The following is a 115,343-nucleotide window of genomic DNA, read 5'->3' as shown; positions in this document are numbered from 1 at the left end:
GGCGGAGCTGGACGAGTTCGGCGCCGCCCGGTTCGGGGCGGTGACCGTCGAAGACCTCGTCCAGCGCGCCCTCGCGGACGGCGAGCTGGTAGACGGCGAGCTGGGGGTGGTGGGCGACCTCGTCCTTGGAAGGAGAGTGTTTGCCGGTCTTGAAGTCGACGACATAGGCCCGGCCCTGCGCGTCCTGTTCGACGCGGTCCATGGAGCCCCGGATCCGTACCTCGTAGGCGCCCGCCTCCAGGGTCACGTCGAAGCCGTGCTCGGTGGCGGCGGGGGTGCGTCCACCGCGGTCCGTGACATGCCAGCGTAGAAAGCGTTCGAGCGCCGCGCGCGCGTGCTCCTTCTCCTGGTGCGACTTCCAGGGCGCGTCGAAGGCGAGGGCGTCCCATACCGAGTCCAGGCGTTCCATGAGGACGGCGAGATCGGCGGGGGTACGGCCGGAGGCCACCTCGTCGGCCAGCACATGGACGACGTTGCCGAACCCCTGGGCGGCGGTGGCGGGCGCGTCCGCCTTCACCTCGCGGCCCAGGAACCACTGGAGGGCGCAGGTGTTCGCCAACTGGTCCAGGGCGCTCCCGGAGAGCGCGACGGGCTGCTCCCGGTCGCGCAGCGGGACGGCGCTGCGGGTCGGCTTGTACAGGCCCCACCAGCGGTGCGGGTGGGCTGCGGGGACGAGCGCCTGGCCCTCCTCGTCGCTGAGGGCGGCGAGCCGGGCGAGGCGGCGGGCCGCGGCGTCGCGCAGCCCCGGGGAGGCCGCCGGGTCGACGGTGGTGGCGCGCAGTTCGGCGACGAGCGGGGCGACGGCGAGCGGGCGGCGCGGCCGACCGGTGACGTCCCTGGGTTCGACGCCGAGTTCGGGGAGGAAGCGGGAGGGCTGGTCGCCGTCGTCGGCGGGCGCCTTGACGGCGGTGACGACGAGGCGGTCGCGGGCGCGGGTGGCCGCCACGTAGAAGAGGCGTCGCTCCTCCGTCAACAGGGCGCCCGGAGTCAGCGGTTCCGCGAGCCCGTCACGGCCGATCCTGTCGGCCTCCAGGAGCGAGCCACGGCGCCGCAGATCGGGCCACAGGCCCTCCTGTACGCCCGCGACGACCACAAGGCCCCATTCGAGCCCCTTGGAGCGGTGCGCGGTCATCAGGCGTACGGCGTCGGGGCGTACGGCACGGCGGCTGAGCGTGTCGGCGGCGATGTCCTGGGCGTCCAGTTCCTCCAGGAAGTTGAGCGTGCCCCGGCCGCCGGTGCGCTCCTCGGCGCGGGCGGCGGCGTCGAACAGGGCGCAGACGGCGTCGAGGTCCCGGTCGGCGTTGCGCCCGCCGGCGCCGCCGCGCAGGGCGGAGCGTTCGAGCCGCCCGGGCCAGGGCGTGCCGTCCCACAGCTCCCAGAGCGCCTCCTCGGCGGTCCCGCCACCGGCCAGCAGCTCGCGCGCCTTGCGGAGCAGCGCGCCGAGCCGCTGCGCGCCCCGGGCGTACGCGGGGTCGTGGGCCACCAGCCGCTCGGGTTCGGCGAGCGCGCGGGCGAGCAGCACGTCGGAGGCGGCCGGGATCCGGTTCCCGCCGGTCCGCTCCTCGTCGCGCAGGGCCCGGCCGAGGCGGCGCAGATCGGCGGCGTCCATGCCGCCGAGGGGCGAGGTGAGGAGGGTGAGCGCGGTCTCCACGTCGAGCCAGGTGGTGAGGGCGGTCTCGGGGTCGGCCTCGGGGTCGGGGGCCTCCGCGCCCGCCGCCTCCGGGGCGACCTCGGGGTCGGCCTCCGCCGCTGGCTCCCCCGCCGGCTCCCCCGGTGGCGTGATCGACGCCGTCGCCACCGCCCGCAGCGCCGTCAGCAGCGGCGCGACCGCCGGTTCGTGGCGCAGGGGGACGTCGTCGCCGTCGACCTCCAAGGGGACGCCCGCCGAGGTCAGGGCGCGGCGGATCGACGGGATCGTACGGCCTCCCGCGCGGACCAGGACCGCCATGTCGTGCCAGGGCACGCCGTCCTCCAGATGCGCGCGGCGCAGGATGTCGGCGATGTTCTCCAGCTCGGTCGACGGGGTCGGGAAGGTGTACGTCTCGACCCGGCCGCCCTCCCGTACCGCCGCCAGTTCCCGGTGGGCCCGTACCTTCTCGGCCGGCAACCGGTTCAGCGGCATACGGCGCGTCAGGAGGCGGGTGGCCGCCAGGAGGCCCGCGCCCGAGCGGCGGGACGTCGTCAGGACCTCGACCGGCGCCGGGGTGCCGTCCGTACGGGGAAAGGCGTACGGGAAGTCGAGGATGCCGTTCACATCGGCACCGCGAAAGGCGTAGATCGACTGGTCGGGATCGCCGAAGGCGACCAGCGTGCGCCCTCCGCCCGCCAGGGCGTGCAGCAGCCGTACCTGCGCCGGGTCGGTGTCCTGGTACTCGTCGACGAAGACCGCGTCGTACCGCTCCCGCAGCTTCTCCGCGACCTCCGGGCGCCGGGCGAGCAGGACCGCGCGGTGCACCAGTTCCGCGTAGTCGAGCACCCCCTGCATGTCCAGGACGTCCAGGTACTCGGCGAGGAAGGACGCGGCGGCCGACCAGTCGGGGCGGCCCGTACGGCGGGCGAAGACCGCCAGGGAACGCGGGCCGAGGCCTAGTTCACGGCTGCGGGCGAGCACCGCGCGCACCTCGTCGGCGAAGCCGCGCGTGGTCAGGCACGCGCGCAGCTCGTCGGGCCAGCGGACCCGCCCCCGGCCGTCGCGGGCCAGCTCGATCTCGCCGGCGAGGAGGTCCCGTACGGCGACGTCCTGCTCGGGCCCGGAGAGCAGCCGTAGCGGCTCCGTGAAGAGTTCGGCCTCCTGGTGCGCGCGGATCAGGGCGTAGCAGAACGAGTGGAAGGTGGTCGCCTGCGGGCCCCGTGCGCCGCCGAGCCGGACCGCCGTGCGGTCGCGCAGCTCCACCGCGGCCTTGCGGCTGAAGGTGAGCACCAGCATCCGCTCGGGGTCGGCGCCCCGGGCGACGCGCTCGGCCACCGACTCCACCAGCGTCGTCGTCTTGCCGGTGCCGGGGCCCGCCAGCACCAGCAGCGGCCCCGTCCGGTGGTCAACCACGGCGCGCTGCGCTGCGTCCAGGACAGGGGGGTCCACCGGCACGGGCGGCGTACGCAGCAGCCGGTACGCGCCGGTGGGGCGCTGACGTTCCCGGCGGTGCGGGGTACGTCCGGTGGAAGAGGAGGAGCTCACGTGGTTCGCCGGTCCTGGAGGGGGTGCTGATGGTGACGGGGCTGGCCCGCGCGCGCGGAACGCGGGGGACGCGTGGAGCGCACGGAACGCGTGGAGCGCACGGAACGCGTCCCGCCGACGCTACGCCGTCCGGCGGCCCGGACGCGTACGGTCCGGCGTGGCGTCCGTCGCAGGGACCGTCGCGGGGACCCTCGGCGGGGTGTCCGTCGCAGGCACCGCTTCCGCCGCTGCCGCCCCTCGGTGCGGCGCCCTCCCGTACGCCCTCGTGTACGCACTCCCGTACGCCCTCGCGTACTCCGGCGCGTCATCCGTACGGCGGGAGGTCGGTACGCCGGATCGCCCGCCGTACGGCCCGATGGCGGAAGCTGTCATCTGTGAGTCACATCGTCCGTGCCCGGCCCCGGGGCCTCGCCGTCCCATCGCGCCCGCCTCATGTCCAGGCGCGGCACATGGCCCTCGGCGCTCCGCGCGGCCTCACGCAGCGGGGTGCCCTCCTCGCGGTAGTGGTCCAGGGCGCGCAGTTCGTGCCCCGGCAGCAGCACTCCGTCGGACCGGACCACCCGCCACCAGGGCACCGCGGAGCCGTAGAGCGCCATGGCCCGGCCCACCTGACGCGGTCCGCCGTCGCCGAGCCATTCGGCGACATCCCCGTACGTCATGACCCGGCCGGGCGGGATCAGCTCGGCGACGTCCAGCACCCGCTCCGCGTAGTCCGGCAGCTCGGACGGTCCTGGCAGGTCAGACGGCTCGGGCAGGTTCGGCGGCTGGGCTCCCTCGGGCTCCTTGCTCCTCATTCGGCCCATCCTGCCGCACGCCACCGACATCGACGGCGCCCTGGTCCCACGCGTCGGATGCCCCCGCATTGCACCCTGATGCCCCCCTCTGTCGGATGCTCGTGCCACCATCATCCGGGCGGTGACTGGTGATACGAGATCAAGAAGAGACGGATTCGGCAGAGGAGGGGGCCGTGCAGCCTCCGGCGACGGCGCACACCTCCGGCGCTGAGCCGCGCCCGGACGCCGACGGGTCCCCGTCCACCGGCCCGGACAGCAGCCCGGACACCGGCCCGGACAGCGGAGCCGAGGAGCACCCCGTGAGCGGCGCCGGCCGCAGCGACGGTGACGGCGAGGGCAAGGGTGACGGTGACAGCGGCGCCACCCGGGCCGACCGGGTCTCCGGCGACGAGCCGCTGCTCGCCGCCCGCGTCCACCGCCCCTCCGACCTGCTGCGGCTGCTCATCGGCGTGCTGGCCATCGCCCTCGTCCTCGGTCTCTCCGCCTTCGCCCACGGCACCACCTCCGGCCTGGAACAGGACATCAGCAAGGGCACGGGCCAGGCCCCCGATCTGATCGTCAAGCTGGCCGGGCTGGTCTCCAGCATCGCCGTGCTGCTCGTCCCTGTCGCGTTCGCGATCGAGCGGCTGATCAAACGGGACGGGCTGCGTATCGCGGACGGTGTCCTCGCCGCCGTACTGGCGCACGGCGTCACCCTCGCCACCGACCTCTGGGTCGCCAGAGCCGCGCCCGAGTCGATCACGGACGCCCTGACGCGGCCCCAGCTCGGCGCGGGGCTCACCGACCCCGTTCACGGCTACCTCGCCCCCGTCATCGCCTACATGACGGCCGTGGGGATGGCCCGCAGACCCCGCTGGCGGGTGGTCCTGTGGGTGGTGCTGCTGCTCGACGCCTTCGCGATGCTGGTCGCCGGGTACACCACACCGTTTTCGATCATTCTGACCGTACTGATCGGCTGGACCGTCGCGTACGGCACCCTCTACGCGGTCGGTTCGCCCAACGTACGGCCGACCGGGCAGAACCTGATGGCGGGTCTGCGCCATGTCGGCTTCCGTCCCGTGAACGCGATGCGCGCCGAGGACGCCGCCGACGCCGCCGAACAGGGCGACCGGGGCCGGCGCTATCTGGTCAGCCTGGAGGACGGCCCGCCCCTCGACGTCACCGTCGTCGACCGCGAGCAGCAGGCGCAGGGCTTCTTCTACCGGGCCTGGCGCCGGCTCACACTGCGCTCCATCACCACCCGCAGATCCATCCCCTCCCTGCGTCAGGCCCTCGAACAGGAGGCGCTGCTCGCGTACGCGGCCATCGCCGCCGGGGCCAACGCGCCCAAGCTGATCGCCACCTCCGAGCTGGGGCCGGACGCCGTCATGCTCGTGTACGAGCACCTGGGCGGCCGGTCGCTGGACTCGCTGCCGGACGAGGAGATCACCGACGAGCTGGTAAGGGAGGCGTGGCGGCAGGTCAAGGCGCTCCAGTCGCGGCGTATCGCGCACCGCAGGCTCACCGGGGACGCCCTGCTGGTGGACCGTTCCGGCCAGGTCATCCTGACGGAGCTGCGCGGCGGCGAGATCGCGGCGGGCGATCTGGTGCTGCGGATGGACACCGCCCAGATGCTCACCACCATGGGGCTGCGCGTGGGCGCGGAGCGCTCCGTCGCCGCGGCGGTGGAGGTGCTCGGTCCTGACGCGATCGCCGACTGTCTGCCGCTGCTCCAGCCGATCGCGCTGAGCCGCTCCTCCCGCGCGACGCTGCGCAGGCTCGCCCGTGAGCGGTCGCAGCGCGAGCGCGAGGCGGTGCTCGCGGCCTCCGAGACGAACAAGCGCGCCAAGGCGGCGGAGACGGCCGCCATCGACGGCGGCGCCGACCGCAAGGCCGTACGGAAGTCTCTGCGCGCCGAGAAGCAGGCGGAGAAGCGGGCCATAGACGAGGCGCTGGACGAGGCCCGCGAGGAGGATCTGCTCTCCCAGATGCGGCAGCAGGTGCTGCTGATCAGACCGCAGGCGCCGGTCGAACCGGTCCGGCTCGAACGGATCAAGCCGCGGACGCTCCTCAGCTTCATCGCGGGGGCCGTCGCCGGGTACTTCCTGCTCACGCAGCTCACCCAGGTGGACTTCTCCACCGTGGTGAGCGAGGCGCACTGGGGGTGGGTGCTCGCGGCGCTGGCGTTCTCGGCGCTCAGCTATGTGGCGGCGGCGATGAGCCTGCTCGGCTTCGTACCGGAGCGGGTGCCATTCAGGCGTACGGTCGCCGCGCAGGTCGCCGGGTCCTTCGTGAAGATCGTGGCTCCGGCGGCGGTCGGCGGGGTGGCGCTGAACACCCGCTTCCTCCAGCGCGCGGGGGTACGGCCGGGGCTGGCCGTGGCGAGCGTCGGCGCGTCCCAGCTCTTCGGGCTCGGGGCGCACATCCTGCTGCTGCTCTCCTTCGGCTACCTCACCGGTACGGAGAAGACGGCCTCGCTCACCCCCTCCAGGACGGTGATCGCGGGGCTGCTGACGGTCGCCGTTCTGGTCCTGGTGGTGACCGCGATCCCGTTCCTGCGGAAGTTCGTGGTGACGCGGCTGCGCTCGCTGTTCGCCGGGGTGGTGCCGCGCATGCTGGACGTGCTCCAGCGGCCGATGAAGCTGCTCACCGGCATCGGCGGCATGCTGCTGCTGACGGGCGTGTTCGTGATGTGCCTGGACGCCTCGATCCGGGCGTTCGACAACGGCAACCAGCAGCTCAGCTACGCGAGCATCGCGGTGGTCTTCCTGGCGGGCAACGCGCTGGGCTCGGCGGCGCCCACCCCGGGCGGGGTCGGCGCGGTCGAGGGCGCGCTGACGCTGGGTCTGCTGGCGGTCGGCCTGCCCAAGGAGGTGGCGGCGCCCGCGGTGCTGCTGTTCCGGCTGCTGACGCTCTGGCTGCCGGTGCTGCCGGGGTGGCTGAGCTTCAGCCACCTCACGCGCAAGGGCGCCCTGTAGGAGGCGGGGGTTTGACGGACTCCACGGCGCCCCCGCCGCCCGTTGTCACGTGCCCACCGCCCGTGTCCTCCGACAACGAAGTTGGATCGTCTGCCACTGAAGTCGGACTGATGAGGCGGTCGTCGTGGCGAGTCGTTCCTTGAGGGATTACGCAGCGAGCCTCAGCCGCGTGACCGAATCGCCGACACCGCTTACAGCCGGAGCCGGGTCAGGTCGGGTCGGGTCGGGTCGGGTACAAGGAGCGCACACCCCGCGCTCCCCGGCGTGTACCGCGGCCACGGTAGCCCGCAGGCCCGCGAAGCACATGAGTCCACCGTCTGATGGGCACCGCGCCGAGGTACGACCTCAGGAGGAGTCCCGCTACCTCCGCGGTCGCAAAGCGGCAGCTCACCTGGCGTGCTCGATTGCGACTCCAGTTGCATGCGATGGCGACCTGGGATCGATGTGGCATCGCGTGCCCCGCCCCGAGAATGGCCGAGTGACCGAGATCATCGCGGGGCTGTACATGTCCCCTCTGGAATTTCTTGCCTTGCCAGGTGCCGTCGCACTGGTGGTGGCGCGCTGGCTTCCCCCCGCTGCCCGCCCACGCGTCACGATCGCGGCGGGGGCGATTCTCGTGCTGTCCGCGATCGTGCTGAGTGTGGTGGGGATCCGCTGGCAGATGCTGCCGGTACTGGCAAGCGCTGCCGTCACGTTGCCGTTCGCCCTCTCTCCCCTGCTGCGACGCCGTACCGGCCGGCCGGCGTGGCGGGCCCGATGGTGGCTGGCGTTGCCGGGGTCGGTGGCCTGCGTCGGCCTGATTGCCACGGGTCCCGTGGCCGCCTGGGCCTTTCCTGTACCCGTGTTCCCCGAGCCGTCGGGCCGTTTCGCGGTCGGCACCCGCGTGGTGCAGTGGACCGACCCACGCCGCCCCGAGAGCTTCACCGCCGATCCGAACGACCGGCGCACGGTCGTGGTCCAGCTCTGGTACCCCGCGCGGAAGAGCCCCGCAGGCGCGCAGCGGGCCCAGTACCTCGGACGCACGGAGCACGAGGCGCGCACCGTTTCCGATGCCCTCGCCCGCCAGGTCGGCTTGCCGGGCTTCCTGGTCGACGGCGTCCCGCGTGCCCGCACTCATTCGGTCTTCAACGCCTCGGTGGCCGGTGGGGGCGGACGGTTCCCGGTCGTGCTGTTCTCTCCCGGGTCGGGCGGAGTGCGTGCCCAGAACACCGCCTGGGCGGAGGAACTGGCCAGCCACGGCTATGTGGTCGCCGCCCTTGACCACCCGTACGACTCCGCCGCCGTCGTCCTCGCCGACGGCCGGACAATTCACGCCAAGACCGCCTCCACCGGAGACCGGGACAAGGACGACAAGCTGGCGGTTGACTGGACGGCTGTTCGGGCCGCCGACCTCGGCTTCGTCCTCACTCAGCTGGACCATCTGGACCGAGGTGAGATCACCGGCCCGCTGACCGGACGCCTGGACACCGGTCGGGTCGCGGTCACCGGCCACTCCATGGGTGGTGCCGCCGCTCTGCAGGCAGCCCGGCAGGACCACCGGTTCGACGCCGTCATCGATCTGGACGGCTACCCCCACGGCCCCACCTCCCCCTCTCTCCACCAGCCGACGCTCGCGCTCACCCAGGCCATCACCCCCGCAACCGACCCGCACTACATACCCCGCCTCACCGAGGCCCTCAAGCTCAGCACCGCGACGAGCTACCGGCTCACCATCCCCGGTGCCGCACACCTCACCTTCATGGACAGCCCCCTGTACCTGCCGCCTGTGCCCTCGATAGTCGGCTCCCTGGGCCGTACCACGAGCCCGCACGTGGTCGCCGCAACCACTCTCGCCTTCCTGGACACCACCCTGCGGGACAAACCCAGTGGCCTGGCCGGCGTTCTGTCGGGCTACGGCGACCTCAGCGTCTACCACCCGGACAACAGCCGCTGATCAGCTGTGACAGCTGTGCCGCGGCAGCCGACGGCACGGCAACGCCACCCTGGGCTGGTCTGGGCCGATGCGATCGCCGCCCGGGTCATCGCGGCCATCGCGGGCATCGCGGCCATCGCGGGCATCGCGGCCATCGCGGTCGAGGAAGGCCGCGACGACTCCTGGCGAGCGCGCATAGCCCAGGGACATCTGCCGTCCAAGATCGATGACATGAACCGACCGGTAATCCAACTTCCATGGCAGTCGGTCCAAGTTTCCTGTCACCGGACAGCCCGCCGTCCCGTGCCCGGCGCCCCGCTGTCACGTACCCGTCGCCACTCGTCGTGTGCCCGCCGCCACCCGCATGGACCGCGGCCCCGCGCGGCGCACGCCGACCCGGCGCACGATGGGGCCATGCCAATCTCCTCCGCCCGGCGGTCCGCGGCCCTGGCCGCCGTCACCGCCGTCGCCCTGCTGGCCGCCTCCGGATGCTCCGACGACGCGGGCTCCGAACGGGGGGACGCCTCGGACGCCGCCCTCGGGACCCCGGCCGGCGGGAACGTCCGGGCCACGAGCAGCCCGGGCGGCGGCCTGGCCACCCAGCATCTGACGTGGAAGGCGTGCCCGGCCCCCGCGGCCTCCGAGGGCGGCGGTACGGCGCCCTCGCCGCTGCCCGGCGGCACCCGGTGGCAGTGCGCCACCATGAAGGCGCCGCTCGACTACGCGAAGCCGGACGGCGACACGATCGACCTCGCCCTCATCCGCGCCAAGGCACGCGACACCAAGCACCGGATCGGCTCGCTCATCTTCAACTTCGGCGGGCCCGGGGGCTCCGGCATCACCGGGCTGCCGTCCTTCGCCAAGGACTACGAGAAGCTGCGCGCCCGCTACGACCTGGTGAGCTTCGACCCGCGCGGGGTCGGCCTCAGCGACGGCGTCCGGTGCGAGAACGCCAAGCAGCTCGACGCGTACTTCGCCCAGGACTCCACACCCACCACGGCGGCCGAGGAGAAGACCTTCACGAAGGGGCTCGCGGACTTCGCGGCGGCCTGCGAGAAGAACTCCGGCACGATCCTCCCGTACGTCGGCACGACCAGCGCCGCGCGCGACCTGGAGCTGATGCGGCAGGTCCTCGGGGACAAGAAGCTGTACTACTTCGGGATCTCGTACGGCACCGAACTGGGCGGCGTCTACGCCCACCTGTACCCGAAGTCCGTCGGCCGGGCGGTCTTCGACGCCGTCGTCGACCCGACGCAGAACTCGGAACAGGGTTCGCTCGGCCAGGCCAAGGGATTCCAGCTCGCCCTCGACAACTTCGAGAAGGACTGTCTGGCGCGCGGCTCCGCCTGCCGGCTGCCCGGCTCCACGCCGAAGGAGATCCAGTCGTTCATCACCGAGCTGCTCGACCGGATCGGGAAGACGCCCATCACGGGCATCGGCCCCCGGAAGCTGACGGAGACCCAGGCCACCAACGGCATCGCGCAGGCGCTCTACTCGAAGGACTTCTGGCCGTATCTGGAGCAGGGCCTGGACGAGGCGGACGGCGGCAACGGCGCGCTGCTGCTCGCGCTCTCCGACTCGTTGAACGGACGCGACCAGAACGGCCGGTACAGCAACCTCCAGGCGGCCAACGTGGCCGTCAACTGCGCGGACTCCAAGGAGCGCTACACCCTGGCGCAGACCAAGGCGAAGCTTCCGGCGTTCCGCAAGGCGTCGCCCGTCTTCGGGGACTACCTGGGCTGGGGGCTGATGAGCTGCACCAAGTGGCCGGTGAAGGGGCAGTGGACCACGCCGGACGTGAGCGCGCCCGGCTCGGCCCCGATCCTGATCGTCGGCAACACCGGTGACCCGGCGACGCCGTACGCGGGCGCCAAGGCGATGGCGACGGCGCTGGGCAAGGGCGTCGGGGTGGAGCTGACGTACCACGGGCAGGGGCACGGCTCGTACGACAGCGGCGACCGGTGTGTGCAGAGCGCCGTGAACGGCTATCTGCTGAACGGGAAGGTGCCGGCGGCGGGCACGGTCTGCAAGTAGAGCGGGCAGGAAGCGGAGAGGGGCCGGTCCACGCGGTGTGCGCGGACCGGCCCCTCATCCATGGGATCCGAATGATCTGCGGGATCTAGTAGATCGGCTTCTCCGGCTCGATCTGGTTGACCCAGCCGATGACCCCGCCCCCGACGTGGACGGCGTCCGAGAAGCCCGCGGACTTGAGCACCGCGAGAACTTCCGCACTGCGGACGCCCGTCTTGCAGTGCAGGACGATCTTCTTGTCCTGCGGGAGGGTCGCCAGGGCGGTGCCCATCAGGAACTCGTTCTTCGGGATCAGCTTGGCGCCGGGGATGGAGACGATCTCGTACTCGTTCGGCTCCCGGACATCGATGATCTCGATGTTCTCCTTCTCGTCGATCCACTCCTTGAGCTGCTTGGGAGTGATCGTCGAGCCGGCCGCCGCCTCCTGGGCCTCCTCGGAGACGACGCCGCAGAAGGCCTCGTAGTCGATGAGTTCGGTGACGGTCGGGTTCGCGCCGCAGACCGCGCAGTCGGGGTCCTTGCGGACCTTGACCTGGCGGTACTGCATCTCCAGGGCGTCGTAGATCATCAGCCGGCCGACCAGCGGGTCGCCGACGCCCGCCAGTACCTTGATCGCCTCGGTGACCTGGATGGAGCCGATGGAAGCGCAGAGCACGCCCAGCACGCCGCCCTCGGCGCAGGAGGGAACCATGCCGGGGGGCGGCGGCTCCGGGTAGAGGCAGCGGTAGCAGGGTCCGTGCTCGGACCAGAAGACGCTGGCCTGGCCGTCGAAGCGGTAGATCGAACCCCATACGTACGGCTTGTTCAGCAGCACGCAGGCGTCGTTGACCAGATAGCGGGTGGCGAAGTTGTCGGTGCCGTCCACGATCAGGTCGTACTGGGAGAAGATCTCCATCACGTTCTCGGCCTCAAGCCGCTCTTCGTGAAGGATCACGTTCACATAGGGGTTGATGCCGAGAACGGAGTCACGCGCGGACGCGGCCTTGGAACGGCCGATGTCGGCCTGGCTGTGAATGATCTGACGCTGGAGGTTCGACTCGTCGACCTCGTCGAACTCCACGATGCCGAGGGTGCCGACACCGGCCGCGGCCAGGTACATCAGGGCCGGGGAGCCAAGACCTCCGGCGCCCACACACAGCACCTTCGCGTTCTTCAGCCGCTTCTGCCCGTCCATCCCCACATCCGGGATGATGAGATGACGGGAGTACCTGCGGACCTCGTCGACGGTGAGCTCGGCAGCGGGCTCGACCAGGGGTGGCAGCGACACAGGGACCTCAACTAGGGGGTTGGTCGGTCATTCAGTACGGTTGTTCTCCCTGTAACACTGCCACGGCCCTTCTCATTCCGAGACACACGGTCCGACTCGCGAGACGAATTCGTCCCAGAAGCCGGGCAGGGTCTCGAACGGGTCATTCCCTCCCGTTTGCTCCGTACGGTCGGTACGGTTCGTTCGCTCCGTACGGTCCGTACGGTCCGTGAAGAAGATCGTTCCCGCGCCCTGCCAGCGCGCGATGCGCAGCGCCTCGTCGAGATGGGTGCGCGGCACCCCGTGGACGAGATGGACGAACCGCTCCGGCGGGTACTCGGCCGTCCACGCCGCCGCCTGCGACCAGCGGTAGTCGCTCCACGGCCCGGAGAAGGTCACCAACTGGTCGGCGGCCACCGCGTATCCGGGGTGCGGATGGATCCCGTGTCCGAGGACGAGGTAGCCGCCGTCCGCGGCGCCGCCGGGGGCGCCGTCCAGCAGCGCCTCCAGCGTCGCGGTCGTCCGCCGTACCCGGGGCAGCTCAGCGCGCCCCGCCGGGCAGCGGTCCAGGTAGAAGCCGCCGACGCGGTACCAGTCGAGGAAGCGCCGCGCGTCGGTGACGATCTCCTCGTGGGGGCGGCCCCCGTACGCCAGGTCCAGGTGGCCGAGCACCCGGAGCCGTGCGTTGGTGAGCCGTCCCGCGGCGTCGAGGCAGTGCGGGTCGGGGCGGTCGCCGGGGCCGTCCGCGACCTTGAGGACGGCCCAGTGCAGGGGGGTGGCCGGGCGGGTCAGCTCGGCCCACTCGACGGGCGCGACCAGCGGGTGCGCGTAACCGGGGACGCCGAGGCCGAGCCCGCCCGCCCCGGCGGCGGGGCGGGGAAGGGCGGGGAGGGAAAGCGCGTTCCGGTGCTGAGAGAACGCGCCGCCCGGGGTCAGATGCGGCATGCCGCCTCCATCCAGATGTCCGCGAGGGACTCCTCCAGATTGATCCGGGGGCGCCAGCCGAGCCGGTCGCGGGCGGTCCGTACGTCGGCCTGCTGCCAGGCGCCGCAGCCGTCGGGGTACGGGAACGGGCCCGCGCCCAGGTGTTCCGCCACCGTCTCGGCCCGGGGCGCGCCGATGACGGCGTGCCCGGGGCGCAGTCCGGGCGGGCCCTGGGGCAGGTCGAGTTCGTTCAGGGCGCCGGCGAACCCGGCGACCCTGGCGAGTACGGCGGCGGCGTCCCTGAGCTTCACGGCGCGGCCGGTGCCGATGTTGACGATGCCCTGGGCGGCGGAGAGCGAGGCGGCGTGCACGGCGCGCGCGACGTCGCGTACGTCCACGAAGTCGCGCTGGACGCCGAGTCCGCCGAGCTTCAGCTCGCCGTCGCCCGACTGCATGGCGCGGCGCATCGCCTCGGCGAGCCGGCCGAGCGGGGAGCCCGCCGGGGTGCCGGGGCCGACGGGTGAGAAGACCCGGAGCACGATCGCGTCGAGCCCGGAGCCGAGGACCAGCTCGGACGCGGCGAGCTTGGAGACGCCGTACGGGCCGCCGGGGCGGGGCACGGCGTCCTCGGCGGTCGACGAGCCCTGCTGGGAGGGGCCGTACTCGGAGGCGCAGCCGAGCTGGACGAGCCGGGCGCCGCAGCCGCTGCGGCGCAGGGCCTCGCAGACGGTGGCGACGGCGACGGTGTTGTGCCGGGTGAGTTCGCGGGCGCCGCCGCGGGTGGCTCCGGCGCAGTTGATGACGACTCCGGGGTGGACGGCGTCCAGGAAGCGGGTGAGCGCGCCGGGGCTGCCCCCGGCGAGGTCGAACCGTACGTCGGCGTCGTCGCCGCGGCCGAGCGCGGTCAGGTGGACGGCGGGGTCGGCGAGCAGCCGGTCGGCCACGAAGCGGCCGAGGAAACCGTTGGCACCGAGCAGCAGGACCCTCATCGCGCGGCCCCTCCGTGCGGACGGGCCGTGGCGGAGGCCGGTGCTGGGGATTGCGGGGTCATGTCGTGCGTCTCCTTCTGCCTGCTTCTGTGACGTGTGGGGGGCATGCGGGGGGTCAGGTGTGTGCCGAGGCCCGGGAGAGGGCGACGGCGGCGTGGACGAGGAGTCCGAGGGCGGCTGCGCCGCAGGCGAGGGCGGGTACGGCGGCCGTACCCGCGGCGTGGACGAGGGCCCGGACGGGGGTGGCGAGCGCGTCGCAGCCGGGGATACGGCCGGCGAGGACGGACGCGCAGGCCAGGAGCTCCAGGGCGCAGGCGGTGGCGAGGCCGGTGGCCGCGGATTCGGGGAAGCCGTGGACCGCGAGGAGCCGGGCGAGCAGGAACAGGGTGCCGAGCGCGACGGTGGGCGCGAGCGCGCCGCTCTCTGCGTGGAGCAGATTGGTCAGCTGGGTCAGTACGGCGAGGACGCAGGCGTACAGCCCGACGACGCCGAGGAGCAGGGGGCGCGCCCGCGCGGCGAAGTCGGCGAGGCCGCGGCTGGCGGTGAGTCCGCGGCGCGCCCGTACGGAGAAGAGGCGGGCGCACCAGGCGGCGGGCGCGACGGCGACGGCGAGCGTCACGAGGGGCGTCCCGGTGGCGGGCCAGGGCCCGTGGGGTCCGCCGTCGAGGAGCGCGGCGAGGAGGCCGTCGCCGCAGAGCAGGTAGGCCAGCAGCGCGTACGTCCAGAGTCCGGCGGCGGGTACGGTACGGCCCTCGGCGCGCAGGGGTCCCCGGCGGAGGCAGGCGGACACGGCGGCGGAGAGCGCGAGGGCGCCCGCCAGGCCTATCGCGAGCTGCCGCTGTCCGGTGCTGTGCTCCAGGCCGGCGAGGGTGAGGGAGGCGACGGCGCCGGGCAGCAGGACGACACCCGCCCATCCGGCGCCTGTCCTTCCAGCACCTGTCCGCGCGGCACCCGCCCATCCGGCGCCTGCCCGCGCGGCGCGCACGTCGTCCCCCTCCCCGGCCCCCTCCGCGCCGTTCGCCCCCTCCGCGCCGTCGGCCCCGCGTGTTGCGTCCGCGCCCTGCGGAGCCCGTGCGTACAACTCCTCCGCGAGCGAGAAGACGTCCCGGTGCCGGAAGCGCGCGGCCGTGCGGTCGGTGATCCCGTGGGCTTCGAGTCCGGCGGCGATCTCCAGCGGGTCGACGGCCCGCTCGCAGAGCGTGCGATGCCGGTGGAGCAGCGCCTTGACGGGATCGGCGGAGCCCCGTCGCGCGTGTGCGAGACCGGCGGCAGCCGTACGGGCGTGGTGGGTGTCAGGCATCGTGCTCCCCCGCTCCCTCGTATGCCGCTCCCTCATAGGCCGCTCCCTCATAGGCCGCTCCCGCGTATGCCGCTCCCACGTAGGCGCCGACGCGCCGCCCGGTGGGGTTCGCCCAACTCGGGGTGGTGTGAGGTGGTCGGGGGCGGCCCGCCGTCCAGTGGCCCGGGATATGGGTCTCCGCCGGATGCGCGAAGGGCAGCGGGGATCCGTCGGCGTCGACCGACTCGGCCGCGCGCCGTACGGGGGCGTGGGAGATGAGTTCCAGGTAGAGCGCGCGGAACGCGGCGAGGTTCTGCTCCACGGTGAAGAGTTCCCGTGCGCGGGCGCGGGCAGCGGCGCCCAGGCGGGCACGGCGCTCGGGGTCGCGCAGCAGCGTGACGCAGGCGTCCGCGAGCGCCCGCGGATTGCGCGGGGGTACGACCAGTCCCGTACCGCCGATGACCTCGACGACCGCCCCGACGTCCGTCGAGACCGTCGCCCGCCCGCAGAACATCGCTTCGACCAGGCTGATCGGGAAGCCCTCGACCACGCTGGACAGCAGGACCAGGCTGCCCGAGGCGTACACGTCCGGCAGGTCGGGCGCCTCGGGGCCGCCGATCTCCTCGAAGGAGACGGGGTTGTCGCCGACGGCGTACGCGTCGGCCGCCTCGTCGGGGAAGAGCTGGGCCGCCAGTCCCCGGCAGTGCGCGAGATACGCCGCGCCGTCCGCGTTCCGCACCGGCGCGCCCACGATCCGCAGCCGGGTGTCCGGCTCCGCCCTGTGGATCTCCGCGAAGGCGTGCAGCAGGGAGATCAGGTCCTTGGCGGGTTCGATCCTGCCGACCCAGACCAGCGTCGCCGGACCGCCCTCGCCGGCGCCGTCCTCACCGGCGCCGTCCTCACCGTCGTTCCTGTCGTCGTCGGCGCTGTCGGCCGCGGACGCGGTGAACCGTTCCGCGTCCATCCCCGGGTAGACCGTCCGCAGCTTGGCGCGGTCGGCGCCGCACCGTTCCTGCCAGCGCCGGGCGTGCAGGTTGCCGGGGGTGATGACGCCCGCCTGCCGGTAGATCTCGGCGGCGAGCCGCCGGTGGAACGCCGCGAGCAGGGCACGCACCGGCGCACCGGACCCGGCGTCCGGGCCCGCGCCTCGTGCGTCTGGGCCTTCCGCGCCGGAGTCGCGCACGCCCGCCCCGTCCGCGCCCGCCGTCGCCAGGTAGTGCGCCCGCAGCCGGACGCCGTACTCGGTGACCAGCAGCGGGACCCCGAAGAAGCGTTTGGCCAGCAGCCCCGGCAGGGCGGCGGAACCGCCGGAGGCGGCGTGGCAGAGGTCGACCGCGCCGAGCCCGTCGTCCTCGCCGTACCAGTCGAGCGACAGGGGGCGGAGCGCGCGCTCCAACTGGTCGGCGAAGGCGAGGAAGTCGGGCACGGTCGCGGTGTGCACGCTCCGGCGTGCGCCGGGGGCCCGGCAGGCCGACTCCAGCAGCCGTACGGCGGTCTCGGAGCGGAGCGCCGCGTACAGCCCGCCGCGCTCCCGGCCGAGGTCGGCCAGTCCGTACAGCCCCTCGGCGAAGGACTCGACGCCCCCCGTGCCGTCGGCGCCGCCCTCGGAGCAGATCGCCTCGGCCAGCCGGCCGAAGTGGAGCGCGAACCGGCGCCGGTCGCGCCGCCCGTGGCCGCGGCCGTCGTCGGCCGGTGCCCAGAGCGGCGCGGTGCGCACCCGCTCGGCGGGGACGTGGGGCGGCAGCAGGACCCAGCCGCTCCGTTCCTGGCGGGCGCTGCGGCTGAGCGCGTAGATGTGGAACTCGTGCGGTGCGAGCCCGCGTACGAGCCGGTCGCACCAGAGCCTGGACTCACCCGTCGCATACGGATACCCACCGTCCGTAAGCAGTCCGATCCGCACGAGCGCACCCCCGATCTCCCTTGTGGGCGGCCGCCGTTGATCGGCGACACGCAGCGGGACGACCGTAAGCGGACAACCCGGTGGTACGACGGACGGTTGTCCGTCGCACCACCGGAAGGGGTGAATGCACGTAACTTTCTCGTACCGGCGGCGTTCTGTCGCACTACGAAAAGGAACGGTTACGTACGGCGAACCTCACGGGTCAGGTCAGGGCCGCTTCCTCGGCGGGCGCCACGGGGGCGGGAAGCTCCCTGCGGGCCGCGCGGCGCGCCGCCGCGAGGACCGGATCGAGCGCGGGCACGGCGGCCAGGAGCTGCTTCGTGTACGCCTCGGAGGGCGCCCCGTAGACCTCCTCGACCGTGCCCTGTTCCACGATCCTGCCGTCCTTCATGACGGCGATACGGTCGCTGACCTGCCGTACGACGGCGAGGTCGTGCGCGATGAAGACCAGCGCGAGCCCCAGTTCCCGCTGGAGCTCCGCGAGGAGCGCGACGACCTGCGCCTGGGTCGTCACGTCGAGCGCGGAGACGGGCTCGTCGCAGACGATCAGCCGCGGTTCGGCCGCGAGCGCGCGGGCGATCCCGACGCGCTGGCGCTGGCCGCCGCTGAACTCGTGCGGATACCGGTCGTACCGGTCGGGGTCGAGCCCGACCCGCTCCAGCAGCCCCCGTACCCGCTCGACGATCTCCCCTTCGGCCAGCACCCCGGCGGCCCGCAGCGGATCCGCGACGGACTCCCCCACCGAACGGCGCGGGTTGAGCGACGAGACCGGGTCCTGGAAGATCATCTGAAGTTCGCGGCGGTAGGGCCGCAGTTCCTTCTCGGACGCCGCGCCGATCTCCGTACCCCGGTAGCCCAGCGTCCCGGCGGTCGGGTCGAGCAGCCGGACGAGCATCCGGCCCAGCGTGGTCTTACCGCTGCCGGACTCGCCGACGATGCCCAGGGTCTCCCCCGGCGCGACGGTGAGCGAGACCCCGTCGACGGCGGTGACGGTCTGCCTCCCGCGCCGGAACTCCCGGCGCAGGCCGACCGCCTCGATCAGCGGGGCGCCGGTGTCCGGAGCGGCCGGCGCCCGTTCGACCGGCGCGTCCACCCGGGGCACCGCCGACAGCAGCGTGCGCGTGTACGTGTCCTTCGGCGCGCCCAGGACGTCCGCGACGGGGCCGCGTTCGATCTCGCGCCCGTGCCGCATCACCAGGACCTCGTCGACGCTCTCCGCCGCGACCCCTACGTCGTGGGTGACCAGCAGCAGCCCCATGCCCGTCTCGTGGCGCAGGTCGTGGAGGAGGTCGAGGATCTGCGCCTGGACCGTCACGTCGAGCGCCGTGGTCGGTTCGTCCGCGATCAGCAGGCGCGGCTCGCAGGCCAGCGCCATCGCGATCAGCGCGCGCTGGCGCATTCCGCCGCTGAACTCGTGCGGCCGGGAGCGCGCGCGGCGCGCGGCGTCGGGGATGCCCACGCGGTCCAGCACCTCGACCGCCCGCGCACGCGCCGCGCGCCGGGTGGCGTCGGTGTGGACGCGGTAGACCTCCGCGATCTGGTCCCCCACCGCGTAGTACGGGTCCAGCGAGGACAGCGGGTCCTGGAAGACCATCGCGGCCACCGCGCCGCGCAGCGCGCGCAGTTCGCGGTCGGAGGCGGTACCCACGTCCGTACCGGCGACCCGGACCGTACCGCCGACGCGCGCGCCGGTCCCCCGGTGCAGCCCGAGGAGGGCGCTCGCGACGGTGCTCTTGCCGCTGCCGGACTCGCCGACCAGGCCGATCGCCCGGCCCGCGGTGAGCGAGAAGGACAGCCCGTCCACGGCGCGTACGGTGTCGTCGTCGCCCGCGGTGAAGTCGACGGTCAGGCCCTCCACGAGGACCAGGTGCTCCGTGGCGGAACCCTCAGGAGTCCCAGGAGTCCCAGGAGCAGGAGTTCCAGGAGTCGTAGGAGTCCCAGGAGTCCCGGAATTCGTACGCGTCACAGGAGAGCCACCCTTCGGTCGGCCACGGCGTACAGCAGGTCCGCCACGACATTGGCCAGCACGACGGCCGCTCCGGTCACCAGCACCACGCCCACCACCACCGGCAGATCGACGTCCCGCACCGAGTCGATCAGCGTCTTGCCGACGCCGGGGATGCCGAACAGGGTCTCGGTGAGGACCGCGCCGCCGATCACCGTGCCGAAGTCGTTCGCGTTGAGCGCGATGACCGGCGGCAGGGCGCCGCGCAGCGCGTGCCGCCCGACGACCGCGCGCTCCCCGACGCCGTAGGCGCGGAAGGTGCGGATATGGTCCTCGGCCAGCGTCTCCAGTGTCGAACTGCGCGTCAACCGCGCGTATTTCGCGCTCTCGAAGAGCCCGAGGGTGAGCCAGGGCAGCAGCATGTTCCACGCCCACTGTTCGGGGTCGTCGCCGAGCGGTACGTACGACGGGAACGGCAGCCACTGGAGATACGCGCAGACCACCATCAGGAGCAGCAGGCCCAGGATGAAGACGGGCGTGCCGGTCCCTGCGAGGGTGAGCACGGTCAGCGCGCGCTCGGTGATCCCGCCGCGCCGCAGCGCGGAGAGCAGGCCGGTGCCGACCCCGATGACCAGCCAGACGACCATCGCGCCGACGGCGAGGGAGAGCGTCGCCGGCAGCCGCTCCAGGATGAGCTGGGTGACCTGCTGGTCGGTCTTGTACGAGAAGCCGAGGCAGGGCGCGTCGCAGTGCAGCAGCGCGGTGCCGGTGGAGTAGTCGCGTCCGGCGACGATGCCGCGCAGGAAGTGCCCGTACTGCGCGAAGACGGACTGGTCCAGGCCGAGGCGCTCCCGTACCTGCGCGACCTGCTGCGTGGAGCAGCGTTCGCCGCAGGCGAGCCGGGCCGGGTCGCCGGGCGCCAGGTAGAAGAGCGCGTAGACGACGACGGAGAGCACGAGCAGGACCAGGAGCGCGCCGGCGAGCCGTTTGATCAGATAGCGCGTCATGAGGCGTTGTCCTTGAGGGGGGTACGGGCCTGGCCGGACGTACGGGCACGGGTGCGCGTACGCGTCCCGACCCGCAGCCGGCTCGCCTCGCGCGGGTCGAGCGCCGTACGGAGCGCGTCGCCCAGCACGGTGAAGGCGAGCACGGTCACGAACAGCAGCCCGGCGGGGAGCAGGACGTACATCGGGTCAGCGCGGAACCAGGTCTGCGCGGTCGACAGCATCACGCCCCACGAGGGCGTCGGCGGCTTGACGCCGACGCCGAGGAAGGACAGCGACGCCTCGATGACGATGTTCGTGGGGAGCAGGATCGCCGCGTACGTGATGACGGGCGCCGCGAGCGAGGGCAGCAGCTCGCGCCGCGCCACCCGCAGCCGCCCCGAGCCGCCGAGCCGGGCCGCGGCCACGAAGTCGAGCTGCTTCAGGGTGAGGGTCTGTGCCCGGACGATCCGCGAGGTGCCGCCCCAGTTGAGCAGGCCGATGACGAGGATCAGCAGCAGGGGGCGGGGGAAGTCCTGGGGGACGACGGCGGTCAGGGCGATGGCGAGCACCAGCATCGGCAGCGAGATCATCACATCGGTGACCCGGCTGAGGAAGGTGTCCAGCCAGCGGTTGCCGAGACCGGCAGCGAGGCCGACGGTGACACCGATCGCCACCTGGACGACGGTGGCGCCGAGGGCGACGAGCAGCGAGATACGGGCGCCGTAGAGCAGCCGTACGAACAGGTCGCGTCCGGTGCCGGGTTCGACACCCAGCCAGTGGTCGCCGCTCACCCCGCCGAACGAGCCGAGGGGCACACCGCCGCGCGCCGAGTCGACGAGCGAGTCGTGGTACGTGTTCGGGTCCTGGCCTTCGAGCGCGGCGAGCAGGGGCGCGGCGAGCGCCAGCACCACCAGCAGGGCGAGGACGCCCCCGGCCACCAGGGCCGAGGGTCGTCCGCGCAGCCGTCGCCAGACCTGGCCGGCGCCGGAGGAGGGAGCGGCCGGGGCGGGGGCCGTGGCGCCCGCCCCCGCCGCCACCGGATCGGGAGCGGTACTCACTTGACCGCGACCTGCGAGATGTCGAGGACGCCGGTCCAGTCGCTGATCACGATGTTCTTGACGTCCTTGCCGTAGAGCCGCTTGTAGACGGGGTGGAAGAGCGGCACGTCGAGGGCCTGCTCACCGATCTTCTTGTCGAGCGCGCCCCAGCGCTTCGCCGCCGCGGACAGGTCGGTCAGCTTGTTGATCTCGTCGATCTCCTTGTTGACCGACGCGTCGTCGAACTGCGCGTGGTTGAAGTTGGAGCCGTCCTTGACGATCTGCCGGCCGTCGAAGATCGGCGCCAGGAACGGGCCGCCGGACGGCCAGTCGGCGCCCCAACGGGAGAGGAAGAAGCCGGGCCCGTCCTTGACGCTCCAGCGCGCCTCGTTGAACGCGTTCGGTTCCAGTCCCACCAGCTTGACGGTGATGCCCGCCTTCTTGAGCCCTTCCTGGACAGCGGTGGCGACCTCGGGGCTGGTCTCGCGGTTCTGCGCGGTGGAGTGGGTGAGGGAGATGGTCAGCCCGTTGGGGTGGCCGGCCTCCTTCAGCAGCTCCTTGGCCTTCGCCGGGTCGCCGGTCTTTCCGGCCGGGAAGTGGTCGTACGGCGTGTAGCCGAACGCCTTCTGCTCGGGCAGGAAGGTGGTGGCGGGCTCGGCGAGCGCGGAGCCGCCCGCCGCGTTGATCACGCTGGTGCGGTTGATGGCGTACGAGATCGCCTGGCGCACCTTGGGGTTGTCGAACGGCTTCACCTTCGGGTTGAAGGCGAGGTAGTTCGTGTAACCGAAGTGGCCGGTGCCGACCCGGGCGGCGAGCGCCTTGTCGCTGCCGACCTCGGCCAGCTCGGCGGGGCCGAGGTTGGTGTCGGTGGTGACGGCGGCGGCGTCGGCGCCCGAGCTGGTGGCGAGCCGCTGGTTGATGACGGCCGAGTCGAGACCGGCCTTGACGTCGATCTTGTCGGGGTAGGCGTGGCGCTGGTCGTCGGTCTTCTCGGACCAGTGCGGGTTCCGCTCCAGGACCATGTGCTGGCCGTCGCCCTCGTTCTTGACGACCTTGTACGGTCCCGAGGAGACCGGGCGCTCCTCGTACTTGGCGCCCTTGTCCTTGGCCTTGGGCACCGGCGCGAACTGCGTCTGGGTGGCGACGAAGGGGAAGTCGCCCTCGGGCTTGTTCAGCTTGAAGACGATGGTTCTCGCGTCGGGCGTCTCGATCGAGGCGAGGCCCTTGCTGTCCTTGTACGGGCCCTGGTACTCCGCGCCGCCGACCAGCCAGTCACGCAGGTAGGGGGCGCCGCCGGAGAGTTCGGCGGCGAAGGAGCGCTCGATGCCGTACTTGATGTCGGCGGTGGTGATCGGGCTTCCGTCCTCGAACTTCAGCCCCTCCTTGAGGGTGTACGTCCACTCGGTGGCGTCGGCGTTGGGGCGGCCCGTGTCGGTGGCGAGGTCGGGGACGACCTTGGTGCCGGCCGCGCCGTCCTCCCGGTTGCGGGTGGTCAGCGTGCGGAAGACCAGCGAGGGGACGTTGCCGCCGCCGGAGGTGTAGAGGCGCGCAGGGTCGAAGTCGGTCTGCGCCTCGGTGTTGAGCACCGAGAGTGTGCCGCCCTTCTCGGGCTTGCCCTGGGCCGAGCCGTCGCTCTTGGCATCGTTGTCCTGGGGGCCGGCGCAGGCGGCTGCGCCCGCTGTCACGACCAGGGTGACGGCTGCCGCGGCCACGCGGCGGGTGATGACGGACGGTTGACGCATCGGATGAAGCCTCTCGGTGGGCTGCGCGCACGGCGTGCACAGGAGTCACGGGGTGCACAAGAGTGACAGGAGGGGGCTGGACGGGAACAGAGGGCGTGGAACGCCCGGTGTCCGCGCAGGCGGCAGCGGCGGAGAGGACGGAACAAGAGGAACCGGGACGCCGCGCCCGCGTACGGACGGAATGCGCCGGGCACGGCGGTCCGCTGCGGAAAGGGCCAGCGGACGTACGCGCTCGGGCGGCGTCAGCTACAGAGGATGTCGGCGACGCACAGCGGCGTCACACCGATGAGCGCGAGCTCAAAGGCGGCGTGACGGGAGGCGCGTGCGCAGGGGGACGACATGCGGAGAAATATGGAGGAGACAGTGTTCGAATGTCAACGCGGAGTGAGACAGCCCTCTCACCATACGGACGGTCGCGGCGAGCCAAAGGCGATCGCGGACGATCGCAAAGGCGATCACCGGACGTCCCCCGTGGGCCCAGGGCCGGACGAAAGGCCCGGGATCACTCGTCCGGGTAGACCCAGGGGTTCGGCCGGCACGTGATGCCGTCGAGGTCGAGCGTCTTGGTCTGCTGCTGCATCACCGGCGCGAGCGCGCCCGGCGTGCGGCAGCTCACATGGTTGTGGCCGAGCCGGTGGCCGACCTCGTGATTGATCAGCATCTGCCGGTACGGGAACATCGCCTTGTCGCCGAAGGTCTCCGCGCCCCGCGCCCAGCGGAAGGCGTTGATCATGACGCGGTCGGTCGCGGCCGAGTCGCAGGACACGTTGTCGACGGTTGTGTCGAGACCGGACTTGTCGCACCAGAACGCCGTGGTCCCCGGGCTCGCCAGGGTGATCACGAAGTCCGGCTGACCGCTGGAGATCCGTTCGAAGGTCATGGCGCCGTTGTGGGCCCAGCTCCGCCGGTCGTTCAGGGTCTTCTGGACGGCGTCCGCGAACAGCGTCCCGTTCAGGCCGAGCCCGTTCTCGACGTCCACGCGGTAGCGGAACTTCTGGCCCTTGCCCGGCGCCTTGGCGAGGCCCGGTACGGCGGTGAAGGTGCCCGCCGCCTTCAGCTCCGGGTCCAGCGGGAACTGGCGGGTCATCAGCTCCCCGTACGTGGCCCGGGTCGCGGCGGCCGAGGGCGCGCCCTTCCCGTCCGCGGGGGCGGTCCGCTCGTCGGAGCGTGAGGCCCCGTCGCCCTCCTGGTCCGCCCGGTCGATCCCGCCGTCCGCCCGCGCGTCGGGCGCGCCGGAGCCGGCTCCGGTGACCTGCCCGGCCACCACGACCGCGAGGACCGTGGTCACCGCCGCCGCGGCGATCCCGGTGAGCGCGCGGCCCCAGCCGCCTCTGGCGGGCTCCTCCGTGTCCTGTCCCGCGCCGTCCTCGTCCTCGGCGGTGGCTGCCGCGCCCGTGTCCTCGCCGCCGTCGCCGCCACCGGTCTTCGACGCGGGCCGGGGCACGGGGGTGGCCGCGGCGTCGAACGAGCCGAAGGCGTCGAACGCGTCCACGAACTCCCTGCGCGGGCCCGGGATCAGCGGCTTCGACGGGCCGCCGGCGCTCCCCGTCCCGCCGGTGTTCCCCGCGCCCGGAGCGCCCGCCGCGCCGTCGGCGCGCGGGCCCGTGGCGCGCGGCTTCGGGTCCGGCCGGTCGCCGTAGCGGCGTGCGCTGCCCCAACCGCCTCCGGACTCCCGCTGTTCGGGGTGGCCGCCGCGCACCTGCGGCACGCCGTGCGCGGGCGTGCCGTGTCCCGGCCCGCCGTGCTGGTCCGGATCCTGGTCCTGACCGTCGCCGGAACGCCTGCGCCGCCCGTACGGCCCCTCCCGGTCCTCCCGGTCCTGGCCGGACGCACCCGCCGCGGGGCCACCCGCACTCGGGGAGCCCTGGGGTACGGGGCCTTTGCGGCTGTGTCGTCCCACGCCCCGGATCAGCTCCTGCCCTGTTCGTCGATCGAGTCGTCGGAGTCGTTCTCGTCAATGAGGTCCCGGCACGCCTGGGCGACCTGCCGGGGGTACTCCATCATGGCAACATGCCCGGCGTCGGGGAGCGTAAGGAGCCGGGAATCACGGAAAGCGGCCGAAGCCCGACGGGCCATACGGGACGAAACGATCTGATCCCGCCCGCCGTAGACGAGCAGGGTCGGTGCCAGTACCCGCTCGGCCTGCCGCCACAACGCGTGCTGTCCGCCCAGGGTGTACGCGTCGACGATACCGCGTGCCGAACCGGTCATCGCCTCCCAGAAATGAGGCAGTTGGAGCCTGCGCTCCATCTCCGCCACCGCGTGGCGCACGTCCTCGTCCGTGACCGCGGAGGGGTCGCCGTAACAGAGCTCCATCACCCCGCGGGTGCGCTGCTCCGCCGTCCACCCCCGGGTCAGCCGGCCGAAGAGCGTGGCGACGCCGGGCACCGCGAGCAGCGCGGTGGGCAGGGCGGTCCGCTGCACCAGGATCTCCGGCAGCGCCGGGGAGACCAGCGTCAGCGTCCGCACCAGATCCGGCCGTGCGGCGGCCACTCGCGTCGCGACGGCGCCGCCGAGGGAGTTGCCGAAGAGGTGGACGGGGCCGCGTCCGCCCGCGTCCAGCAGCCGGATCACCGCGCGGGCGTGGGCGCCGACCGAGTAGTTGCCGTCGCGCGGCGGCGGCGAGTCCCCGAAGCCGGGCAGGTCGACTGCCTGGCCGTCGATCAGGTCCGCGAGGTACGGCATCATCGCCGACCAGTTCTGCGACGAGCCGCCGAGCCCGTGCACGTACAGCCCGGGCGCGGCCCCGGCACCGGTCGCGGGCCGCGTCCGTACGGTCAGGGTGAGCCCTGGCAGGGTGACGGAGCGCAGCTCCTCCCCCTCCGCGACCCGTACGGGGCTCACCTTCGGAGCCACGGCGGCGGCTACGGTTTCCGGCAGCTCGGTCGACGACATGCGGCAATGTTACGAGACGATCACGCCGGAATCCCGGTGTTCGGCGTCACCGGCCATATGGCGCGCGACACCCCCGGCTCCTAGGCTCGGGAGGGAGAAAGGGGGCCGGTATGACAGTCGATCCCACGGAACCGGACACCTTCGCCCCGGACACCCGGGACGACGGGAGCGCCGGGGCCGCCGACGAGATCCCCGAAGCCGACGCCGCCGAGCAGCGCGCGGAGGTGCACCGGGGCCGTGACGAACCGCTGACGCACATCGACCAGGACACGGCGAGCGAGGGGGACGCGGCCGACCAGGCGAGGGCGGTGGATCTGGGCGACGAAGAGGACTACCGCTGAGGTGAGCGCCTGGTGCGCCGGCGTGGCCGGGCAGATCACCACGGCCCGGTCCGGCTTCCGTACGCGTCCGGTCCGTGAAATTCTGCCTCCTCCACCACGCGCGGCCGGGTTACCCAAAAGTACGATGGCGGAGCGGCGCACCACGCGCACGGAACGAATTTTGGGAGGCGGCGTGACAGCCATAGAGCAGACCGAGGCGGCGCGCCCGCGAGGCACCCGCCTGCCGCGTCGCGCCCGGCGCAACCAGCTACTGGGCGCCGCACAGGAAGTGTTCGTCGCGCAGGGGTACCACGCCGCGGCGATGGACGACATCGCCGAGCGGGCGGGCGTCAGCAAGCCCGTGCTCTACCAGCACTTCCCGGGAAAGCTGGAGCTGTATCTCGCCCTGTTGGACCAGCACTGCGAGTCGCTGCTGCTGGCCGTCCGTACGGCACTGGCCTCGACGACGGACAACAAGCTGCGCGTCGAGGCGACGATGGACGCCTACTTCGCGTACGTGGAGGACGAGGGCGGCGCGTTCCGTCTGGTCTTCGAGTCGGACCTGACGAACGAGCCGGCGGTGCGCGAGCGCGTGGACCGGGTCGCGCTCCAGTGCGCCGAGGCGATCTCCGACGTGATCGCCGAGGACACCGGGCTCTCCAAGGAGGAGTCCATGCTGCTGGCGGTGGGGCTCGGCGGGGTCTCGCAGGTCGTCGCCCGCTACTGGCTCTCCAGCGAGTCCCAGATCCCCCGCGAACAGGCCGTCCAACTCCTCACCTCGCTGGCCTGGCGCGGCATCGCCGGCTTCCCGCTGCACGGCAGCGAACAGCACTGAGAGGGCCGCGGGCCGGACCGTGTTCGCTGCGGGCGTGCACCGCGGCGCCTTCCGGAGGGTCTCTCCGGGCTAGTGTGTGCTGCGTACAGCGCGGCTGGCCGCGCAACGCAGACCGTTCGGAGGGACATAGCCGTGGAGGTCAAGATCGGCGTGCAGCACACGCCCCGCGAGATCGTTCTGGAGAGCGGGCAGTCCGCCGAGGAGGTCGAGCGAGCCGTGTCCGCGGCGCTGGCCGGCAAGGCGCAGTTGCTCAGCCTCACGGACGACAAGGGGCGCAAGGTGCTCGTACCGGCCGAGCGGATCGCGTACGTGGAGATCGGTGAGCCGGCGGCACGGCGGGTCGGCTTCGGCAACCTGTAGCCGCTGTCGTCAACCGACAGAAGGAGTGGCCCGGCGGGATTTTCCCGCCGGGCCACTTCGCGGTGGTGAGGGTTGTTTTCACCACCCGCCGGGTAGTGACGTGACGGGCCGGAAGGTCCGGACCGCGTAGCCACCCCCCGGTGTTGTGAGGTGATCGGCAGTGATCCTGGAAATCCTCGGATCGGTCCTGCTCGGACTCGGTCTGTCGTGGGCCGCCGCCCACCACCTGGCGGACCGGCTCCCCGGGCTCCGTACGGTGTACGCGGCAGGGCCCCTCGGCGCCCTCTTCGGCGCGTACGTGACGCACATGGCGCTCGGCGCCGGCCATGTCATGGCGACGCTGGTGGGCGCCCTGCTGGTCGCCTCGGTCCTGCTCTCACTGCTGCTCCGCCCGGCGGGCCGCCCGCTGCACCGCGCCATACCGTCCTGACGCGGACGGGACGCGCCCGCCGGAGGAGCGGGCGGGTCAGGCGGCCAGGCCGAGGGCGGCCATCCGCTTCGTGTGCGCCTCGGTGATCCGGGAGAACATCCGGCCGACCTCCGCGAGGTCGAAGCCGCCGGCCACCCCGCCCACCAGCATCGTGGAGAGCGCGTCCCGGTCGGCCACCACCCGCTGGGCCTGCGAGAGCGCCTCGCCCATCAGACGGCGCGCCCAGAGCGCGAGCCGGCCCCCGACGCGCGGCTCCGCCTCGATCGCGGCGCGCACCTTCTCCACGGCGAAGTTGCCGTGCCCGGTGTCGTCCAGCACGGCCAGCACCAGCGCGCGGGTGTCGGTGTCCAGACGGGCGGCGACCTCGCGGTAGAAGTCACTGGCGATCGAGTCGCCGACGTACGCCTTGACCAGGCCCTCCAGCCAGTCCGACGGCGCGGTCAGGTGGTGGAAGTCGTCCAGGGCCTTGGCGAACGGCTCCATGGCCCCGGTCGGCTCGGCGTCGATCGCCCGCAGCCTGTCGTTCAACTGTTCGAAGTGGTGGAATTCCGCCGCGGCCATCTTCGCCAGCGCCGCCTTGTCCCCCAGGGTCGGCGCGAGCTTGGCGTCCTCCGCGAGCCGTTCGAAGGCCGCCAGCTCCCCGTAGGCGAGTGCGCCCAGCAGGTCCACGACCGCCGCGCGGTACTGCGGCTCGGCCGAGGCCGTCTCCCAGTCCTGGGCGGCGGTACCGGTCGGCGCGTCCGAGCCGGCCGACTCGGACGCGGCGGATCCGGTCGATCCGGTGGGTTCCTCGGCTGCGGATGCGGGCGGGGTGGCGTTGTCGGGCGTCTCCATGAGGGGCACAATAGCCCGCTCCGCGGAGGGCGTAAGGGCCTGGTCAGACACTGCCGTCACACCATCCCGACGAATTCGCCCAACACACATGCGCGATTCCGGGGTACAGTGGTAATGAGCCTGCCGACTATTCGGCGGGCCATCGCATGTTTACAGTGTTTGAACGAGGTCCGTTCTCCACGGACAGGCCCCAGAGGATGCCCGGTCGGTGGCCCGATCGGCTCCGACCCCGACCGCCCTCCGCGCGGACCGTGCGCACAGCAGCGTACGACCGCAGATGAGGGGCCCCCTCAGCGGCATGAGCGCTCTGAGCGACGGCAGTGGTCCCGCGCCATCCGGCCAATCCACGGCCGGCCGAGTACCCAGGTGCGGTACGACCCCCAGCGTTCGCCTCACGCCGCGTCTCACAGAAGAGGCAGCACCCTGACTACGACTTTCCGAGAACTCGGAATCCTCCCCGAGACAGCCGAAGCGCTTGAAGCCGTCGGCATCCTGTCTCCGTTCCCCATCCAGGAGATGACCCTCCCCGTCGCGCTGTCGGGCAAGGACGTCATCGGACAGGCCAAGACCGGCACGGGCAAGACGCTCGGCTTCGGCCTCCCGCTGCTGGAGCGCGTCACCGTCCCCGCGGACGTCGAGTCCGGCCGGGCCACGCCCGAGCAGCTCACCAACGCCCCGCAGGCCCTGGTGGTCGTCCCCACCCGCGAGCTGTGCCAGCAGGTCACCAACGACCTGCTGACCGCCGGCAAGGTCCGTAACGTACGCGTTCTCGCGATCTACGGCGGCCGGGCCTACGAGCCGCAGGTCGAGGCCCTCAAGAAGGGCGTCGACGTGATCGTCGGCACCCCGGGCCGGCTGCTGGACCTGGCTGGCCAGCGCAAGCTGGACCTGTCGCACGTCCGCGGGCTCGTCCTCGACGAGGCCGACGAGATGCTGGACCTGGGCTTCCTGCCCGACGTCGAGCGGATCATCCAGCTCCTGCCGCCCAAGCGCCAGACCATGCTGTTCTCCGCGACGATGCCGGGCGCGGTCATCGGCCTCGCCCGCCGCTACATGTCGCAGCCGACGCACATCAGCGCCACCTCGCCGGACGACGAGGGCGCGACCGTCCGCAACACGACCCAGCGGATCTACCGCGCCCACTCCATGGACAAGCCGGAGCTGGTCGCGCGGATCCTCCAGGCCGAGGGCCGCGGACTCGCCATGATCTTCTGCCGTACGAAGCGCACGGCCGCCGACATCGCCGACCAGCTCGCCCAGCGCGGCTTCGCCTCCGGCGCGGTCCACGGCGACCTGGGCCAGGGCGCCCGCGAGCAGGCGCTGCGCGCCTTCCGCAACGGCAAGGTGGACGTGCTGGTCTGCACGGACGTCGCCGCCCGCGGCATCGACGTCGAAGGTGTGACACACGTCATCAACTACCAGTCGCCGGAGGAGGAGAAGACCTACCTCCACCGCATCGGCCGCACCGGCCGCGCGGGGGCGTCCGGTACGGCGGTGACGCTGGTCGACTGGGACGACATCCCGCGCTGGCAGCTCATCAACAAGGCGCTCGACCTCGGCTTCCCGGACCCGCCGGAGACGTACTCCACCTCCCCGCACCTGTTCGAGGAGCTGAACATCCCGGCCGGGACCAAGGGTGTCCTGCCGCGCGCCGAGCGGACGCGCGCCGGGCTCTCGGCCGAGCAGGTCGAGGACCTGGGCGAGACCGGTGGCCGTGGCCGCAGGTCCGCGCCGGCCGCCGCGCCCGTACGGGAGGAGCGGCCCGAGCGTACGCGTACGCCGCGCCAGCGCCGCCGCACCCGTGGCGGCACGTCCCTGGACGCGGCGGCGACCGCGACGACGGCGCCCGCCGCCGCTGCCCCGGCTCCGGCCAGGGCGAGCGCCCCGGCGGTGGCCGCACCGGCGCAGGCACCGGAGCCGCAGTTCCAGACGGCCGTGGTCGACCTCCCGGTGGAGCCGCGTACCCCGCGCCGCCGCCGGCGCACCCGTGCCGGTTCCGGTGCGGAGTCGGCGTCCCCGGAGACCGTGGTGGCGGAAGCCACCGCCGTGGCCGAGGCCCCCGCGGTGGCCGAGCCGGAGCCGGAGGCGGCGCCCAAGCCGCGCCGCCGCCGCGCCCGCGCCGTGAAGCCGGAGGCGGAGGCTCCCGCGGTGGCCGAGGCGGCCGTGGCGGCCCCCGAGGCGCCGGCCGCCGAGGCTCCGGCCGAGGAGACCAAGCCGCGTCGCCGCACCCGCGTCACGAAGGCCAAGGCAGCCGAGGCTCCGGCCGCGGAAGCCGTCGCGGTCGCCGAGGCCCCGGAGACCGCCGAGGCCGAGGAGCCCAAGCCCCGGCGCCGTACCCGCGTCGCCAAGCCGAAGGCCGAGAAGACCGAGAAGGCCACGGTGGCGGACGCCGTCGCCGAGGCGCCCGGCACGGAGGCGGAGGCGGAGGCGGAGCCCAAGCCGCGCCGGCGCCGCGCCCGTACGACCCCGGCGAAGACGGCCCCGGCCCAGCCCGAGGAGAGCTGAGCCGAGCCACACCCCGCCCGGGCGGCCCTTCCCACCCGGTACGCCGCCCTTGTGCCACCGCCGATGGCCCGACGCCCCGCACTCAGGGGGTGCCGGGCCATCGGCGGTTCCGAGGCCCTGTGCGTGACGGGGACCCCTGTGCGTGACGGGGACCCCTGTGCGTTACAGGGGCGGAACGCCGCCCGGACGCGTACGCGGTTAGCCTCGTCGCATGAGTCGGCCGCCCACCTTCACCCCGCCCCCCTGCGCCCACGCCCGTACGCTCGCCACCCGGCGCGGACGGTTCGCCGTCCTCGACGCGCGGCCCGCCGGGGAGCCGCACGGGACCGTGCTGATGCTGCCCGGGTTCTCCGGCAGCAAGGAAGACTTCATCGCGCTGCTCGAACCGCTCGCAGCGGCCGGGTACAGAACCGTCGCCGTGGACGGCCGCGGACAGTACGAGACCGAGGGGCCGGACACCGAAGAGGCGTACACCCGGGCCGAGTTGGCCGCCGATGTGCTGGCGCAGGCGGCGGCGCTCGACACCCCCGTCCATCTGCTCGGGCACTCGCTCGGCGGCCAGATCTCCCGCGCCGCGGTGCTGCTGGACCGGGATCCGTTCCTCTCGCTGACGCTGATGTCCTCGGGTCCCGCCGAGGTCACCCCCGGCCAGCGGGAGCGGATCAAGCTGCTCAGCGACACGCTCGCGGTCATGACCATGGCCCAGGTCTGGGACCTGATGCGGACGATGGAGCCCCCGGAGGATGTCTCCACCCCCGGCAACCGCGCCGACCTGCGCGAACGCTGGGTGCGCACCAGTCCCGCGCAGCTCGTCACGACCGGCGCCCAGCTCAGCGCGGAGCCGGACCGGGTGGCCGAGCTGGCCGCCGTACAGCGGCTGCCGCTGCATGTGATCTCCGGCGAGCGGGACGACGTGTGGCCGGTGCCGCTGCTGGACTCCATGGCGCGGCGGCTGGAGGCCCGCAGGACCGTCATCGCGGGGGCGGAGCACTCCCCCAACACCGACCGGCCGGCGCAGACGGCGGCGGCACTGGCCGACTTCTGGGACAGCCTCTACTGACAACGACACGGACACGGCCCGACACCGGCGGACGCCTCCGGCCCAGCGCTCAGAACTGGGACTGGAGGTGCTGCCAGAAGCCGTCCCGCAGCGACCGGCGCAGCATGGAGTGGCCCCTCAGCGAGCGCTGGAGCAGCTTCTCCGCCTCGATCAGCAGGTCCTGGTCGACCGGTCCCGGCAGATAGGGGTGGCCCGGCAGCAGCTCGGCCATGGCCTCCCTGCCCCGCTCCGCCAGCCACGTCGCGGCGATCTGCGCGCCGAGGAACCGGACCTGGTCCCGGGAGGGCGGCGGCTCGCCCTCGTGCTCGTACGTGGTGACCGGCCGCCGGGTGACGTACGGCTTGCAGAACTCCAGGTCGAAGGTGCGCTGGCTGTCGACCTCCCAGAGCAGCGGCTCCGCCTGGTTGGACCCCTCGCCCGCCTCGATGCCCCAGAGGTGGACCCGCGCGCCGTACCCCTGCGCCGCCTCGACGGCCGACACCAGGTCCTCGTCCCCGCCGACCAGGGCCGCGTCGCTGATGGCGCGGTGCCGGGCGAGCGATTCGAGGTCGGTGCGGATCAGGGAGTCGACGCCCTTCTGCTGGTTGTTGGCGTTGAGGTTGCCGAGCCTGACCTTGACGTCGGGCAGTTCGGCGATGGACTGCTGTTCGGTGGTGTGGATCCGGCGTCTCGCGCCGTCGTACCAGTAGACGCGGAGCAGTCTGCTGTCCGCGAAGATGATCCGCGCCTTGTCGATGAAGGCCTCGATGAGCCCTTCGGCGTCAAGGTCGAAGGAGCGCCGGTCCTCGGTACCCGCTACAAGCAACCCGGCCGCAGCGTAGACGTAACCCGCGTCGACGAAGATGGCATGGGTGGACGGGGTCTTCGCGACCTCGGCCAGCACGCGCTGGAGCAGCTCGTTGGTCCGCTCCAGCCGGGCGCCGATAGCGGTGTTCTCCGCATCGCTCTCCGCGCTGATCTCGGTGTTGCTCTCTGCGTTGATCTCTGCCTCGTTCATACGCCGTTCGTTCTCGATGGACGGACACCTTACCCATCGGTAGTTAGTCACTCAAAAATTTTCCTTAGCGTAGGGAATGTTTGCAGAGGGCAAGCCGTTGATCAGGAGGTAGCTGCCCGACATATAACCAACGACGGAGTTGCCCGTCACTCACACAGTTCTCCAGCAGGAGGATCAGACGAAGGGAGAAGCCTTGCGCTTCGAAATCATGCGACTCGACGACGTCGACGGCTCGGCCGTGGACAGCACCGTCGTGGACGCCGCCTCCGTCAACCGGATAGTGCAGCAGGCCGCAGCGATGGGCCAGCGCATCTATATCCGCCCGGCCGAATCCTCGGCCTCGTAACCTTCCCGGCTCTCCGGGATTTCACGCGACGCACGAAGCGCCCCCGTACGGATCACTCGTACGGGGGCGCTGCCCGTTGCCCCGGGCATCGAGTTGCCCCCGGCTCACGAGGCCTGGACGACCTGGGTGACGCCGTTGATGATCTGCTGCACGGCAATGGCCGAAAGCATCATCCCGGCGAGCCGGGTCACCAGCACCACTCCGCCGTCCCTGATCACCCTGATGATCAGCAGCGAGTAGCGCATCGTCAGCCAGAGCACCCCGTGCATCGCGACGATCGCCGCCCAGACCGAGACCTGGCCCGTGGCGCCGTCGGCGTGCTGGACGGCGAGGATGACGGAGACGATCGCGCCGGGCCCCGCGAGCAGCGGCATGCCCAGTGGTACGAGCGCCACGTTGACGTCCTTGGTCTGCTGCGGCTCGTCGGTCTTGCCGGTCAGCAGGTCGAGCGCGATGAGCAGCAGGAGCAGCCCGCCGGCGATCATCAGGGCCGGTACGGAGACATGGAGGTAGTCCAGGATCTGCTGGCCGAGCAGCCCGAAGACGGTGATCACGCCGAAGGCGACGGCCACCGCCTGCCAGGCCATGGCGCGCTGGACCTTGGCGGGGCGCCCGGAGGTCAGGGCCAGGAAGATCGGGGTGATCCCGGGCGGGTCCATGATCACAAAGAGGGTGAGAAAGAGGGATCCGAAGACAGCAAAATCGAACACAGTGAGGCCCTGAGGGAAGAAGAAGCGGAGAGGAACGGGGACGAACGGAACACGGCGGCGGCGCCGGGGAGGCGGCCGGCCGGGCAGCCGGTTACAGGCGGGTGGAGAGGGACGGGGGCCAGGCCGGTTACGCCCGGAAATACGCCGGACGTACGGCAGGGCCGCGCTGCGGCGGGGGGAGGGCGGAAGCCCTACGCGTGTCCGCCCGCACCGGGCACCGGGAAGGCGCCGAAGGCGCGCCGGGTGATCTCGCCGTAGATCTCCGGGTCGGTGGTCCAGGCGCCCAGCTCGATGGACTTCCGGGTGCCGTGGTAGTCGCTGGAGCCGGTGGTCAGCAGCCCGAGTTCGGCGGCGAGTCCGCGCAGCCGGGCGCGGGTCGGCCCGTCGTGGTCCATGTGGTCGACCTCGACGCCGTCGAGCCCGGCGGCGGCGAGCCGCGCGACGGCGGACTCGGGCACGACCTCGCCGCGCTTGACGGCCTGAGGGTGGGCGAGGACGGTGACCCCGCCGGCGGCCTTGACCAGGCGGATCGCCGTGAAGGGGTCGAGTTCGTGCTTCTCGGCGTAGGCGCGCCCGCCGTTGGCCAGCCACTGCGACGTGAAGGCGTCGGAGACCGTCTCGACGACGCCCAGTTCGACGAGGGCGGTGGCGATGTGCGGCCGGCCCAGGGAGGCGTCACCGGCGATCCGCTCGACCTGCTCCCAGGTGATCGGGACGCCCAGCTCCTGGAGCTTGGCGACCATCGCGCGGGCGCGGGGCACGCGGTCGTCCCGTACCAGCTCGCGCTCGCGCAGGAACGCGGGCTCGTCCGGGTCGAAGAGGTACGCGAGCATGTGCAGCCCGACACCGTCGAGCCGGCAGGACAGTTCGGCGCCGGTGACGAGCGTGAGCGGTCGGTCGAGTCCCGGGAGCGCGGCGATCGCCTCGGCGTGACCCCGGGTGGAGTCGTGGTCGGTCAGCGCGACGACGTCGAGCCCGGCTCCGACGGCGTTACGGACCAGCTCGGCGGGGGTGTCGGTGCCGTCCGAGGCGGTGGAGTGGGTGTGCAGATCGATGCGCACGACGCGGACTCCGGAGCTGGGGACGGGCCAGGAGTGAGCCCTGGCGGGGGACGTCAAGGATAACGGCAGGCGTTTCCCACCCCGCACGCCCCCCGCACGCCCCCCACGCCCCACTCGGACGCCCTCGTACTCCCTTGCACGCCTCGCGCGCCTCACCCGTGCCCTGCTCCCCGTACGTGCCCTCCGTGCGCCCGTACGCCCGTACTCAGTGGAGCAGCCGGGGAGAGAGCACGCCGCACGGCAGCAGCTCCACCTCCGTGCCCACTTCCCGCAGATCGGTCAGGACGAGTTCGTCGTAGAGCAGCAGCCCCGACTGCTCCGGCCAGACGATCGCCCACAGCCAGAGCCCGAGCGCCTCGCCCACGAAGACGGCGCGGTCCTGCGGCGCCTGCGGGACGTGCCAGAGCGGGGTGGGCCGACCTGCGGCCAGGAGTTTGGTCTGCGGCGGCTTGTCGACACTGATCATGGCCCCCGGGTCGGGTCCGTCGATCCCCGCGTAGCGCGCCCCGAGCCCGACGCCCAGCTCCTCGGCGATCAGCAGCAGCTCACCGCTGCCGCCGAGCGGCCCGGGACCCGAGCACGCGACGGCGGTGGCCCGGCCGCCGCTGCGGTCGTCGCCCGCGTACGCCACGCCGGCGAAGAGCCAGCCGACCGGCAGCGGCCAGGGCATCCAGACCGGGACCCGCGCGCGGTGCACCACGACATCGAGGGCCTCGACGCTGGGCGGTATCACGGGCTGGAGCGGGTGCACGGTGCCATGCACGTCGCACTGCCAGGAGTCGGCGAAGAGACCGGGCGCCCTGACCCGGCCACCGCACTTCGGGCAACTGGGTTCACCCCTCATAGGGCCCCACGGTCCTCCGCGACCGTCGTCGCGTCAAGGACGATCACCCGTCCGGCCCGAGGTGTCACGGAACGATGTAGGTGCAACTTGCAATCATTAGCTCCGCTAACTTAATATGTGCATACACCATCTATCCAGCCGGAGAGCGAGGAGACCCCTCATGCGCGCAGAGCCGGGCGAAGCAGGCCGCGGAGATCCGTTCGACGAAGGAGCGGGCGGGCTGTTGCACCAGCCCAAGGCCGTCTGGGCCACGGCCGGAGCCTCCGTCGTGGCCTTCATGGGCATCGGACTCGTCGACCCGATCCTGCCGTCCATCGCCAAGGGACTCGACGCCACCGCGAGCCAGGTCTCCCTCCTCTTCACGTCCTACTTCCTGATCACCGCCGTCGCGATGTTGCTCACCGGCTGGGTCTCCAGCCGAATCGGCGGACGGGGGACCCTGCTCGTGGGCCTGGCCCTGGTCGTCGTCTTCGCCGGACTCTCCGGTACGTCGTCCTCCGTAGCGGAACTGGTCGGCTTCCGGGCCGGCTGGGGTCTCGGCAACGCGCTCTTCGTCTCGACCGCGCTCGCCGTCATCGTCGGCGCGGCGGCCGGGGGTTCCTCGGCGGCCATCCTGCTGTACGAGTCGGCGCTCGGCCTCGGCATGGCCTGCGGGCCGCTGCTCGGCGCGCTCCTCGGCGACGCGAGCTGGCGCTACCCGTTCTTCGGCACCGCCGCGCTGATGGCCATCGGCTTCGTCTGCATCACGGCGTTCCTCAAGGAGCAGCCCAGGCCCGCGCGGAAGACCTCGCTCCTCGACCCGATCAGGGCGCTCGGGCACGGCGGGCTCGCGTCGGCCGCCGCCGCGGCGTTCTTCTACAACTACGCGTTCTTCACGGTCCTGGCCTTCACGCCGTTCGTGCTGAACATGTCGCCGTACCGGTCGGGCGCGGTCTTCTTCGCCTGGGGCCTGCTGCTCGCGGTCTTCTCCGTCCTGGTGGCGCCCCGGCTCCAGGCGCGCCTCGGCTCGCTGCGGGTGCTGGGCGGCTCGCTCGTGCTGCTCGCCGCCGACCTGGTGGTGCTCGGATACGGGAACCACACCGCGGCCGTCGTCGGCACGATCGTCTCGGGCGCCTTCATCGGCCTCAACAACACGGTCTTCACCGAACTGGCGCTGGGTGTCTCGGACGCGCCCCGTCCGGTGGCGAGCGCGGGCTACAACTTCGTCCGCTGGTTCGCCGCGGCGGCGGCGCCCTTCCTCGCACCGAAGATCGAGGAGTGGAGCGACGTCCATGTCCCGTTCCTGGTGGCCGCGGGCGCCGCGGTCGTCGGCGCCGTCGTCGTGGGGGTGCGGCGCGGCGCGCTGAGCCACCGGGCCGAGGAACTGCGGCCCGCGCACGCCACGGAGGACGGCGTCGGGGTCTTCGCCAACTGACCACGACGACCACCGGAGCGGGGCCGGACCCTGATCCGGCCCCGCTCCGGCCCCGTACCCGGATCAGTCCAGCGCGACCGAACGCCGCAGCGGGTCGCGCAGGTCCGTGCCGCGCGCGAGCCAGCGCTCCTCCAGCTCCGCGGCGCCCCTGACCCGCTTCCACGCCGCCTCGTTCGGCGTCATCGGCAGCAGCGGCAGGAACCGTACGGGTTCCAGGGGCGCGTCCAGCTCCAGGTCCGGCACCAGCCCCCCGGACTCCCCGACCAGGACGGAGTGGAACGGCGCCCCCGGCCACAGCGGCCCGCCCACGTCGAGCGAGCCGCCCGGCGCCACCACCACGCCCTCGACCTGCGGCGACGCGGCCAGTACCGCGAGCGTGCGCAGCACCTGGTCGGTGTCGGCGAGCCCGGCGCGTACGGAGAGGACCAGCTCGGCACGGGGCCCCTCCACCCCGTCGGCGAGGAGCGCGGACGGGTCGGCCATCGGCTGCGCGGACATCCCGAGCGTGGCGTACCGCACGACGTCGGAGCCGTCCAGGAAGCGCAGGACCTCGATACGGTCCGTGCCCAGGAAGGTCACCGCGGCGCGCGCGTCCGGTTCTCCCAGGGCCGTGCGGAGCCGTGCCTCGACCAGGGCGAGAATTTCTTCCATACGGGGAGCATAGATCGCGTAAGGATTGGGCAAGAGGTCAGTTTGGCCCTGAGGCTGCTGATACCGTAGGCCGCCGGTCGGGACAGCACGCAGAAGCGTCGCTCTCCAGTCCCGACGACACGTCATCCCCCACGGGGGACAGACTGGAGGAGGTGGGGCTGCGGTGGACCGAAGTCACCCGGCCAGTACCAGCCGCTCTTCCGCCCGAGTCGCGTCGCATCCGTCCCGGTGAACTGACACCTCCTCGGTGTACTGACACCTCACGGACATGCCGACCGCCCGCCGCACCGGGCACGGCCATGGCAGATCGCACGACGGAAGAGCACTTCTCGATCGCCGGTGTTTATTCCTGTCATAAGCGAACGCCGTCACCGCGAACGCCGCGGTGCCGCCCGCTTTGCGGACGTCACGCAACACGTCCCCATTCCGGGCTGTGCCACGCTCCCGCCGACGGCCTCTCCGTAGAGGAGCCCCGCCATGTCGATGATCCGTGACCTGCGCGCAGCGGTCCGCCCGTCCCTGCGCAAGAACAACGCCTCCTTCGGCTCGTACGACGGCTACGACCCCACCCGCGACCCGTCCGCTTCGAGCGCGGTCGTCGACTGCGCGGTCTACCGCGACGGCGAGCGCGTCAGGGAGGACCCCTGCCTGACCCCGCGCGAGGCGATGCTGCGCGTCCGCGAGGGCGGCGGCTTCGCCTGGATCGGGCTGCACGAGCCGACCGAGGCGGAGTTCGCGGGGATCGCGGCCGAGTTCGGGCTGCACCCGCTGGCGGTGGAGGACGCGGTCCACGCGCACCAGCGGCCGAAGCTGGAGCGGTACGACGACACGCTGTTCACCGTCTTCAAGACGATCCACTACGTGGACCACGCCGAACTGACCGCGACCAGCGAGGTCGTCGAGACCGGCGAGGTGATGTGCTTCACCGGCCGGAACTTCGTCATCACCGTCCGGCACGGCGGCAAGGGCTCGCTGCGCAGCCTGCGCCACCGTCTGGAGTCCGACAGCGATCTGCTGGCCAAGGGCCCCTCGGCGGTGCTGCACTCCATCGCCGACCATGTCGTGGACGGGTACATCGCGGTGGCGGCGGCCGTGCAGGACGACATCGACGAGGTCGAGATCGATGTCTTCTCCGCTCCGGCCAAGGGCGGCCCGCGCGGCGCGGACGCCGGGCGGATCTACCAGCTCAAGCGCGAGGTGCTGGAGTTCAAGCGCGCGGTCTCCCCGCTGCTGCGTCCGATGCAGTTGCTGAGCGAGCGGCCGATGCGGCTGATCGAACCCGACATCCAGAAGTACTTCCGTGACGTCGCGGACCACCTCGCCCAGGTGCACGAGGAGGTCATCGGCTTCGACGAACTGCTGAACTCCATCCTCCAGGCCAATCTGGCGCAGGCGAGCGTCGCGCAGAACGAGGACATGCGCAAGATCACCTCGTGGGCGGCCATCATCGCCGTGCCGACGGCGGTCTGCGGGGTGTACGGCATGAACTTCGAGCACATGCCGGAGTTGCAGTGGCGGTTCGGCTACCCGCTGGTCCTCGGCGTCATCATCACGACGTGTGTGGTGATCCACCGCACGCTCAAGCGCAACGGCTGGCTGTAGCACCACGGCGGGCAGCGGTACGGGCCGGACCTGACGGTGGTCAGGTCCGGCCCGTACCGCCGTGCGGCGCCGGTCAGTTCAGCGCGCGTCAGTTCAGTGCACGTCAGTTCAGTGCGCGGAAGCCCGCCATCCCCGATCCCGCGTTGACGCCGCTGCCCTTGATCTCCGGGTAGAAGAGCAGGTCACCGGCCGCGTTGGTGGACCAGACCGCGGGCTTGCCGTCGCCCAGGACGTTCGGGACCGCGGTGAGCAGCGGGCGGTTGGCGGGGGTCCAGCCGGTGCCGATGGCGGCGCGGTCGGGGCCGGAGCCCAGGCCCTCGCCGTTCGGTCCCGTACCCGCGTACAGGAACAGTTCGCCGGTGTCCTTCTTGCGGGCGGCGAGGTCGACGCGGCCGTCGCCGGCCGTGTCGCCGGGGGCGGCGAGGTCGTAGTTGGACCAGCTTCCGTCGCCGATCAGGACGGGCGGCTGGTCGATGAAGTCGTCCAGGTAGTAGACGTAGTCGTCGAGGTAGCCGGACGGCGAGCCGAAGTAGAGCCAGAGCTGGTCGCCCTGCTTGACCAGCAGGTCCGGGTAGCCGGGGCGGTCGTCGGGGCCGATCACGCCGTCGCCGTCGAGGTCGAGCGGTCCGTCGACGTCACCGATGGCGAGGATCTGGTCGGCGCCCTGCCAGTGGTCGTTCTCGGTGTCCCAGACGCGCAGTTCGCGCTTGTCGGACTCGTCGACGGCGCCGGAGCCGTCGTTGGGGTGGACCCAGAGGCGGTCGCGGGCCACGGCCGGGTCGCCGGCCAGGGTGATCAGGTCCTCGTAGCCGTCGTCGGTCCAGTCGCCGCGCCGGGTCGTCTTCGTCCCGGTGTAGCGGCCGGCCGGGGAGGCGGCGCGGTCGGCCTTCACGGCCTTTCCGGTGCCGTCGCCGAAGTGGCGCTGGAGGGTTCCGGCGGCGTCGACGGCCCACAGGTCGGCCTGGCCGTCGCCGTTGAGGTCGCCCACCTTGTCGGCGACCTTGGCGCCGTTGGCGTAGAAGAGGTAGGCGCGGGTGTCGGAGCGGTTGCCCGCACGGTCGAGGCTGCGTACGTAGAGCTGGTGCGCGCCCGCCTTGGTGGGGGTCAGTTCGATGTTGACGGAGCCGCCGAGGGCCGCGGGCGCGCGGGTCGTGATCGTCGGGTCGATCGTGGACCAGAACTCGTACGAGGCGATGTCGGTGGCGGCGCCGGGGCCGACGACGAAGGTGCCCGGGTTGCGGACCGTGCCGGTGTCGACGGGCCAGCCGGCGGTGCCGTCCGGGAACTGCTGGGAGGTCACGGTCGGCGGTGCGCTGGGACGGTCGGGCAGGTAGACGAAGCGGCAGCCGGGGGCGCCCTCGGTCGGGTTCCAGTCGCTGGTCAGGGAGCCGTCACCGGCCTGGACCTTCCAGGAGAAGTTCCCGTCCGCCGTGCCCACATGGGCCTTCAGGGTGGCCTTGGGGATGGTGACGCGGGCGACGGAGCCCGAGGTGATGGCGACCGTCTGGTTGACGATCATGACGCCGTTGGGATCGGCGGTCGGGTGGTGGCCGGTCGCCCAGAGGTGGAACTTCATCTGGACCGTCCCGCCGTCCGGGTCGCTGCCCTTCGCCGTGAGCTGGACGTCCGTGTCACCGATCAGGCCGTACGGCGCGGTGTTGCCGCAGCCGGCGGAGTTCTTCGTGCTGGGGACGGTGTCGAGCGCGGACGGCACGGCCGGCGGCGTGTTGTACTCGGTGCTCAGGACGGCGGTGGCGGCGTCGAACTTCTTCCAGCCCTCGGTGTCCGTCGTGCTGGCCTGGAGGCTGAGCGTCATCGTCGGCCAGTTGGAGGCCGCCGCCTTCACGGCGTTGCCCTTGACGCCGAACTCCAGGTTGCCCGCGGGGCAGCCGTTGCCCCAGCCCTTGGAGTCGGTCACGGTGGCGAGCAGCGCGCCGAGCGTGGGCTGCTTGGCCCAGGTGGTGGCGGAGCTGATGGGGTTCGAGGCGTACAACTGGACCGGCTTCTTGGTGCAGGACCAGGAGTGGGTGTTCTTGATCCGGAACGTGGAGTTCACGATGGACTTGCCGGAGAGGTTCCGGGTGTCCATCGTGAAGTACGAGAACCAGGTGCCGCCGGTCTCGTTCTCGTGGCCGACCCGTGCGACGTTGTCCGACTTGTTCCAGTAGCTGGTCGTCGGGTAACTCTTCGCGACCGCGGTCCAGTTGTTGCGTCCGCCGGAGACGTACGGATCGATGTGGACGGGGAAGACCGTGTCGGGCGCGGTGAGCAGCCCCTGATCGGGCGTCAGCTTGAGGGCGCCGCCCTCGACGACGGCGGGTACGGCGCTCTCCTTGGCACCGGCCGCCGGAGCGAACCCTTCCTCCTCGATGGCCGGGGCCTGCCGGGCGGACCGCTTCGCGGCGCCGTCGGTCGCGGCGGAGCCGGTCGCGGCGCCCTCGGCCGCGGCGAGCGCGGCGCCGAGTGAGGCCGCGCCCCGGGGCTCCTGGCCCGTGGCGACGCCGGAGCTGTCCCACATGACCGGGGTGGGCGCGGCGAACACGTTCTGCCCGGCCGGGTCGACGGCGGTGAGGTTGCCCGCCGCGTCGGTACGGGCCCGTACCCCGTCCGTCTCCATCGGGAAGGTCAGCCGCTCCAGCCGGGGATCGGCGGCGGCCTCCCGGGACTTGACGACGAGGACCTGCTGGAAGCCGGTGACCCCGGCGCGCAGCTTCAGGTCGACGCCGGGGATCACCTCGGGGTACGTGGCGGTGTCGCCGTCGAGTTCGGGCGTGGGGAGCTTGCCCTGCCAGTCCAGCGACATGGTGCGGCCGTGCTGCTCGATGGTGGCCATCACCGCGTCGCCGCCGCCGGAGAACTCCAGGCCGACGGAGGTGGCGCGGGGCCGTACGGCACCGTCACCGGTGCGTACCAGCGTCGGATCGGCCGTCACCAGGCGGCCGTTCTGGCGGACCCGGATCGGGACGATGTGCGTCTCCTGGGTGAAGGAGCCCGAGGGGTTGGCGTAGGTGGTGGAGAACTCACCGCGCTGCGCGACCACTTCGACCTGTTCCCCGGTCGCGGCCGCCTTCTTGAGGGCGCGCTCGGCCGGTGTGGCCCGCTCGGCCGCCGCGTCGGCGGACGTGGCGGCGCCGGCGGCCGTGGCCGGTACGGCGGAGAGCGGTATGACGGCGCCGGCCAGGCCGGTGGCGACGGCGGCGGCGATCAGCGGGCGCAGTCGCGCCCGGCGTCTGCGCAGCCGTGGTTGAAGTGACAAGACGTTTCCTCCCCGAAGCCCCCGGCGGTCCCGCGCGCGTCTCGCGGAGCGGTGACCGAGGGAAGCCCAACAGCCTTTGTGAATGAACGGTGATGGCGAACGAAAGGAGAGTAAAGCGCACACCATCGATGAATTAATCCGGCATGTTGCGGCAATCCCGACATTCCGCTTGTGCAAATCACAACAGAAGCGATCAGATATGCCCCCTTTAGCTGTGCTTTACGTAGCTCTTAGGCACGTATTCTCCACACGCGGTTATCAACTTCACCACTAGGGGGCTTCCGTGAACGACCCATCGAGCCGCGCCGTGCACAGCCGGCGCAGATCGAGACCAACACGTCGAAGAAGGTGGACGAAAACCACGTCCGTCATCACCGCGTCCCTGCTCCTCGGGGGTTTCCTGAGCGCCGAGACCGCCTTCGCGGTCGGCTCTCTCGCCCTGCCGAAGCTGGACGAGACCAAGCCCGTACCGGTCTCCCCGGTCGACCGGAAGCGCGCCGGCGGCAAGGACGACGCCGCCCGCGACGCGCTGAGGTCAGCGCCCGGCGTGAGCTGGCCCGCGCCCGGCACGGCGGAGGTCGAACTCCCCGCCGCCCGGGGCACGGTGGAGCGCGCGGGCAAGCTGCCCGTACGGCTCGGGGCCGCCGCAGGGAAGACCCCGGGCGGTGAGCGCGGCAAGGCGCCCGCGACCGCGCGGGTCCAGATACTCGACCGGAAGACCACCGAGAGGCTGGGCGTCGAGGGCGTCGTCCTCGCCGTGCGCGCCGCCGACGGCGGCAGCGACGCGAAGGTCCGGCTCTCCCTCGACTACTCCCGGTTCGAGCACGCCTTCGGCGCCGGCTGGGCCTCCCGCCTCTCCCTCGTCCACCTGCCCTCCTGCGCCCTGGAGTCACCCGGCGCGAAGGACTGCGGCGCGCCCGCCCCGCTCGACACCGACAACGACACGGGCGACCGGACACTGACCGCGGACATCCCGGTCGACGCGGCGGCGCCGGCGGACGCCACCGGCGGGGACGCCGCCGAGGCGCCCGTGACGGCCGCGCCGAAGAGCGCCCGCTCCGCCACCGGCCTCACCGCCGCCTCCGGCGTGACCCTGCTCGCGGCGACCGCGGGCGCCTCCGGCGCGGGCGGCGACTACAAGGCGACGCCGCTGAGCCCCTCGGGCAACTGGACGGCCGGCGACTCCTCCGGCGGCTTCGGCTGGGGGTACGAGATCCAGACCCCGGAGTCCCCCGGCGGCATGGACCCCGAACTGGCCCTGAACTACTCGTCGCAGTCGCTGGACGGCCGTACGGCGGCCACCAACAACCAGTCCAACGAGGTCGGTGACGGCTGGTCGCTCACCGAGAACTACATCGAGCGACGCTACGTGTCGTGCAACGACGACATGACGGGCGGCACCAACAAGGCCAAGAACGGCGACCTGTGCTGGTCCACCTGGAACGCCACCATGTCGCTCGACGGCCAGTCCCACGAACTGGTCAGGGACGACACCCGCGGTGAGTGGAAGCTCAAGGACGACGACGGCACCAGGATCGAGCGGCTGACCGACGCCGACGCCCCCTCCCCGCGCGCCAACGGCGACAACGACGGCGAGCACTGGCGGATCACCACCACCGACGGCACCCAGTACTACTTCGGCTACAACCGGCTGCCCGGCTGGTCGTCCGGGAAGGCGGAGACCAACTCCACCTGGACCGTGCCGGTGTACGGCAACCAGAGCGGCGAGCCCTGCTACAAGGCCGCCTTCGCCGACGCGCACTGCCAGCAGGCGTGGCGATGGAACCTCGACTACGTGGTGGACACCAACGCCAACGCCACCACGTACCACTACACCCAGGAGAAGAACCGCTACGGCCGTAACGTCTCCGCGACCACCGGCCTCGGCACCCCGACCGAGTACGTCCGGGGCGGCTACCTCTCCCGTATCGAGTACGGACTGCGCTCCGACAACCTGTACGGGACCAACGCGGCGAGCGCCAAGGTGGACTTCACGGTCGCCGAACGCTGCCTGCCCGACGCCTCCTTCGACTGCGCCCCGGCCAAGATGACCACGGCCAACGCCAAGCGCTGGCCCGACGTCCCCGTCGACCAGGAGTGCAAGGCGGGCGAGGACTGCAAGAACCGGATCGCGCCGACCTTCTGGACCAGCAAGCGGCTGACGAAGATCACCACCTCGTCGCTGGCCGGCTCCTCCTACCAGCCGGTCGACTCCTGGGAGCTGCGCCAGGAGCTGCCCGACCCGGGCGACGGCTCCCCCGCCTCCCTCTGGCTGGCGGGCATCACCCGTACCGGCCACACCGGTGAGGCGCCGGTCTCCCTGCCCGAGGTCACCTTCAAGGGCTGGCAGCTCCCCAACCGTGTGGACACCACCGGCGACGGCATCCCCGCCCTGGTCCGCTACCGCGTCAACCAGATCGACACGGAGACCGGCGGCTCCATCGGCATCACCTACTCGGCCGCCGACTGCGCGCCCGGCAGCCTGCCCTCGGAGACGTCCAACACCCAGCGCTGCTACCCGGTCTACTGGTCGTCCGCGGACTCCCCCGCCGCCGACTACAAGCCGGTGAAGGACTGGTTCCACAAGTACGTCGTCACCCGCGTGCTGGAGAACGACCTGGTCGGCGGCTCGCCCACCGAGCAGACCGACTACACGTACGTCGGCGGCGCCGCCTGGGCCAAGAGCGAGGACGAGTTCACCAAGGCCGAGCACCGCACCTACAGCGACTACCGCGGCTACGCCGAGGTCCGTACCCAGAACGGCAACGGCGTCGACGGCCCGAAGCTGGACAGCCGTACCCGCTACTTCCGCGGGATCGAGGGCGCCAAGGTCGCCGACTTCGAGGGCAAGGAGGTCACCGACCAGCCCGCCTTCCAGGCCATGGAACGCGCCGAGATCGTCTACAACGGCACCGAGGTGATCTCCGAGGAGACCTCCACCCCCTGGCACAAGGGCCCCACGGCCACCCGCGCCAGGCCCGGACTGCCGGCCCTGACCTCCGGGATGACCGACGTCCAGGAGGAGACCACCCGCTCCCCCGCCAAGGGCGGCGGCTGGCAGCGCACGAAGACCGAGCGGACCTTCGACGCGTACAGCATGGTCGCCACGGAGACCGACCACGGCGACACGGTGAACACCGGCGACGAGACCTGTGACACCACCACCTACGCCCGGAACACGGCGGCCAACATCCTGGAGCTGGAGGCCACGGAGAAGGTCACGGCGGGCACCTGTGCCGCGCCGGGCGAGCTGATCTCGGAGAACCGCAGCTTCTACGACGACTCCACCACCCTGGGCGCGGCGCCGACCCGCGGCAACACGACGCGTGAGGACGAGAACAACGCGGAGGGCACGGGGTTCTTCACCGCCGCGCAGACCTCGTACGACGGCTACGGCCGCCCGGTCAAGGTGACGGACTCGCAGAACCGCGCCATGCGCTCGGAGTACGTGCCGGCCACCGGCATGCCGACGAGCATGGTCACCACCAACCCGCTCGGCCACACGCTGACCACGGAGATCGACCCGCGGCGCGGGGTGCCCGTCGCCGAGGTCGACGCCAACGGCAAGCGCACCGAGCTGGGGTACGACGCGCTGGGCCGGCTGACCGGCGTCTGGGAGCCCGGCCGCACCCAGGCCAAGTTCCCCGACCACCCCAACGCCTCGTACGAGTACCGCATCTCCCGGACCGACACCCCCGTCGTCACCACGCGTGAGCTGCGCGGCGACGGTTCGACGGAGACGAGTTACGAGATCTTCGACGGTCTGCTGCGCGAGCGCCAGACCCAGGCCCCCTCGCTCACCGGCACGGGCCGGGTACTGACCGAGACGCTGTACGACTCACGGGGACAGGAGTGGAAGTCGTTCGACGACTACTACACCACCGGCTCCCCCGAGGCGCGGCTCGCCGCCGGTGACGACACCAAGGCACCGGCGGTCGTCCGTACGGTCTTCGACGGCGCCGGCCGGCCCACCGAGACCATCGCGATGAAGTACGGCACGGAGACGCGCCGGACGAAGACGGTCTACGACGGCAACCACACCACGCTGATCCCGCCGAAGGGCGGCATGGCGAGCACCACGATCACGGACGCGCAGGACCGGGCCGTGGAGGTGCTGGAGTACACCGACGAGGCCAGGACCGCCTCGCAGTCCCTCAAGTACGCCTATGACAAGCGCGGCCTGCTGGAGACGGTCACCGACCCGGCGGGCAACGTACGGAAGTTCGGCTACGACGGGCGCGGCCGGGAGATCCGCGCCGACGACCCGGACAGCGGCACGCTCCTCACCTCGTACGACTCGCTCGACCGGCCCGTCTCCACGACGGACGGCCGCGGCGTGAAGCTGACGGTCGCCTACGACGAACTGGGCCGCAGGACCTCGCTGAACCAGGGCGAGAAGGTCCTCTCCGAGTGGACGTACGACGCGGTCGCCAAGGGGGAGATCGCCGAGTCGCGGCGGTACGTGGACGGCAACGCCTACGTCCAGAAGATCACCGGATACACGGACGACTATCTGCCGACCAAGGTGGAGGTGACCATCCCCGACTCGGAGGGCGACCTCGCCGGCACCTACTCCGTGGGGTACTCCTACGACGCGCTGACCGGTCTGCCGACCGCCCTCAACCAGCCCGCGATCGGTGATCTGCCGGCCGAGCGCGTGGTCACCCGGTACGGCGCGGACGACCAGGCACAGGGTCTGACGGCCGGCGGCAGGACGCTGGTCAACTCGTCCACCTACGACGCCTTCGGGCGGCCGGTGCGGACCGAGTACAACGACGCGGCACGCCGCCTGTACCGGTCCACCGCGTACGACGAGCACACCGGCGAGCTGCTGCGCACCACCACGGACCGCACCGCGGCACCGACCCGGGTGGACGACACCTCGTACGCCTACGACCTGGCGGGCAACGTCACCCGGATCACCACGGTGACCGGCCAGGACGCGGCGAAGCAGACGGACACGCAGTGCTTCACCAGCGACGCGCTCCAGCGGCTCACCCAGGCGTGGACCGCGGAGGACTCCTGCGACGCGGCGCCGACCCCGTCGAACGTCGGCGGGCCCAAGCCGTACTGGCTGTCGTACAGCTACGACGCGCTGGGCAACCGGACCAAGGAGGTCCGGCACGATGTGGGCACGGACGGCGCGGCGGGCAACAGCGCGCTGGACTCGGTCCGTACGTACGAGTACGGGAAGCCGGACGGGGCCAAGCCGGCCGCGGTGACCTCGGTGAGCACCGAGAGCAACGGCGCCACGACGGGCACGGACACCTTCGGCTACGACGCCGCGGGCAACACGACCTCGCGGAAGACGGACGGCCGGGACCAGACGCTGGTCTGGGACGCGGAGAACCAGCTCGCGAAGGTCGAGGAGCCGGGGCGGGTCACCGTCGAGTACACCTACGACGCCGACGGCGGCCGGCTGCTGAGGAAGGACCTCACCGGGACGACGCTCTATCTGCCGGGCGGCAACGAACTGCTGCTGCGCGCCGACGGCAAGAAGGCGGGAACGCGCTACTACGACTTCGACGGCGAGACGGTGGCCGCGCGGACCGACGGCGCGATCCAGTTCCTCTTCGAGGACCATCACGGCACGGCGTCGACGGCGATCGACGCGAGCACACAGGACGTACGGCACCGCGCACTCGCCCCGTTCGGCGAGGAGCGGGGCTCGCCCGGCGCGTCACCGGCGCTCTGGCCCGGCGGTGACCAGGGCTTCGTCGGCGGGACGACGGACAGTACGGGGCTGACCCAACTAGGGGCCCGCTCCTACGATCCACGGCTCGGCCGGTTCCTGAGCGTCGACCCGATGAGCGACCTCGGCGAATCGCAGCGCATGAACGCGTACGCCTACGCCAACAACAACCCGGTCAGTTTCTCCGATCCCGACGGACTCTTCTGGGGCAAGATCAAGAAGGCGGTCAAGAAGGCGGCCAAGAAGGTCACCAAGAAGGTCAAGAAGGCCGTAAAAAAGGTCGCCAAGAAGGTCAAGAAGGCCGTCAAGAAGGTGGTCAAAAAGGTCAAAAAGGTGGTGAAGAAGGCCACCAGGGCCGTAAAGAAAGCGGCCAAAAAGGTAGCCCGGGTCACCAAGAAATATGTGAAACGCGCTACCGCAACGGTCAAGAAATACGCCAAGAAGACCTACCGCGCGGCGAAAAAGACCTACCGGGCGACCAAATCGGCGGTCAAGAGAGCGGGCAGCAAGGTCGCTTCCGTCACCAAGAAGGCGGCGAAAGCCACGGTGTCGGGGGTGAAGGCCGCTTCCAAACAGGTCACGCTCCACAGAGTGGGCAAGGTGCTGGGCCATGTCAGCACCATCACCGGGACCTTGGCCGGAGTCGCGGCCATGGTGCCCTTCCTGCAACCGGCGGCGGGCGCCCTCGGCGCGGTCTCCGCTGTCACCGGGCTCGCCTCGGCCGGGGCCTACGCGGCCGACGGTGACAAATCCGCCGCCGTCAGCCAACTCGCCGGTACGGCAGCGGCCGTCATGCTGGGCGGGGCCGGTTCCGCGGCCAAGCTCATCCGGGGATCCGGCGCCGTCGCGCGCGGTTCCCGGGTCGCGCTCACGGACGGACTCGCGGGCGTGGGCGGCAAGTTGATGCAGTCGGGCGGCAAACTCGAAAAGGGGGTGGGCGTGGCGTCGATCGGACTGCACACGGCCGCCGCCAACACCGGGGGCCTCATCGGCCTCCATGACGACAGCCAGAAGGTTATGGCACGCTGATCCGGCGCTCGGCCGGGGAGGAGCCGACGCTCCTCCCCGGCCGGGCGGCACCACCGTCCGTTCCCTCAGCGCGGCAGCGGTGCCGCGCCGTTGTGCCACTTCCTCCGTGCCGCCCTCCTCAAGGGAAAATCCGTTCTCAAGGGAATATCCATGCTCGATATCTCGCGCGACATCATCTTTCTCGTCTTCATCCTCGGCATGGGCGTTTTCGCGCTGGTTTACAGCATGCTGACCGCCACCTGGGGTCAACGGTCGGTACTCCTGTGGATGCTCATCCCGCTCGGCGGCGGCATAGCACTCGGACTCGCCAAGGGCGAATCGGTCGATGTCCTGCTCCTCAGTCTGGGCGGAGCCCTGGCGATGATGGCCGTTCTGATGGCTTTCCCCAGCGGCAAGAGAAAGGAGCTCTACCGGCGCCAGGCGGCCGGGGAGAAGGTCGACTGGAAAGAGGCCGAACCGCCCACGTGGGCGATCTGGGTCTTCATCTGCGCGGTCCTCCTGTGGATCGCCTTCTCCTTCGTCGCCACCGGGGGATGATCCCGCCCCGGAGCGGACCGGAGCGAGACGGACCGGAGCGAGAAGAACCGGAGCAACCGGAACCGGCGCGGCAGGAGCCGGCTCGACAGGACACCGCGAAGCCGCGTGTGCTGCGGAGACCGGGCACCCTCGTCTTCATGGCGCTGCTCTGCTGCGTCATGCTCGCCATGACACTGACGCTCTGGCTGGTCGCACGGTCCTCCGACCCCCTGGGCGACACGCTCCTGGTGTCCTCGGTGACCCTGGCCATCTCCTGGCCGACGCTCCGCTTCGCCAGAGCCCGCGTGGAGATCCACGGCGGCGGACTGCACATCGTCGATGTCGTGCGCCGCACCCGGATCCCCTGGGGCGCGTACCGGATGGTCGAGACCGACGGCGGACTCACCGTCGTCTCCCGCGGCGAGGAACGGCACGCCGCCGTCGCCTTCAGCGGCTCCCTGATGGAGGACATCCTGGCCCGGCGCGGCAGAAGCCGTACGGTCACGGCAGCCGCGCGGATCAGGGCCGCGAGCCGGGAAGCGTCCGCCGCGTCCCTCCGGGACACGGAAGTGACGGTAGAACGATGGGAGTTCATCCCCGCCGACCTGCTCCTGGCCCAGCTTCCCGTGTGCCTGGTCCTCACCCTGGCGGGCATCGTCCCGAGGTGAGAGAGGCCCACCGACCGCGCATCCGCCCCGGCGCCGCCGATAGGCTGCGGGCATGACAGAACCACAGCTCGGGCAGGCGCTCGTCGAGGAGGCCACCAAGAAGTCCGGCCTCGTGTGGGTGCGGGGCTCGGGGCCCGACCGGGCGCTCTGGCACGTCTGGCACGAGGGCGCCGCGCTGATCGTCGGGGACGGACCCGGGGAGCAGCCGCTGCCGGGGCTCGTGGACGGGGCGCCCGCCGAGGTGACCGTGCGCAGCAAGGACAAGGGCGGCCGGCTGATCGCCTGGACGGCGGTCGTGGCCGAGCTGGCGCCGCACTCGCCGGAGTGGGAGAGCGCGGTCGCCGAGCTGAAGGGCAAGCGGCTCAACGCGCCAGACGCCGAGACGATGACGGAACGCTGGGCGCGCGAGTGCCGGGTGGTACGGCTGGTGCCCGCGGAGACGATCACCGAGCTGCCGCAGGGCTCACTGGCCGCCGTACCGCTGGAGACCCCGGCGACGACCCGCGAGCCCGTCCCCGCCTCGCTCGGCCGCCTGCTGCTGCGGCGCAAGAAGAAGTAGGAAGAAGGCCACCGGCTGAACCGGGCGGCGACACCTAGTCGCCGGTCTTCGGGAGCCTGGTGCCGTAGTCGACCGTCTGGTCCTTCGTTGGGGCCGCCAGGTCGAAGTCCTTGCCCCACTCCGTCAGGGAGAGCGTCCCCGCGCCGCCCGCGCGCAGCAGTTGCAGCGGGTACGGCGTGCCCTCCAGGGAGACGTCCAGCGTCCCGCCCGCGCCCTTGGTGCCGTTGATCTTGATGGTCCGCACCCCGCCGATCCGGTCGCGGTCGCCCTTGTCCAGCGCCCCGTGGAGCGTCAGTATCCCGGCGAGGAGGACCTTCTTGTCCGTGAACCCGCTGAGCTGCTTGTACGACGGATCGTCCGGCGGGACCTTCACGTACTTGTCCTTGAGCTTGCCCGCGGCCTCCGCGTCCGAGCCGCCGGCGGGCGGGGTGCTCGCCGTGCCGCCGGTGTCGTCGGCGTGGTTCCAGAACCCGGCGTCGGCCTTCAGATACAGCTCGTCGTCGATGCGCAGAAGCTGGAAGGTGCTGTTCTTCGAGGTGACGGAGCCGGTGCCGCCGTTCTCCTTCAGCCGCATGTTGAGCCGGTAGGTCCCGCCCTCGCTGACCAGCGCGCCGGAGAGGTGGACGGCCGCGGCGGAGTCCGCCACCGCCTTGGCCTTTCTCTCGATCTCGACGGCGGTGAGCTTGCCTACCCCGTTCGTCCCCTTGTCCGGATCCTCGGCCTCGCCGCCGCACGCCGTGAGCACCGCCGTGAGTCCCAGGCAGAGCGCCAGGGGAAGGGCGGCCCGGCGGGAGCGGTCGGACGACAGGGGAACGATCACAGACGCACTGCCTCTCATACGCTGCTGGGGGGTGGCAGACCGCAGCGTACCCGGGCCGCGGACACCCCGGCCCGCCCCCCGAACTGCGCGCGGTACGAACGGCCGGACGGACGGATCCGTCAGCGCGTGCCGCAGCGGTACGGGCTAGCCTGAACCCGTAATCGCGCTGGATAGAAGGACAATCAAGGACAAGGAGGCGCTCGGAAATGGCGGCAGGCGTCCCCCGTGTCTTCGTCTCGCACCTCGCCGGCGTGCCGGTCTTCGACCCCACCGGCGACCAGGTCGGCCGGGTCCGCGATCTCGTCGCCGTGCTGCGCGTCGCGGGACGGCCGCCGCGCCTGCTCGGCCTGGTCGTGGAGGTCCTCAGCAGGCGCCGGATCTTCCTGCCGATCACCCGGGTCACCGGGATCGAGTCCGGTCAGGTGATCACCACCGGGGTGCTCAACGTACGCCGCTTCGAGCAGCGCCCCACCGAGCGCCTGGTCCTCGGCGAGCTGCTCGACCGCCGGGTACGGCTGGTGGAGGACGGCGAGGAGGTCACCGTCCTCGACGTCTCCGTGGCGCAGCTCCCGGCCCGCCGCGACTGGGAGATCGACAAGGTCTTCGTACGGCGTGGCCGCAAGGGCGGCGCGCTGCGCCGGCGCGGGGAGGCCCTGACCGTCGAGTGGTCGGCCGTCAGCGGTTTCTCGCTGGAGGAGGAGGGGCAGGGCGCGGAGAACCTGGTCGCCACCTTCGAGCGGCTGCGCCCCGTCGACCTCGCCAATGTGCTGCACCACCTCACCCCGAAGCGGCGCGCGGAGGTCGCTGCGGCGCTCGACGACGACCGGCTCGCCGATGTCCTGGAGGAGCTGCCCGAGGACGACCAGGTGGAGATCCTCGGCAAACTCAAGGAGGAGCGCGCGGCCGACGTCCTGGAGGCGATGGACCCGGACGACGCCGCCGACCTGCTCTCCGAGCTGCCCGAGGCCGACAAGGAGCGGCTGCTGACCCTGATGCGCCCCGACGACGCGGCCGACGTACGGCGCCTGATGTCGTACGAGGAGCGCACCGCGGGCGGTCTGATGACGACCGACCCGATCGTGCTGCGCCCGGACGCGACGGTCGCGGACGCACTGGCCCGGGTACGGATGCAGGACCTCTCCCCCGCGCTCGCGGCCCAGGTCTACGTGTGCCGGCCGCCGGACGAGACGCCCACGGGCAGGTACCTGGGCACGGTGCACTTCCAGCGGCTGCTGCGGGACCCGCCGTACACGCTGGTCAGCTCGATCGTGGACAGCGATCTGCCGCCGCTCGCGCCGGACACCCCGCTGCCCGCGATCACCAGCCATCTCGCCGCGTACAACATGGTCTCGGCGCCGGTCGTGGACGACGGCGGGGCGCTGCTCGGCGCGGTGACGGTCGACGACGTCCTGGACCACCTCCTGCCGGACGACTGGCGTGAGACGGGATTCCACGGCGGGGAGGCGGACCGTGGCGCCTGAGCGGCGGGACAACAACGAGGGCTTCGGCCCCCGGGAGCGGCCGAAGGCCGGCTCCACGGTCGGGTCGACGGCGCTGACGCGCGGCGGGCGGGTCCGGCTCGACCAGCCGAGGTCGCAGCGGCGCAGGGTGCTGCCCGAGTACGACCCGGAGGCGTTCGGGCGGCTCTCGGAACGGGTGGCGCGCTTCCTGGGGACGGGCCGCTTCATCGTCTGGATGACGCTGGTCATCATCGTGTGGCTGGTGTGGAACATCAGCGCCCCGGTCCACCTGCGCTTCGACCCGTACCCGTTCATCTTCCTGACGCTGATGCTGTCGCTCCAGGCGTCGTACGCGGCGCCGCTGATCCTGCTGGCGCAGAACCGCCAGGACGACCGGGACCGGGTCACCCAGGAGCAGGAGCGCAAGCAGAACGAGCGGTCGATCGCGGACACCGAGTATCTGACGCGGGAGATCGCGGCCCTGCGGATCGGTCTGGGCGAGGTCGCGACCCGCGACTGGATCCGTTCGGAGCTCCAGGACCTGGTGCGGGAGATGGCGGAGCAGCGTGTTCTCCCCCCGGCCGGGCCGGATGACGGGCCGCCCGCGGGCCGGGCGGAGACGGACCGCTGACGGACTTGTCGGCGGCGGTGCGGATCGCCGTACCATCTCGGTATGGCTACCGACACGTACGGAACCGCCGTCCCCGCGGAAGAAGCGGTGCGCGAAGCGCTGGCGACGGTGAACGACCCCGAGATCCACCGGCCCATCACCGACCTGGGGATGGTCAAATCGGTGGAGATCGCCGCGGACGGTGCGGTCGCTGTCACGGTCTACCTCACGGTGTCCGGCTGCCCGATGCGCGACACGATCACCCGGAACGTGACGGACGCGGTCGCCCGGGTCGAGGGCGTCACCCGCGTCGACGTCACGCTGGACGTGATGGGCGACGAGCAGCGGCGCGAGCTGGCGGCCTCGCTGCGCGGCGGCGCCGCCGAGCGCGAGGTGCCCTTCGCCCGCCCCGGCTCGCTGACCCGGGTGTACGCGGTGGCCTCCGGCAAGGGCGGCGTCGGCAAGTCCTCGGTGACGGTCAACCTGGCGGCGGCGATGGCGGCCGACGGGCTGAAGGTCGGCGTGGTGGACGCGGACATCTACGGGCACAGCGTGCCGCGGATGCTCGGCGCCGACGGCAAGCCCACCCAGGTCGAGAACATGATCATGCCGCCGTCCGCGAACGGGGTGAAGGTGATCTCGATCGGCATGTTCACGCCGGGCAACACGCCGGTGGTGTGGCGCGGCCCGATGCTGCACCGCGCGCTCCAGCAGTTCCTCGCGGACGTCTACTGGGGCGATCTGGACGTCCTGCTGCTCGACCTGCCGCCGGGGACCGGCGACATCGCGATCTCGGTGGCGCAGCTCGTGCCGAACGCCGAGATCCTGGTGGTCACCACCCCGCAGCAGGCCGCGGCCGAGGTCGCGGAGCGGGCCGGCTCGATCGCCGTGCAGACCCACCAGAAGATCGTCGGTGTGGTCGAGAACATGTCCGGGCTGCCGTGCCCGCACTGCGACGAGATGATCGACGTCTTCGGCACCGGCGGCGGCAAGCTGGTCGCGGAGGGGCTGACACGGACGACCGGCGCCGAGGTGCCCGTACTGGGCGCGATCCCGATCGACGTACGGCTGCGCGAGGGCGGCGACGAGGGCAAGCCGATCGTGCTCTCCGACCCGGACGCCCCGGCGGCGGCGGCGCTGCGCGCCATCGCGGACAAGCTGGGCGGGCGTCAGCGCGGTCTGTCGGGCATGTCGCTGGGGATCACGCCGCGCAACAAGTTCTGAGGCGCCCAGGGGCCGTACGGCCCCTCCGGGGTTTCTCCGGGTCCCTGCGTGCGGGTCTCTCGGGGGCGCTGCGGGGCTCTGAGTAAGGGGCGGCCGTCCATGGTGGTCGCCCCTTACGTACGGACCGGCTACGCAGGGGACCGTTACGCGTCGTACGACCTGATGTCTTCGATCACCGAGAACCCGATGCCGTACGCGCTCATCCCGCGCCCGTACGCGCCGAGGTGGACCTCGCCGCGCGCCGACCCCGCCAGCACCCAGCCGAACTCGGACTCGCGGTAGTGGAAGGGCGTCGGCTCGCCGTCGACCGGCAGGGAGAGCGTCGACCAGGCGGACCCGGTCAGATCGTCGGCCAGCTCGAACGCGGTCTCCGTCTGCTGCTCCAGCCATTCGGCGCGCAGGATGTGGTCCAGTTGCGGGGGCCAGGTGGAGGCCAGCAGCCCCGAGCCGGCCAGCCAGGCCGCCGAGGACGCCGTCGTGGCGTCCAGATGCCCCTTACCGTCACCGGTACGGCGTACAGCGCTGTTGGCGACCGTGACGACCACCGCGAAGCGTTCCCGGTCCGCGGCGGCCGCGTCCGGTCTTATCGACGGCTCTTCCCCGTGGCCCGTGGCGCCGTGCCGTACGGAGCCGTCGGCGGTCGCCCCGACCTGCATCAGCCAGCGGGGTCCCGTGAACGCGTCGTCCAGCCCGTACCAGGGAAAAGGCGCCCTCAGATAGGCGGCGAGGGAACGAAGACCCGTCTGCCCTCCCTCGGAGGGGCCTGGTCCGGCCGCGTCCCGCGCATCCGCCCGACTCGTGGTCTCCATCTGCCCGCGCCTCCTCGATCTCGGTCGTCCGGCGCCGATCCGCCCCCGACGGGCGTTTCACTGCCGGACAGATGGAGGATAGCCACCCGCTCCCGACTCGTCGGGATTGGTCGCGCTCAGGTGGCGTCTGCGTCGAAGGGAGGGCGTTCGACCGGATCGGGCTTTTCGCGCTTCTTGAGCAGGTCGGGCGTCTGGGGAGAAGCCGGGGATTTCTTGAGGAGATCGGGTGTGGCGGACCCGCCGCCGACGGACGCGCCGTTCGCCGACGATCCGTTCGCCGCGCTTATGGCGGGCGCGGGGGTCTCCGACTCGTCGGACTCGCCCTCCCGGCCGTTCACCACGTCCGCGATGTCGTTCATCTCCTGACGGAGGTCGAACGTGCTGCGGATCTCCTTGAGCCCCAGATCGTCGTTGTCCATGAGCTGTTTGCGGACGAAGTTCTTGGGGTTGAGGTCCTCGAACTCGAAGTCCTTGAACTCCGGGCCCAGCTCGGAGCGGATGTCCTCCTTGGCGTTGTCGGAGAACTCACGGATCTTCCGGATGAAGCGGGAGACGTCCTGGATGACCTTGGGCAGCTTCTCCGGACCGAAAACGATCACGGCGAGGACCGCGATCGTGATCACCTCAAGGGCGCCAATGTCGTTGAACACCTTGCTGCTCCTTGTGTTCTCCATGCACGCGGGACGGGGACGGGGCCGTCCTGGTCCGCTCTGGGTCGAGGTGGGCGGGGCCGGGCCGCTCCACGGTACCTGGCGGAGCTGTCCGGGCGGTACCTTCCGGTGACCGTCAGGTGCCGTCCGCGGAGCCGAGAGCCAGACTCATGGTCCGCTCCTTGCCTCCCCGTACGAGGGTCAGCTCCAGCCGGTCACCGGGGCGGTGCGCGCGGATCTTCACGATGAGCTCCTCGCCGCTGTGCACCCGCTGTCCGTCGACCTCGGTGATGATGTCGCCCGGCCTGATGCCCGCCTTGTCACCGGGGCCGCCCGCGGTGACGGCGGGGCCGCCGTCGGCCGCCTTGTCGCCGACCTTGGCGCCGTCGCCCGTGTACTCCATGTCGAGGCTCACACCGATCACCGGGTGGGTGGCCCTGCCGGTGTTGATCAGCTCCTCGGCGACGCGCTTGCCCTGGTTGATGGGGATGGCGAAGCCGAGCCCTATCGACCCGGACTGGCCGGTGCCGAGCCCCGTACCGCTGTCGGCGGCGCGGATGGCGCTGTTGATCCCGATGACCCGGGCCCGGGCGTCCACCAGCGGTCCGCCGGAGTTGCCGGGGTTGATGGGGGCGTCGGTCTGGAGGGCGTCGACGTAGCTGATGTCGCTGCCGTCGCCCTTCTCGCCGCCCGCGGTGATGGGGCGCTGCTTGGCGCTGATGATCCCGGAGGTCACGGTGTTGGAGAGGTCGAAGGGGGCGCCGATGGCCACCACCGGGTCGCCGACCTGGACGTTGTCGGAGTTGCCCAGCGGGAGCGGCTTCAGCCCGGACACACCGGTGACCTTGACCACGGCGAGGTCGTAGCCGCTGTCCTTGCCGACGAGCTTCGCCCGGGCGGTCTCGCCGCCGCTGAACGTGACCGATATCTCTCCGCCGGAGCGGGAGGACGACGCGGGCTGGACGACGTGGTTGTTCGTCAGGATGTGGCCCTGCCGGTCGAGGACGAAGCCCGTACCGGTGCCCTGCTCGCCGCCGCCGCTGACATGGAGGGTGACGACGCTGGGCAGCGCGCTGGCCGCGATGCCCGCGACGCTGTCGGGCGCGCGACCGGCGGACTCGGGGCCGGCCTGCGGGAGTTCCACGCTGGTAAGGCCACCGTTGCGCTCGATGTACGCGCCGACCGCGCCACCCACGACACAGGCGGCGAGCCCGACCAGTACGAGGGCGGCGAGCCCGGCCCTGCGGCGCTTGGGGGTCGGCTCCCCGTACTGGGTCAGGGGCCGGCTCGCCGGGGCGCTCCAGCGGTCGTACTGGAGCCACTGGGAGGGCGCGGGGTGCGTGTGGACGGGCTGCGCGGGCGGCTGCTGAGGCTGCGCGGGCGGCTGGGGGTGGAACTGCGGCGGGCCGGCCGGACCGGGGTACGGCGTGCCGCCCGCGGGGGTCGGGAACTGCACCGGGGGCGCGGGCGCCCAGGGCCCGGGGCCACCGTACGGCGGGGTGCTGTAGGCGTCGGGCTCGTGCAGCGGCCGGGGCCGCTCAGGGGGCGCGTCCGACGGCTCGGGCTCGGCGGGCGGTTCCGACGTCACGGCGGGGAGTTCCGCCGTGACCGCGGCGGGCTCGGTGGGCGGCTCCGACACCTCTGACGGCTGCGACGGCCCGCCGGGCTCCTGCGGCGGCGCGCCGACCGCGGAGGGCCGGCTCCACCACTTCGCCTTCGGTCCGGTCGGCTTCCCGTCGTCCATGCTCTCCCCGCAACTGCCGTTCCATGCCCCGACAGAGGCACGCCTGCCCTGGATTCAACCAGGTTTACGAACGTCCGCGCAGGGAGCCGGTGTCAGCGCCTGGCCGAAAGCGGCGAGGAAGGCGAGGAAGGCAGCGTCGGGGCGTCGAGCCGGGTGGGGTCCGGGGTGGCCGCGGAACCGGCCCCAGGCGTCTCGTCGTCGATCTGGACGGCGGATCCCGTGGCCCGGGCCCACGGCAGCGGTGAGACGCCGGTCAGCAGCCCCTGCGGGAAGGGGTGTTCGGCGAGCAACTGCGACTGGAGCACGCCGGGCGGGGCCGTGGAGGCGGGCCGGTCCGTGGAGCGGGAGAGCGACCCGCCGCCCTGGCGGCGGGTGGAGTCACTGATGCTGGACGCCGGGGCGGTGGTGCCCGGGGCCCGCATGGGGGTCACACTGTTGCCCGCGCCGCGCGGCATGACATCGGCGGCCGTACCGAGCGGCATCGTCCCGCCGAGGGCCATCGCGGCGAACGACACGGCACTGGCCGCGGCGAAGGCGAACCGCCGGCCGCGCCACGCGGAGCGCGCCTCGTCCTGCCGGGGGCCGTGGCGCCCGACCTCGTGGATACGGAATCCGGAGCCGCCCGGCAGCATCCCGGCGTGCGGGCCGCCCGGGACATAGCCGAAGCCACCCGTCCCGACGCCGAAGGAGCCGTCACCGAAGCGGCCCCCGTCGAAGCGCCCTTTTCCGTCGTCGTCACCACCGGATCCGGGTCCGCCGGGAAGTCCCTGGAGCCGGGCGAGCAGACCTGCCGAGAGCTGCGGCGGCGCGGCCTGCGCGAACGCGGTCTTCAGCCGGCGCTGGGCGTCGGCCTCCGCCTTGCACCTGGCGCAGGTCGCGAGATGGGCCAGCACGCGCTCACGCGCGTCGTGGTCCAGCTCCCCGTCCACCAGTGCGGCGAGTCGGTCCCCCAGATGCTGCTCGGCGGGGGTGGGCCCTGTGCCACTCACGCCGCTCCGCCCTCCCCGGCCACGCTCACGAAGGTGCGCTGCTCGGCCCGGGCCTCGGGGGAACGGTGCTGGAGGGCCTTGCGCAGGTGCGAACGGCCGCGGTGGATTCTGCTCCGTACGGTGCCGAGCTTCACGCCCAGCGTGGCGGCGATCTCCTCGTACGACAGCCCCTCGATGTCGCAGAGCACCACCGCCGCGCGGAATTCGGGCGCGAGGGTGTCCAGCGCCTGCTGGACGTCCGCGTCGAAGTGCGTGTCGTGGAAGACCTGCTGCGGCGAGGGCTCACGGCTGGGCAGCCGCTCCGCCGCGTCGTCGCCGAGCGCGTCGAATCTGATCCGCTGCTTGCGGCGGACCATGTCGAGGAAGAGGTTGGTGGTGATGCGGTGCAGCCAGCCCTCGAACGTGCCGGGCGTGTACGTCGACAGCGAGCGGAAGACGCGTACGAAGACCTCTTGGGTCAGATCCTCGGCGTCGTGCTGGTTGCCCGTGAGGCGGTACGCCAGGCGGTAGACACGTCCGCTGTGCGTGCTGACGATCTCCTCCCAACTGGGAGGCGTCCACGCCTGCGATTCCGCATCCGATGCGAAGGTCGCCGTAACTGCGGAGTCGGTGGAGCGAGAACGGTCAGCAATGTTGGTCACGGATTTCGGCTCGCCGGCTGACCTGAGAAAGCGCCGGAGCACTCCTCCCCGATCCACAGGCGCAGCCGCACCTCCCCTATCGGCTCTGGTGGTGTCCAGTGGAGCCCCTACCATAGCCACTCCGCCCGTTAGCTCCGGATAAGAATCTTTACGTGAATTTGGGGGCGGTCCCGGGCCCCCTCGGGAGCTGCTCCTGAGGTTTCCCCCGCCTCGCGCTCTGCCCTTCTTAACGCCTGGTCCCATCTGCGGGTTCCCGGGCGCAGCGGATACAGTCACCGTTGCGCCGCCAACGGGGACAAGGAGAGGGTCATTACCGCCAACCGGCAGACGAGCTGGGCGTTCGCCGACGCCTTTGTCGCCGAGGACGAAGCACTGCACTGGGCCCGGGAACGGGCCCGGGAGACAGGGCTGCGCTCGGTGTCACCAGGCACCGGCGCCGCGCTGCGTCTGCTCGCCGCCACGCTGGACGCGAAGGCGGTGGCCGAGATCGGCACCGGCACCGGTGTCTCCGGTATCTACCTGCTGGAGGGCATGCGCCCGGACGGCGTGCTGACCACGGTCGACACGGAGCCCGACTGCCAGCAGTTCGCCCGGCAGGCGTTCCGTGCCGCCGGCTTCACCGGCAACCGGGCCCGGTTCATCCCCGGCGGCGCCCTGGACGTACTGCCGCGGCTCGCGGACGGCGCGTACGACCTCGTCTTCTGCGACGGGGACCGGCTGGAGTCCCTCGACTACCTCGCTGAATCGTTGCGGCTGCTCAGACCTGGCGGTCTGGTCTGTTTCGAGGGCGTCTTCGCCAACGGCCGGACCGTGGACTCGGCGGCCCAGCCCTCCGAGGTACTGCGGCTGCGGGAGCTGCTGCGGACCGTACGGGAGAGCCAGGAGCTCCAGTCGACGCTGCTGCCGGTGGGCGACGGTCTGCTCTGCGCGGTACGGCGCGGCTGACCCGCGACCCCGGAGCGCGGGCCGGCTCGTCGGCCTGCCGGGCCTGCCGGATCGTCAGCCTCACCCGGAACCGTCCTCTTGCCCGCGAACGGTCCTCCTCTGTTCGCGAACGGTCCTCCTCGCCCCGAACAGTCCTCTGCCCCGGTACGGACGGATCCGTACCGGGGCAGAGGGCTGTTTGTCCGGGGGTGACTCCCCACCCCGAAGACCGTGATCGTTCCGCTCAGCCGACGACCTTCTTCAGCGCGTCGCCGAGTGCGTCCGCCTCGTCCGGAGTCAGCTCGACGACAAGCCGACCGCCGCCTTCGAGCGGAACGCGCATGACGATGCCCCGCCCCTCCTTGGTCACCTCGAGCGGGCCGTCGCCCGTTCGCGGCTTCATGGCCGCCATGCTCGTTCCCCTTCCTGAAACCAGCTCATCGCAGCCGGCGGCCCCATGACAGGCGCTGTGTCACCGGCATCGAACACATTGCTTCCAGCCCATTATCCCGCATGGCGGGACCCGATGACCAACATCGGACGGCATCGCTTGCGCAACGCGCTCTCGCAAAACGCCGCATTTCGGGGATCCGGCTGCGATACTTCGCCGCCGCGCCCTTCGCCGGCGACCAACTTTCTTAGACGCAGGTCACATGCCCGGCACCCATGAACTCCGCCATGCTGGGGCCGGACTGGACCGCCCGAGCCGCGAAGGGGACCCGATCATGGCCGACACCGTGCTGTACGAGGTGAGTGACGGACTCGCAACGATCACGATCAACCGGCCCGAGGCCATGAACGCGATGGACCTCGCGACCAAAGTCGCGCTCCGGGACGCGCTGACGGCCGCGGGGGACGACTCCGCCGTACGCGGCGTACTGCTGACCGGGGCGGGGTCCCGGGCCTTCTGCGTGGGCCAGGACCTGAAGGAGCACACCGCCCTGCTGGCGGAGGACGCCAGGACGGGCAGCGGGCAGACGATGAGCACGGTGCGCGAGCACTACAACCCGATCGTCCGGGCCATCGCCGGGATGCCCAAGCCGGTCGTCGCCGGGATCAACGGGGTCGCGGCGGGCGCCGGCCTCGGCTTCGCCCTGGCGGCGGACTACCGGATCGCGGCGGACACGGCCGCGTTCACCACGTCCTTCGCCGGCGTGGCCCTGACGGCGGACTCCGGCATCTCCTGGACGCTGCCGCGCCTGGTGGGCCGGGGCCGGGCGACGGACCTGCTGCTCTTCCCGCGCTCGGTACCGGCGGCTCAGGCGCACGCGTGGGGCCTGGTCGACCGGCTGGTCCCCGCGGCCGACCTGGCGGCCACGGCCGCCCGGGTGGCGGCCGGCCTGGCCGCGGGCCCGACGGTGGCGTACGCGGCCATCAGGGAGTCCCTGGCGTACGGAGCGGAGCACTCGCTGGCCGAGACGCTGGAGAAGGAGGACGAACTCCAGACGAGGGCGGGCGCGTCGGAGGACCACGGGATCGCGGTGCGCGCGTTCCTCGCGAAGGAGAAGCCGAGGTACGTGGGGCGTTAGGCGTCAGGCGTCAGGAAGCGCCTGGCGGATGCCTGGAGCGGATGTCCGGCCGTGCGCGTCGGCCGGGCGGTCCGCGGCGGGCGGTCCGTGAAGGGCGCGAAGGCGGTCCGTGAAGGGGCGGGAGGCGTGAGGCGGCAGGGCGGGCCGCGGTCAGCCCGTCGGGCGGCGGGCCACGCACGCCGCCAGGTGGTCGTTGACCAGGCCGCACGCCTGCATCAGCGCGTACGCGGTCGTCGGGCCCACGAACCGGATGCCGCGCTTCTTCAGCTCCTTCGCCAGCGCCGTGGACTCGTCCGTCACGGCCGGGACGTCGGCCGTCGTCACCGGGGCCGGCCGCCCGGCCGCGTCGGGGGCGTACGACCAGATCAGCTCGTCGAGGCCGCCCGCCGGCCAGTCGGCCAGCACGCGCGCGTTCGCCAGGGTCGCGTCGACCTTCGCCCGGTTGCGGATGATGCCCGGGTCCGCGAGCAGCCGTTCCCGGTCGGCCTCGGTGAACTCCGCCACCGAAGCGATCTTGAACGAGTCGAACGCCTCGCGGAAGGTCTCGCGGCGGCGCAGGATCGTGATCCAGGACAGCCCCGACTGGAAGGCCTCCAGGCACAGCCGCTCGAACAGGGCGTCGTCGCCGTGGACCGGACGGCCCCACTCCTGGTCGTGGTACGCGAGGTAGTCGTCCGTGGAGACGCCCCAGGGGCAGCGGGGCCGGCCGTCGGGTCCCGCCACCGCGCCGCCGGGGGTCTCGCTCATCGGTCGCTCTCCTCTCCCGGCTTCTTGAAGAGGTCGGGGGAGGAGACGGCCGTCGCCTGCGCGCCCGCGAGCGCGGACTCCAGCTCCGCGATCCGCGCGTCCCGCTCCGCCAGCTCCGCGCCGAGGCGGCTGAGGACGTCGTCCACGTCCGCCATCCGGTAGCCGCGGGCCCCGACGGGCAGCCGGAGCGCCTCGACGTCCGCGCGCCCCACCGGACGCGACTCGGGCAGGGGGTCCACGAACTGTTCCGGAGAGGCCTCCGGCAGGACCGCGCTGTCGCCGCCACCGACGACCGCGAGGGTGACCGCGGCGACGACCACGACCATCGCGATGAGCAAGAACAAGAACACGAGCTTCTCCCCGGGCAGGAAACGTCCAGTGCCGATCGTGCCACGAGCCACTGACACCGGGCGCCGCGCACGGCGGATAGGGTCGCAGGCGAGCAGAGCGGCGAACCAGCGGACGAGCAGGCGAGCGGACCGAACGCGGGGAGGGACCACGGACATGCGCTCCACGGACGGGACGCTGCGGCTGGGGCGCCGGGAGTTCGGCGCCCACGAGCCGGTGATCATGGCGATCGTCAACCGGACTCCGGACTCCTTCTACGACCGGGGCGCGACCTTCCGTGACCAGCCGGCCCTCGACCGCGTCGAGCGGGCGGTCTCCGAGGGCGCCGCGATCATCGACATCGGCGGGGTGAAGGCGGGCCCCGGCGAGGAGGTCACGGCCGAGGAGGAGGCCCGCCGTACGGTCGGCTTCGTCGCGGAGGTGCGCCGCCGCCACCCGGACGTGGTGATCAGCGTCGACACCTGGCGCCACGAGGTCGGCGAGGCGGTCTGCGAGGCCGGCGCCGATCTGCTCAACGACGCGTGGGGCGGGGTGGACCCCAGGCTGGCGGAGGTCGCCGCGCGGTACGACGCGGGGCTGGTGTGCACCCACGCGGGCGGCGCCGAGCCCAGGACCCGGCCGCACCGGATCGCGTACGACGATGTGATGGCCGACATCCTGCGGGTGACGGTGGGACTGGCCGAACGCGCCCTGGAGCTGGGCGTTCGCCGCGACGCGATCATGATCGACCCGGGCCACGACTTCGGGAAGAACACCCGGCACTCGCTGGAGGCGACCCGCAGGCTCGGGGAGATGGCGGAGACGGGGTGGCCGGTGCTGGTCTCGCTGTCCAACAAGGACTTCGTCGGGGAGACCCTCGACAAGCCCGTCAAGGAGCGGCTGATCGGCACCCTGGCGACGACGGCGGTCTCGGCGTGGCTCGGCGCGCGCGTCTACCGCGTCCACGAGGTCGCGGAGACGAAGCAGGTGCTGGACATGGTGGCGTCCGTCGCGGGCCGCCGGCCGCCCGCCGTGGCCCGCCGCGGCCTCGCCTGAACGAGGAACGAGCACCGCGGCGGAGCGGAAGAGCCGGTCGCCGGCCCCGCCGCGGAGGCCGCCCACCGGTCTCCTCCGGTCTTCTCCGCGCAGGTCAGCGGCCGGTCCTCCCGGCCGGGATCAGTTCCCGGTCTCCTTCGTGACCAGCGCGACCGCTTCCTCCACGTCGTCCGTGACGTGGAAGAGCAGCAGGTCCTTCTCGGACGCCTTGCCCTGCGCCACCACCGTGTCGCGCAGCCAGTCGACCAGGCCGCCCCAGTACTCCGTACCGAACAGCACGATCGGGAAGCGGGTGACCTTGCGGGTCTGCACCAGGGTGAGCGCCTCGAACAGCTCGTCCAGGGTGCCGAGGCCGCCCGGCAGCACCACGAAGCCCTGCGCGTACTTCACGAACATCGTCTTGCGGACGAAGAAGTAGCGGAAGTTGACGCCGATGTCGACGTGCGGGTTGAGCCCCTGCTCGAAGGGGAGCTCGATCCCCAGCCCGACGGAGACGCCCGACGCCTCCCGCGCCCCCTTGTTCGCCGCCTCCATGGCGCCGGGGCCGCCGCCCGTGATCACCGCGAACCCGGCGTCGACCAGCGCGCCGCCGAGCCGTACGCCCGCGTCGTACTCCACCGTGCCGACCGGGGTGCGCGCGGAGCCGAAGACCGCGATGGCGCTGGGCAGTTCGGCGAGGGCGCCGAAGCCCTCGACGAACTCCGACTGGATCCGCATCACCCGCCAGGGGTCGGTGTGCACCCACTCCGAGTCGCCCTCGGTGTCCAGCAGCCGCTGATCGGTCGTGCCGGGCTGCACCTGCTCGCGCCGCCGGATCACCGGTCCGAGCCGCTGTTCCTCCGGCTTGCGCGCTCCTTCAGGCATGCCCATGAGCTGCTCCCTCCGCTGCTGTGCGTTGTTCTGGGCAAGGGTAGATCGGCGGACGTGACAAACGGCGAAATTCCGGCAGTCGATCAGGTCCCCGGCCGGTGAGCCGGGGCTTGCCCCGGGGCGTCACCGCGTGAGCCACTCGCGGAGCCGGTCCTCGCAGTGCGTGATCCGTTCGACGGCCACCCGCTCGTCCCGCTTGTGGGCGAGCAGCGGGTTACCGGGTCCGTAGTTGACCGCGGGGACCCCGAGCGCGCCGAAGCGCGAGACGTCCGTCCAGCCGAACTTGGGCCGCGCCTGCCCTCCGACGGCCGTCATGAAGGCGGCGGCGGCCGGGTGCGAGAGTCCGGGCAGGGCGGCGCCCGAGTGGTCGTCCACGACGAACTCGGTGACGCCGCATCCTTCGAAGACCTCGTGGACGTGGGCCAGGGCCTCCTCCTCGCTGCGGTCCGGCGCGTAGCGGTAGTTGACGACGACGGTGCACGCGTCGGGGACGACGTTGGTGGCGACGCCTCCCTCGATCCGTACGGCGTTGAGCCCCTCGTGGAACTCCAGCCCGTCGATGACCGGCCGGCGCGGCTCGTACGCGGCGAGGCGCTGGAGGATCGGCGTGGCGGCGTGGATGGCGTTGGACCCCATCCAGCTCCGCGCGGAGTGCGCCCGCTCCCCCGCCGTGCGCAGGAAGACCCGCAGCGTGCCCTGGCAGCCGCCCTCGACCTCACCGTCGGAGGGCTCCAGCAGGACGGCGAAGTCGCCCTCCAGCCAGTCGGGATGGGCGTCAGCGACATGTCCGAGGCCGTTGAGGTCCGCGGCGACCTCCTCGTTGTCGTAGAAGACGAACGTGAGGTCGCGGTTTGGTTCGGGGACGGTCGCGGCGATACGGAGCTGTACGGCGACGCCCGACTTCATGTCGCTGGTGCCGCACCCCCACAGCACCCCGTCGGCGTCGAGCCGGGAGGGCACGTTGTCCGCGATCGGGACGGTGTCGATGTGTCCGGCCAGGATGACCCGCTCGTCCCGCCCCAGTCCGGTCCGCGCCACGACGTTGTTGCCGTGCCGGTCGACGGTGAGATGCGGCAGGGCGCGCAGCGCCTGCTCGATCGCGTCGGCGAGCGGCTTCTCCTCGCCGCTGACCGAGGGGAAGTCGACCAGTCGCGCGGTGAGCGCGGGGCCGTCCAGGGTGAGGTCGAGCGGTGTCTCAGACATGCTTCGACCCTAATACGCCAGACTGACACCCCCCTCCCGGCCTGATCCACGCGCCGGTCCTCACCACCTCCGCGCGCCCGCGCGCCGTACCGGCGGGACAGCCGTGACGAGGCGCGGCGCCGGGCCCGCTGAACCGTCGTGACGGGTCTGCCGGACCGGGCCGTCGGCCCCCTCCGACTCCAGTACGGTGGGCCCGTGTCAGAGCCCGTCTCTCCTTCCTCCTCCGCCTCGCGCCCTCGTTCCCGTCGCGGACGACTCCTGCGCATCGCGGGTTCCTTAACCGTTCTGCTGGCCGTGGCCTGCTACGTGGCGGTGCAGTATCTGAGCGGCGGCGGGGGCCCGCCGCGCTGCGAGGCCCGCGCCGGGGACGAGCCCGGCGACGGCAGCGCGACGTACGAGATGACCCCGGAGCAGGCGGCCAACGCGGCCACGATCGCCGCCGTCGGCTCCAGCCGCGGACTGCCGGAGCGGGCGGTGACGATCGCGCTGGCGACCGCCCTCCAGGAGTCCGCGCTGCGCAATCTCGACCACGGCGACCGCGACTCGCTCGGTCTGTTCCAGCAGCGCCCGTCGAAGGGGTGGGGCACGGCCGCGCAGATCCAGGATCCGGTCTATTCGGCGGGCGAGTTCTACGACCACCTCATCGAGGTTCCCGGCTACTCGCGGCTGCCGCTCACGGAGGCGGCGCAGCGCGTCCAGCGCAGCGGTTTCCCGCAGGCGTACGCGAAGCACGAGCCGGACGCCACCCTGCTGTCCGCCGCGCTCACCGGCCGGTCCGCCGCGTCGCTGACCTGTTCGACGCCGACCGGCATCACGCCCGGGAACCCGGCGAAGGTACGGGCCGCGCTGACGCGGGACTTCGGGCCCGAGGTGAAGCCCGCGGACGCCGCGCACGAGGTCTCCGTACCGGTGCCGGCCGCGGCCGGTTCCACGGGCGGCGAGCGCGCGGCCTCGGTGGCCGGTGAGGCGGGCGGGTCCGACGGATCCGGCGGGACCGACGAGACCGACGGGTCCGTTGACGGGAACACGGCCTCGCAGCGCGGCTGGGAGCTGGCGCACTGGGCGGTGGCCCAGTCCACGGCGCTGCGGATCGACGAGGTCGCCTACGCGGGCCGCGTGTGGCGGGCCGGGCAGGCGCACCGGGGCTGGCAGCGGGTGGAGGGGTCCGCGGGCGGCCGGACGTCCGGCACGGAGTCCGGTACGCGCTCCGGTGCGGAAGTGGTCCGTATCAGCACCGCGCGGTAGCCGGGCGGTGGCGCCGCGGAGCAGGGCGCCCAGCAGTACGACTGATCACCCGGACGGGCGAGTCCGCCTCGCTCCGGGAGGGTCACGCGGCGCATTACCCACTCTTTACCCTCGCCCACCGCATCCTTCGCTGCCCTTTGAGGGGTTGTCACTACGTCCGATCGACGGATCTGCCGATCGGCGGACAAGCGACATGCACCGTTCTCCCCTCAAGCCCTCCAAGGAGCCATCATGTCCGCGAACCTCCCCCTGACCCGCCGGATCGCCCGTGCCGCGCTGCTCATCGCGGCGGGCGCCGCCCCGGTGATCGGCGCGGCCGGGTCCGCGAGCGCGGCGGCACTCCCGCAGACCACCGATCTGGGCGCGGTCACTGCGCTCGACGGCGCCGCCGTGGGCGACACCGTCGACAGCGGGGCGCAGAAGGCCACCCAGGCCGTGGGCAGCACCGGCGGCAAGGCCGTCGCGAAGGGCGTGCCCGCCGCGGGCAGGACCGTCGGCAAGGCCGTGAAGACGGCGACCCCCGCCGTCCAGAAGGCGGCGGGCGAGACGGCGGGCAGCGCGGGCACCGTCCTGGGCGAGACCGCCAGGACGGCCACGGAGGGCGCGGCCCCGGTCAAGGCCCCCCAGGGCGGTCTGCCGCTGGGGCAGCTCCCGGTGAAGGGCCTGCCGATCGGCTGACCCGGGCCCGTACGCGGCCTCGCACACCGGCCTCGTACCTCCGTGTACGACGTGTACGACGTGCCGAGGGCCCGGGGAGCGCGCGCTCCCCGGGCCCTCGGCGTACGCCGGTGGATCACGCCAGGCGCTTGACCGCCGCGTCGATCCGTTCGTCGGTGGCCGTCAGCGCCACCCGTACATGCCGCTCGCCCGCCGGACCGTAGAAGTCGCCGGGCGCGACCAGGATGCCCAGCCCGGCGAGGTGCGCCACGGTGTCCCAGCACGGCTCGTCACGCGTCGACCAGAGGTAGAGGCTCGCCTCGCTGTGGTCGACACGGAAGCCGTGCGCCTCCAGCGCGACGCGCAGCGCGGTGCGCCGGGCCGCGTACCGCTCCCGCTGCTCCCGAACGTGCGTGTCGTCGCCGAGCGCCGCGACCGTGGCCGCCTGCACCGGCGCGGGCACCATCATCCCGCCGTGCTTGCGGATCTTCAGCAGCTCGCCCAGGACGGCCGCGTCGCCCGCGAGGAAGGCCGCACGGTACCCGGCCAGGTTGGAGCGCTTGGAGAGCGAGTGGACGGCCACGATGCCCTCGTACGTACCGCCGCACACGTCCGGGTGCAGGACGGAGACCGGCTCGGACTCCCAGCCCAGCTCCAGGTAGCACTCGTCGCTGAACAGCAGCACGCCGTGCTCGCGCGCCCAGGCGACGATCCGGGTCAGCTCGTCCTGGGACAGCACGCGTCCGGTGGGGTTGGACGGCGAGTTCAGCCAGAGCAGTTTCAGCCCGGTCGGGTCGAGCTCCGCGGGATCGTCGTACGCGACGGGCTCGGCGCCGCAGAGCCGCGCCCCCACCTCGTACGTCGGGTACGCGAGCAGCGGGTACGCGACCCGGTCGCCCGCCCCGAGCCCGAGCTGCGTCGGCAGCCAGGCCACCAGCTCCTTGGAGCCGACCACCGGCAGTACGTTCGCGTGGCTCACCCCGTGCGCGCCGAGCCGCCGCTCCACCCAGCCGGTCAGCGCGTCCCGCAGCTCGGCCGTACCCCACACCGTCGGATACCCGGGCGAGTTCGCGGCGTCGATCAGGGCCTGCTGGACCAGTGCGGGAACCGGGTCGACGGGCGTGCCGACGGACAGGTCCACGATCCCGTCCGGATGGGCCGCCGCGGTCGCTTTGTAGGGCTCCAGCTTGTCCCAGGGAAAGACGGGAAGGCGCGAAGAGACTGCGGACACGTACTCACTCATTCTTTCTCGTGTGCCAAACACCGCGGTCCCGTACAGCGGGGAGCCGTACGGGACCGGGGGCGCACTGTCAGCCGTTCTGGGGCGGCAGTGCGGCGATGAAGGGATGGTCGCGCTCGATCAGGCCGAGCTTGGAAGCACCGCCGGGCGAACCGAGCTCGTCGAAGAACTCGACATTCGCCTTGTAGTAGTCCTTCCACTCCTCCGGGGTGTCGTCCTCGTAGAAGATGGCCTCGACCGGGCAGACCGGCTCACAGGCTCCACAGTCGACGCATTCGTCCGGGTGGATGTACAAGGACCGGGAGCCCTCGTAGATGCAGTCGACCGGGCACTCCTCGATGCACGCCTTGTCCTTGACGTCGACACAAGGCTGCGCGATGACGTAGGTCACGCTGTCGTTCCTCCTCGATAGGGCGCGGCGGGCCGATCTGCGGCTCCGTCCACGGGCGCGCGGGAGCGCGGCGTCGTCGATGCCCACATCTAGTATCTCCGTTCTTGAGCGCGATCCGAACAGGAGGGGCGGACAGAGCTGTGGAATTCACTGGCGGCGGACGACTTGAGGTCCACGTAGCCCCCTCTGACGTGGGCAAACGTGTATCAGTCAGACAACTGACGGAGAGCGGTACGGGCCCGGAGAAGTTCACCGACACGGTGGGCGTTCTCACATCCTGGGACGGTGGTGTGCTGCTCATCACACGACGGACCGGGGAGAGTGTGCGCGTCCTTGAATCCGCGCTGGTCGCGGGCAAGGTCGTGCCCGCCGCGCCGGCCAGGCGCCGGGGCCCCGCGGCGTCGTTCGAGGAACTGGCACGGGTCTGCGCGCGCTCCTGGCAGCCGGTGGAGAGCGAGCCGCTGGGTGACTGGCTGCTGAGGGCCGCGTCCGGCTTCACTCGGCGCGCCAATTCCGTCCTACCCCTCGGTGACCCCGGCATGCCGCTCGACGAGGCGTTGGCGCGGGTACGCCAGTGGTACGGGGAGCGGGGGCTGCCCGCGTACGTCCAGGCCGCGACCGGCGCCGAGTCCACGCAGGAGGTGCTCTGCGCGGAGCTGGAGGGGCGCGGCTGGCGCTCGGAGGTGACGGCGGAGGTACGCGTCGGCGCGCTCGCGCCGCTGGCCGACCGGGACGACGACCTCTCCGCCGTACGGCTCGTCCGGCCCGTCGAGCTGGGCGAGGCCTGGCTGCGGCGCTACCAGCGCTCCTCCGAGGAGCCGGGGCCCCATGTGCTCCAGGTCCTGGGCAGCGGCCCCTCGGTGTGGTTCGCGGCCGTTGCCGGGGACGACGGCCCGGAGGGGGACGGGACGCCCGCGGCGATCGGCCGGTGTGTGGTCGACGGGCGGTGGGCGGGGTTCATGGCGGTGGAGGTCGACCCCGCGTACCGCAGACGCGGCCTGGCCACGACGGTGATGACCGCGCTCGCCCGCCGCGCGCTGGACGAGGGCGCTTCCGCCGCCTGGCTCCAGGTGGAGGCGGACAACGAGGGCGCGCGGGCCCTGTACGACGGCATGGGTTTCGCCGTCCACCACCGCTACCACCATTTCCGGTCACCGTGAGCGGCGACCGGCGCCGGCGGTTCGCCGAGGAGGCGCGCGCGGAACGGCCCGATCTGGCGACGCTCTGCCTGCTCATCGGCGCGGAGGGCGAGCCGGCCCTCACCGAGCCGGCCCTCACCGAGCCGGCCCTCGACGCCGCCCAGGCCGAGCTGGACCGGCTCGCCGGGCTGCTGCCCTTCGGCGTCAGGGGGGCGCGTGCGTGGGCGGCGGCGCTCGCGGAGCTGCTCGGCGGGCGCTGCGGCTTCCACGGCTCCCCCACCGACTACGAGCGGCTGGAGTCCTCGCTGCTGCCCGCGGTGCTGCGGCGGCGGCGCGGGCTGCCGATCCTCCTCTCGGTGGTCTGGATCGAGGTCGCGCGCCGTGCGGGGGCGCCGGTGTACGGGCTCGCGCTGCCCGGCCACTTCGTGGTCGGTTTCGGCGACCCGGCCGAACGGATCCTGGCCGACCCCTTCGCCGCCGGGCGCCTGCTGACCAGCGACGACACGGACCTCCTGGTCACCAGCGTGACGGGCGCCCCGCCCGACCCGGCCTCGTTCCGCCCTGCGGCGGCGCTGGACATCGTGCAGCGCGTCCTGAACAACATCCGCGCCTGGGCCGCGACCCGCCCCGAACGCACCGATGTGGCGCTCTGGGCCGTCGAACTCTCCCTCCTCCTCCCGGCCCACCCGGCCCGGCTGCGCTACGACCGGGCCCGGTTGCTGGTCCAGCGCGGGGAGTTCCTGAGCGGGGCGGCGGAGATGGAGGAGTACGCGCGGGTGGTGGCGGCGGTGGAACCCTCCACGGCGGAGGCCATCCGCAGAAAGGCCCGCGCGGCCCGGGCCATGCTGAACTGACGGCGCCCGTGCTCCCTGTCCCGCCGTGCCCCCTGTCTCCCTGTGCCCCTGCCTCCCTGCCTCCCTGCCTCTTCACCACCCCTGACAGTCCTTACAGCCAGCCCTTACAGCCACCCCTTCTCCCGCGCGATGCGCACCGCCTCCGCCCGGTTGCGGGCCGCGAGCTTCTGGATGGCCGTCGAGAGATAGTTCCGCACGGTGCCCTGGGAGAGCCGCAGCACGCCGGCCACCTCGGCGTTCGTCGAGCCGTCGGACGCGACGCGCAGGACCTCGCGCTCCCGCTCGGTGAGCGGGTTCGCGCCGTCGGCCAGGGCCGCCGCCGCGAGGGTGGGGTCGATCACGCGCTCACCGGCGAGGACCTGCCGTACCGCCGAGGCCAGTTGGGCCGCCGGGGCGTCCTTGACCAGGAAGGCGTCCGCGCCCGACTCCATCGCCCGGCGCAGATAGCCGGGGCGGCCGAAGGTGGTGAGGACGACCACCTTGACCGCGGGCAGCGCCCCGCTCAGGGCCGCCGCTGCCTCGATGCCGGTCATGCCGGGCATCTCGATGTCGAGGAGCGCGACATCCACTTCGTGAGCCCGCGCGGCGGCGAGCACCTCGTCGCCCCGGGCCACTTGGGCGACGACCTCGATGTCCGGTTCGAGACCGAGCAGCGCGGCCAGCGCCTCCCGCACCATGGACTGGTCCTCCGCGAGGAGAACCCTGATCATGTGGCTCATGCGGCGGATCCTAGAGGGGCGCCGATCGGGGCACGGGCGGTGAGGACGAAGCCTCTGCGGGACGCGTCCGTCTCCAGGGTGCCGCCGACCTTCGCGAGCCGTTCCGACAGGCCGGTGAGGCCGTTGCCGGGCGCCGCTCCGCCGTGGCTGGTCACCGCGCTCGCGCCGTGGCCGCCGCCGTCGTCCTCCACGGTGAGTTCCAGCACGGGCCCGTCCAGCGTCTGGCGCGGGGCGAGGGTGACGGTGCAGCGGCGGGCCCCGCTGTGCCGTACGACATTGGTGACGGCCTCGCGCAGCGACCAGGCGAGCGCCGCCTCGCACTCCTCGGCCAGCTCGCCTTCGGGGAGGAGCTCCGGGATCTCGCCGGGGACCTCCGCGATGATCCCCGCGACCGCCAGCGCCGTACGCGCCCCGGCCAGCTCGCCCGGCAGGGTGGGTCTGCGGTAGCCGGTGACGGCCTCCCGTACGTCCGTCAGCGCCTGGCGGCTGACCCGCTCGATATCGGCTATCTGCTCGGCCGCCCGGTCCGGCCGGCCGGGCAGCATCCGTCCGGCCAGTTCACTCTTGAGGGTGATCAGGGAGAGGGAGTGGCCGAGGAGGTCGTGGAGATCGCGGGCGAGCCGCAGCCGCTCCTCGTTGGCGGCGAGCTCGGCGACGGCGGCCCGTGCCTCGCGCAGCTCGACCGTCGTCCGCACGAGCTGCCGTACGCCCGACATCGCGAAGCCGCCGAGCAGCGCGGGGATGACCAGGGCGGTGAGGAAGTCGGCCGCGTCCTCCTTGTGGAACCCGACCAGGACCATCGCGCCGGTGACGGCCGGGATCGCCAGCCGGGCCCCGGAGAGCGGCAGGGCGGCCCCGGCCGAGACCGACACGTACACGAAGAGCACCAGCCAGGGCGTGCCCATGGTGAGGGGGAGCACCACCGCGAGGGTGAGCTGGAAGAGCAGGATGCCGTAGACGGCACGCCGGTCGAGCAGCCTGCTGGTGTGGCGGAAGATCGTGGTCAGGTACGCGGCCACGAAGACGACCAGGCCGAGCGCGCCGAGCACGACGGCCCAGGTGGTGTGGGAGCCGTCGGCGAGATCGCTCACCGGAGCACCCATGAAGGTCAGCCAGACGCCGATCCACATGAACTTGGCGAGGGACCCCTGGCGGTTTTCCGGGCGCTGTCCGATCGGGATGGTGTACGTGTCGCTCACGTCTTCAGTGTGTCCTTCCGGTACAGCCAGGCGGCACCGCCCGCGAAGAGCAGGAAGTACGCGACGAGGAGGGTCACGTCCTTCATGTGCGGGGCGCCGCCCAGTTCGACGGCCTGTCCGAGGCCCGCGTACGCGTGGGTGGGGAGCCAGGAGGAGACGTTCTGCAGCCACTGCGGGTAGATCGTGGTGGGCATCCACAGGCCGCCCAGGAGGGAGAGCCCGAAGTACGTGATCATGGTGATCGGCCGGACGGCGTCGCCGGAGGCCAGGTAGCCGATGGCCACGCCGAGCGCCGCGAAACAGAGGCTGCCCGCCCAGATGACGCCGGTGAGCGCGAGCCACTGCCAGGCGTCCAGCCGTACGCCCTTGGAGGCGCCGGCGACGAGGAACACGATGACGATCGACGGCAGTGTGACCACGGCCGCCGAGGCTATTTTGGCGAGCACATAGCCGTGACCGGGCAGCGGGGTCAGCCGGAGCTGGCGGACCCAGCCCTTCTCCCGCTCCTTGGCGATCTTCTCGCTGTTGCCCATCAGGACGGCGGTCAGGGCGCCGAAGGAGGCCATGGCGACCATGTAGAAGGCGCCCATCGGCAGGCGGGTGCCGGGGACCGTGCTGTTGTCCTGGGGGCCCGCTATCACCAGGAACAGCACCGAGGGGTAGATGATCGAGAAGAACATGAACTTCTTGTTCCGCAGGGTGCGGGTGATTTCCAGCTTGATGAGGGTGTTCACGCTGTCCTGGCCTCCTCGGCCTCGGTGATGGCGACGAATGCCTGCTCCAGGCCGAGCCCCGCGACTTCGAGATTGCGCGGGTAGACCCCGAGCCCGTACAGCGCGTGCACGGTCGCGTCGGCGTTGTGCGACTGCATACGGACGGTGGCGCCGGAGACCGAGAGGGAGCTGAGGAACGGCAGCCCGCGCAGCGCCTCCTCGTCGATCACGCCGCCGGGGCCGGTCAGGCCGTCGGGACCGGTCAGGTCGAAGGAGATCCGGCGGGCCCCCGCCTTCGCCTTGATCTCGGTGGCGGTGCCGTCGGCCAGCAGCTTGCCCCGGTGGAGGACCAGCACCCGGTCCGCGATGGCGTCGGCCTCTTCCAGGTAATGCGTGGCGAACAGGACCGTACGCCCCTGGCGTGCCTGCTCCCGCATCGTGGCCCAGAAGGCCTGCCGCGCGGTGACGTCCATCCCGGTGGTCGGCTCGTCGAGGACGATCAGGTCGCCGGCGCCGGCCGTGGCGAGGGCGAAGCGCACGCGCTGCTCCTGGCCACCGGAGAGTTTGTTGACCATGCGGTCGGCTATTCGGGTGATCCCGGCGCCGGCCAGCACGTCGGAGACGGCGTACGGCCGGGGGTGCAGCGCACAGGCGAGCGTGACCAGCTCGCGGACCGTGACCTCCTCCATCAGGCCGCCGCTCTGGAGCATCGCGCCCACACGTCCGGCGGCGATGGCCTCCTGAGGGCTCGTGCCGAAGAGGGTGACGGTGCCGGAGTCGGCCTTTCTGAGCCCGAGCAGCAGATCGAGGGCGGTGGACTTCCCCGCGCCGTTGGGGCCGAGGAGTGCCACGGTCTCGCCGGGGTGAAGGGCGAGGCTGAGCCCGGCGACCGCGTGGACGGCTCCGTAGCTCTTGCTCACCTGGTCGAAATCGACCACGGCGGTGGCCGCCGAGGTCGCCCGGTCGGTCACGGTCCCGGTCGTCCGGTCTGTCGATGTCATACCGAAAGGGTGGCCCGGGACCGGGTTCCCGCGGCAGTGTCACGGGTCGTGACTCCGGCATGACATCCGTCATCCCCGGACCGTGACAAGGCTCCCGAACGGTGACTTCGGACCGCCGGCTTCGAACCCGCGCCCCCCGAACGGTGCTGGGCGGGCCTCCGGTGAGGCCCGCCCAGCGCCCCGTACTAGCTCGGGTCGAGGCTGATCGTCTGCGTACGCTCCGCGGGGGTCTTGCCCCGCAGCGCCTTCTGCATGGCCTGCGCCACATCGGCCGAGGAGACCGGGTACTGCTTGCCGTCGCCCTTGGTGATCGTGATGCCGTCGAAGACGCCGTCGAGGAGCTGGTCGATGGCGTTCCTGTCGTAGACCTCGACGAGCTTTCCGTCGACCGCCTTCATCGAGAGGATCTTCGGCAGCGACTTGGCGGGCCCGAACTGGATCTGCTTGCCGCCCGCCTGGATGGTGATCAGGCCGGACATCGCGGGCTCGGCGAACTCCCTCATCGCCCGGTCCAGCTCCGCCTGGTCGACGGTCGGCTCGCGGGAGACGACGGGAAGTTCGATGCTGTTCGCCTTGCCCGTCTGGACCTGGGCGCGATAGGCGTCGCGGGTCGAGATGATCGAGTGGTTGACGTCCAGCGCCTTGCCCGCCTTGCCGGGTACGGCGACGGCCTTGCCCGGCTCGAACTTGATGGTGCCCTCGCCGGCCGAGCCGGAGACGCCCGCCAGGTCGGCCAGCGCGACGCTCAGCTTCTCCTCGTCGACGGGGATCACCGGCTCGGCGACGCGCGCGCCGCCGAAGAGCGAGCCGATCACCGAGACCGGGTTGTAGTCGCTGCCCGCCGCGTTGCGCACCGTCGCCTGGCTGTCCAGGCTGAGGCCCGCCTTGTCGGGGGCCAGCTCCTCCGTCGTGCCGCCGATGCTGAGCCGCAGCGGGGCGGAGGCGCGTTTGCCGAGGGCGTCGTCGAGCTTGTTGACCGCCTGGTCGCGGGTGCCACCGCCGATGTCGACACCGAGGACCGTGGTGCCCTTCGGTACGTCGGAGTGGTTCATCAGCAGTCCGGCGCCGTAGAGACCACCGGCCACCACCACGACGGCGACACCGAGGAGCGCCAGCTTGGAGCGGCCCTTCTTGGCGGGCGCGGGCGCGGGCGCGGACTTGGACGGGGACCCGGACGCCGGTGACGGAGTCGCCGGAGCGGTGCCCGCAGCGGCCTTGCCCGCGGGCGGCGTGGCGCCCGCGGCGCCGACCGGACCGGGGAAGTCGGGCGCCGAGAAGTCGTGTTCCCGGCCGAACGGGCCGGCCCCTGCGGCACCGGGACCGCCGGGTGCGCCAGGACCACCGGGACCGCCGGGACCCGAGCCCCCGGGCCCGCCGTCCGTACGCGGACCACCGTTCCCCGGGCCCGACCCGGGGAACGGCGAGCGGCGCTCCGGCGGCACCACCGGGATGCCGCTGGTGAGCGTGGAGCCCGAGACCTGGCCGCCGGGGCCCGGCTCCGGCGCGGGCTGCTGCGGGGTCAGTACGGCGGTGTCGTCGGAGAGCCGGGGGGCGCCGATCCGGCCCGCCCCGGGCGCGGTGCCCAGGGACGCCGGCGGGGTGCCGAACGAGGCGCTGCCGGGGACCGGTCCCGTGGTGGGGCCGGACGGACCGGTGGGCGCGCCCGGGGGACGCGTGCCGAACGCCGGGGTGGTGGGGCCGCCGCCCGTCGCCAGCCCCTCGGCGGCGAGATCGCTGAGCGAGGAGCCGCCCGCGCCGCCCAGCCGGTGGGATCCGGTGGAGTAGTCGGTGCCGTTGGAGTAGTCCGAGCCGTACGGCGACTCCGCGCGGCTCTCGCCGCCCGGGTCCGGCGACGGCGTCGAGGACGGGGCGGGCGGCGCCGTCGAGGTCGCGCCGGCGACGGCGGCGGCGCCCGCGCTCATGCCCGCGGCCGTTCCGGCGGCCGCCTTGCGCGGCGCGAACCAGTCGCTGGTCGGCTTGTCCCGGCCGTCGCCGTTCTCGCCGTCCGCGCCCTTGCCGGCCTGGACCGCGGACCGCTGCTCCCCGACGATGTCGATCGGCCTGGTTTCGGACATGTCCTGGGCCGCCGTGGGCTTCGGTGTGCTGCCCGTGCGCTCGCCGGCCGGAAGGCCCCGGCCGTCGGTGCTGTCGATGTCGCTCATCGGCGTACGCATCACGACGGGCGGGATCGGCCGCGAACCCGGGATGTTGATCCGGATCCGGGTGGTCAGCGTCGTCTCGGTTCTCGGCTCGTCCGGCTGTGCGGCGGGCGCGGTCTCTGTCTCTGTCTCTGTCTCCTCCGGAGCGTCCTGCTGGGGATGCAGCGACGGATACTGGCGGGATCCGTACGGCGGTGTCCCCGAGGGGTACGCGGCTCCGCCGCGCCCCTGGGGCCCGGAGGACGAACTGTCAGTTTCACGACTCAAAGCAGGTTCTCCCGGTTGGCTCCGCCGCCCGTTCTTACTGGTACTCAACTGTTCAGGTCCCCCACAGCCGGAGAGCGGGGGGAAGGCCCGGAGCGCGCACCACCATACTGGCCTCCACCGACGGAGACCCGACGACCGTGAGAAGCGATGCTCCGCCGACCGTACGCGCATGGTCAATTCAGCGGCTGCCGGGCGCGTCACTTCCCAAGTCGGCCGGACTTCGTGCCCGGTTGCGGCAACCGCGACATCGTGGCACACATCACAGCCACCACCATGCCGCCGAGCAGGTAGACAAGGGGCCCGGCACCTGCGGCGAAGGCCGCGTCGCCCTCGGCGCGGCCCATGCTCAGCCCGATCGTCGCGATCAGCCATCCGGCGGCGGGCGCCCCCACGCCGAGCTGGGTACCGGTCGCGTACAGCCCGCCGAGGAAGACCCCGGCGGTGGCGAGCAGGGCAAGCACCAAACCGCCCGGGAACCAGCCCCCTTGGGCGAGGGAGCCCGCGATCCCGACGAGCGCGCCGAGCACCGCCAACGCCAGGTATGCGGCGATACGCCCGGGTCTGAAGCTGAGCGGAGTCGTGAGCGGATTCACGGCCGGTCCACCCGGCTCGCGCGTGCTCACGTGTCCGCTCCGGCGCGCGGGCCGGCGTGCGAACCGGCCGGTGAACCGGCGGTCCCGGCGAAAAGGTCGCTCTCACGTTCGCCGGTGGGCGCTCCGGACGTGCCGTGCACCAACTGGTAGTACTCAGCGGCGAAGATCGGCTGGCCCAGGTCGTTGGAGAGCGCGAAGAAGGGCCCGTCCACGGCGATTTGGGTGGCGTGGGCACGCATCGCCGCCGCCTTCTGCCGGCCGTACGGAACGCCGTCGAGCGCCGCGGTGATCTCCGCGTCGGCCACGACGCCCGGGATGTCGTCGATCTCCGCGACGCCGGGGAAGTCGGTGCCGGCCGCGCGCAGCCGCGCGAAGCCCTCCTCGGCGACCGAGCGCGGCACCCGGTTCCAGTAGATCTTGTCGATGGTGTGCGCCGCGCCCAGCTCGGGCCGGTAGGCGGGGTCGGCCGCCAGTTCGGCGGCGCGCATGGCGACGCGGTGGGCCTGGATGTGGTCCGGGTGGCCGTACCCGCCGTTCGGGTCGTACGTGACGAGCACCTGGGGGCGCACCTCGCGGACGACCTCCACGAGGTACAGAGCGGCCTCGTCCACATCGGCGTGCCAGAACGCGCCCTCGCGGCCGTTCTGCTCCAGCCCCATCATCCCGGAGTCCCGGAACCTGCCGGGCCCGCCGAGGAAGCGGTGGTCGGTGACGCCCAGCTCCCGCATCGCCTCGGCGAGTTCGCCGATGCGGTGGGGGCCGAGCCGGTCCTCCTGATCGGCCGCCAGGTGGGCGAGTTCGGGCACGATGACCTCGCCCTCCTCGCCGAGGGTGCAGGTCACCAGCGTGACCAGGGCGCCGTCGGCCGCGTACCTGGCCATGGTGGCGCCGTTGTTGATCGACTCGTCGTCGGGGTGCGCGTGCACGAGCAGCAGACGACGGGCGGGGAGATCGGTCATGGGGACAGCCTACGAGGCGGCACCGACAGCCACCGTGAGAGCCGACGGAAGCCGTGCGGGAGCACCGGTCGAAGACGTGCGCGAGCACCGGTCGACGCCCCTCGGCGAGTGGGCGGTGGCGAAGGCCGAGGGGCGGTACCGGATCGATGGCGCGCTCAGCAAAGAATGGCCGATTGCTGATGCCCGGTGGCTAGAACTTGATGCCGCCGATCATCCCGGCCACGTTCGTGGTCAGTTCGCTGATGGTGGGAGCGATGGAGGAACTGGCCATGTAGAACCCGAGCAGCATGCAGACCACCGCGTGTCCTGCTTTCAGCCCGGACTTCCGGACCAGCAGGAAGACGATGATCGCCAGCAGCACCACCGCCGAAATCGAGAGTGCCACGGCGGTTCACCTCCATAGATATTCAGTCGGGAAAACGCAGCGTGCATGTGCCCGGCTCATTCATACCCAGCTATCGCTAGGGATCATAACTATCCGTACGTACGCATCGATCGGTGCACGGCAGCACATGGGGGCGCACGGAACCCCGTCACGGGGGTCGCGAACCGCTGCTTCCCGCTGCTTCCGGCTCGCTCGCTCGGTTAGGTTCGGTCGCATGACCTTGAGCCCTCGTCCCTCGTTCCCCCGCCAGCACGCCAGGACCCAGCGGTTCACCCTCGGCGCTCCCCGGTCGTTCACGGTCTCCCCGGACGGGACGCGGGTGGTCTTCCTGCGTTCCACCTCGGGGACGGACCGCGTGAACCGCCTCTGGGTGCTCGATCTCGACGGCTCCGCGGCGGGTGCGGAGGGCGCCCGGATCGCCGCCGATCCCGGCGTGCTGCTCGGCGGCGCCTCGGAGCGGCTCTCGGCCGAGGAGCGGGCCCGCCGTGAACGCAGCAGGGAGGGCTCTGGAGGCATCGTCGGGTACGCGGTGGACGCCGAGGTCGAGCTGGCCGCGTTCGCCCTCTCAGGGCGCCTCTACGCGGCCGAGCTGCGGGCCGGGACGGCGCGCGAACTCCCCGCACCGGGGCCGGTGATCGACCCGCGCCCCTCGCCGGACGGTCGGCACATCGCCTATGTGGCCGGCGGTGCGCTGCGGGTGATCGGGGCGGACGGGGAAGGGGACCGCGAGCTGGCGGGTCCCGGTAGGGACGAAGAAGCGGGCGGGAGCGCGGACGTCACCTATGGTCTCGCGGAGTTCATCGCGGCCGAGGAGATGAGCCGTACCCGCGGCTACTGGTGGTCGCCCGCCTCCGACCGGCTGCTCGTCGCCCGCGTGGACACGGCGGACGTACAGCGCTGGTGGATCTCCGACCCGGCCCACCCGGACCGGGAGCCGTCTCGGGTGCCTTATCCGGCGGCCGGTACGCCCAACGCCGACGTACGGCTCTTCCTGGTCCCTTTGACGGACAGCGCGGAGACGGACGGCACCGGGACGCCTCCCACAGAGGTGATCTGGGACCGGGCCCGTCACCCGTACCTCGCACGCGTCCACTGGTCCGCGGGCGGCGCCCCGCTGCTGCTCGTCCAGAGCCGGGATCAGCGCGGCCATCTCTACCTCACGGTGGACACCGACACCGGTGCCACCCGGACCGTGCATCAGGACGAGGACCCCGCGTGGCTCGAACTCTCCCCCGGGGTGCCCGCCTGGGCGCCGGACGGGCGGCTCGTACGCCTGGCCGACGAAGGGGGCGCACGGGTCCTGATGGTCGGCGACCGGCCGCTCACCGGGCCGCAGTTGCATGTGCGGGCGGTGCTGGACATCGGGGAGCACGACGTCCTGGTCTCGGCGTCGGCGGGTGAGGAGGCCGCGGATCCCGAGACCGGCGAGATCCACGTGTACCGCGTCAGCGAGTTGGGCACGGAGCGGTTCTCGGCGGCCTCCGGGGTCCACTCGGCCGTCCGCGCGGGAGAGGTGACCGTCCTCGTGTCGGCCCGTCCCGAGACCGCGGGGGCGTCCGTGGGGGTCTTCCGGGACGGCAAGCAGCTCGCCTCGATCGCCTCGTACGCGGAGGCTCCGGCGCTCACGGCGCACGCGCGGCTCACCGAGGGGGGCGCACGGCGAATTCCGTGCGCCGTCCTGCTCCCCACGGGCTACCAGGAGTCGGACGGCCCGCTCCCGGTGCTGCTCGACCCGTACGGCGGCCCGCACGGCCAGCGCGTGGTCGCCGCCCACAACGCGTACCTCACCTCGCAGTGGTTCGCCGACCAGGGGTTCGCGGTGCTCGTCGCCGACGGACGCGGCACCCCCGGCCGGTCCCCCGCGTGGGAGAAGTCCGTCCACCGCGATCTGCTGCTCACCCTGGACGACCAGATCGAGGCGCTGCACGACCTCGCCGGGCGGTTCCCGTTCGACCTCGACCGGGTCGCCATCCGCGGCTGGTCGTACGGCGGCTACCTCGCCGGGCTCGCGGCGCTGCGCCGCCCCGACGTCTTCCACGCGGCGGTCGTGGGCGCGCCCGTCACCGATCTGCGGCTGTACGACACGCACTACATGGAGCGCTATCTCGGCACCCCGCAGGAGGCGCCCGAGGTGTACGCGGCCAACTCGCTCGTGACGGACGACGGGCTCTCGTCCCCGGCGGAGCCCTCGCGGCCCATGATGATCATCCATGGACTGGCCGACGACAATGTGGTGGTCGCCCACTCCCTCAAGCTCTCGGCGGCGCTGCTGGCGGCGGGGCGGCCCCATGAGGTGCTGCCGCTCACGGGCGTGACCCACATGACGCCGCAGGAGGAGATCGCGGAGAACCTGCTGCTGCTCCAGGTCGACTTCCTCAAGCGGTCGCTGGGCCTGTCGTAACGGAGAAACGGCAACCGGCCGGGACTCCTGGAAGTCCCGGCCGGTTTACGGCACCCGCACGGCCGTACGCTCTACAGACTGACGGGTCCGTATATCGGTACCGGGTCCGCCAAGTTGCCTGCGTGTTAACGAAATTGTTGTGCTTTATTGGCTTTTCTCCCCCTCGGGACCGATGGGAACGATCTTCCGTTCCTCCGCGAAGTGGCAGGCCGAGGGGTGCGCGGCCGGCCCCTCCGCCGCCCTGAAGACCTCCGGGACCGTCAGCGGCGGCACCTCCACCGCGCACCGCTCCCGCGCCTTCCAGCAGCGCGTACGGAAGCGGCAGCCGGACGGCGGGCTCGCCGGGGACGGCACGTCGCCCACCAGGATGATCCGCTCCCGGTGCGCACGCGCGGAGGGGTCGGGCAGCGGCACCGCCGACAGCAGCGCCTGGGTGTACGGGTGCGTCGGATGCTCGTAGATCTGCGTGTCCGAGCCGATCTCGGCCAGCCGCCCCAGATACATCACCCCCACCCGGTCGGAGATGTGCCGGACGATCGACAGGTCGTGCGCGATGAAGATGTACGACAGGTCGAACTCGTGCTGGAGCTTCTCCATCAGATTGATGACCTGCGCCTGGACGGAGACGTCCAGCGCCGAGACCGGCTCGTCGGCGACGATGATCTCCGGCCGGAGCGCGAGGCCGCGCGCGATGCCGATGCGCTGGCGCTGGCCACCGGAGAACTGGTGCGGGTAGCGGTTGATGTACTCCGGATTGAGTCCGACGACGTCCAGCAGGTCCTGGACCCTGCGCCGCCGGTCACCCTTGGGGGCCACCTCGGGGTGGATCTCGTACGGCTCCCCGATGATGTCGCCCACCGTCATCCGCGGATTCAGCGAGGTGTACGGGTCCTGGAACACCATCTGGATGTTGCGCCGTACCGCCTTCAGCGCCCGTCCCGACAGCTTCGTGATGTCCTCGCCCTTGTACCGGATCGATCCGGACGTCGGCCGCTCCAGGTTGACCAGCATCTTCGCCACGGTCGACTTGCCGCAGCCGGACTCCCCCACGATGCCCAGGGTCTCGCCGGGCGCCAGACCGAAGGAGACCCCGTCGACCGCCTGCACCGCGCCGATCTGACGCCGGAAGAGGATCCCCTGGGTGAGCGGATAGTGCTTGACCAGGTCCCGTACCTCCAGGAGGGGTTCAGCCATCGAGCGTCTCCTTCCAGAAATAGCAGGCACTCCGCCGCTCGCCGGTCCGGTCCAGCTCGCCGGGCGCGCCCGGCTCCCTGACCGCGTCCAGTCCCGCGGTGGCGGCCCGGCCGTCCTCCGTCACCTCGTACAGCGGCGGCACCTCGGTACGGCACACGTCCCGGGCCCTCGGACAGCGCGGGTTGAACGCGCAGCCCGGCGGGATGTGCAGCAGGTTGGGCGGCAGGCCCTTGATCGCGTACAGCTCCTCGCCCTTCTGGTCCAGGCGCGGGATCGAGTCCAGCAGCCCCCGCGTGTACGGGTGGGCGGGCGCCTTGTAGAGGGCGTGGACCGGCGCGGTCTCCACGATGCGGCCCGCGTACATCACGGCGATCTTGTCCGCGACGTCGGCGACGACGCCGAGGTCGTGGGTGATGAGGATCAGCCCCATGTTCAGCTCACGCCGGAGCTCGGCGAGGAGGTCCATCACCTGGGCCTGCACGGTCACGTCGAGCGCGGTCGTCGGCTCATCCGCGATGATCAGCGCGGGTTCGAGCGCGAGCGCCATGGCGATCATGATCCGTTGGCGCATACCCCCCGAGAACTGGTGCGGATAGTCGTTCACGCGGTCCTTGGCGGCCGGGATACGGACGCGGTCCATCAGTTCGACGGACTTCGCCCGCGCCTGTTTGCGGCCCATTCCCCGGTGAACCTCGAACATCTCCCCGAGTTGGGCGCCCACCGTGAGCACGGGGTTGAGCGAGGACAGCGCGTCCTGGAAGATCATCGCCATCTCGGCCCCGCGGATCCTGCGGCGCTGCTCCTCCTTGAGTTTCAGCAGGTCCCGGCCCTGGAAGAGCACTTCGCCGCCCGTGATCCGGCCTGGCGGCGTGTCCAGGATCCCCATGATCGCCTGGGCGGTCACGGACTTGCCGGACCCCGACTCCCCGAGCACGGCGAGGGTTTCGCCCGCCGCCACCGCGTACGTGACGCCGTTGACGGCCTTGGCGACCCCTTCACGGGTGCGGAACTCCACCTGGAGATCGCGCACTTCGAGCAGGGCGGGAGGCGGCAGCATGGAAGGGGGCTCCTCAGCGCAGCTTGGGGTCGAGGGCGTCGCGTACCGCGTCGCCGAGCATGATGAACGCGAGCACGGTGATCGCCAGCGCGCCGGCCGGCCAGAGCAGCATGTGCGGGGCGTTGCGGATGTACGGGGAGGCGTCCGAGATGTCGATCCCCCAGGAGACCGTCGGTGGTTTGAGGCCCACTCCGAGGTACGAGAGGGTCGCCTCCAGCGCGATGAACGTACCGAGCGCGATGGTCGCCACGACGATCACCGGCGCGACCGCGTTGGGCAGTACGTGCCGCAGCATCATCCGCGGGTTGGAGGCGCCGAGCGCCCGCGCCGCCTGGACGTAGTCGTTCTGTTTGACGGTGATGACGGAGCCGCGGGCGATCCGGGAGATCTGCGGCCAGCCGAGCAGCACCATGAAGCCGATCACCGGCCAGACGGTGGCGCTGGTCACCACGGAGAGCAGCACCAGACCGCCGAGGACGACGGGGATCCCGAAGAAGATGTCGGTGATCCGGGAGAGGCCCGCGTCCCAGGACCCGCCGAAGAATCCGGCGAGCCCGCCGAGGACCGCGCCGACGACGGCGACCCCGAGACTGGCGAGGACGCCGACGACGACGGAGGTCCTGGCGCCGTAGACGGTACGGGTGTAGACGTCGCAGCCCTGTCCGTTGAAGCCGAAGGGATGGCCGGGCCGGGAGCCCTCCTGCGCGTCGGCGAGATTGCAGGAGAGCGGGTTGCCACTGGCGATCAGCGACGGCCAGATCGAGATGATCACCAGAAAGATGATGATCAGACCCGAGATGATGAAGACGGGGTTGCGCCGCAGATCCCGCCAGGCGTCGGACCACAGGCTGCGCGCCTTCCCCCCGGGCCCGCCCGCCACAGGACCCTCGGGTCCGCCCGCCACGAGACCCCCGGGCCCGCCGTCCCTCTCCAGGGTGAACCCCTCGCTGGTGGCGAGGTCCATCGCACCGCCGGCGCCGGTCCCGGCGATGGCGCCCCCGTCGGCCGTGGGACCGTCGGGGTCGGGTCCGTCGGGGTTCGGGCGCTGCGGGTCAGGCATACCGGATCCTCGGGTCGAGTACGGCGTACAACAGGTCGACCAGCAGGTTCGCCACCAGGAAGACGATGACGAGCACGGTCACGAAACCGACGACGGTCTGGGTGTTCTGGCGCAGAATCCCCTGGTAGAGCTGGAATCCGACCCCGTGGATGTTGAAGATCCGCTCGGTGACGATGGCGCCGCCCATCAGGGCGCCGATGTCCGTACCGATGAACGTGACCACCGGGATCAGTGAATTGCGCAGCAGATGCCTGACGATCACCCGCCGCCGGGGCAGCCCCTTGGCGACGGCCGTACGGACGTAGTCGGAGCGGGTGTTCTCCGCGATGGACGTCCGGGTGAGCCGGGTGACGTACGCGAGGGAGACCGAGGCGAGCACCAGCCCCGGCAGGATCAGCTCGTCGAGCGGCGCCGCCGGGGAGACCGAGGGCTCGATGATCTTCCACCGCACCCCGAAGAGGAGTTGGGCCAGCAGTCCGGTGACGAACGTCGGTACGGCGATGACGACGAGCGTCAGCAACAGGACGGAGGTGTCGACCGGGCGGCCCCGGCGCAATCCGGTGACCACGCCGAAGACGATCCCGATGACGATCTCGAAGAAGATGGCGACGAGCGTCAGCCGGATGGTGATCGGGAAGGCGGAGGCCATCAGGTCGATGACCTCCTGCCCGTTGAAGGCGGTGCCGAAGTCTCCCGAGAAGACATGGCCCATGTAGGTGAGGTATTGCTGCCAGACGGGCTGGTCGAGGCCGAAGTCCTTGCGGAGCTGCGCCTCGGTGGCGGGGTCGCACTGCCGGTCGCCGCAGAGGCCCGCGACGGGGTCGCCCATCACATTGACCATCAGGAAGATCAGCAACGTGGCGCCGATGAAGACCGGGATCATCTGGAGCAGACGCCGGATGACATAACGTCCCATGCAGGGCTCCGGGGGAAGGGGCGAACGGTGGCCGCGGGGCGCCGTTCCGGCGTCAGTGGACGGTGATCTCGTTGTAGACCGGGACGCTAAACGGGTTGAGCGCCACGTTCGAGACCCGGTCCGAGTAGCCCGCGCTGCCGTTCTGGTACCAGAGCGGGATGGCCGCCATCTGATCGCGCACCACACCCTCGGCCTGCTGGAACTTGGCCGTGGCCGTCTTCGTGTCGACCTCGGCGTTGGCCTCGTTGATCAGCTTGTCGAACCGCGCGTTGCTCCACTTGCCGTCGTTGGACGAGGCGTTGGTGTAGTAGAGCGGCTGGAGGAAGTTCTGGATCAGCGGGTAGTCCATCTGCCAGCCCGCGCGGAAGGGCCCGGTGAGCTTCTTCCGTCCGATCTGGTTACGGAAGTCCGCGAAGGTGCCGACGGGGCTGCCGACGCACGCCTTGTCCTTGCCGAGCGCGTTGTTGATGCTGTTGCAGACGGCGTCGACCCACTCCTTGTGGGAGCCGGTGTCCGCGTTGTACGTGATCTTGAGCCGGCCGCCGGGGATGCCGCCGCCCTCCTGGACCAGCTTCTTCGCGGCCGCGGCGTCGTACGCGCACGCCGACCCGCAGAGCCCCGCCTTGTAGCCGCCGTCCGCGCCGAGCACCGGTGAGGTCCAGTCGGTGGCCGGGGTGCGGGTCTTCCGGAAGATGGTCTCGGTGATCTGCTCACGGTTGATCGCCCGGGAGAGCCCGGTGCGGACCTTGACGGCCTTCGCGGTGTTCCAGCGTTTGTCGTAGTAGGGGAAGGCGAGGGTCTGGATGATGCCGGCGGGGGTGTTGATGTACCGGCCGTTCAGATCGGCCTTCACGTTCTTGAGCTGCGCGGCGGGGACGTCGTCGACCAGGTCGAGGTTGCCCGCGACGAGGTCGGTGTAGGCGGTGTTGTTGTCCGTGTAGACCATGAGGTCCACACCGCCGTTCCGTGCCTTGTCCGCGCCCGGGTACGCCTTCCAGGTGCGCAGCGACATCTGGGAGCCCTTGGTGTACTGCCGTACCGCGTACGGGCCGTTGCCGATCGGCTTGGCGAGCCACGCCGCGTGCTGGTCGTAGAACGCCCTGGGCAGCGGCGCGAAGGCCGCGTACCCGAGGGTGTCGGGCCAGGTGGAGAAGCGCTGCGACAGCGTGACGGTGAAGGTCCGCGGCCCGGTGACCTTCAGGCCCGAGAGGGTCTGGGCGGTCGGTGCGCCGGAGGCCGGGTGGACCTTGTCGTATCCCTCGATGTACTGGAAGAAGTACGCGTTCTTCTGGTTGTTCTTGAGATGGGCGCCGTAGTTCCAGGCGTTCACGAAGGACGCGGCGGTGACCTTCTCGCCGTTGCTGAAGGTCCAGCCGTCCTTGACGGTGACGGTGAAGTGCGTCGAGTCCGTGGACTCGATCTTCTCGGCCAGCTCGTCCTCGGCCTTGCCGGTCTTCGGGTTGTACCGCTTCAGCCCGCGGAAGATCATGTCGAGGACCTTGCCGCCCTGGACCTCGTTGGTGTTCGCGGGTTCCAGCGGGTTCTGCGGGTCCCCCCAGGAGGAGCGCACCACCCCGTCCGCACCTCCACGAGCGCCGCTGTCTCCCCCGCCGCACGCCGTAGCCGCGAGGGTGACGGCCACCGCGCAGGCGGCCCACTTGGCGTGCGTCGGTGCAGCTCCTCGCATGAAGGGTCCTCCTCGGAGTGGTCGGGCTCAGGTGAGGGCCAATATCCACCCATAGGGCGCAATACACGCATTCGACTCACCTGAACAGACGGATCCCCCTCCGGATGTACGCATACCGGCGAGTGACACGCACGCGCACCGGGGCCGGTTGCCTTTCGCTCGGGTCACGACAGGAGCGCATTCGCACCAACGGTTGGCCATGCGTGCACCAAGCCGCAAAAGAGGCATTCAAGGCCACGAAGAATTCATTGACCGTGCACGTATCCGATTGAAAAAGTCCTATTGGTCCGCGGATCTGACCGTGGAGCTTTCGATCCCTTCCGGCCAGGAGCATCATGACCTCCGCACCCTCTCCGGCCGCCGTCCCTCTTGAGGCAGTCGCCGGGAACGCCGGCGGCCCGCCGGCTTCCGCGGCGCCGGGAGGCGGGGCCGGCCGCTCCCCGGGACAGCTCGCCCTGCGGCGCTTCCGGCGCGACCGTACGGGCGTCGTCTCGGCCGGTGTCGTCGCCTTCTTCTTCGTGATGGCCGTCTGCGCCCCGCTGATCGCCGGGCTCTACGGGAAGAATCCGTACGACACCTACGGCCAGGACAACCCCGGCCTGCTCAACGACTTCGGCTTCCCCGTCCGCCCCAACGGCGGTATCAGCGGCGCGTACTGGTTCGGCATCGAACCCGGGCTCGGCCGGGACGTCTTCACCTTCCTGCTGTACGGGATCCGCAACTCGCTGCTCATCGCCACCGTGACCACGCTGCTGGTGGCGGTGTTCGGGGTCGTCATCGGTGTCACAGCGGGCTATCTCGGCGGGAAGACGGACTACCTCGTCGGCCGGTCATCGACATCCTGCTGGCGTTCCCCTCGACGCTGTTCTTCATCGCCTTCTGGCCGGTGCTGATCTCGATCCTGGTCTCACCCGAGGAGAACACCCCGGTCTGGCTCACCGTCGTCAGCCTGATCTCCGTGATGGCCGCCTTCGGCTGGGCCCCCATCGCCCGGCTGCTGCGCGGCGAGGTACTCGCCCTGCGGGAACGGGAGTTCGTGGAGGCGGCCAAGGTGACCGGCGCCTCCCCGGCGCGGATCATCTTCAGGGAACTGCTCCCCAACCTGTGGACGCCGATCCTCATCCAGGCGACCCTCGCGCTCCCCCTCTTCGTCACCACCGAGGCGGGGCTCGCCTTCCTGGGGGTGGGGCTCAGCTCGCCGACCCCCGACTGGGGCGTGATGATCCAGCGCGGCTCGAACGTGTACCAGAACGACATCACCTTCCTGCTCTTCCCGGGGCTCGCGATGGTGATCTTCGTGATCGCCTTCAACCTCCTCGGCGACTCGGTACGCGACGCGCTGGACCCGAAGACCAGACGCTGACATCCGCCGCACACCATCACCTCCTAAGGCAGCACCCCCGCACCGCAGAACCTTCGTACCGCAGAACCGCCCCTACCGCAGAACCGCCCTACCGCAGGCCCCATTCGGCTCCACTGACGTACCGACAGGGCAGGAAACATGTCCCTCTCCCGCAGAGACTTCGTCATCGCCACCTCCGTCGCAGCCGGGGGCTCCGCGCTCCTCTCCGCCTGCAGCAGCGGCAACGCCGGCCCGGGCGGATCCGGCGGCAGCGGTCCGGGAGACGGAAGCGCGGGCGGAGGCGGAAGCGCGGGCGGAGGCGGAGGCGCGGGCGGAGGCGGAGGCGCGGGCTCCACGACGTACACCGGCAGTACGGTCGCCATCGGCACCGCCGCGTCCGCGAACTTCTCGACACGGTGGGCCTCAACCCCGAGCACTACAACCGCTTCCCGCACGAATTCTCCGGCGGCCGGCGCCAGCGCATCGGGGTGGCCAGGGCGCTCGCCCCGCACCCGAAGCTGATCGTGGCCGACGAGCCGGTCTCGGCGCTGGACGTCTCGATCCAGGCGCAGGTGGTCAACCTGATCCAGCAACTCCAGCGCGAGTGGGGCATCGCCTTCGTCCTCATCGCCCACGACCTGGCCGTCGTACGCCACTTCTCGCAGCGTGTGGCCGTGATGTACCTGGGCCGCATCGTGGAGATCGCGGACTGGGACGAGCTGTACGGCGCCCCGCGCCACCCGTACACCAGGGCGCTCCTCTCGGCGGTCCCGGCGGCCACGGTCACGGACAACGCCACCTCACTGCGCGCCCGCATCCGCCTGACCGGCGACGTTCCGTCCCCGGTCCACCCGCCGTCGGGCTGCCGCTTCCGTACCCGCTGCTGGAAGGCGACGGACCGCTGCGCGACGACGACGCCCCCACTGGTACGGCCGGAGGGCAGCGGGAGGGCCACCTGACGGCCTGCCACCACCCGGAGGCGCCGGCGGAGAAGCCGCCGGACGCACCGGTCGATCGAGGCAAACAGGGACTGAAACGCTCGGTCATGACGGACGGATACGGAATCCCGCTGGGCCGGGTCCTGGCCGGAGCGAACCGCCATGACTCGCCACTTCCTGCCCCGCCCCTGGACCTGGAACGTGTACTTCTCGGCCTCCGCGATGGGTAGGATCACGCCGCACGCTGAGCGGGCGGGCCGGTCGAGCCCCGCCGTTCACGGCACAGACCGACACATCGGGGGCGCACGACATGAGTACCAACGACAATGGTTACTGGGGTCCGCCGAGCGGACCCGGACCCGGTGGACAGCCGGGCCCGGGTCCCGGCCATCAGCCCTACCCCGGGGCCGGACACCCCCCGTACCCCGGCGGTCCCGCCGTGGGGCCCTACCCGCCACAGCCCGCGCCCGTGCCGCCGCAGGGGTACCCGGGACATCCGCAGGGCTGGGGTCCGTACCCGCCACCGCCGTACGGCGGTGGCCCGCAGCCGCCGTTCCCGCGCCCGCCCCGGCCGCCGCTGACGCGCGGGCAGCGGATCCTCAAATGCGTCTACAACCCGTTCTACGCCGCCCAGCGAGCCTTCCGCCCCTCACGCCCGGGCGCCGTAGCGGACCTGACGGTGCGCAAGATCCAGCTGTGGCGGACCGGGCTCGGCATCGCCGCCTGGCTCATGCTGGTCATGTCGTACAAGCCGGTCGACACCGCCGAGGGTGTCGAGGCCGTCGCAAGCGACAAGTTCGAACAGAGCTGGATCAGCACACTCGTCCTCGTGTGCGCCTTCCCGTTCGTGATCGCCCTGTTCGTGTTCGCCGCGCAGGGTGCGCTGCGCGGGCTCTACCTGCGTCGGTCCCTGAAATCCTTCGGGTCGGTGGCGGCTCTGATGGGGTCCATGGCCACGTTCCCCCTCGCCGTCGCGTCCGATCCGGAGACCACCGGCTTCCGTGACTTCATCGGGACCCCCGGCATGGTCGTCCTCATCTCCCTCTGCACGTGGTCGCTGGGCTTCGCCCTGTACGGGATCGCGCTCTGCCTCGTGCACGTCTTCCGCACCGCCGACATCCACGAGGTGCTGCCGCCGATCCTCGCCACCCTGATGGTGTGGGTGATGGCCGCCCTCGACGTGATCAACAACGAGAACGCCGAGGTTCCCGTCCTTGCCCAGATCGTGTTCTTGCTCGGCGCTCCGGTGTCGGTGACGGTGTTGTCGTGCTGGGAGCTGTACCGGCTGCGGAAGTACCACAACCTGACCGTGCGACAGGCCCTCGGCCGCTAGGGTCTCCCGTTCCAGCGGTGAGATATCCAGGCCCGCCGGCTCGACGACCAGTCCCTCATCGTCCACGACTGCGTACGTCTCCTGCCGCACCCCGGACCCCACGACCCGTCGCTACAACTTCAGCCCGCGGTTCCGCGACCTGGACGACCAGCGGTTCTGGCGCGCGACCATGCCCGGGGTGGAGACCGGAATGTACGGAGTGATGGAGGACCTGGCCCGTAACCGGGTCAACCTGAACAAGGTGATCACGCACTGCCGGACATGCTGAAGGTCGCCGGCTCGGCGCGCTCGGTCTGGTCCTCGACGCCATCGTGCTCTGGACGACGCGCTACGTCGACGCCGCCGTCGCCCAGCTCCAGGCCGAGGGCCACGAACTCCGCGAGGAGGACATCGCCCGGCTCTCCCCGCTCAAGCACCGCAACCTGAACCTGCTCGGCCGCTACAGCTTCCCCGCCTCGACCCCCGCCGCCGGCGTCCTGGGCCCGCTTCGGGACCTGATGCGCCGGAGCTGGACGAGGACGAGACCTGCTGGGAGTGAGTCGGGGCCGTCGCTGCCTGCGTCTCTACAGGCCGTCGCCCGGTCGCTCAGAGGAGGGCGCCGCCGGAGACCTCGATGCGCTGGGCGGTGACCCAGCGCAGGCCCTCGGAGGCCAGCGTGGCGATGGCGTCGCCGATCTCCTCAGGTTCGCCGACGCGGCCGAGTGCGGTCTGTCCGGCCAGAACCTGGCGCATCTCGGCGTCGTCCCGCATCGCTCCACCGTTGAAATCGGTGGCGGTCGGCCCCGGGGCGATGGAGTTGACCCGGATGCCGCGCGGGCCGAGTTCTGCGGCGAGGGTGCGGCTCAGGGCTTCGACGGCGGCCTTCGAGGCGGAGTAGACCGAGGTGGCGGGGCTGGTGTGGCGGGTCAGTGACGTCGAGACGTTGATGACGCGGCCGCCCTGGGCCAGCAGCGGCACAAGTGACTGGATGAGGAAGAACGTGCCCCGGACGTTGGTGCCCATCACCGTGTCGAAGTCGTCGATCGTGACGTCCTCCAGCGGTCCGAAGACCCCCACTCCCGCGTTGTTGACCAAGATGTCGAGCCGCGAAGTACCCCAGCGCTCCAGCTGCTCGCTCAGTTCGGAGGTGAAGGACGCGAAAGAGGAGACGTCGCTGATGTCGAGCCGGAGAACAGCGGCACTCCCACCCACCGCCCGCACCTGTTCCACCGTCTTCTCAGCCCCGGCCGCATCACCGCGGTGGGTGACCAGGACCCGCACCCCGCGTCTGGCCAGAGCGATGGCCGCGCCACGTCCGAGGCCGCGATTCGCACCGGTCACCAAAGCGATCTTGTCGATCGTCATGAACTGTTCCTCCACCGCGCGGCTACCGGAATTCACCCGGGCGCCACAGACAGGATGCGAGTCACTCGACTCGCCTTGCCCTCGTACCGTAAGCAGGACCGCCGAGGCGAGTCAAGTGACTCGCCTCGGGTCTGCGGCATACTGTTCACATGGCAGCAGAACTCTCCGCACACCACCGCAGACTCGCTCAGCAGAAACGCGAGGCGATCACCACCGCAGCCACAGAACTGTTCCTGGATCGTGGCTACGACGGCACCTCACTGGCCCGGATCGCCGAAGCGGCCGGGGTCTCGAAGTCCACCCTGTTCAAACGGTTCCCCACCAAGGCGGCCCTCTTCGAGGCCATCGTCACCGAGTCCTGGCAGCGTGACGCCGGCGACGCTGTCACGCGGCCACAGACCGGAGATCTGCGCTCCGGACTGACAACCGTCGGCCACCGCTATGCCGATCTGGTCGGCCGGCCCGGCATGACAGCCCTGTTCCGGATCGTCATCGCCGAACTGCCTCGTTTCCCCGAACTGGGACGGATGCAGTTCGAGCTCGGCAAACTGCCCTACTTCACCTCCGTTCAGCACTACTTGGAATCCGAGCACGAGGCGGGCAACGCTGATGTCCCGGACGCGGCGAGCGCCGCGAACCAGTTCCTCGGCATGATCGCCAACTACGTCCTGTGGCCCCGCATGCTGCTGACCGACTGGAACCCCGCAGCCTCCGACATCCACGACGCCGTCGAACAGGCCGTCCAGACCATGCTCGCCAGATACACCCCGACCCGCCGGCCTGACCCGAAGCCGGAACGTTGACACTGGCGCGCAATGCTCAACATCCGCGACGCCTCCACTCGGCCACGCATGTCGGTAAACGATCGTTTGACGACAGGTGGTCGGCGTGTCCAGTGAACCCGTGCGATCCGGGGGTTCGCGGCGGCTCGAATCCCATCAGATCCGATGGTGATTGCTGACAGGGTTTGACGACAGACAGGATCCGATCCTCCTTACGGAAGGGGGCCGCAGTGGCGAACCTGGTCCACAAGCGGGTCTCGACCGACCAGCAGTCGACCGCCCGGCAGAACCTCGTCCTGGACGAGGCCGGCATCGAGGACCCGGTCCTCTTCGAGGAGGACCCGGGCACCTCCAGCCGCCTCCACCCACTCCAGCGGCCGAAGTTCCGCGAGCTGCTCACCTACGCGAGGCCGGGCGACACCGTCCACATCTCCGAGATGTTCCGCCTCGTACGCGGGACCGGGCCGCAGCAGGTGCGAGCCACCGAGCCGACCGATCACACCGCCACCCGCGTGGGCACGATCCGTTCCCTCACGGCCTCCGGAAGCGGATACTCGCGCTCCACTGGCAGCAGGGCAGCCACTTCCTCGTCGCCCCCACCGCGAACCGCCCGGCGGATGTCGCCCACCATGCCGGTGATATCGGTCATGCCGACGATCCAGTCATCCACATACCTCTCGACCGCCTCCCCCGACAGACCGATCTGAATGGCACGCCGGGACAGCGGATTCAGCCCGGTATCGCGATCCGGATCCCACTGCACCCTTACCGGACTCGACTCCAACTCCGCCCGCCACTCGGCCTTGTCGCGGAAGCGGGTCCGGTCGAAATGGCTGAGGCACGCCCGCGAGAGAGCCCACTCGAAACCCTCCCGCGTGATCTGGATAGCCAGAACCCGCTCCTGATCCGGCTTCGTGGCCCAGCCCGAGCGGTACATCATCCAGAGGAACGAGGGCTTGATCCACGTCAAGCGGTGTTCATAGTCCCTTTGACGTTGCGGCCCCCGCGTCACGGGTTGGTCAGCGTTGAGCGATGCTGCCGTTGTTGTGCTCGGAGCGGCGGGTCCACAGAGATACATCACTGCTCGTCGCGACGGCGATGGTCTCCCCGGAGGGCGAGAAGCCGAAGGCTCGAAGTTCCGAGTATGTGGAGTGGAAGATGTGCCACCACTGCTCTCCGTGCGGACCGGAGTGGGGGAGTCCGCCGTCGCCCGAAAGCAGCACACGATCGTTGGGCCAGGCCGGGGTGACGACCTCCAGTGCCCAGCCGTCCTCGGTCGTGGTGTGCAACCCTCCACCGAAGAGCCCTGCGATGTGTACGCGGCTGCCGGCGATCGGTCCCAGTCCGGGGCAGGTCAGGTCGGCGACCGCGTCAGGAGTGCTGCCCTCGGGGTCGGGGGCACGATCCCTGGCCATCTTCTCCCCGGTGACGGCGTCGAAGAGACCATGGCCATCGCGGGAGACGACCATCACCAAGTCGTGGCAGCTCTCAGGGTGCGTCGCGAAGCCGATCCCGAGAAGTCCGCCGACAGGGGCGCCGTACTCGTACTCGAAGACGGGCCGCCACGGTTCGGGCGCGGGCATCACAGGGGCGTCGAGAAGCCGATCCCGCAGGGCCTGTTGGTACGCAGAAAGCGCCGGTTCACGACCCGGTTGTTTCACCGTATCTGCCCTCTTGAGCCGCTTCATCACCTCTCCATGATCTCGCATCGGTGACTACCCAGCGCAACCTGGTAGTTGAGAGGATCATGGCATGGCGGCTTCCAATGAACATCCCCCGACGGCTGATCGTCGTCCTCGGCTCGTCTGCCACCGCGTCCCGTGGGTACGGTCGCATTGACGTCTGTTACCAGCCAGGGAGTGGGGACGGCATGTCATCTGCTGCGACGGGAAGTGCGGGAACGGGCTTCACGACGGCCCGCACCGCGGAGGTGATGTCGCTGGCGTGCCGACGCGCGGGGCTCGACGGCGACGGCGCCCGACTTATTCGGCTGGGAGAGAACGCGCTGTTCCGTCTCACCGCACAACCGGTGGTGGTGCGGTGGAGGTGTCGCGCTGGCTGGCGGGCGAAAGCTTCCCGGTCACGCGGGTGATCGGTGACCTCGAACAACCCATGGTGGTCGATGGTCACCCGGTGACGTTCTGGCACCTGACCGAGGAGAGCGACCGGAAGCCGACGTACGGGGAGCTGGGCGGAGTCCTGCGCGACTTGCGCTCACTGAGCCTGCCGGCCACGCTGACGCTGCCCGCTTACCCGGTTCTGGACCGGACGGACCGGCGGATCGACGCGGCGACGGACATAGCGGAGGACGATCGGGCGTTCCTGCGCAAGCGCGCGCGTGAGCAGCGGGGCAGTGGCTACGTGTTCGCCTTGGTGGACGAGGCGCAAGGGCATGGCCAAGGCGCCGTTCTGGTCGCGGGTGATGGGGCGGTCCGCTGCCTGTGCTGCTTGCCTGCCCACAGCACATGGTCCGGAAGCCGCTTGGCCTGATTCGAGTAATACACCACCCGCCAGCACGAGGACCCTCATTTCGAAAACATACTCATCCAGAAAAGAATTCTCGATTCGCTCGAATCGGCGAGAAAGAGCTGAAATCCGGATTCCCCTGACCGGATACTGATCATGCTTAATTCACAACGATCGTACCCTTCAAGGAAGGAAACCAACCTCTGGGTTGACTCTCGAAGCGGGGTACCCGCCTGCGTCCTGGAAAGTCGCCTGGCGTAGATTCTCAACAGGCTCGAACGCTCAACAGTTCCCACATCAAATATCACGTCACCTTCCATACCCTCAAGGATTTCTCGGGGGCACACACCCTCTTGGATCGCCACACGAACGAGCGACCTCAATTCACGCTTGTCCACGGTCCTCCATTAACACTAACTTCCGCGCCTCGCACCGAACCACGGATTAGAACTTCTCCTTCACCGTAAGGAAAAGAAACTCCAGGAACTCTACTGTAGCCAACACCATCGGCGTTAGGGATTCTCAGAACCACTCCCGGCCCGCTACCCCTGAAGCTTTCCTCCAAAGCCATATCCTCATAATAGGTCGTCCACGAAATAAAATCACTGTCAGTCCGACCGCCGACGTGTAGCTGAGGATCGGAATGACCACCGAGTGGCTCGGCTACTCCCTTGAGGGAATCGTCATACATTTTCTGCCACTCCGCCGGACTCCTGGCGTCGGCATACCCGATGCCACGGTAGAGGTACGGTTCCTCATTGGGGTCCCAACTGCCGCCGTTTTCACACGCCTTCAGCCCCAGCGGGTCCGCCCAGGTGTGCGGATTACGTACGTACGTCGCCGGGTTCGGAGCCGGCCCCAGCCCCAGCGGGTCCTGGCTGAGGTAGCGGGCCGTTTCCGGGTCGTAGTGGCGGAAGTAGTTGTAGTGCAGGCCCGTTTCCGGGTCGAAGTACTGGCCCGGGAAGCGGAGGGGCGTGTACGTCGTCGCGCTGGTGTTCCAGGTGGTGGTGCCCCAGAGGGTGGTGCGGGTGCGCCAGGCCGTTTCGCCGTGTTCGTCGATCAGTTCCGTGGGGGTGCCGACCAGGTCCGTGACGATGGCGAAGAAGCGTTCGTCGATGACCTCCTGGGAGTCCGTCGACGTGAGGCGTTCGGTCTGGGTCAGCGGGTGCAGGCCCTGGTGGTGCCAGGTGAGCGTGATCGGGTGGGGCTGGTCGGGGGTGTGGGTGGTCTGTTCGCAGAGGGTGGTGCCGTCCCAGGTGAAGTCCACCTGTTCCTCGACCGTAGCGCCGTCCTCCGCGAGGCGCTGTTTGGCGGTGCGGCGGCCCAGCGGGTCGTACAGGTAGTGCCAGTGGGCGCCGTCGGGGGTGGTGACGTCCGTCAGGTGGTCTTCGGCGTCCCAGGTGTAGCGCCAGATGTCGGGCTTGCGTGAGAGGCGGGTCTTGCGGCGCTCGACGATGCGGCCCTGGGCGTCGTGTTCGTAGTGGACACCGCCTGCGCGGGTGATACGGGTGCCTGTGTAGGTGCGGGGGCCTGTCGCCTCCTCGCCGGGGTGGGTCGCGGGCCAGGTGGCTTCCGTCTGGTTGCCGGCCTCGTCGTACGCGTACCGCTCCGTCCAGTCCCCGGCATGGACGCCGGTCACCCGGCCCGCCGCGTCCAGGTCGAAGCGGCGGGTGCCGGAGAGCTGGTCCTCCATGGCGGTGAGGTTGCCGTCGGCGCGGTAGCTGTACGTGCGGCGCCGGGGGCCGCGGCCCGCGCCGGTGACCGTGTGCGCGGTGAGGCGGCCCACCGCGTCCCACTCGTGGGTGAGGGTGAGGGCGTCACCGATACGGCGGGTGAGTTCGTTGCCCGCCGCGTCGCGTTCGAAGGTGATCGTGCGACCCGCCGTGGTCAGGGAGGTGCGCTGGTCCGCCGCGTCGTACGTCCACTCCGCCGTGGCGCCGGTCGGCGTGGTCCGGCCCGTGCGCCGGCCCAGGGTGTCGTACGTGTACGAGGTCGTACGGCCCGCCACCGTCTCCGAGACCAGACGGCCCCCCGGGTCGCGGAGCAGGGTGAGCGTGGTGTCCGGGCCGACCGCCTCGGCGAGGCCGTCGGTCAGGTCGTACGCGTAGGTCGTCACCGCGCCGTCGGCGTCCTTGGACTCGATCCGGCCCAGCACGTCGCGCTCGTACGTGATGGCCTGCCCCAGGCCGTTGGTACGGGAGCGCAGCGCGCCCACCGCGTCGTGCGTGTAGGTGAGGACGCGGCCGTCGAAGTCCGTCTCCGATATGACGCGGCCGGTCGGGTCGTAGCCGTACTCCCACGTCAGACCCTGCGGGTTGGTGACCCGGGTGAGGTTGAGGTCGGTGTCGTGGGTGAACTCGTAGCGTGTGCCGTCGGGGCCCGTCCTGGCCGTCAGGAGGTCGAAGTGGCCGTACTCGAAGCGGGAGACCGCCCCCATCGGGTCGGTGTGGCTGGTGCTGTTGCCCTCGCCGTCGTACGTCCAGGACTCCTCCGCGCCGTCCGGGGCGGTACGGCGGGCGAGCCTGCCCTCCGTCGTCCACTCCAGGCGCGTGGTCGCCCCGAGCGCGTCGATCAGGGTCACCGGACGACCGAAGCCGTCCCGTACACAGCGTTTCACCGCTCCCAGCGGGTCGACGACCTCCGTGATCAGCCCGGCCGGGTCGCACCGTACGCGGGTGGTGCGGTCGAGCCCGTCGGTCATCGACAGGAGGCGGCCCGCCTCGTCGTACGTGGAGCGAGTGGTGACGCCGGCCTGGTCGGTCGCCGAGACGCGGTTGCCCCGGTCGTCGTAGGCGTGGCGCTGTACGGTGCCGTCCGTCGCGCGGACCGTGGTCGGCAGGCCCAGGGCGTTGTACGTCACCGTCGTGGTCCGGCCGTCCGGACGTTCGGCCTCGACGAGGTTCCCGTCCGCGTCGTACGCGAACCTCGTCGTCCTGCCGAGCGGGTCGGTCCGCGACAGCAGCCGGTGGAAGCGGTCCCGCTCGAAGCGGGTGACCGCGCCGGCCGGGTCGATCTCCGCGACGACCTGGACGTCCGTGTTGATGAGGTAGCGGCTGCTGTGGCCGAGTGAGTTGGTGTGCGTGGTGACGCTCAGACCGGAGTCCGGGTTGTCCGGGTCGGTCGCGTCGTAGGCGAAAGTGGCGGACAGATGGCCCGCCGCGCCGCTCTGGTACGTACAGCGGTCGTGTTCGTCGTAGACGTAGTCGAAGCGGCTGCCGTTGGTGTCCGTCCAGGACGTGATGCGGCCGTGCTCGTCGTTGCCGAACCGCAGGGGCAGGCCCGAGGAGTTGGTGACCTCGGTCAGATGGCCGTCCGTGTAGGCGTACTGAAGGATCTCCTGGTCGGTGCCGTCGGGGGCCACCCCCGCCAGGTGCAGGGCGGTGACTCGTCCCTCAGCGGTGGTGAGCCTGAGAAGGTAGCCGCCATGGTGGGCGATGGCCGTCGGGGCCCCGGCCGCGTCGTACTCGAAGGTGATCCAGTTGCCGTTACGGTCGTCGATCTGTGCCAGGAGCGCCAGGTCCTCGCCGTGCGCGGTGAAGTGGCTGACCTGGCCGGTGTCCGGATCCGTGACCGTGTAGCCGCCGTCCACGTCCCGGTCCAGCGGCCGGCGCTGTCCGTGGAACGGCAGGACGGGAACGCCCGGCGCCGGGTGCGGGTAGGCGAGCAGGCTGCCGTCCTCGCGTACGAGAATCACGCCTTCGGAGTCGATCTCCAGCCGCTGGTCGACCGTGCTCGCCCAGGTCGGACCGAACCAGCCGCCCGCGCGGTACGACGACTCGAAGGTCCGCGCGAAGACCAGAGGGAGGGAGCCGGGCAGCACGATGTCCGTCTGGGGCAGGACCATTCGGCCCGTGGCGACGTCGACCGGGTCCCCCGTGCAGGTCTTCTCGTCGTGCCGCCTGCTGCTGCCCGGAGGGTCCTGCCCGACCCCCTCGCGCGCGCCTCGTCTTCCTCCCGCCTTCGCGCCGTCCTTGATCCCGGCACGTGCGGCGGAGGACGCCCGGCCCGTGCCCTTCGTGCCGAGCAGCTCGGGCACGAGCCGGCCGAGGAACTCGCTGGGGTCCTTCTTCGCCGCGACCCAGGCGTCCTTGAGTACCTGGTCGGGGTCGGCGGCCACCGAGACCAGGCCCGCCAGCGTCATGTTGACGCTCTTGTAGTACTCGGCCGGGTGCGTGATGTTGTACGGGTCCGTCGGGTTGAGCGAGCGGGCGAAGTTGGTGATGCCGACCGTGCCCTTGACGATGCCGCCGCCGAAGTGGCTGATCTCCGTGGACTGGCTCACCGAGTAGTCGAGCGTGCCGAGCTTCGCCCGTTCTGTCGCCGAAGGCATCGCGGGCGCGTGGGCCAGCGCCGCCGCGACCGCCCTCCTCGCCGTGTCGCCCGCCTCGTCGCGCTGGCGGCGGGCCTCGGTCAGGATCTCCCGTGCCCGTACGCGCCGCGCCTCACCCGGATCGGTGAACTCGCCCGGATCGGGAAGGGGATCGGGGCCGTTCCTCGCGGCGTTGTAGGCCTCGGCCTTCTTGTTGTACGCGTCCACCGCCGCCTTGGAGGCCGCCTCGCCCTTCCGGTGGAGGGCGATCGCCTCCCTGGCCTCGCCCTGTGCCCAGGTGACCATGTCCGCGTAGGTCTCCAGCGCCTTCGCCGCGTCCCCGAACGAGTCCGCCGCGCGTAGCCAGTCCCCGGCGAGCGGTGCGAACTTCTCGCGGAACGTGTCCGCCGCCGCGCCCTTCCAGCGGCTGGGGTCCAGCTTCTTCATACCGCCGCCGACCAGGTCGAACGCGTCCCGGAAGTCCCTGAGGTTCTTGACGCTCGCGGTGATCCTGGAGGGACTGCCGTGGATCAGCTCGTTGGCCTCTTCGCTCTGGCCGAGCTGCTGCTCCCCCACCTTCGCGCCGAGCGAGGACGCGGTGCTGTCGCCCCAGTCCTCGACCTTGTCCGCGAGGCCCTCGGCGCCCGCGTACTCCAGACCGGCGCCGGCCTTGTCCGTGGCCCAGTCGACGCCCTCTCCGACCTTGCGCTTACCGGCCTCCCAGCCGGCCTCCAGCTTGCCGAGCCCCTTGTCGGCCAGCTCGCCCCAGTCGGTCACCGGCGGTCCGCCCCGTGATCGGAGCCGTGATCGGACCCGTGATCGGACCCGCTGTCCGAACCGCTGTCCGACCCACCGCTCGACCCGCCGCTCGGGCCGTACCGCTCATCCGCCTGCTGGACGGCCGCCTCCGAGGGGCTGAAGGTGTCGCGGAGCTTCTGCTCCCCGGGGTCGTTCAGCTCCGGGTCCACGATGCCCGTCTCCTGGAGGTCCTTCAGCGCCGCCCGCTCCGCCACGTACATGGTGTCGCCCCAGTTCTGCTTCACCTCGCCGTGCGCCTCCGCGAACGACTCGGCGCTGTAGTCCGCGCCGTCCGTCGCCGACTGCGAGCGGATCTCGTCCCAGCTCTTGCCCTGGACCTCTTCCTCGCTGAGGTGCGGGTTCCCGTTCACCGCGTTCACCGCGATCTTGAACGTGCCCTTGACGTACTGCTCCTGCTCGTGGAACGCCCCGGCCGACAGCCCCACCCCGGAGGCGAAGTTGTTCCCCCGCCACATCAGCGCCCGTACGCCCCACTCCCAGCGTTCGCAGAACGCGTCGAACTGCGCGGTCAACGCCTGGTGCCCCAACTCCATGCCCGTCAGGGCGAGTTCCGAGAAGCCGCGCCCCGCGGTCGCCTGGCCGATCGCGCCGAGGTCCTTCAGCTCGCCGTGCGCCTTGTCGATGCCCTCGGCTATCAGCGCCAGGGCCTCGTCCGGGGCGTCGAGGTCCGGGGCGTCCCCGCTCACCGCGCGCCCCCGGCGCCGAGGTCCACGGCCGCCGGGTCCGGCACCACCCCGGCCACCGGCGGGAAGAGCGTCCCGTCGGGGCTTCCCGCGTCGAGGGCCACACCGGCGGGCACGCCCACCAGCGGCACCATCACGTCGAGCAGCCGGGCACCCAGCACCGTACGGTACGGCCACTCCCGCGCGGCGTCCCCGCGCGCGACCGCGAACCGGGCCAGCGCGGCCTCGTCCGAGAAGGCGCAGATCCACCGGATGCCGCCCTGCTCCGCCGTCCAGAGGCCACCCTGGCCGTCGTCGGGGACGAGCACGGCCGTACGCCGGAATTCCCCCAGCGACGCCGCGAACTCCGCCCTCGCCGCCGCGATGCCGTCAGCGGGCGGTACCGGCGCGGGCGGTACCGGCGCGGGCGCTGGTGCGGGGCGGTCCTCGTCGGCCTCCGAGCGGGCCAGATCCGCCAGTCGCAGGGGGCGTTCGCGCCCTGATGGTCCGTCGCCGCTCGTGGTCATGAGCCGGATTCTGTCGTGATCGTATTACCTGATGCAACGCCAAAAGGCCCGGCCCCGTACGCGCGTGCGTACGGTTCCGGGCCCTGGCTGTGGGCGTGACGCGTCAGGCCGCGTGGACCACGTCCTTCTCCTCCGCGAAGTGGCACGCCGACTCGTGCGCGTCCTCGCCATCCGAGTCCTTGAAGCGCTCCGGGATGGCGAGCAGCGGCACCTCCTCCGCGCACCGGTCCTGCGCCTTCCAGCAGCGGGTGCGGAAGCGGCAGCCGGACGGGGGGTTCGCCGGGGAGGGGACGTCTCCGGTGAGGATGATCCGCTCGCGGCCCTCGCGGGCCTCCGGGTCGGGGACCGGGACCGCCGACAGCAGCGCCTGGGTGTAGGGGTGCGTCGGGTGGTCGTAGATCTGGGTGTCCGTACCGATCTCGGCCATCTTGCCGAGGTACATGACGCCCACCCGGTCGGAGATGTGCCGGACGATCGACAGGTCGTGCGCGATGAAGATGTAGGAGAGGTTGAACTCGTCCTGGAGCTTCTCCATCAGGTTGATGACCTGCGCCTGGACGGAGACGTCCAGCGCCGAGACCGGCTCGTCGCAGATGATGATCTCGGGGTTGAGCGCGAGGCCGCGGGCGATGCCGATGCGCTGGCGCTGACCGCCGGAGAACTGGTGCGGGTAGCGGTTGATGTACTCCGGGTTCAGGCCCACCACGTCCAGCAGGTCCTGGACCCTGCGCCGCCGGTCGCCCTTGGGGGCCACCTCGGGGTGGATGTCGAACGGCTCCCCGATGATGTCGCCCACCGTCATACGGGGGTTGAGCGAGGTGTACGGGTCCTGGAACACCATCTGGATGTTGCGCCGTACCGCCTTCAGCGCCCGCCCGGACAGCTTCGTGATGTCCTGGCCCTTGAAGAAGACCTCGCCGGCCGTGGCCGACTCCAGCATCATCAGCAGCTTGGCGACGGTGGACTTGCCGCAGCCTGACTCGCCGACGATGCCCAGGGTCTCGCCCTGGTACAGGTCGAACGAGATGCCGTCCACGGCCTTGACCGCGCCGACCTGCCGCTTGAAGAGGATGCCCTGCGTCAGCGGGAAGTGCTTGACGAGGTTACGGACCTGGAGGATCGGCTCGCCCCGCTCGACGGGCGCCTCGATCGCGGCGACGGAGGCCGACTCGGTCACCGCGTCGACCACCTCCACGTCGGTGACGTTCGGGGTGGCGTCCACGGCGTCCACGGCCGCGGCGGCCTCGTCACGTTTCGCCGGCTCAGCCATGGATCGTCTCCTTCCAGAAGTGGCATGCGCTGCCGCGTCCGGGCAGCTCGCCGCCGTCCCGCTCGGTCACCCGCGCCAGGGCCGGGACCTCCGTACGGCAGATGTCCTGCGCCGACGGGCAGCGCGGGTTGAACGCGCAACCGCTCGGGATCTTCAGCAGGTTGGGCGGGAGGCCCTTGATCGCGTAGAGCTCGTGGCCCTTCTGGTCCAGGCGCGGGATCGAGTCCAGCAGCCCCCGCGTGTACGGGTGGGCCGGACGCTTGTAGATCTCGTGCACCGGGGCGGTCTCCACGATGCGGCCCGCGTACATCACCGCGATCTTGTCCGCGACGTCGGCGACGACACCGAGGTCGTGGGTGATCAGGATCAGCCCCATGTTGAACTCGCGCTGGAGCTCGGCGAGGAGGTCCATCACCTGGGCCTGCACCGTCACGTCGAGCGCGGTCGTCGGCTCGTCCGCGATGATCAGGTCGGGCTCCAGGGCCAGCGCCATGGCGATCATGATGCGCTGGCGCATACCGCCGGAGAACTGGTGCGGGTAGTCGTTCACCCGGTCCTTGGCCGCCGGGATACGGACCCGGTCCATCAGCTCGATGGACTTGGCCTTGGCCTCCTTCTTGGAGAGGCCCTGGTGCACCCGGAACATCTCGCCGAGCTGATAGCCGACGGAGAGCACCGGGTTGAGCGACGACAGCGCGTCCTGGAAGATCATCGCGATCTTCCGGCCGCGGATCTTGCGCCGCTCGTCGTTGCTCATCTTGAGCATGTCCTGTCCCCGGAAGAGGATCTCTCCCTGGGGGATACGGCCGGGGGGCATGTCGAGGATGCCCATGATCGCCTGCGCGGTCACGGACTTCCCGGAGCCCGACTCGCCCAGCACGGCGAGGGTCTCCCCGGCGGCCACGCTGTAGTTGACGCCGTTGACCGCCTTGGCCACACCGTCCCGGGTGTGGAACTCCACGTGCAGGTCACGGACTTCCAGCAGCATGCCGCCAGAACCGTCCGCGTCCTGCGGAGCGGAGTCTTCCGCTGTCTTCTCGATGATGGTCATGTACGCCTCCCTCAGCGCAGCTTGGGGTCGAGGGCGTTGCGTACCGCATCGCCGAGCATGATGAACGCCAGAACGGTGATCGACACCATGACGGACGGGATGATCAGGACGAACGCGGCGTTACGGAGCTGTTCCTGGCCCGAGGAGATGTCGACACCCCACGAGACGGTCGGCTCGGCGAGGCCGATCCCCAGGAAGGACAGCGTGGCCTCGGCGGAGATGTAGCCACCGAGCGCGATGGTGGCGACCACGATCACCGGCGCGATGGCGTTGGGCAGGATGTGCCGGAGCAGGATGCGGGTGGTCGAGGCGCCGAGCGCCTTGGCCGCCATCACGTAGTCGGCCTGCTTGACGGTGAGCACCGAGCCCCGGGCGACACGGGCGATCTGGGTCCAGCCCAGGAAGGCCAGGGCCAGGATCACGACGTACACGTGACGCTCCTCGAAGGAGGTCAGGACGACCATCGCGCCGAGGATGAAGGGCACGCCGAAGAAGATGTCGGTGACGCGCGACAGGAGCGTGTCGATCCAGCCCCCGAAGTATCCGGCGAGCATGCCGACGACCGTGCCGAGCAGGGTGACGAGCAGGGTGACGACGAGGGCGACGGTGATCGAGGCGCGGGCCCCGTAGATCACGCGCGCGTAGATCGAGCGGCCCTGGATGTCGTACCCGAACCAGTCCTCCTTGAAGAAGTGGCTCCAGCTCGGCTTCTGCAGGTAGTGGTTGGCGAGGTCCGCGTACCGCGGGTCCGCACCGGTGAACAGCCCGGGGAAGACCGCCATCACCAGCAGGACCACGATCAGCACGGCCGAGGCCAGGAAGAGCGGGTTGCGCCGCAGGTCGTGCCAGGCGTCCGACCAGAGGCTGCGGGGCTTGCCCAGCGAGCTGTCCGCGGGCGCCGCCGGGCCTGCCGCCAGGTCCTCGGCCGGCTTCACCCCACCGGTGTCCTTGGTGGTGTCCTTGAGTGCCTCAGGCATAACGGATCCTCGGGTCCAGGACCGCGTAAAGCAGGTCGACGAGCAGGCTGGCGACGAGATACACGACCACGATCAGGGTCACGATGCCCACGACCGTGGCACCCTCCCGGTGCCTGAGCGCGTCGAAGGTGGCGTAGCCGACACCCTTGACGTTGAAGATGCCCTCGGTCACGACCGCGCCGCCCAGCAGGGCGCCCAGGTCGGTGCCGAGGAACGTGACCACCGGGATCATGGAGTTGCGCATCAGGTGCACTCCGACGATACGACGGCGCGGCAGCCCCTTGGCCACCGCGGTGCGCATGTAGTCGGAGCGGAGGTTCTCCGCGATCGAGGTACGGGTGAGCCGTGCCACGTACGCCAGGGAGAGGGAGCCGAGCACCACGGCCGGCAGGAACAGCTCGTCCCAGTTCGCGTCCGCGCTCACGTTCGGGTCCACCCAGCCGAGCTGGAAGGCGAAGAAGTACTGGCCGAGGAAACCGAGCACGAAGGACGGCACCGAGATCAGCAGCAGGGTGATGACGAGCAGCCCGCGGTCCCGGAGGGTGTCGGCCTTCAGACCGGCGAAGACTCCCATCGAGATACCGACGAGCACGGTGAAGGCGAAGGCGAACAGGGCCAACCGGACCGTGATCGGGAACGCCTCGGAGATGATGTCGGCGACGGGCCGCCCGCTGGCTATCTGGGTACCGAAATCGCCCTGGAACAGGCCGGTCAGATAGTTCCAGTACTGGTGCCAGAGCGGCAGGTCGAGCCCGAGATCCTTCTTCATCTGGGCTATCTGCGAGGGATCGACGGTCTGTTCTCCGGCGAGCGCGCGCACGGGGTCGCCGGGCAGCGCGAACATCATGGAGAAGACCAGCAGGGTTGACCCGATGAACACCGGGATCATCTGGAGCAGTCGCCGCGCGACGTAACGCCCCATGTGTGCCTCCGAATGGATAACTTCAGCCCCGAAGGCCGCTCCCCGTGATGACGGGGAGCGGCCTCGGGGCTACCGCCGTGACGGCGGCTTCCGGCCGAGTGGGGGGATGGGCCCTGGGGCCCGTTACTTGACGGTGACGTCGGTGAGGACGTAGTCACCGTGGAAGTCGATCCCCACGTTGCCCACGGCCTCGGAGAAGCCACCGTTGGTCTTGTACTCCCACAGCGGGATCGCCGGCATCTTCTCCAGGAGCAGCTTCTCCGCGTCCTGGAAGGCCTTGACCGAGTCGTCCAGCGACTTGGCGTTGTCGCCCTTCTTGAAGGCGGCGTCGACCTCCTTGTCGGAGAAGACGCCGTTGTTGGCCTCGGCGCCGGTGCCGTACAGCTCCTTCATGAAGTTGGCGTTCACCGGGTAGTCGGCGACCCAGCCACCGCGGTACGCGGACTTGACCTGCCGGTTGTCACGCGCCTCCAGGTCGGTCTGGAAGTCCGGCTTGGCGTCCGGGATGCAGTCCACACCGGTGGAGTTACGGATCGACTCGCAGACCGCGGTCACCCACTCCTTGTGGCCACCGTCGGCGTTGTACTGGATCCACATCTTGTTGTCCGGCACGCCACCGTTCTCGGTGACGAGCTTCTTCGCCTTCGCCGCGTCGAACGTGAAGACGTCGGTGCTCAGGCTCTGGTGACCGGCGACACCGGGCGGGGTGAAGCTGGTGGCCGGGTTACGGGTGCCGTTGAGGACCGTCTTGGTGATCGTGGCCCGGTCGATACCCATCGACAGGCCCTGGATGACCTTGGGGTTGATCCCCTTGAAGGTCTTCGAGTAGAACGCCGGCGTGATGGTCTGGAGACCGGCCCACGGCTCGTCGATCACGCGGTCGCCCAGGTCCGCCTTGTACTTCGGCAGGTCCTTCGGGCCGACCTGCTTGATCAGGTCCAGGTTGCCGGAGAGCAGGTCCTGGTACGCGGCCTCGACGGTGGCGTAGTTCTTGAAGAGGACACCCTTGTTCTTGGCCTTGTTCGGACCCTGGTAGTCAGGGTTGGCCTTGACCTGGATGAGCTTCTTGTGGTCCCACTTCTCGAAGACGTAGGGGCCGTTGCCCACCGGGGCCTGGCCGAACGCCTTGGTGTCCTTGTAGAAGACCTCGGGCAGCGGCGCGAAGGTGGAGTAGCCGAGCTTGTACTCGAAGTACGGCACAGCCTCGGTCAGCTCGATGGTGAAGGTCGTGTCGTCGACGACCTTCAGGCCGGACATGCTGTCGGCCTTCGCCTTGCCCTTCTCCGGGTGGACGTCGGCGTAACCGGCGATGTCACCGAACCAGAAGGCGTTCTGCATGTTGTTGTCGACGTTGGCGTACCAGTTCCACGCCTTGACGTACGACTCGGCGGTGACGGGGGTGCCGTCGTGGAACTTCCAGCCCGCCTTGAGCTTGACCGTCCAGGTCTTCGAGTCGGTCGTCTTCACCGACTCGGCGTTGGTGTAGACGATCCCGCCGTCCTTGTCGAACTCAAGCAGCTGGGTGAACAGCGACCTGATGACGTTGGCGCCCACCGACTCGTTGGTGTCGGCCGGGATCAGCGGCTTCTGCGGCTCGCCGTTGTCCATGGAGATGTAGCCCGCGGGCTTGCCCTTCTCCTTGGACGCCGCCTTGCCGTCGTCGTCGCTTCCGCCGCCGCACGCCGTCATCGTCATTGCGACGACAATCGCGCCCACTACCCACTTGGCGCTCTTGGCACCGCGCATGGGTTCCTCCTCATGAGTCCACTTAGTCACTACAAGACGGGCACTGTCTACGCGCGCTGACACCCCTGACAGCGGGCTTGTCGGCAGTACCCCGAGTGTGCTCGTGAGTCGGCGCTCCCCATCGCGCATGACCCATTGACCCGAGCTCAACGGAGCCAACTATTGAGTACGCCCGACCTGTAAACCACACTTAAAGGGTCTCGTTTTGACAACATCGACCGGGCGTGCTGGCCCGAAATCCGGACAAACGAGAACAGACAGACACGCCCGAAACGGACCGTTAACACATGTTCCGGAGAGCGAGCCCCGATATCCGGACGTTCTGGTCGAGTCCGGAGGTGCTCCGGGGGCGTAAATCGAATTGACGAACGGCCCGGTCCTCCGCGCTTCCGCGGGGGCCGGGCCGTCGTTCTGCGTACGGGGTCCGGTCCTGATGACGTACCCGCTCAGGACCGGACGACGGGCGCCGACCGCGCCCGGTGGGAGCGCGTCGGCCCCGCTCCGCGCGTCAGCCGTGCTTGGCGCGCGACGCGGTACGGCCGCGCTGCTTCTGGTCCAGGACGACCTTGCGGATACGGACCGTCGCCGGGGTCACCTCGATGCACTCGTCGTCGCGGCAGAACTCCAGGGACTGCTCCAGCGACAGCTTCCGCGCCGGCACCACGTTCTCCGTGGTGTCCGCGGAGGCGGCGCGCATGTTGGTGAGCTTCTTCTCCTTGGTGATGTTCACGTCCATGTCGTCGGCGCGCGAGTTCTCGCCGACGATCATGCCCTCGTACACCTCGGTGCCGGCCTCGGTGAAGATGACACCGCGCTCCTGGAGGTTGACCATCGCGAACGGCGTCACCGAGCCCGAACGGTCCGCCACCAGCGAGCCGTTGTGACGGGTGCGCAGCTCGCCGAACCACGGCTCGTGGCCCTCGAAGATGGAGTGGGCGATGCCCGTGCCGCGGGTCTGCGTGAGGAACTCCGTACGGAAGCCGATGAGCCCGCGCGACGGAACGATCCACTCCATGCGGATCCACCCCGAGCCGTGGTTCGTCATCGTCTCCATACGGCCCTTGCGGGTCGCCATGAGCTGCGTGATCGCGCCCAGGTGCTCCTCGGGCGAGTCGATCGTCATGCGCTCGATCGGCTCGTGCGTCTTGCCGTCGACCTGCTTGGTGACGACCTCCGGCTTGCCGACGGTCAGCTCGAAGCCCTCGCGGCGCATCTGCTCCACCAGGATGGCCAGCGCCAGCTCACCGCGGCCCTGCACCTCCCAGGCGTCGGGGCGCTCGGTGTCCAGGACGCGCAGCGAGACGTTACCGATCAGCTCGCGGTCCAGACGGTCCTTGACCTGGCGGGCCGTGACCTTGTGGCCCTTGCCGCCCTTGCCGACCAGCGGCGAGGTGTTGGTGCCGATGGTCATCGAGATCGCGGGCTCGTCGACCGTGATCAGCGGCAGCGCGATGGGGTTCTCGGGGTCGGCCAGGGTCTCGCCGATCATGATGTCCGGGATGCCCGCGATGGCGCAGATGTCGCCGGGGCCCGCCTTCTCGGCGGGCTTGCGGGTCAGCGCCTCCGTCATCATCAGCTCGGTGATGCGGACGTTGGACATCGTGCCGTCACGCTTGATCCACGTGACGGTCTGGCCCTTCTTCAGCTCGCCCTGCTCGACGCGGCACAGCGCGATACGGCCGAGGAAGTTGTCGGCGTCCAGGTTGGTGACATGGGCCTGGAGCGGCGCGGACTCGTCGTACTCGGGGGCCGGCACATGGGCCAGGATCGCGGAGAAGAACGGCTCCAGGTTCTCGCTGTCGGCCGGGACCGTACCGTCCTCGGGCTTGGTCAGCGAGGCGACGCCGTCCCGCGCGCAGGCGTAGACGATCGGGAACTCGATCTGCTCCTCGGTCGCGTCCAGGTCCAGGAACAGGTCGTACGTCTCGTCGACGACCTCGGCGATCCGGGAGTCGGGGCGGTCCGTCTTGTTGATGCAGAGGATGACCGGCATCTTCGCGGACAGGGCCTTGCGGAGCACGAAGCGCGTCTGCGGAAGAGGGCCTTCCGACGCGTCGACGAGCAGCACGACGGCGTCGACCATCGACAGACCGCGCTCGACCTCGCCGCCGAAGTCGGCGTGGCCGGGGGTGTCGATGATGTTGATGGTGATGGGGTCGCCACCCGTCTTCGGGTGGTACTTCACCGCCGTGTTCTTGGCGAGGATCGTGATGCCCTTCTCACGCTCCAGGTCGTTCGAGTCCATCATCCGGTCGTCGAGGTGCTCGGCGGCGTGCGCGGCGAAGGCGCCGGCCTGCTTCAGCATGGCGTCGACCAGAGTGGTCTTGCCATGGTCGACGTGGGCGACGATGGCGACGTTACGGATGTCGTGGCGCGTGGGCATGCTGGCTGGCGCTTCTCTCGATCGTGGGTGCGGCGTTTTTTCCTCGTACGCCCGCCGGGCGGACACGCCACGGCTCTTCCATCGTACGGGGCCAAGGCGTCCGGGGCTTCCCGGGCCGATCGGAGAGGGATGGATCACGGTGCCGCGGGTGCGCGCGGGGTGCTTGCGGAGCGCTCGCGAGGTGCTCGCGTGGGGTGTGCGCGGTGGATACGGGGGGGGGTGGAGACGCCCGGGTCAGGGACGGGAACGAGCTTGCCCGCCGGGGTGACCGGCGGGCAAGTGAATTGATGGGTTCCTGAGCTTACGAAGCGGCGCTGACCTGGTGCTTCTCGGCCGTTTGCACGCCGCTTCGTGTTTTCCGCCCCGTCTCCCTCTTTCCTCTTGTTCCTGTTCCCGTCGCCTCCGCTACTTCTTCTTGCCGGCGTTCGGGCCCGCGTCGCCCGGCTTCTCCCAGCCGACGTCCTCGTAGCGGGGACCGGCGAAGCCGAAGGCACCGGCGTTCACCAGACCCGGCCTGACGGCCACGAGCTGGGGGCGCTGGTAGAGGGGGATGGAGCCGGCCGCGGCCCAGATCCGGGCGTCGGCCTGCCGGACGAGGTCACGGGACGCACCCTCGTCGAGTTCGGCGGCGGCGCGGTTGAAGAGCTGGTCGATGTGGTCCGTGCCGACCCGCGTGTAGTTCTGCTCCACCAGCAGCGATCCGTCGCTGGCGGGGACGGGCTTGGCGAAGATCGGCCGGCCGTCGGTGGCCGGGTAGGGGCTGGCGGGCCAGGAGTAGAGCGCCAGGTCGTAGTCGCCGGAGGCGATGTGGTCCTTGAAGTAGCTGTCGTCGGCGACCTTGGTGATCTCCGTGCTGATCCCGACGCGGTCGAGCATCCGCGAGATCCGCTCGCCGACGGCGCGCAGCGACTCGGTGCCCTCGCCGGCGGGCAGGACGAAGCGGAGGGTGAGGGGCTTGCCCTCCTTGCCGAGCGGGCCGCCGACCGGAACGGGCGAGGCGGAAGCGGAGGACTTCGCTCCGGAGCCGGGCGCGGGGGCGGCCGTACCGCGCGGGGCGTACGCGCCCGCCATGCCGCCCGGCCGGTCCTGGCTGTCCTGGGCGGCCTTCACGGCCTGCCGCCCGGTGTCGGTGTCGTCGACCGCCGCGGCCTGGCGCAGCAGGGCGGTGGTCTGGAAGGCGGCGACCGCCGCTGGCGTCAGGACGTAGGGGGCGGACTCGGGGCGCGGCGCGGGGTGGCCCGGCTTCCCGTCGTCGCCGACGATGTACATGCCCTCGTCGGAGGCGGCGTCGTTCTCCGCGTCCGCGTCACGCTTCTTCCGGTCGGTGGCCCGGTCGGCCTCCTGGCCGGGCTGCCCTCGTTCGGCGCGCTTCTCGTCGGTCGTCGACTCGCCCGACTCGCCCGACCCGTCCGACGTCTCGCCGCCCTCGCCGTTCTGCCCGGCGGCCTTCTTCCGCTCGCCCGCGCTTCCCGCCTTCGTACCGTCCGGCTTCTTGACCGCGCCGCCGGGCGTCCAGCCCGCGTCGGCCAGCAGCGCCAGCGCCTCGTGGGTGTCCTGCTTGCCGAGCGCCCGGCTGCTGTCCGCGTACGCCTGCTGCCCGACCAGCGCGAGATGGCTGCCCGGCGGCTTGGCCGGCAGGTCGAGCGGTTTGAGTACGGTCTCGGCCAGCTCCTTGCGGTCGAGCGCGCGGGCCACGGCGCGCCGCACCCGCTCGTCGGCCAGCGGCCCCGACTCACCGTTCAGGGCGAGTTGTGTGTAGGCGGGCTCCAGCGACTTGCGGACGATGATCCCGCTCAGCCCGCGCTGCTCGGTGGCGTACTGCTGGATGGCCTCGGCGTTGTCCTTCCTGGCCTCCTGCGCCAGTTCGGCGCTCTCCTCGTCGGAGCCGTGGGCCAGGGCCCAGGAGCGGAGCGCGGAGGCCGGGGTGGTCTCGGAGCCGGGGCCGTGGGTGAGCGCCTGGCCGCCGGTTCCCTTGTCCTTGATCGCCAAGGCGATACGTTTCGCCGCGCCGCTGTCGATCTCCGCGAGATCGAGCTTCCCCGCGGCGAGTTCGGCGGCCCGCTTGGAGCGGGGCACCGCGCTCAGGACGAGCGAGTCGAGCTTGGCGGGCTGTCCCCACCAGCGCGGGTCGCGGACGAGCGTGACCTGCTTGGTCTTGCGGTCCACCTTCTTGAGGGTGAAGGGACCCGCCGTCTTCTTCAGAGCGGCCCTGGCGCCGTCGTTGAACGCGTTCGGCTTCCCTGTCACCTCCTTGGGGTAGAGGGGGGTGAACAGGGACTTCCAGTCGGCATAGGGCTTGTTGAAGGTGACGCGCACCTCCAGGTTGTTCGCCCCGCGCTCGATCTTCTCGATCCGCTCGTAGCCCGCGTTGCGCGCCGTCCAGTACGCGGAGTCCTTGCCGCGCAGCGCGCGCCACTGGGCCACGAAGTCCGGTGCCCCGATCTCCCGGCCGTCGCTCCACACCGCCTGCTGGTTGAGCTTGTAGAGCACGACCTGCTTGGGTTCCCGCTCGACGATCTTGGCGGATTCCAGATAGTCGGGGTTGCGCTGCGGCCGGCCGGCCTTGTCGATCCGGAAGAGCGAGGGCAGTACGGCGTCGGCGACCCGGCCGGTGGCCGCGTCCGCGTCGGCCTGAAAGGCGTTGAGGGTGGCGGGCATGGTGTCGATCGCCCAGCGAACGGTGCCGCCCTGCTTGACCCCCTCCCGGTTGGTGGCCGCGATGTCCGGGGCGGCGGCGGCCGAGGCCTCGCTCCCGTCCGTCTCCGAGGTGCATGCGGAAAGGGTGGGCAGGGCGAGCACACCGGTGGTCAGAAGCGCGACGGAGCGGAGCGTTCGGGAGCATGTCCTCCCGCGTGGGGCGCCGACGTGGGACATGGCTTGTACCTCTTCGTCCTGTTTGTGGAATTTAGAGATGATCACACCTATTGCCCACTCACTGAAGTGGACGGGACGGGAGGGACGACGCAGACACGTCGGCGCGCGCCGCGAATCCCACCCGCACGGCGCAACGCGCCCCGGCACGGGCCCAGGGCACCCGGCTCGCGCGGACCGGAGGACGGCCGACGCGCACGGACCGGGGCGGCCGACGCGCGCGGACCGGCCGGGCCACCTGACGAAAAGGTCAGTCGCGGCCTTCACAAGCGGGTGTGTGACGCGCGACACTCGCAGCCGCACACAGAGAGCGTCCGACGGATACCCCGGAGGACCCCCGCATGCCACCGGCGATCGTGGAAATGAGGGCAACTCATGTCTCTGCAAGACGAAATGGCGGCCGTCAGGCGCCGCCTCAATGACCTGGAGTCCACCGTCGAGCGGCTGGAACGCCAACTGGCCCAGGCCCGCGAGAGCGACTTACAGCCCGAGCGCGCGCGCCCCGTCAACGACCTGGTGACCATTCCCGACACCCCGTACGACACCGCCCTGTGGACGGACTCGGACGACGAGGGCCTGGGCGTACGCGACCGGCGCGCCCCCTGAGGACCCGCGCGGCCCGAGCGCCCCCGCGTCCCCGGCGCGGACCGGGCCCCGCGCC

The 115,343-nt window shown here is 71.1% G+C and carries 90 protein-coding genes and 6 pseudogenes (1 of these 96 only partly in view); 36 read left to right on the top strand and 60 right to left on the bottom strand.

The window, feature by feature from the left end:
- Together ACIBJC_RS16255 and ACIBJC_RS16250 are read right to left on the bottom strand one after the other, a co-directional pair.
- A protein-coding gene (locus ACIBJC_RS16255; RefSeq protein ID WP_399292568.1) for an ATP-dependent helicase crosses the window boundary here: on the bottom strand, positions 1 to 3,175 show its 5' portion. It extends 212 nt beyond the left edge of the window; only the first 3,175 of its 3,387 coding nucleotides appear in the window; the start codon lies at positions 3,173 to 3,175; the stop codon falls past the left edge of the window.
- A 368-nt stretch (positions 3,176 to 3,543) separates the two neighbouring features.
- Entirely contained in the window at positions 3,544 to 3,969 is a 426-nt protein-coding gene (locus ACIBJC_RS16250; protein ID WP_399292567.1) for an MGMT family protein, read from the bottom strand.
- 173 nt (positions 3,970 to 4,142) lie between these two features.
- Here ACIBJC_RS16250 and ACIBJC_RS16245 point away from each other — a divergent pair, with 173 nt between their 5' ends.
- From ACIBJC_RS16245 to ACIBJC_RS16235, 3 genes are all read left to right on the top strand, one after another.
- Positions 4,143 to 6,926, top strand: coding sequence for a lysylphosphatidylglycerol synthase domain-containing protein (locus ACIBJC_RS16245; protein WP_399292566.1), 2,784 nt, complete (start codon positions 4,143 to 4,145; stop codon positions 6,924 to 6,926).
- A gap of 442 nt (positions 6,927 to 7,368) precedes the next feature.
- On the top strand, positions 7,369 to 8,859 hold the full coding sequence (locus tag ACIBJC_RS16240) for a dienelactone hydrolase family protein (protein WP_399292565.1): 1,491 nt from the start codon (positions 7,369 to 7,371) through the stop codon (positions 8,857 to 8,859).
- A 393-nt stretch (positions 8,860 to 9,252) separates the two neighbouring features.
- Entirely contained in the window at positions 9,253 to 10,872 is a 1,620-nt protein-coding gene (locus ACIBJC_RS16235; protein ID WP_399292564.1) for an alpha/beta hydrolase, read from the top strand.
- An 85-nt stretch (positions 10,873 to 10,957) separates the two neighbouring features.
- On the opposite strand, the gene moeZ is transcribed toward ACIBJC_RS16235, so the two are convergent.
- The 12 genes from moeZ to ACIBJC_RS16175 all read right to left on the bottom strand — a co-directional run bounded on the left by moeZ (position 10,958) and on the right by ACIBJC_RS16175 (position 25,812).
- Positions 10,958 to 12,136 carry an adenylyltransferase/sulfurtransferase MoeZ gene (gene moeZ, locus ACIBJC_RS16230; protein WP_399292563.1) on the bottom strand — a complete coding sequence of 393 codons (1,179 nt, stop codon included), beginning with the start codon at positions 12,134 to 12,136 and terminating at the stop codon, positions 10,958 to 10,960.
- A gap of 72 nt (positions 12,137 to 12,208) precedes the next feature.
- A complete protein-coding gene (locus ACIBJC_RS16225) occupies positions 12,209 to 13,060 on the bottom strand; it encodes a spherulation-specific family 4 protein (RefSeq protein ID WP_399292562.1) in 852 nt (283 codons plus the stop codon).
- Positions 13,048 to 14,028, bottom strand: coding sequence for an NAD-dependent epimerase/dehydratase family protein (locus ACIBJC_RS16220; protein ID WP_329829247.1), 981 nt, complete (start codon positions 14,026 to 14,028; stop codon positions 13,048 to 13,050). Before ACIBJC_RS16220 ends, ACIBJC_RS16225 begins: the two co-directional genes overlap by 13 nt.
- 115 nt (positions 14,029 to 14,143) lie before the next feature.
- Entirely contained in the window at positions 14,144 to 15,328 is a 1,185-nt protein-coding gene (locus ACIBJC_RS16215; RefSeq protein ID WP_399292561.1) for a hypothetical protein, read from the bottom strand.
- A complete protein-coding gene (locus ACIBJC_RS16210; protein ID WP_399292560.1) occupies positions 15,321 to 17,207 on the bottom strand; it encodes a glycosyltransferase in 1,887 nt (628 codons plus the stop codon). The genes ACIBJC_RS16215 and ACIBJC_RS16210 overlap by 8 nt, the downstream gene beginning before the upstream one ends.
- Before the next feature lie 202 nt (positions 17,208 to 17,409).
- Positions 17,410 to 19,065 carry a dipeptide ABC transporter ATP-binding protein gene (locus ACIBJC_RS16205; protein WP_399292559.1) on the bottom strand — a complete coding sequence of 552 codons (1,656 nt, stop codon included), beginning with the start codon at positions 19,063 to 19,065 and terminating at the stop codon, positions 17,410 to 17,412.
- 104 nt (positions 19,066 to 19,169) lie between these two features.
- Positions 19,170 to 20,159: an ABC transporter permease gene (locus ACIBJC_RS16200; RefSeq protein ID WP_399292558.1), complete on the bottom strand. Its 990-nt coding sequence runs from the start codon at positions 20,157 to 20,159 to the stop codon at positions 19,170 to 19,172.
- Complete coding sequence (locus tag ACIBJC_RS16195) at positions 20,156 to 21,196, bottom strand: ABC transporter permease (protein ID WP_329829242.1); 1,041 nt, start codon at positions 21,194 to 21,196, stop codon at positions 20,156 to 20,158. The genes ACIBJC_RS16200 and ACIBJC_RS16195 overlap by 4 nt, the downstream gene beginning before the upstream one ends.
- Positions 21,193 to 22,917: an ABC transporter substrate-binding protein gene (locus tag ACIBJC_RS16190; RefSeq protein WP_399292557.1), complete on the bottom strand. Its 1,725-nt coding sequence runs from the start codon at positions 22,915 to 22,917 to the stop codon at positions 21,193 to 21,195. The genes ACIBJC_RS16195 and ACIBJC_RS16190 overlap by 4 nt, the downstream gene beginning before the upstream one ends.
- Positions 22,918 to 23,159: 242 nt before the next feature.
- Positions 23,160 to 23,258, bottom strand: a complete 99-nt coding sequence (locus ACIBJC_RS16185; protein WP_329829239.1) for an Ms4533A family Cys-rich leader peptide — start codon at positions 23,256 to 23,258, stop codon at positions 23,160 to 23,162.
- 161 nt (positions 23,259 to 23,419) lie between these two features.
- The gene (locus tag ACIBJC_RS16180) at positions 23,420 to 24,817 is read right to left on the bottom strand and encodes a DUF3152 domain-containing protein (RefSeq protein ID WP_399292556.1); all 1,398 of its coding nucleotides are present in this window, start codon (positions 24,815 to 24,817) and stop codon (positions 23,420 to 23,422) included.
- Positions 24,818 to 24,825: 8 nt separating this feature from the next.
- The gene (locus ACIBJC_RS16175; protein ID WP_399292555.1) at positions 24,826 to 25,812 is read right to left on the bottom strand and encodes an alpha/beta fold hydrolase; all 987 of its coding nucleotides are present in this window, start codon (positions 25,810 to 25,812) and stop codon (positions 24,826 to 24,828) included.
- 110 nt (positions 25,813 to 25,922) lie between these two features.
- Between ACIBJC_RS16175 and ACIBJC_RS16170 the strand changes: the two genes are divergently transcribed.
- The 4 genes from ACIBJC_RS16170 to ACIBJC_RS16155 all read left to right on the top strand — a co-directional run bounded on the left by ACIBJC_RS16170 (position 25,923) and on the right by ACIBJC_RS16155 (position 27,757).
- Positions 25,923 to 26,153, top strand: a complete 231-nt coding sequence (locus ACIBJC_RS16170; protein ID WP_399292554.1) for a hypothetical protein — start codon at positions 25,923 to 25,925, stop codon at positions 26,151 to 26,153.
- Positions 26,154 to 26,325: 172 nt separating this feature from the next.
- Positions 26,326 to 26,967 carry a TetR/AcrR family transcriptional regulator gene (locus tag ACIBJC_RS16165; protein WP_385005487.1) on the top strand — a complete coding sequence of 214 codons (642 nt, stop codon included), beginning with the start codon at positions 26,326 to 26,328 and terminating at the stop codon, positions 26,965 to 26,967.
- A gap of 132 nt (positions 26,968 to 27,099) precedes the next feature.
- The gene (locus ACIBJC_RS16160; protein WP_329829234.1) at positions 27,100 to 27,327 is read left to right on the top strand and encodes a DUF3107 domain-containing protein; all 228 of its coding nucleotides are present in this window, start codon (positions 27,100 to 27,102) and stop codon (positions 27,325 to 27,327) included.
- Between the two features lie 160 nt (positions 27,328 to 27,487).
- On the top strand, positions 27,488 to 27,757 hold the full coding sequence (locus ACIBJC_RS16155) for a hypothetical protein (protein WP_399292553.1): 270 nt from the start codon (positions 27,488 to 27,490) through the stop codon (positions 27,755 to 27,757).
- A gap of 36 nt (positions 27,758 to 27,793) precedes the next feature.
- Here the strand turns inward: ACIBJC_RS16155 and ACIBJC_RS16150 are convergent, their stop codons facing one another.
- Positions 27,794 to 28,591 (bottom strand): ferritin-like fold-containing protein, encoded by a 798-nt coding sequence (locus ACIBJC_RS16150; protein ID WP_399292552.1) that lies wholly within the window; start codon positions 28,589 to 28,591, stop codon positions 27,794 to 27,796.
- A gap of 516 nt (positions 28,592 to 29,107) precedes the next feature.
- On the opposite strand from ACIBJC_RS16150, the gene ACIBJC_RS16145 reads away from it, so the two are divergent.
- Together ACIBJC_RS16145 and ACIBJC_RS16140 are read left to right on the top strand one after the other, a co-directional pair.
- The gene (locus ACIBJC_RS16145) at positions 29,108 to 31,096 is read left to right on the top strand and encodes a DEAD/DEAH box helicase (RefSeq protein WP_399292551.1); all 1,989 of its coding nucleotides are present in this window, start codon (positions 29,108 to 29,110) and stop codon (positions 31,094 to 31,096) included.
- Between the two features lie 211 nt (positions 31,097 to 31,307).
- Complete coding sequence (locus ACIBJC_RS16140; protein WP_399292550.1) at positions 31,308 to 32,156, top strand: alpha/beta fold hydrolase; 849 nt, start codon at positions 31,308 to 31,310, stop codon at positions 32,154 to 32,156.
- A 49-nt stretch (positions 32,157 to 32,205) separates the two neighbouring features.
- Here ACIBJC_RS16140 and ACIBJC_RS16135 read toward each other — a convergent pair whose 3' ends face one another.
- Positions 32,206 to 33,153, bottom strand: a complete 948-nt coding sequence (locus ACIBJC_RS16135; protein WP_399292549.1) for an NYN domain-containing protein — start codon at positions 33,151 to 33,153, stop codon at positions 32,206 to 32,208.
- Positions 33,154 to 33,346: 193 nt separating this feature from the next.
- Here ACIBJC_RS16135 and ACIBJC_RS16130 point away from each other — a divergent pair, with 193 nt between their 5' ends.
- Complete coding sequence (locus ACIBJC_RS16130) at positions 33,347 to 33,499, top strand: hypothetical protein (protein ID WP_165840668.1); 153 nt, start codon at positions 33,347 to 33,349, stop codon at positions 33,497 to 33,499.
- A gap of 104 nt (positions 33,500 to 33,603) precedes the next feature.
- On the opposite strand, the gene ACIBJC_RS16125 is transcribed toward ACIBJC_RS16130, so the two are convergent.
- The 3 genes from ACIBJC_RS16125 to ACIBJC_RS16115 all read right to left on the bottom strand — a co-directional run bounded on the left by ACIBJC_RS16125 (position 33,604) and on the right by ACIBJC_RS16115 (position 36,114).
- The gene (locus tag ACIBJC_RS16125; RefSeq protein WP_399292548.1) at positions 33,604 to 34,209 is read right to left on the bottom strand and encodes a MarC family protein; all 606 of its coding nucleotides are present in this window, start codon (positions 34,207 to 34,209) and stop codon (positions 33,604 to 33,606) included.
- Between the two features lie 191 nt (positions 34,210 to 34,400).
- A complete protein-coding gene (locus ACIBJC_RS16120; RefSeq protein ID WP_399292547.1) occupies positions 34,401 to 35,270 on the bottom strand; it encodes a PHP domain-containing protein in 870 nt (289 codons plus the stop codon).
- Positions 35,271 to 35,475: 205 nt separating this feature from the next.
- Positions 35,476 to 36,114: a DUF6758 family protein gene (locus ACIBJC_RS16115; protein WP_399292546.1), complete on the bottom strand. Its 639-nt coding sequence runs from the start codon at positions 36,112 to 36,114 to the stop codon at positions 35,476 to 35,478.
- Positions 36,115 to 36,274: 160 nt separating this feature from the next.
- Here ACIBJC_RS16115 and ACIBJC_RS16110 point away from each other — a divergent pair, with 160 nt between their 5' ends.
- Positions 36,275 to 37,528: an MFS transporter gene (locus tag ACIBJC_RS16110; protein WP_399292545.1), complete on the top strand. Its 1,254-nt coding sequence runs from the start codon at positions 36,275 to 36,277 to the stop codon at positions 37,526 to 37,528.
- A gap of 63 nt (positions 37,529 to 37,591) precedes the next feature.
- Here the strand turns inward: ACIBJC_RS16110 and ACIBJC_RS16105 are convergent, their stop codons facing one another.
- Positions 37,592 to 38,179, bottom strand: a complete 588-nt coding sequence (locus ACIBJC_RS16105) for a suppressor of fused domain protein (RefSeq protein WP_399292544.1) — start codon at positions 38,177 to 38,179, stop codon at positions 37,592 to 37,594.
- A gap of 477 nt (positions 38,180 to 38,656) precedes the next feature.
- Here ACIBJC_RS16105 and ACIBJC_RS16100 point away from each other — a divergent pair, with 477 nt between their 5' ends.
- Positions 38,657 to 39,781, top strand: coding sequence for a magnesium and cobalt transport protein CorA (locus tag ACIBJC_RS16100; protein WP_399292543.1), 1,125 nt, complete (start codon positions 38,657 to 38,659; stop codon positions 39,779 to 39,781).
- 103 nt (positions 39,782 to 39,884) lie between these two features.
- Here ACIBJC_RS16100 and ACIBJC_RS16095 read toward each other — a convergent pair whose 3' ends face one another.
- Complete coding sequence (locus ACIBJC_RS16095) at positions 39,885 to 43,037, bottom strand: VCBS repeat-containing protein (protein ID WP_399292542.1); 3,153 nt, start codon at positions 43,035 to 43,037, stop codon at positions 39,885 to 39,887.
- Positions 43,038 to 43,320: 283 nt separating this feature from the next.
- On the opposite strand from ACIBJC_RS16095, the gene ACIBJC_RS16090 reads away from it, so the two are divergent.
- From ACIBJC_RS16090 to ACIBJC_RS16075, 4 genes are all read left to right on the top strand, one after another.
- Complete coding sequence (locus ACIBJC_RS16090) at positions 43,321 to 49,758, top strand: RHS repeat-associated core domain-containing protein (protein WP_399292541.1); 6,438 nt, start codon at positions 43,321 to 43,323, stop codon at positions 49,756 to 49,758.
- 150 nt (positions 49,759 to 49,908) lie between these two features.
- Positions 49,909 to 50,295: a hypothetical protein gene (locus tag ACIBJC_RS16085; protein WP_399292540.1), complete on the top strand. Its 387-nt coding sequence runs from the start codon at positions 49,909 to 49,911 to the stop codon at positions 50,293 to 50,295.
- A gap of 107 nt (positions 50,296 to 50,402) precedes the next feature.
- Positions 50,403 to 50,942 (top strand): hypothetical protein, encoded by a 540-nt coding sequence (locus tag ACIBJC_RS16080; protein ID WP_399292539.1) that lies wholly within the window; start codon positions 50,403 to 50,405, stop codon positions 50,940 to 50,942.
- 52 nt (positions 50,943 to 50,994) lie between these two features.
- The gene (locus ACIBJC_RS16075) at positions 50,995 to 51,501 is read left to right on the top strand and encodes a hypothetical protein (RefSeq protein WP_399292538.1); all 507 of its coding nucleotides are present in this window, start codon (positions 50,995 to 50,997) and stop codon (positions 51,499 to 51,501) included.
- 34 nt (positions 51,502 to 51,535) lie between these two features.
- Here the strand turns inward: ACIBJC_RS16075 and ACIBJC_RS16070 are convergent, their stop codons facing one another.
- On the bottom strand, positions 51,536 to 52,339 hold the full coding sequence (locus tag ACIBJC_RS16070; protein ID WP_399292537.1) for a hypothetical protein: 804 nt from the start codon (positions 52,337 to 52,339) through the stop codon (positions 51,536 to 51,538).
- Positions 52,340 to 52,527: 188 nt separating this feature from the next.
- Between ACIBJC_RS16070 and ACIBJC_RS16065 the strand changes: the two genes are divergently transcribed.
- The 3 genes from ACIBJC_RS16065 to ACIBJC_RS16055 are packed head-to-tail and all read left to right on the top strand — an operon-like array spanning position 52,528 to position 55,615.
- Positions 52,528 to 53,802 (top strand): magnesium transporter MgtE N-terminal domain-containing protein, encoded by a 1,275-nt coding sequence (locus tag ACIBJC_RS16065; RefSeq protein ID WP_399292536.1) that lies wholly within the window; start codon positions 52,528 to 52,530, stop codon positions 53,800 to 53,802.
- On the top strand, positions 53,792 to 54,412 hold the full coding sequence (locus ACIBJC_RS16060; RefSeq protein ID WP_399292535.1) for a DUF1003 domain-containing protein: 621 nt from the start codon (positions 53,792 to 53,794) through the stop codon (positions 54,410 to 54,412). The genes ACIBJC_RS16065 and ACIBJC_RS16060 overlap by 11 nt, the downstream gene beginning before the upstream one ends.
- Before the next feature lie 42 nt (positions 54,413 to 54,454).
- Positions 54,455 to 55,615: an Mrp/NBP35 family ATP-binding protein gene (locus tag ACIBJC_RS16055; protein ID WP_399292534.1), complete on the top strand. Its 1,161-nt coding sequence runs from the start codon at positions 54,455 to 54,457 to the stop codon at positions 55,613 to 55,615.
- Positions 55,616 to 55,758: 143 nt separating this feature from the next.
- On the opposite strand, the gene ACIBJC_RS16050 is transcribed toward ACIBJC_RS16055, so the two are convergent.
- The 5 genes from ACIBJC_RS16050 to sigE form a co-directional block, all read right to left on the bottom strand.
- The gene (locus tag ACIBJC_RS16050) at positions 55,759 to 56,424 is read right to left on the bottom strand and encodes a hypothetical protein (protein ID WP_399292533.1); all 666 of its coding nucleotides are present in this window, start codon (positions 56,422 to 56,424) and stop codon (positions 55,759 to 55,761) included.
- Between the two features lie 116 nt (positions 56,425 to 56,540).
- Positions 56,541 to 57,074, bottom strand: coding sequence for a sec-independent translocase (locus ACIBJC_RS16045; protein ID WP_399292532.1), 534 nt, complete (start codon positions 57,072 to 57,074; stop codon positions 56,541 to 56,543).
- A gap of 136 nt (positions 57,075 to 57,210) precedes the next feature.
- Complete coding sequence (locus tag ACIBJC_RS16040) at positions 57,211 to 58,818, bottom strand: trypsin-like peptidase domain-containing protein (RefSeq protein WP_399292531.1); 1,608 nt, start codon at positions 58,816 to 58,818, stop codon at positions 57,211 to 57,213.
- Between the two features lie 92 nt (positions 58,819 to 58,910).
- Positions 58,911 to 59,807, bottom strand: coding sequence for an anti-sigma factor family protein (locus tag ACIBJC_RS16035; protein ID WP_399292530.1), 897 nt, complete (start codon positions 59,805 to 59,807; stop codon positions 58,911 to 58,913).
- Positions 59,804 to 60,562, bottom strand: a complete 759-nt coding sequence (sigE, locus tag ACIBJC_RS16030) for an RNA polymerase sigma factor SigE (RefSeq protein ID WP_399292529.1) — start codon at positions 60,560 to 60,562, stop codon at positions 59,804 to 59,806. Before sigE ends, ACIBJC_RS16035 begins: the two co-directional genes overlap by 4 nt.
- Before the next feature lie 164 nt (positions 60,563 to 60,726).
- On the opposite strand from sigE, the pseudogene ACIBJC_RS16025 reads away from it, so the two are divergent.
- Positions 60,727 to 61,393 (top strand): annotated as a pseudogene (locus tag ACIBJC_RS16025) (O-methyltransferase).
- Positions 61,394 to 61,616: 223 nt separating this feature from the next.
- Here the strand turns inward: ACIBJC_RS16025 and ACIBJC_RS16020 are convergent.
- Positions 61,617 to 61,784, bottom strand: a complete 168-nt coding sequence (locus ACIBJC_RS16020; RefSeq protein WP_003966491.1) for a DUF3117 domain-containing protein — start codon at positions 61,782 to 61,784, stop codon at positions 61,617 to 61,619.
- 313 nt (positions 61,785 to 62,097) lie between these two features.
- Here ACIBJC_RS16020 and ACIBJC_RS16015 point away from each other — a divergent pair, with 313 nt between their 5' ends.
- Positions 62,098 to 62,901: an enoyl-CoA hydratase/isomerase family protein gene (locus tag ACIBJC_RS16015; protein WP_399292528.1), complete on the top strand. Its 804-nt coding sequence runs from the start codon at positions 62,098 to 62,100 to the stop codon at positions 62,899 to 62,901.
- Positions 62,902 to 63,051: 150 nt separating this feature from the next.
- Here ACIBJC_RS16015 and ACIBJC_RS16010 read toward each other — a convergent pair whose 3' ends face one another.
- Complete coding sequence (locus ACIBJC_RS16010) at positions 63,052 to 63,648, bottom strand: DNA-3-methyladenine glycosylase I (RefSeq protein WP_399292527.1); 597 nt, start codon at positions 63,646 to 63,648, stop codon at positions 63,052 to 63,054.
- Positions 63,645 to 63,998: a hypothetical protein gene (locus tag ACIBJC_RS16005; RefSeq protein ID WP_399292526.1), complete on the bottom strand. Its 354-nt coding sequence runs from the start codon at positions 63,996 to 63,998 to the stop codon at positions 63,645 to 63,647. The genes ACIBJC_RS16010 and ACIBJC_RS16005 overlap by 4 nt, the downstream gene beginning before the upstream one ends.
- Positions 63,999 to 64,152: 154 nt before the next feature.
- On the opposite strand from ACIBJC_RS16005, the gene folP reads away from it, so the two are divergent.
- Entirely contained in the window at positions 64,153 to 65,031 is an 879-nt protein-coding gene (gene folP, locus ACIBJC_RS16000) for a dihydropteroate synthase (protein ID WP_399292525.1), read from the top strand.
- 120 nt (positions 65,032 to 65,151) lie between these two features.
- On the opposite strand, the gene ACIBJC_RS15995 is transcribed toward folP, so the two are convergent.
- Both ACIBJC_RS15995 and dapE read right to left on the bottom strand, forming a co-directional pair.
- Positions 65,152 to 65,901, bottom strand: coding sequence for a TIGR00730 family Rossman fold protein (locus tag ACIBJC_RS15995; protein WP_329829196.1), 750 nt, complete (start codon positions 65,899 to 65,901; stop codon positions 65,152 to 65,154).
- 123 nt (positions 65,902 to 66,024) lie between these two features.
- On the bottom strand, positions 66,025 to 67,104 hold the full coding sequence (dapE, locus tag ACIBJC_RS15990) for a succinyl-diaminopimelate desuccinylase (protein ID WP_399292524.1): 1,080 nt from the start codon (positions 67,102 to 67,104) through the stop codon (positions 66,025 to 66,027).
- A gap of 195 nt (positions 67,105 to 67,299) precedes the next feature.
- Here dapE and ACIBJC_RS15985 point away from each other — a divergent pair, with 195 nt between their 5' ends.
- Positions 67,300 to 68,349 carry a hypothetical protein gene (locus ACIBJC_RS15985; RefSeq protein WP_399292523.1) on the top strand — a complete coding sequence of 350 codons (1,050 nt, stop codon included), beginning with the start codon at positions 67,300 to 67,302 and terminating at the stop codon, positions 68,347 to 68,349.
- A gap of 231 nt (positions 68,350 to 68,580) precedes the next feature.
- On the top strand, positions 68,581 to 69,027 hold the full coding sequence (locus ACIBJC_RS15980; RefSeq protein ID WP_399292522.1) for an ATP-binding protein: 447 nt from the start codon (positions 68,581 to 68,583) through the stop codon (positions 69,025 to 69,027).
- 115 nt (positions 69,028 to 69,142) lie between these two features.
- On the opposite strand, the gene dapC is transcribed toward ACIBJC_RS15980, so the two are convergent.
- Both dapC and fdxA read right to left on the bottom strand, forming a co-directional pair.
- A complete protein-coding gene (gene dapC, locus ACIBJC_RS15975) occupies positions 69,143 to 70,237 on the bottom strand; it encodes a succinyldiaminopimelate transaminase (RefSeq protein WP_399292521.1) in 1,095 nt (364 codons plus the stop codon).
- Positions 70,238 to 70,316: 79 nt separating this feature from the next.
- Positions 70,317 to 70,637, bottom strand: coding sequence for a ferredoxin (gene fdxA, locus ACIBJC_RS15970; RefSeq protein ID WP_003985062.1), 321 nt, complete (start codon positions 70,635 to 70,637; stop codon positions 70,317 to 70,319).
- A 140-nt stretch (positions 70,638 to 70,777) separates the two neighbouring features.
- Here fdxA and ACIBJC_RS15965 point away from each other — a divergent pair, with 140 nt between their 5' ends.
- Together ACIBJC_RS15965 and ACIBJC_RS15960 are read left to right on the top strand one after the other, a co-directional pair.
- Positions 70,778 to 71,797, top strand: a complete 1,020-nt coding sequence (locus ACIBJC_RS15965; protein WP_399292520.1) for a GNAT family N-acetyltransferase — start codon at positions 70,778 to 70,780, stop codon at positions 71,795 to 71,797.
- Positions 71,794 to 72,630: a tetratricopeptide repeat protein gene (locus ACIBJC_RS15960; RefSeq protein WP_399292519.1), complete on the top strand. Its 837-nt coding sequence runs from the start codon at positions 71,794 to 71,796 to the stop codon at positions 72,628 to 72,630. The genes ACIBJC_RS15965 and ACIBJC_RS15960 overlap by 4 nt, the downstream gene beginning before the upstream one ends.
- A 104-nt stretch (positions 72,631 to 72,734) precedes the next feature.
- Here ACIBJC_RS15960 and ACIBJC_RS15955 read toward each other — a convergent pair whose 3' ends face one another.
- From ACIBJC_RS15955 to ACIBJC_RS15920, 8 genes are all read right to left on the bottom strand, one after another.
- Positions 72,735 to 73,349 (bottom strand): response regulator, encoded by a 615-nt coding sequence (locus tag ACIBJC_RS15955; protein WP_399292518.1) that lies wholly within the window; start codon positions 73,347 to 73,349, stop codon positions 72,735 to 72,737.
- The gene (locus ACIBJC_RS15950) at positions 73,346 to 74,479 is read right to left on the bottom strand and encodes a sensor histidine kinase (RefSeq protein WP_399293174.1); all 1,134 of its coding nucleotides are present in this window, start codon (positions 74,477 to 74,479) and stop codon (positions 73,346 to 73,348) included. The genes ACIBJC_RS15955 and ACIBJC_RS15950 overlap by 4 nt, the downstream gene beginning before the upstream one ends.
- Before the next feature lie 65 nt (positions 74,480 to 74,544).
- Positions 74,545 to 75,282: an ABC transporter permease gene (locus ACIBJC_RS15945; protein ID WP_399292517.1), complete on the bottom strand. Its 738-nt coding sequence runs from the start codon at positions 75,280 to 75,282 to the stop codon at positions 74,545 to 74,547.
- Complete coding sequence (locus tag ACIBJC_RS15940) at positions 75,279 to 76,262, bottom strand: ABC transporter ATP-binding protein (RefSeq protein ID WP_399292516.1); 984 nt, start codon at positions 76,260 to 76,262, stop codon at positions 75,279 to 75,281. The genes ACIBJC_RS15945 and ACIBJC_RS15940 overlap by 4 nt, the downstream gene beginning before the upstream one ends.
- 185 nt (positions 76,263 to 76,447) lie before the next feature.
- A complete protein-coding gene (locus ACIBJC_RS15935) occupies positions 76,448 to 78,688 on the bottom strand; it encodes a hypothetical protein (protein WP_399292515.1) in 2,241 nt (746 codons plus the stop codon).
- Between the two features lie 197 nt (positions 78,689 to 78,885).
- Positions 78,886 to 79,311, bottom strand: coding sequence for a DUF6113 family protein (locus ACIBJC_RS15930; protein ID WP_399292514.1), 426 nt, complete (start codon positions 79,309 to 79,311; stop codon positions 78,886 to 78,888).
- A complete protein-coding gene (gene mshB, locus ACIBJC_RS15925; RefSeq protein ID WP_399292513.1) occupies positions 79,308 to 80,240 on the bottom strand; it encodes an N-acetyl-1-D-myo-inositol-2-amino-2-deoxy-alpha-D-glucopyranoside deacetylase in 933 nt (310 codons plus the stop codon). The genes ACIBJC_RS15930 and mshB overlap by 4 nt, the downstream gene beginning before the upstream one ends.
- Before the next feature lie 190 nt (positions 80,241 to 80,430).
- Complete coding sequence (locus ACIBJC_RS15920) at positions 80,431 to 80,625, bottom strand: hypothetical protein (RefSeq protein ID WP_329829152.1); 195 nt, start codon at positions 80,623 to 80,625, stop codon at positions 80,431 to 80,433.
- 214 nt (positions 80,626 to 80,839) lie between these two features.
- On the opposite strand from ACIBJC_RS15920, the gene ACIBJC_RS15915 reads away from it, so the two are divergent.
- Complete coding sequence (locus tag ACIBJC_RS15915) at positions 80,840 to 83,026, top strand: prolyl oligopeptidase family serine peptidase (RefSeq protein WP_399292512.1); 2,187 nt, start codon at positions 80,840 to 80,842, stop codon at positions 83,024 to 83,026.
- A 144-nt stretch (positions 83,027 to 83,170) separates the two neighbouring features.
- On the opposite strand, the gene ACIBJC_RS15910 is transcribed toward ACIBJC_RS15915, so the two are convergent.
- From ACIBJC_RS15910 to ACIBJC_RS15890, 5 genes are read right to left on the bottom strand one after another with little or no spacing between them, the layout of a single operon-like run.
- Entirely contained in the window at positions 83,171 to 84,220 is a 1,050-nt protein-coding gene (locus tag ACIBJC_RS15910; RefSeq protein ID WP_399292510.1) for an ABC transporter ATP-binding protein, read from the bottom strand.
- The gene (locus ACIBJC_RS15905; protein WP_399292508.1) at positions 84,213 to 85,277 is read right to left on the bottom strand and encodes an ABC transporter ATP-binding protein; all 1,065 of its coding nucleotides are present in this window, start codon (positions 85,275 to 85,277) and stop codon (positions 84,213 to 84,215) included. The genes ACIBJC_RS15910 and ACIBJC_RS15905 overlap by 8 nt, the downstream gene beginning before the upstream one ends.
- A gap of 13 nt (positions 85,278 to 85,290) precedes the next feature.
- Positions 85,291 to 86,337: an ABC transporter permease gene (locus tag ACIBJC_RS15900; RefSeq protein WP_399292506.1), complete on the bottom strand. Its 1,047-nt coding sequence runs from the start codon at positions 86,335 to 86,337 to the stop codon at positions 85,291 to 85,293.
- Positions 86,330 to 87,253 (bottom strand): ABC transporter permease, encoded by a 924-nt coding sequence (locus tag ACIBJC_RS15895; RefSeq protein WP_399292504.1) that lies wholly within the window; start codon positions 87,251 to 87,253, stop codon positions 86,330 to 86,332. Before ACIBJC_RS15895 ends, ACIBJC_RS15900 begins: the two co-directional genes overlap by 8 nt.
- Before the next feature lie 52 nt (positions 87,254 to 87,305).
- A complete protein-coding gene (locus tag ACIBJC_RS15890; protein WP_399292502.1) occupies positions 87,306 to 88,940 on the bottom strand; it encodes an ABC transporter substrate-binding protein in 1,635 nt (544 codons plus the stop codon).
- A gap of 335 nt (positions 88,941 to 89,275) precedes the next feature.
- On the opposite strand from ACIBJC_RS15890, the pseudogene ACIBJC_RS15885 reads away from it, so the two are divergent.
- From ACIBJC_RS15885 to ACIBJC_RS15865, 5 genes and pseudogenes are all read left to right on the top strand, one after another.
- Positions 89,276 to 90,303 (top strand): annotated as a pseudogene (locus ACIBJC_RS15885) (ABC transporter permease).
- Between the two features lie 362 nt (positions 90,304 to 90,665).
- A pseudogene (locus ACIBJC_RS15880) lies at positions 90,666 to 91,279 on the top strand (oligopeptide/dipeptide ABC transporter ATP-binding protein); the annotation flags it as partial.
- A pseudogene (locus tag ACIBJC_RS15875) lies at positions 91,264 to 91,414 on the top strand (IS5/IS1182 family transposase); the annotation flags it as partial. The pseudogenes ACIBJC_RS15880 and ACIBJC_RS15875, both read left to right, overlap by 16 nt.
- 275 nt (positions 91,415 to 91,689) lie before the next feature.
- Complete coding sequence (locus ACIBJC_RS15870; RefSeq protein ID WP_399292500.1) at positions 91,690 to 92,553, top strand: hypothetical protein; 864 nt, start codon at positions 91,690 to 91,692, stop codon at positions 92,551 to 92,553.
- Positions 92,554 to 92,665: 112 nt separating this feature from the next.
- Positions 92,666 to 93,091 (top strand): annotated as a pseudogene (locus ACIBJC_RS15865) (Tn3 family transposase); the annotation flags it as partial.
- A 47-nt stretch (positions 93,092 to 93,138) separates the two neighbouring features.
- Here the strand turns inward: ACIBJC_RS15865 and ACIBJC_RS15860 are convergent.
- Positions 93,139 to 93,897, bottom strand: coding sequence for an SDR family NAD(P)-dependent oxidoreductase (locus ACIBJC_RS15860; protein WP_399292498.1), 759 nt, complete (start codon positions 93,895 to 93,897; stop codon positions 93,139 to 93,141).
- 149 nt (positions 93,898 to 94,046) lie between these two features.
- On the opposite strand from ACIBJC_RS15860, the gene ACIBJC_RS15855 reads away from it, so the two are divergent.
- On the top strand, positions 94,047 to 94,700 hold the full coding sequence (locus tag ACIBJC_RS15855; protein ID WP_399292496.1) for a TetR/AcrR family transcriptional regulator: 654 nt from the start codon (positions 94,047 to 94,049) through the stop codon (positions 94,698 to 94,700).
- 209 nt (positions 94,701 to 94,909) lie between these two features.
- A pseudogene (locus ACIBJC_RS15850) lies at positions 94,910 to 95,125 on the top strand (recombinase family protein); the annotation flags it as partial.
- Positions 95,126 to 95,175: 50 nt separating this feature from the next.
- On the opposite strand, the gene ACIBJC_RS15845 reads toward ACIBJC_RS15850, so the two are convergent.
- Together ACIBJC_RS15845 and ACIBJC_RS15840 are read right to left on the bottom strand one after the other, a co-directional pair.
- Positions 95,176 to 95,649 carry a DUF4291 domain-containing protein gene (locus ACIBJC_RS15845; RefSeq protein WP_399292494.1) on the bottom strand — a complete coding sequence of 158 codons (474 nt, stop codon included), beginning with the start codon at positions 95,647 to 95,649 and terminating at the stop codon, positions 95,176 to 95,178.
- 49 nt (positions 95,650 to 95,698) lie between these two features.
- Positions 95,699 to 96,367 carry a hypothetical protein gene (locus tag ACIBJC_RS15840; RefSeq protein WP_399292492.1) on the bottom strand — a complete coding sequence of 223 codons (669 nt, stop codon included), beginning with the start codon at positions 96,365 to 96,367 and terminating at the stop codon, positions 95,699 to 95,701.
- Positions 96,368 to 96,719: 352 nt separating this feature from the next.
- Between ACIBJC_RS15840 and ACIBJC_RS15835 the strand changes: the two genes are divergently transcribed.
- Positions 96,720 to 97,169, top strand: a complete 450-nt coding sequence (locus ACIBJC_RS15835; protein WP_399292490.1) for a hypothetical protein — start codon at positions 96,720 to 96,722, stop codon at positions 97,167 to 97,169.
- 355 nt (positions 97,170 to 97,524) lie between these two features.
- Here ACIBJC_RS15835 and ACIBJC_RS15830 read toward each other — a convergent pair whose 3' ends face one another.
- The 10 genes from ACIBJC_RS15830 to ACIBJC_RS15785 form a co-directional block, all read right to left on the bottom strand.
- Complete coding sequence (locus ACIBJC_RS15830; RefSeq protein WP_399292488.1) at positions 97,525 to 102,231, bottom strand: putative T7SS-secreted protein; 4,707 nt, start codon at positions 102,229 to 102,231, stop codon at positions 97,525 to 97,527.
- On the bottom strand, positions 102,228 to 102,959 hold the full coding sequence (locus tag ACIBJC_RS15825) for a hypothetical protein (RefSeq protein ID WP_399292486.1): 732 nt from the start codon (positions 102,957 to 102,959) through the stop codon (positions 102,228 to 102,230). The genes ACIBJC_RS15830 and ACIBJC_RS15825 overlap by 4 nt, the downstream gene beginning before the upstream one ends.
- Positions 102,956 to 103,462, bottom strand: coding sequence for an SseB family protein (locus ACIBJC_RS15820; RefSeq protein ID WP_399292484.1), 507 nt, complete (start codon positions 103,460 to 103,462; stop codon positions 102,956 to 102,958). Before ACIBJC_RS15820 ends, ACIBJC_RS15825 begins: the two co-directional genes overlap by 4 nt.
- A 103-nt stretch (positions 103,463 to 103,565) precedes the next feature.
- On the bottom strand, positions 103,566 to 104,732 hold the full coding sequence (locus tag ACIBJC_RS15815) for a dipeptide ABC transporter ATP-binding protein (protein ID WP_329829109.1): 1,167 nt from the start codon (positions 104,730 to 104,732) through the stop codon (positions 103,566 to 103,568).
- Positions 104,725 to 105,783 (bottom strand): ABC transporter ATP-binding protein, encoded by a 1,059-nt coding sequence (locus tag ACIBJC_RS15810; RefSeq protein WP_399292482.1) that lies wholly within the window; start codon positions 105,781 to 105,783, stop codon positions 104,725 to 104,727. The genes ACIBJC_RS15815 and ACIBJC_RS15810 overlap by 8 nt, the downstream gene beginning before the upstream one ends.
- 11 nt (positions 105,784 to 105,794) lie before the next feature.
- Positions 105,795 to 106,760: an ABC transporter permease gene (locus ACIBJC_RS15805; protein WP_399292480.1), complete on the bottom strand. Its 966-nt coding sequence runs from the start codon at positions 106,758 to 106,760 to the stop codon at positions 105,795 to 105,797.
- A complete protein-coding gene (locus ACIBJC_RS15800; RefSeq protein WP_399292478.1) occupies positions 106,753 to 107,682 on the bottom strand; it encodes an ABC transporter permease in 930 nt (309 codons plus the stop codon). The genes ACIBJC_RS15805 and ACIBJC_RS15800 overlap by 8 nt, the downstream gene beginning before the upstream one ends.
- 123 nt (positions 107,683 to 107,805) lie before the next feature.
- The gene (locus tag ACIBJC_RS15795) at positions 107,806 to 109,428 is read right to left on the bottom strand and encodes an ABC transporter substrate-binding protein (RefSeq protein WP_399292476.1); all 1,623 of its coding nucleotides are present in this window, start codon (positions 109,426 to 109,428) and stop codon (positions 107,806 to 107,808) included.
- 508 nt (positions 109,429 to 109,936) lie between these two features.
- A complete protein-coding gene (typA, locus tag ACIBJC_RS15790) occupies positions 109,937 to 111,811 on the bottom strand; it encodes a translational GTPase TypA (RefSeq protein ID WP_399292474.1) in 1,875 nt (624 codons plus the stop codon).
- A 405-nt stretch (positions 111,812 to 112,216) separates the two neighbouring features.
- Complete coding sequence (locus ACIBJC_RS15785) at positions 112,217 to 114,685, bottom strand: ABC transporter family substrate-binding protein (RefSeq protein WP_399292472.1); 2,469 nt, start codon at positions 114,683 to 114,685, stop codon at positions 112,217 to 112,219.
- 372 nt (positions 114,686 to 115,057) lie between these two features.
- On the opposite strand from ACIBJC_RS15785, the gene ACIBJC_RS15780 reads away from it, so the two are divergent.
- Complete coding sequence (locus ACIBJC_RS15780) at positions 115,058 to 115,288, top strand: hypothetical protein (protein ID WP_329829099.1); 231 nt, start codon at positions 115,058 to 115,060, stop codon at positions 115,286 to 115,288.
- The last annotated feature ends 55 nt before the right edge of the window (positions 115,289 to 115,343 follow it).

This window comes from Streptomyces sp. NPDC050509, assembly GCF_044457965.1.
Lineage (GTDB): Bacteria > Actinomycetota > Actinomycetes > Streptomycetales > Streptomycetaceae > Streptomyces.
The sequence above is the reverse complement of the archived record's forward strand: the minus strand, read 5'-3'. Positions and strand labels throughout refer to the sequence as shown.

Excerpts from the sequence above, each read along its gene's own strand:
- ACIBJC_RS16250 (WP_399292567.1), bottom strand. The coding sequence starts at position 3,969 with ATGAGGAGCAAGGAGCCCGAGGGAGCCCAGCCGCCGAACCTGCCCGAG.
- ACIBJC_RS16240 (WP_399292565.1), top strand. The coding sequence starts at position 7,369 with ATGTGGCATCGCGTGCCCCGCCCCGAGAATGGCCGAGTGACCGAGATC.
- ACIBJC_RS16235 (WP_399292564.1), top strand. The coding sequence starts at position 9,253 with ATGCCAATCTCCTCCGCCCGGCGGTCCGCGGCCCTGGCCGCCGTCACC.
- ACIBJC_RS16225 (WP_399292562.1), bottom strand. The coding sequence starts at position 13,060 with ATGCCGCATCTGACCCCGGGCGGCGCGTTCTCTCAGCACCGGAACGCG.
- ACIBJC_RS16220 (WP_329829247.1), bottom strand. The coding sequence starts at position 14,028 with ATGAGGGTCCTGCTGCTCGGTGCCAACGGTTTCCTCGGCCGCTTCGTG.
- ACIBJC_RS16215 (WP_399292561.1), bottom strand. The coding sequence starts at position 15,328 with ATGCCTGACACCCACCACGCCCGTACGGCTGCCGCCGGTCTCGCACAC.
- ACIBJC_RS16200 (WP_399292558.1), bottom strand. The coding sequence starts at position 20,159 with ATGACGCGCTATCTGATCAAACGGCTCGCCGGCGCGCTCCTGGTCCTG.
- ACIBJC_RS16190 (WP_399292557.1), bottom strand. The coding sequence starts at position 22,917 with ATGCGTCAACCGTCCGTCATCACCCGCCGCGTGGCCGCGGCAGCCGTC.
- ACIBJC_RS16185 (WP_329829239.1), bottom strand. The coding sequence starts at position 23,258 with ATGTCGTCCCCCTGCGCACGCGCCTCCCGTCACGCCGCCTTTGAGCTC.
- ACIBJC_RS16175 (WP_399292555.1), bottom strand. The coding sequence starts at position 25,812 with ATGTCGTCGACCGAGCTGCCGGAAACCGTAGCCGCCGCCGTGGCTCCG.
- ACIBJC_RS16170 (WP_399292554.1), top strand. The coding sequence starts at position 25,923 with ATGACAGTCGATCCCACGGAACCGGACACCTTCGCCCCGGACACCCGG.
- ACIBJC_RS16150 (WP_399292552.1), bottom strand. The coding sequence starts at position 28,591 with ATGGAGACGCCCGACAACGCCACCCCGCCCGCATCCGCAGCCGAGGAA.
- ACIBJC_RS16145 (WP_399292551.1), top strand. The coding sequence starts at position 29,108 with ATGACCCTCCCCGTCGCGCTGTCGGGCAAGGACGTCATCGGACAGGCC.
- ACIBJC_RS16140 (WP_399292550.1), top strand. The coding sequence starts at position 31,308 with ATGAGTCGGCCGCCCACCTTCACCCCGCCCCCCTGCGCCCACGCCCGT.
- ACIBJC_RS16135 (WP_399292549.1), bottom strand. The coding sequence starts at position 33,153 with ATGAACGAGGCAGAGATCAACGCAGAGAGCAACACCGAGATCAGCGCG.
- ACIBJC_RS16115 (WP_399292546.1), bottom strand. The coding sequence starts at position 36,114 with ATGAGGGGTGAACCCAGTTGCCCGAAGTGCGGTGGCCGGGTCAGGGCG.
- ACIBJC_RS16110 (WP_399292545.1), top strand. The coding sequence starts at position 36,275 with ATGCGCGCAGAGCCGGGCGAAGCAGGCCGCGGAGATCCGTTCGACGAA.
- ACIBJC_RS16105 (WP_399292544.1), bottom strand. The coding sequence starts at position 38,179 with ATGGAAGAAATTCTCGCCCTGGTCGAGGCACGGCTCCGCACGGCCCTG.
- ACIBJC_RS16100 (WP_399292543.1), top strand. The coding sequence starts at position 38,657 with ATGTCGATGATCCGTGACCTGCGCGCAGCGGTCCGCCCGTCCCTGCGC.
- ACIBJC_RS16085 (WP_399292540.1), top strand. The coding sequence starts at position 49,909 with ATGCTCGATATCTCGCGCGACATCATCTTTCTCGTCTTCATCCTCGGC.
- ACIBJC_RS16075 (WP_399292538.1), top strand. The coding sequence starts at position 50,995 with ATGACAGAACCACAGCTCGGGCAGGCGCTCGTCGAGGAGGCCACCAAG.
- ACIBJC_RS16070 (WP_399292537.1), bottom strand. The coding sequence starts at position 52,339 with ATGAGAGGCAGTGCGTCTGTGATCGTTCCCCTGTCGTCCGACCGCTCC.
- ACIBJC_RS16065 (WP_399292536.1), top strand. The coding sequence starts at position 52,528 with ATGGCGGCAGGCGTCCCCCGTGTCTTCGTCTCGCACCTCGCCGGCGTG.
- ACIBJC_RS16055 (WP_399292534.1), top strand. The coding sequence starts at position 54,455 with ATGGCTACCGACACGTACGGAACCGCCGTCCCCGCGGAAGAAGCGGTG.
- ACIBJC_RS16050 (WP_399292533.1), bottom strand. The coding sequence starts at position 56,424 with ATGGAGACCACGAGTCGGGCGGATGCGCGGGACGCGGCCGGACCAGGC.
- ACIBJC_RS16040 (WP_399292531.1), bottom strand. The coding sequence starts at position 58,818 with ATGGACGACGGGAAGCCGACCGGACCGAAGGCGAAGTGGTGGAGCCGG.
- sigE (WP_399292529.1), bottom strand. The coding sequence starts at position 60,562 with ATGGTAGGGGCTCCACTGGACACCACCAGAGCCGATAGGGGAGGTGCG.
- ACIBJC_RS16020 (WP_003966491.1), bottom strand. The coding sequence starts at position 61,784 with ATGGCGGCCATGAAGCCGCGAACGGGCGACGGCCCGCTCGAGGTGACC.
- ACIBJC_RS16015 (WP_399292528.1), top strand. The coding sequence starts at position 62,098 with ATGGCCGACACCGTGCTGTACGAGGTGAGTGACGGACTCGCAACGATC.
- ACIBJC_RS16010 (WP_399292527.1), bottom strand. The coding sequence starts at position 63,648 with ATGAGCGAGACCCCCGGCGGCGCGGTGGCGGGACCCGACGGCCGGCCC.
- folP (WP_399292525.1), top strand. The coding sequence starts at position 64,153 with ATGCGCTCCACGGACGGGACGCTGCGGCTGGGGCGCCGGGAGTTCGGC.
- ACIBJC_RS15995 (WP_329829196.1), bottom strand. The coding sequence starts at position 65,901 with ATGGGCATGCCTGAAGGAGCGCGCAAGCCGGAGGAACAGCGGCTCGGA.
- dapE (WP_399292524.1), bottom strand. The coding sequence starts at position 67,104 with ATGTCTGAGACACCGCTCGACCTCACCCTGGACGGCCCCGCGCTCACC.
- ACIBJC_RS15980 (WP_399292522.1), top strand. The coding sequence starts at position 68,581 with ATGTCCGCGAACCTCCCCCTGACCCGCCGGATCGCCCGTGCCGCGCTG.
- ACIBJC_RS15955 (WP_399292518.1), bottom strand. The coding sequence starts at position 73,349 with ATGAGCCACATGATCAGGGTTCTCCTCGCGGAGGACCAGTCCATGGTG.
- ACIBJC_RS15950 (WP_399293174.1), bottom strand. The coding sequence starts at position 74,479 with ATGTGGATCGGCGTCTGGCTGACCTTCATGGGTGCTCCGGTGAGCGAT.
- ACIBJC_RS15940 (WP_399292516.1), bottom strand. The coding sequence starts at position 76,262 with ATGACATCGACAGACCGGACGACCGGGACCGTGACCGACCGGGCGACC.
- mshB (WP_399292513.1), bottom strand. The coding sequence starts at position 80,240 with ATGACCGATCTCCCCGCCCGTCGTCTGCTGCTCGTGCACGCGCACCCC.
- ACIBJC_RS15915 (WP_399292512.1), top strand. The coding sequence starts at position 80,840 with ATGACCTTGAGCCCTCGTCCCTCGTTCCCCCGCCAGCACGCCAGGACC.
- ACIBJC_RS15910 (WP_399292510.1), bottom strand. The coding sequence starts at position 84,220 with ATGGCTGAACCCCTCCTGGAGGTACGGGACCTGGTCAAGCACTATCCG.
- ACIBJC_RS15905 (WP_399292508.1), bottom strand. The coding sequence starts at position 85,277 with ATGCTGCCGCCTCCCGCCCTGCTCGAAGTGCGCGATCTCCAGGTGGAG.
- ACIBJC_RS15900 (WP_399292506.1), bottom strand. The coding sequence starts at position 86,337 with ATGCCTGACCCGCAGCGCCCGAACCCCGACGGACCCGACCCCGACGGT.
- ACIBJC_RS15895 (WP_399292504.1), bottom strand. The coding sequence starts at position 87,253 with ATGGGACGTTATGTCATCCGGCGTCTGCTCCAGATGATCCCGGTCTTC.
- ACIBJC_RS15890 (WP_399292502.1), bottom strand. The coding sequence starts at position 88,940 with ATGCGAGGAGCTGCACCGACGCACGCCAAGTGGGCCGCCTGCGCGGTG.
- ACIBJC_RS15860 (WP_399292498.1), bottom strand. The coding sequence starts at position 93,897 with ATGACGATCGACAAGATCGCTTTGGTGACCGGTGCGAATCGCGGCCTC.
- ACIBJC_RS15855 (WP_399292496.1), top strand. The coding sequence starts at position 94,047 with ATGGCAGCAGAACTCTCCGCACACCACCGCAGACTCGCTCAGCAGAAA.
- ACIBJC_RS15840 (WP_399292492.1), bottom strand. The coding sequence starts at position 96,367 with ATGAAGCGGCTCAAGAGGGCAGATACGGTGAAACAACCGGGTCGTGAA.
- ACIBJC_RS15820 (WP_399292484.1), bottom strand. The coding sequence starts at position 103,462 with ATGACCACGAGCGGCGACGGACCATCAGGGCGCGAACGCCCCCTGCGA.
- ACIBJC_RS15815 (WP_329829109.1), bottom strand. The coding sequence starts at position 104,732 with ATGGCTGAGCCGGCGAAACGTGACGAGGCCGCCGCGGCCGTGGACGCC.
- ACIBJC_RS15810 (WP_399292482.1), bottom strand. The coding sequence starts at position 105,783 with ATGACCATCATCGAGAAGACAGCGGAAGACTCCGCTCCGCAGGACGCG.
- ACIBJC_RS15805 (WP_399292480.1), bottom strand. The coding sequence starts at position 106,760 with ATGCCTGAGGCACTCAAGGACACCACCAAGGACACCGGTGGGGTGAAG.
- ACIBJC_RS15800 (WP_399292478.1), bottom strand. The coding sequence starts at position 107,682 with ATGGGGCGTTACGTCGCGCGGCGACTGCTCCAGATGATCCCGGTGTTC.
- ACIBJC_RS15795 (WP_399292476.1), bottom strand. The coding sequence starts at position 109,428 with ATGCGCGGTGCCAAGAGCGCCAAGTGGGTAGTGGGCGCGATTGTCGTC.
- typA (WP_399292474.1), bottom strand. The coding sequence starts at position 111,811 with ATGCCCACGCGCCACGACATCCGTAACGTCGCCATCGTCGCCCACGTC.
- ACIBJC_RS15785 (WP_399292472.1), bottom strand. The coding sequence starts at position 114,685 with ATGTCCCACGTCGGCGCCCCACGCGGGAGGACATGCTCCCGAACGCTC.
- ACIBJC_RS15780 (WP_329829099.1), top strand. The coding sequence starts at position 115,058 with ATGTCTCTGCAAGACGAAATGGCGGCCGTCAGGCGCCGCCTCAATGAC.